Source organism: Klebsiella sp. PK01, assembly GCF_057624675.1.
Genome location: NZ_JBYEZM010000001.1, coordinates 1 through 115,343, shown reverse-complemented (window position 1 = coordinate 115,343; position 115,343 = coordinate 1). Strand labels below are relative to the sequence as shown.

Genomic DNA, 115,343 nt, shown 5'->3' with positions numbered 1-115,343 from the left:
GGCATTGAACTCAACCTTGGTAACTATACCGACCCATCAGCGAATTACGCCTGGTTTGGCGTCTACTCCGTTTATATGTTATTAGGCGCGGTGGCACTTTTTATTTGTTATAAATTCACCAAAGAACGCGTCGTTGCAACCGCAGAACAGACGGCGAATGTCAAAACAACCGATCTGTTCCTTGAGCTCAAAAATAACCGTCCTCTTGTCATTCTTGGACTATTTTTCATGCTGGCCTTTACCTTTATGTTCTTTATGAACACGGTAAATGGCTTTTTCAATCAGTATGTGGTTGGTCACTCTGAGTGGATGGGCGCCGTCGGTCTGGTCGCCTCAATACCGGGTATTGCGTTCCCTATTTTTTGGCCAAAACTTAAGAAAATTTTTGGTAAGAAAGGCTTCTTCCACATTTTCCTGGGGATGTTTATTGTCGGTGAGTTATTAACGTATGTCTGGTCACGGGAAGGTATGCACGATGCGCTGTGGCTTGCTTATATCGCCACATTTATTAAACAGTGGGGCTTAACCTCAGCCACCGGATTTATGTGGGCACTGGTACCTGAAGTGATTGCCTATGGCGAATTAAAGTCTGGTAAGCGAAATGCGGCAATCATCAACGCGATTATGGGACTCTTTTTCAAGATTGGCTTTACCATCGGGGGCGCTATTCCTCTGTGGTTGCTGGCCGTCTATGGTTTTAATGAAACCGGCGCGCAACAAAGCGCGAGCGCTATCGACGGGATCATGATGACAGCGGTCTGGATCCCCATCGCCTTAGCGATTGTCTCGATGATCATCATGCAAATTTATCCTATCTCAGACAAACACGTCAGCGACATTAACCGCCAACTTGATGAGATTCGGGTGTAAAACCAATACGATTAAATTTATAAAGGTATAATGATATGTCTCTTATCCAAAACCCTATTTTGCGTGGCTTTAATGCCGACCCCAGCATTATCCGTGTTGAGGACACCTACTATATAGCCAACTCGACGTTTGAATGGTTTCCCGGCGTCCGTTTGCATGAGTCAAAGGATTTGCAGCACTGGAATCTGCTGCCGTCACCATTGTCGACCACTACTCTTTTAGATATGAAAGGCAATCCGTCTTCAGGCGGCATCTGGGCTCCGGCGCTCTCTTATGCGGATGGCAAATTCTGGTTAGTGTATACCGATGTGAAAGTCACCGAGGGTGCCTTTAAAGACATGACAAACTACCTGACCACCGCAACTGATATTCGCGGCCCGTGGAGTTCGCCGGTCAAACTTAATGGCGTAGGTTTTGATGCTTCACTTTTTCATGATGATGATGGCCGTAAATATATCGTGCAGCAAACGTGGGACCATCGAGAGTACAATCATCCTTTTGACGGCATTACCTTGACTGAACTCGATACTAAAACGCTAAAACTGATGCCCGAAACAGCAAGAACCATTTATCGCGGTACCGCGGTGGCGCTCGTTGAGGGGCCGCATCTCTATAAACTGCACGGCTATTACTATCTCTTTGCCGCTCAGGGGGGAACGGTATTTACTCATCAGGAGGTGGTGGCGCGTTCCACGACATTAAACGCCGATAGCTTTGAAACTGAGCCTGGGGAGGTATTTTTAACTAACGTTGATACTCCTGACAGCTATATCCAAAAACAAGGACACGGGGCTTTGGTTTCGACGCCCGAAGGCGAGTGGTATTATGCTTCGCTGTGCGCTCGTCCATGGAATCGCCCTGGTGAGTCAATTTATGATCCACGCGGTTGGTCCACGCTTGGCCGGGAAACGGCTATCCAAAAGGTGTACTGGGATGACGATGGCTGGCCACGAGTGGAAGGCGGTCACGGCGGTAGAACGTTTGTCGAGGGACCAAAAGACGCCATTTATACCGAAAGCACGAAAGACAACAGCCAACATGATGAATTTACAACGCCAGCGCTCAATCTCAACTGGAATACCCTTCGGGTACCTTTTAGCGAAAAAATGGGTAGCACAGGCAACGGAAAGCTAACCTTAATCGGCCAGGGGTCATTAGCGAACACCCATGACCTGTCGTTGATTGCCCGCCGCTGGCAAGCCTTTTACTTTAATGCTGAAGTTAAAGTAGTCTTTAATCCCTTTAGTTACCAACAAATGGCCGGGTTAACAAATTACTACAACGATCGCCACTGGAGTTTTGCTTTTATCACCTGGAATGAAATTAACGGTAGAGTCATTGAGGTCGCCGAAAACAACCGTGGAAAATATACTTCATATTTGAAAGATAATGCGATTAAGGTTCCTGAAAACGTCGAATACGTATGGTTACGGACGAAAGTCAGGAAGCAGACCTATAGCTATGAGTATAGTTTTGACGGCATCGCGTTTATTGAAATCCCGGTGATATTAGATGCCGCTGTTCTTTCTGATGACTATGTCCTGCAGAGCTATGGCGGTTTCTTTACCGGGGCATTTGTAGGTCTTGCTGCAGTAGACTACTCCGGTTATGACGTCAGCGCCGAGTTTTACCATTTCGATTATCAGGAACTGGGCGACTCATTAATTGGCGATGATGTTTATAGCTGGGAGGCTGGCGAGTTACGTGCTGATTAGTTTGATGAACATCTTTTATAGTCAACCTGGCGCAGGTTAACCCGGTAAGATGAAAGCGAAGATCTGTGGATTGGCAATGTTTATATCAGGACGGTGGGTTCCCCCACCGTCTCATTATGACTTTTCTACTGCTTTTTAACCCCCAGACAACCGCGAACAAATTCAGGATTAAAGTGTTTCACCGCTTCACCCACATAGCCTAAATCCAGTGCGCTGATTTGCGCCATTTCGCTGTCAGTCAGTGAGAAATCCCAGATTGCAAAGTTCTCTGCAATCCGTTCCTGCCGAGTGGATTTAGGAATCACCGTGACACCGCGCTGCACGTTCCAGCGCAGGACAACCTGAGCAATGGTTTTTTGATGAGCGGCGGCAATCCCCTGAAGCATTGCATTTTCATAAGGTTTATATCTGCCACCGCCTAACGGCGCCCAGGCTTCAGGCTGAACGTTATAATGCTTCATGGTTTCCAGCGCTGCGGGTTGCGCAAAGTAAGGATGCAGTTCGACTTGATTGACCATAGGTTTAATTCTGACGGTTTCGCAAAAGTTGGCCAAGACATGCGCATAGAAGTTGGACACGCCAATGGCTTTCAATTTACCGGCTTCATAAGCCTGTTCCAACGCGCGCCAGGCGCTGAAATAATCGCCCATGGCCTGATGCAATAAATAGAGATCGAAGTAATCCAGGCCCGATTTTTTCAGTGACGCCTCGATACCGGCTTTGGCCATATCGCCGTTGGCCATGTCCTGAACCCACAGTTTTGAGGTAATAAATAATTCCTCACGGGTACACAGCCCTTCGGCGATAGCTTCACGAACCGCCTCGCCCACGGCGTCTTCATTGCCATAGACGGCAGCGGTATCAATCAGGCGATAACCGGTACGAATAGCGCTTAATACCGACTGCTTACACTCTTCTTTATCGGTAACCTTAAACACGCCAAAACCGACCATCGGCATGTTGAGGTTGTTACTTAAAACTGTGTATTCCATGAAAAGGCTCCCGTCATGTGAAAACATCATTTTAGGACCGGAATGCCAGCATGATTAGTCTGTCATTTCTGATTTGACCTATGCATTGAATTCATAAATACAGGCATGTTTGATTGGCGCAACGCTACAGAGCGGCGAACGTATTGAATTAATGCCGGATATGGAAACGACGATTAAGACTGAACCACAAAATATTGCTGCTATTTACCCTCATGCTCTTCACCCAACGTTAATCGTCAGGGCCGTAATTGATTATTAGATAGTCTTTTTAAGTAACTCTGATAACATGCCTGTAAAAAATGGGCCACCATGGCGACCCATTTTTTACTCGTGGCGATTAGAACAGAATGCAGAAATAATATATGTCGCGATAATAATAACATTCTATTATCACATTACATTGTGAACGCACATCATGTTACGGCATGCCATTATGCATATATCTAACTAATCTTAATATCATCGAAGTTGATATCTTCCTCTTCTTGATCGTTATTGATAACAACATCGCGAGGAACATCTTTTTTGATGACAGCATAAATGGTTGCTGTTACTAATATATTAACTATCAATGCCATAATACCTGCCATGGGATTTGACATTGTTGGGAGCATTAATACCCCGCCAAAAGGTACAGTTGCATCCGCACCATACACCATGGTGATTGCACCACCACAAGCACCGCCGATTGCCGCTGCTGCAATACCGCGAACGATATCATTCATCACTATAGGGATAGATCCTTCAACAATATTCACTACCCCCATAGGAACCGCTGACTTCAACATTTCGATTTCTTCGTTATTATAGATATTTTTGCGAAGCAGCTTAGCGATAAAAAATGCAAGCCCAAAACCGATAGGTGTTGCCGTGTTGACTAACTGAAGGGCCGTAACTGGCTCATTTATACCCTGTGCCTGGAGGGTTAAGACGAATGCAAAGCACGTTTTATTGATCGGCCCACCAAAGTCAACGATACACAACGCCCCAATAACAGCACCTAACACTAAATTAGATGAAGTTCCCATACTTCTCAGGAACGATGTGAGTGCATCGGTAAAAATACCAATAGGCGTGCCGATGATATAGACCATGAGCAGAGCACTGAAAATGGATGCAAAAAATGGCACAATCAATGTCGGCATTAAACCCCGAGCCCAGCCAGGAACCTTCACATTTTTAATGATAGCAAGAGCAATATACCCGGAAATGTAGCCGCCGATCATTCCCCCGATAAAACCCGCACCAATAGCATTAGCGGCCAGACCGACAACAAAACCAGGGGCAATACCGGGCTTACCTGCGATCGAACCGGAAATTCCGATAGCAATAACGACGGGTAATAGTCCGAGCGCCTTAGCTCCCATGGTAGCGAAAGCCTGCCACAGATCAAATTGACCCGATACTAAAGTGTCCTGAACTGTCCCGCCAAAACCCATACCGATGGCAATAATAAACCCAGCGCCACAGACAATCGGAATCAAGAATGAGATGGCAGTCAGCAGATGACCTTTAGGGTTTGCTGCTTTCCATATTTCTTTTATATTCATAAATTACGCCCTTTATTTTATATAGGATACGCATAGGTAGGGGTTATGAATTGACTAATTCACCAAGCTTTTCAATAAGCTTATTTGGTGATTTAACTGCCATTTCCGTTGGTACTTTGACGACTTTCTTTCCGGCAAACCTTTCTTCACCGTAAACTTTAACATCGGCGGCTAACAGAACAATGTCGGCTTGTGCAATTTCTTCAGCGGTCAAGGCATTCTCAATACCTATAGTGCCTTGCGTTTCGATTTTGACATTGTGACCGGCCTTTTTTGCAGCTATTTCAATTTTCTTTTGCGCAATATAGGTGTGTGCAATACCTACAGTGCAGGCTGTAATTCCAACAATATTCATAACTATTCTCCAGAATGGTTTTTTAGATACTATGGCAGATCTGACAATTAATTTAAGCGCTGGCACCTTCAGCATTTAAAAGATCAATAATTTTTTGAGGGGAATCTTCCATCAGCAATTTTTCTACTATCTCTTCATCGGCAAGTGAACCTGAAACCTGGGATAATAATCGGATGTGGGTGGTATTTTGATCCACCAGGCATACAGCAAATAAAATAATACAACGAACGTCACTACCATCCATCGTTTCCCAGGGGATATGATATTGGGTTCGTCCAATGGCCAATGCCGTACGGGCTACGCCTGAGGATTTACCATGCGGGATCGCTATATGATTTTCGAATCCAGTGGAGCCCTGTTCTTCACGTAACCAAACATCTTTCAAAAAAATATCTTTATTAATAACAGCTCCATCACGTACTAATAAGTCAGCTAATTCTTCAATTGCTTCTTCTTTACTCTTAGCCATCATGTTCAATTTTATATTTTTTACGTTCAGTACACTCGAAATATCCATAAGTTACCTTCGTTAATATAAATAATCATCAGTAATCAGCGATACCAGCTTCTGCCACCACGTAGTCTGCCAAACCCGTCGGGGCCGGACAGCATAATAGATAGCATCCACAAGCGTACGAAGAGGCGTCGCAAGCGAACTCCAGATATAAAAAGGGTTACAGCGCTCTCAACCATATAAATCTAACGCGAAGGCAAAGAGACAGACCGGTTAAATAGACTCTTTGCACCGCACAATGGCTCAATACGGCTGAGCGCGCTGCAATTTTCAGGCAGCGATTTCGCGTTGATAGATATCGACCATTTTATCCCATGCATCGCTGACATTATCCGCCAGCGAGAACAGGCCCGAGGTTCCCACAATAAAGACGTCAACGCCCGATTGGGAGATAACATTAAAAGTTTTCTCGTTACAGGAGCCGTCAATTTCGGTCAGATAGTGGTACCCATGCGCTTCGCGCATCGCGATCAGCTGTTTAATTTTATTGAGCGACTCCGGGATAAACTTCTGACCTGCGTAGCCTGGGTCAACCGACATGACGGTCACTTTATCCAGCAGATGCGCATACTCTTTAATAGCCTCCGCCGGAGTCGCTGGGTTCAACACCACGCCGCAGCGACGACCAGCGTCTTTAATCTGGTTCAACAGACGGAATATTTTGTTATTTGCCGTCTCAGGGTGGAAGCTGATAATATCGGCCCCGGCATCAATACACATTGGAATTATATCTTCCGGGTGATTCACCATTAGATGTACGTCGATCGGCACATCGGTAATTTTTTTCAGGTTTTCGATAAAAAACGGTGATAGCGTAATATTCTTCACATAGTTACCGTCCATAATATCGACGTGATAAAAATCAGCCCGACCGTTCATTGCCGTAATTTGCTCTCTGAATTGCGTTAAATCCATACACATTAACGAGGGCGAAAATTTAGCTGCCATACCTCACCTCTTTAAAATTAGTTAGTTAAACAGTGACACGACATGCCCAAGAATGATGCCAACAACGCCAAAGTCCGCATCGCCAAAGGTGGTGGATGCAAAGCCAAGGTCGCCCATCAGGGGCAGCAAAATCGCGGGCAAAAAAGAAATCAACAGACCGTGGGCGAATGCCCCCACCACCGCGCCGCGACGACCGCCGCAGATGTTGCCGTAAACGCCCGCCGTCGCGCCGCAGAAAAAGTGCGGCACCAGGCCGGGAACAATGACGCTCAGGCCAAGCAGCGGACACAGGAACATACTCACCAGACCAGCGGCAAAACTTGACAGGAAGCCGACGATCACCGCGTTCGGGGCGAACGGAAAAACGGTTGGACAGTCGAGCGCCGGTTTCGCGTCTTTCACCAGCTTGTCGGCGATGCCTTTAAAGGCCGGAACAATTTCGGCAATAATCATGCGAACACCCGCAAGGATGATCCACACGCCTGCCGCGAAGGTCAGCGATTGGATAATGGCGAAGATAATAAAGTTCTGGCCACCACTGATGCTGGTCTCAACAAACTCTTTACCTGCGACCAGTACCAGAATCAGGAACAGAATCATCATCGTCAGCGAGATGGCCACCGAGGAGTCACGCAGGAAGTTCAGCGTTTTCGGCACCTTTAGCTCTTCAATCGACGGGCTGCCTTTACCGATCGCCTTCCCCACCAGCGCCGATAGCAGATACCCGGTTGAACCAAAGTGGCCCAGCGCAAGGTCATCAGTGCCGGTAATTTTGCGGGTAAATGGCTGCAGAATAGCCGGAGAGACCACCATCATGATGCCGAGGATCACCGCCCCCACCAGTACCACCCAGAACGGTGACAGACCACCGACAGAGAGGATGACGGCCAGCATCGCCGACATATACAGCGTGTGGTGGCCCGTCAGGAAGATGTATTTCAGCGGCGTAATTCGGGCAAGGACAATGTTAAACAACATCCCCAGCACCATGATCATGGCTGTCGCGGTACCATAGTTTTTCTGCGCCAGCGCCGCCATGGCGTCAGTATTGGGGACAACACCCTGAATATGGAAGGAGTGCTCAAACAGCTGGCTAAACGTCGTTAACGTCGTGGCGACAATCGCCGCCCCGGATGTTAATATCACAAAACCCATTATGGTTTTGAGGGTTCCGGAAATAACATCGGAAACTGCTTTTTTCTGCAATAATAAGCCGATCAGGGAAAACAGACCGACCAGTATTGCTGGTGTGCCCAACACATCATGAATAATAAACTGCAGCATAGAATGACTCCGTAAGGCCGCAAATAATTAATCAGAGATTCTCGGAAAGAATTTCTTTGATTTTATTGTTATCCAGCAGGTTAGATAAACCAAAAACCTGTGCAGAATGGCTGGACAGATGTTCAGCTATATCCCTGGCGCTAAGAATAATATCGGCAGTTTCGCTTTTTGCTGAAGTCAGATCGGTATGGGAAACCTCTGCTTCTTTATTTAGCTCTGTAATAATTTTTTTTACGTTCATTTCAACGATAAAGCTACTACCTAAACCGTTACCGCAAACAATCAGAATCTTTTTCATCTCTACCTCATTATCCATTGATAACGGCTTGAATTGTTTTCATTGATGATGCTTTCAGCAGTGCTGAGAGTCGTTCATCATCGCTAAAAATGTCCGCCAGTGCTGTAATCATATTGATGTGTTCATCTCCCGAAAGCGCACACAGCATAATCACGACGTAAATAGGGTCATTATCTTCCGAATCAAAAGAAACGCCTTTTTTAATATGTAATAGCGATAGCCCGTTTTTAATAGCCCCTTGCTCCGGGCGAGCATGTGGCATCGCCAGACCAGGCGCTAAAACATAATAAGGACCAAGTTTTTGGTGGCTGTTAAAAATGGCCTGAATATAATTTTCAGTAATCGCCTCTTTCGCCAATAACGGTTGGGCCGATAATGTAATTGCCTGTTTCCAGTCACTAATTGAATCTACAATCTGGATATTTTCCGTGGGTAGCCAGGTCGTAATCATAAATACCCCGATGGCGTTGAAGGTGCGCCTACTATAGTGGAATGCCTTTACGGCTTACCGTGATCTCCCTCGCAAAGTTAGCGCTAACATAGTAACTATGTTAAAATTATTGTTACCGCTAACTTGATAAACCATACTTATCATTACTTTGCTGTTGGGCAATGCGCAAAGCGCTAAATATCATTTACAATGGCTGCCCAGTCAGGCGAAAGGAGGAAATCAGTGCAGACGTTAGAAGCGGACGATGGCGCGAGAGAAAAACGCAGAAAAAATACCGGTAAAATTACGCTCGCTGAAGTAGCAAAACTGGTTGGCGTTAGCACAATGACCGTGTCTCGCGCGTTACGGATGCCTGAAAAAGTGAATCCTGAACTGCGCACACGCATTGAAGCAGCGGTAAGCGAACTGGGCTATGTGCCAAATCTGCAGGCCCGCAACCTTGCCTCCGCTGACTCTAGCCTGGTGATGGGCGTGGTTCCCTCTTTTTCCTCCCCAGGCTTTCTTGCCGTCTCCGAATCACTGCAGACTGTGCTCGCGACCCAGGGCTATAGCATGATGTTTATCGAATCCGGCCAGGGTGGACAGAGTGAAGAAAAAGCTTTTGCGCAAATGCTCGCTTACAACCCGGCTGCGATTGTTCAATTCAATATTGATAACATCAGCAGTTGTTCGCAAATGATAAGTAATACCGGCGTGCCGGTGGTTGAGATTGGCGCCATCAATCGCGATGCGAGCTGGGTTAGCATTGGTGTTGACTATGCTGCAGCCATCAAAAAGTTGGTCACCTCGCTTGTACAGGCCGGATATAAAAATATCGGCCTGCTTTGCACGGCTTCCAATAACATTATGTTTCGCCAGGTACTGAGCGGCTGGAACAGCGCGATGCTCTCCGTTAACCACTCTCCGCATCGCGTGGTGACCTCTCACCTGGCGGCAGGTATTACGACCGGCCTGAACCTGCTCGGCGATATTCGTATCACCTGGCCCGAACTGGATGCGCTGATTTGCACATCCGATGAAATCGCCTGCGGTTGCATTATGGCCTGCCATGGCGCGGGGCAAAAAGTGCCCGACTCTCTGGCACTGGCAAGCCTGAGCGGGGGGACTCTTGCCGCCGTTTGTTCACCGGCGCTGACTGCCGTCGAATTTCCCTGGAGTGAAACGGGAACCCTCGCAGGACAGACATTGCTGGAGCTCCTGGCGGGTAATTCAACGGATAAATTCATTGAATTACCTTCAGCGTTACAAGTTCGCGCCAGCACCAGAAAGCCGTAGTTTTAGTGACATATTTATTGATTTGTTATCCCACCGAATACGGCAGGATAACTATGAGTCAGAAAAGTGATGTTTTCATCTGCGGCGGGAGATGGTCAGAAGGAGAAACTGGCGCTGCAAGCCGCGCCAGCTCTGGGTTTATACGTGGTTACCTTGTGGTATCAGGAAACCAATACCGATTAATGCTTCACAATATACATCGTGCGGCTGTAGGCCACGTCTTCCGGATTGGTGATCGGGTATCCTTTTAACCACGGCTTGATCAGGCGGCCATTGGTATACTGATAAATCGGCGCAATAGGCGCTTTGGCCATGATGATTTTCTCTGCCGCATTGTAATCATCGTTACGCGCTTTTTCCGAGGTTTCCTGCGCCGCCTGAGCGAGGATCTTATCGTATGCCGGATCGTTAAACCGCGAGATATTACCGCTATGAGTAGAAGTGAGTAGCGACAGGAAGGTCGACGGCTCGTTGTAGTCCCCTACCCACGACGCGCGGATAACGTCGAAATTACCGGTATTACGACTATCGATGTAGGTCTTCCACTCCTGGTTTTGCAGTTTCACGTCGACACCGAGGTTTTTCTTCCACATTGACGCCACGGCGATGGCGATCTTTTGGTGATTTTCCGACGTGTTGTACAGCAGCGTCAGCTTCAGCGGACGGTCCGGGCCATATCCTGCCGCCGATAGCAGCGCTTTAGCCTGGGCATTAAGCTCGGCCTGGCTCATACTTTCAAACTGCGAAGGCTGCGGGGTAAAGCCTGCGGTGACATCTGGCGTGAATCGCCAGGCCGGTTTCTCGCCGGTGCCGAGGATCTTCTCCGCCATAATCCGCCGGTCGATAGTCATGCTTAACGCCAGGCGCACGCGCTCATCGGCGGTTGGCCCTTTCTGGGTATTGAAGGCGTAATAATAGGTACCTAACTGCGGCGGCGTGTAGACCTGTCCGGGAATATCCTTCAGCAGCTTCTGATACATATTTTTCGGGAAGGATTCGGTGATATCAATATCCCCCGCCAGATAGCGTTTGGTCGCCGAGGATTCCTGGTTAATCGGCACGAAAGTCACCTGCTTAATCACCGTTTTGGCGTTATCCCAGTACTGTGTATTCGGCACGACGACCAGTTTCTCATTCACCACCCGGTCTTTCAGCACATAGGCGCCGTTGCCGATAAGGCTGCCCGGGCGCGTCCAGTTAGCGCCGCTTTCAACGTTAGCTTTCTGCACCGGGTAGAACGCAAAGCTGGCGGTCAGGTTGCTGAACCACGGCAGCGGTTTATCCAACTGCACGCGCAGCGTGTGGGCATCTACCGCCGTCACCCCGAGGGTGTCTGGCGCCGCTTTACCATCAATAATATTTTGCGCATTACTGATACCCGCTAAGGCGGCAAACCAGGCAAATGGCGAGGTGGTTTTCGGATCGACCAGCCGCTGCCAGCTATAGACGAAATCCTGCGCCGTCACCGGAGTGCCGTCGGACCAGCGCGCATTATCGCGCAGGGTAAAGGTCCAGACGCGGTTATCGTTGCTCTGCCAGCGGGTTGCCACGCCAGGAATAATATTGCCCTTCGCATCCTGGTTCACCAGCCCTTCGAACAGATCGCGGATAACCTGAATTTCCGGCAGGCCGACGGCTTTAGCGGGATCTAATGAAGCGGGCTCGTCTTTGATATGGCGTACCATCTGCTGTTTTTCAGCTAATACGGTTCCCGGAGGCACGTCAGCCGCCCAGGTAAGAGAAGAAACGCTGGCTAACCACAGCGCGCCGCATGTCAATGTGACAGGATACTTCATGAGATCCCCTTTTAAATGAACAAACCAGTGCTGGCAGAGCGATAATTATTTGTTTCCCCAGCTGAAATTGCAAACGGCTTATGATAGAAAATTGACATGACGAGTTTTTTCGCCAGCCATGGAAACTATTTGATTCCGGGGCGCTTTTCTACAACACTGCTAACAATAACCTGATGACAGGATACCCTATGCCCGTTTCACGCCCTCGCCCCTTGCGCGGCGCTTTCCCGCCAGGCACGCAACGCTACGGCCAGTCGCATCTCGGCGCGCCGCTGCTGTGGTTCCCCGCTCCGCTGGCCGATAGCCGCAGCGGTCTGATTATCGCCGGCACGCACGGCGACGAAAACTCGTCGATCGTCACCCTATCCTGCGCGTTGCGCACGCTAAAACCGGAGCTGCGTCGCCATCACGTCGTTCTCACAGTCAACCCCGATGGCTGTCAGTTAGGGCTACGCGCCAACGCCCGCGGCATCGATCTCAACCGTAACTTTCCGGCCGCTAACTGGAAGGCGGGAGAAACGGTGTATCGCTGGAATAGCGCCGCGGAAGAGCGCGATGTAGTGCTGCTGACCGGTGAAAAGCCAGGTTCGGAACCCGAAACCCAGGCGCTGTGCCAGCTGATCCACCAGATCCACCCGGCGTGGGTGGTCTCCTTCCACGATCCGCTAGCCTGCATTGAAGACCCCGGCCACAGCGAGCTTGGACAATGGCTCGCCGGGGCTTTTAATTTACCGCTGGTGGGCAGCGTCGGTTACGAAACGCCAGGCTCTTTCGGCAGCTGGTGCGCCGATATCGGCCTGCCGTGCATTACCGCCGAATTCCCACCGGTCTCCGCCGACGAGGCCACAGAAAAGTACCTCGCGGCGATGACCGATTTACTGCACTGGCACACTCACAGATGAAGCACGCCGGTGCTGAACTGCAGCGCCGGCTCGACATCCACCGCCAGCCAGGTCGGTCCATCAAGGTCCGCGAAACGGGCTAACGGCGCCAGCGGCAGCGCGGCGGAAATAGCCCGTGAAGTGCAGAGCATACAGCCCAGCATCCGCGTATAGCCCAGCCGCTCAGCCTCCTGCGCCAATAGCAATGCCTCGGTCAAACCACCGGTTTTATCCAACTTAATGTTGACCATTTCGTAGCGGCCCGCCAGCGCCGGCAGGCTTTCCCGCGTATGACAGCTCTCATCGGCGCAGATCGGCAGCGGATGAATAAAGTTTTCCAACGCCTCATCCGCGCCGGCCGGCAACGGCTGCTCCAGCATCGCCACGCCAAGATCGGCCAGCAGCTGGCAGCGCGCCGCCAGACCCTCGCCACGCCACGCTTCGTTAGCATCCACGATCAAGGTCGCCTGCGGCACCGCGTCGCGAATAGCAACCAGCCGCTCGCTAATCAAATGATCGTCGAGCTTGACCTTCAGCAGCCGCGCGCCTTTCTCCCACAGCGCGGCGGCGCTGGCCGCCATCTGTTCCGGCGTGCCGATTACCACGGTTTGCGCCGTCACCACTTCGCGCGGCAGATTGACGCCAAGCAGCTGCGGCAACGTTTTCCCCGCGCGGCGCGCCTCCAGATCCCACAGCGCACAGTCGACGGCGTTGCGCGCGGCTCCTGCCGGCAGTAGCTGTTGCACCTGCTCGCGAGTAGCGCCGCGCTCAAGCTGCTCGCCGATTGCCATAATCTGCGCCATCACCGAGGCGATGCTCTCACCGTAGCGCGGATAAGGCGTACATTCTCCGGCCCCTTTTACCCCATCCTCTTCTATTTCCACCACGACAACTATGGCCTCGCTGCGGCTGCCGCGAGAAATAACAAACGGCGTGTGTAGCGGCCATGATTCTTCAAAAACTCGAAGGTTGCGCATTCCCTGGGCCTCTTAGGTAAATGTTAAATAGAGTTTGCCGTGTTGCTGGCTGATGTCATACACTAACTACGACGTTAACTATATGTAAACAGGAAGATAACCATGTCGCAAACCGTACATTTCCAGGGTAACCCAGTGTCCGTTCAGGGCTCCATTCCGCAGGCTGGCGCGAAGGCGCAGCCGTTTACGCTGGTCGCCAAAGATCTCTCTGACGTCACGCTGAGCCAATACGCTGGTAAACGTAAAGTACTGAATATTTTCCCAAGCATCGATACCGGCGTCTGCGCGGCATCGGTTCGCAAATTCAACCAACTGGCTTCTGAGCTGAACAACACCGTGGTGCTGTGCATCTCCGCTGACCTGCCGTTCGCGCAGTCCCGTTTCTGCGGCGCAGAAGGCCTGAGCAATGTGGTCACCCTGTCCACCCTGCGCGCGCCGCAGTTCCTGGCAGATTATGGCGTTGCTATCTCCGCAGGCCCGCTGGCTGGTCTGGCAGCACGTGCAGTCGTCGTTATCGATGAAAACGACCAGGTGGTTTACAGCCAACTGGTTAACGAAATCACCGAAGAGCCGGATTACGATGCGGCGCTGGCTGCGCTGAAAGCGTAATCGCCCTCCTTCTGTTATAAGCCTCCTTCAACGGAGGCTTTTTTCTTTGCGCGGCGCATAGCGCGAAATCAACCGCGCGGTGGCCGGGCCGGTGAGCAATATGGTAAACAGGCGCAGCGTTTGCATCGCCATGATAAAAGACATATCCGCCCGGGTCCCGACGGCGATTATCGCTACCGTATCCAGGCCGCCGGGGCTGGTCGCTAGATAGGCGGTGAGAAAATCCAGCGGCAGCAGGTGCGTTAAGGCAAAAGCCATCAGCGCGCACAGCGCGATCAAGCCAACGATGGCGGCGATGATTTGCGGTAGCGTCTTCAACGCCAGCAGAAAAATCTCGCGATTAAACTGCAGGCCAACCGTCCAGCCGAGCGCGGTATACGCCAGCACCAGTAACCATTCCGGTAGCTCCAGCAACAGCACGCCCTCGCCCTGCGCCAACGCGCCGGCCAGCATCGGTAATAACATTGCCCCGGACGGGATGCGTAAACGTAACCCCAACCAACCGGCGACCGCGGTCAATAGCAGCGTTAAGGGTAGATTAAAAGTCAGTGGCGGGAACCAGACGATATGCTGGGTCATCTCCTGCGCCTCGCCGCCAAGCGCCAAACGCACCACCATCACCGCCGCGCCGACCACAAAGAGCACCCGCAGATACTGCATCAGAGCCACCAGCCGAACATCGGCGCCATACTCCTGCGCCATCACCACCATCGCCGATGCGCCGCCCGGCGAGCTTCCCCACGCGCCGGTTGCCCCGGGTAGCGAACTGTAGCGCACCAGCAGCCAGCCGGTCAGCGCGCTGATGGCTAGCGTGGAAAAGAGGATAATCAACACCAGCGCCCAGTTGGCGGCCAGAACGCCGAAAATAGACGGCGTGAGCGCACGGGCGATCATGCAGCCGATGATAGCCTGAGCGGCGATAAAGAAGGGACGAGGGAGACGAATCGTGGCGCCGCGAAGGCTGAGGATTATTCCGGCGATCAGTGGGCCAAGCAGCGGCGCGGCAGGGAGATGAAAGCGGAACAGCACAAAGGAGAGCACGGCGGAGAGTACCAGTAATATCATCCACTGAGGCCAATCCCGTTGCAGCACCAACCGTCACCTTCCCGGAAAAAAGAATAATAAAATAAGTATATACAGAAATATCGCTAAAAAAACGCAGATAATTGCGGCCGCGCCGAGCCGGCCGCAACCTGTGACTTACTCGTCGCCTTTCTTCTGGCTCAGACCGTACTCACGCAGCTTGTTAGCAATCGCGGTATGCGAAACGCCGAGACGTTTGGCTAATTTACGCGTGCTGGGGAAACTGCGATACAACTGCGTCAATACCGAACGCTCAAAGCGGCGGGTAATATCGTCGAGCGATCCTTCCATCGCCTCTTCGCCAACCGGCAGCGACGACACATCGTGATCTGGCAGCAGGATATCCTGCGGGCGCAGTTCGAAGCCATCAAGCTGGGTTAACGCCCGGTACACTGCGTTTTTCAACTGACGCACGTTGCCCGGCCAGCTATAGCGGGTCAACACGGTATTAAGGTCGGCAGAGAGTTTGGGCCGCGGGATGCCCTGCTCATCGGCAAAGCGCGCGACGAACAGTTCGGTGAGCGGCATGATGTCCTGCGGACAATCACGCAGCGGCGGCAGGTTCAGCGTCAACACATTCAGACGATAATAAAGATCTTCGCGGAACAGCCCTTTCTGCACCAGTTCGACGAGATTTTTTTGCGTCGCGCAGATAACGCGGACATCGACATGCACTTCGTGATCTTCACCGACGCGACGGAAAGTGCCATCGTTGAGAAAGCGCAACAGCTTCGTTTGCATGCCCGGCGACATTTCGCCGATCTCATCCAGCAGCACAGAGCCGCCGTTGGCCTGCTCAAAGAAACCTTTCTTCCCCTGCGACGCATCGCCGAACAGCTCGCTCTCCACCGCGTTTTCCGGAATCGAACCGCAGTTCAGCGCCAGATACGGTTTGCTGGCGCGCGGGCTGGCCAGATGGCAGGCATGGGCCAGCAAATCTTTACCGGTACCGGTATCGCCGACAATCAGCAACGGGGCGCTAAGCATCGCCAGCTTGCGGGCCTGTTCAACGACGTGGCGCATTTTCGGCCCAACGGCGAGGATCTGGCTAAAGGCGCTGGTATCCTGGGTCGTTAGCGTTTGCAGTTGACGCCCCATACGTACGGTGGAGCGCAACATCACCACGGCGCCGGTTAGCACACGTTCGGCGTGTTCACCTTCCAGATACACCGGCGTTACTTCCAGCATAAAGTTTTGGCCATTAACGACCACATGCTCGGTATGCGACTCCAGCGGATTGCCTTCCAGCCAGCGCTGCAGGTTGAAATCAGTAATGAGTTGCGCCACCGGATGGCTGCGTAATCGGGCCTGGGTTTGACCAAACAGCTGGCAACTGGCCGGGTTGGCAAGCTCTACTTTGCCTTTGGCATCCAGCGACAGCACCGGTTCCGGCATTGCCACCAGCAGCGCGCTCAGCGCCAGATGTTCCCGTTCTGACGGCATCCACGCCACGGTACGTACATCGGTTACGCCGGAGATTCGGCGGATTTCCGCCATTAAACTGCTGAAGCTAGCGAACTCCAGCTCGGCGAAATTAAGGTAGATTCGGCCAATCGGGTCGATATCGATACCGCGCAGGTCAATACCGCGCAGCACCAGCAAATCGAGTAATTCACGGGTCAGACCAAGACGGTCCTGACAAAAGACTTCCAGACGCATAGGAGTTTTCACCCTAAAAAGGCCAATGACGGATGAATGATAGGACAGATATGGGCTTACGTGAAGATAGCTGTCAACAATTATTGACAGTATGGCGGAAAAATGGGCTTTATGCCGTAAAGTTATGCGGGCAACAGTAAACTGTTTAAAGGATTTCATCAATTACAGCAGACGCAGCGTATCGTTTGGTCCAGGAAAGCATATGCGTTGTGTTAATTCAGAGCACATTGCGCTCCCGATATTTCTTCTGCGTTATGGCTCTCATGGCACAGAGGGCGCTGGTCGCTAGGTTTTTTCCCGGAGGCGGCGCGTTGCGCCTTCTCCGGGCTACCAAATCGCAAAGCGCTGTAGCCCCGGTAAGCGGCAGCGCCACCGGGGGATCCAGCGTGGTGAATAAATTAACGGCAGGTCGCACGAACCGTAGATACTGTTATCGGTTTGCAACCTTTTAGCTTGAGAAAAGCGTTTATCTCGTTTCGCTCCAGAGTATCTTGCGCTCCTGGTTAATTTTTCTGCGACATGTTTTCCGTGGCGCAGGGAGCGCACAGAGGGCGGCCAGTCGCCGCCGCCCTCTGTACTCCCGGGCTCTGGCCGCCAAAATCGCCACTTCGTGGTACCTTCGACTTATCCCGGCAGGCTTCGGGTCGGGCCGAGGCAGCGTCCTTGCAAATCACGGCCCTCAGCCCGCATCCATGCGGGCTGCCCCGGCCTGCCGGGAACGTCTCAGCGATTTTGAGGCCACCAACACCGGCAGTTTCAGTCAGCATGGTGAATAAATTAAAGGCAGGCCGCACGGACCGTAGATACTGTTATCGGTTTACCACTTTTTTAAGGGGTTTTCCCGGAGGCGGCGCGTTGCGCCTTCTCCGGGCTACCAAATCGCAAAGCGCTGTAGCCCTGGTAAGCGGCAGCGCCACCGGGGAGGGTGAGGCCGCCAACACCGGCAGTTTCAGCCAGCGCGGTGAATAAATTAATGACAGGCCGCACGAACCGTAGGCCGGGTAAGGCGCAGCCGCCACCCGGCATTTACGCTTGCCGGCGTTATTTCTCCGCGCCGGTTTTGCTTTTCTGCAGCGTCTCTTTCAACTGGCCGATCAGCTCGCGGCGGAAATCGCCGAGCCGCGGTTTATCATCCGCGATCCACGGCAGCGGACGGCACAGCTCCATCGCCTTAATCCCCAGACGGGCGGTCAACAAGCCGGCACCGATACCCTGGGCGGCGCGCGCCGACAAGCGGGCCGCCAGATCCTGCGACATCCAGTCCATTCCGACTTCACGCACCAGTTCGCTGGCGCCGGCAAAGGCGATATTCAACAACACCAGGCGGAATAAACGCAGGCGGCTATAATAGCCGAGTTCAATACCGTAGAGGGTGGCGATACGGTTAATCAGCCGCAGGTTACGCCAGGCGATAAACGCCATATCGACCAGCGCCAGCGGGCTGACGGCGATCATCAGCGTCGATTCCGCCGCCGAGCGGCTGATTTCCCGCCGCGCCTGCGCGTCCAGCACCGGCTGTACCAGTTGCGCGTACAGGCTCACCACTTCGCGATCGTTTTGCGTTTCATGGATGGCCGCATACCAGCGCTGCAGCGCCGGATGCGATTGATCGAGCCCGGCCTGCTGCGCCAGCTTCTCACAGAACGCGCGCCCTTTGCCCACCGCGTGGCTATGCATCAGATCCCGCGCTTCATCGCGTTCGTGCGCGCGCTGGCGCAAACGCCACAGGCGACGCCATTCGGTCGCCACCGAGCCCACGCCCGCGCCGACAATCAACGCCCCGGCCGCACAGCCGCCGAGCGCAATCCAGTCCTGGGTCTGCCAGGCCGTCGCCGTCCACTGTACGCCCTGCGCCACCACGCTAATGCCAAAAATCGCCAGCCCGGCGCTAACCATCCGCCGCCACAGGCTGCGTTTCGGGCGCAGTACCGATTCCACCACCGCTTCGGCGGCCCCCTCCTCTTCAGCCACCCTTTCAGGCAGCATCGGAGAGAAGGTTTGCGCATCGGCCGCGTCAAAGGCGCGGGCCGATTTTAAGGTCTGGCTCTTTTCCGTTTCCAAAGGGCCATCGAAATCGATCCGCGGTTTTATCGGCTCGCTCATCGCAATTTATCTCCAATCAAAAATTCCAGCGCCGCGTCGAGGCGAATATGCGGCAGCGGTTTATCGACATCCATCGCTCTCGGGCGGAAGTTCTCAAACTGGAAGCCCTGCTGTTCCCAGAAGGCCTGACCCGGCAGCCGCGCCGGCACCTCGCCCGGGAAAATGGTGAGCGGCTGCCCATCGCTCAGACGATCGCCGCGCAGCGCCGGGATCTTCTCGCCGTTAACCTCGATAAGCCCGCCCTGGGTAGCCTGAATTGACGCCAGCCCCAGACAATCCATGCTGATGCCCTCAAAGGCGGCATTCTGCCAGGCGTCCTGAATCAGTTGCTGAAGTAGCGACACCATGTTGCCATGCTGATCGACGGTCACGTGATCGGCTTTGGTGGCGGCAAACAGTAGCTTGTCGATAACCGGTGAAAACAGGCGGCGGAACAGCGTTCGCTGGCCGTAATGGAAGCTTTGCATCAACTGGGTCAGCGCCAGGCGCATATCGTTAAACGCCTGCGGCCCGCTGTTTAATGGCTGCAGACAGTCCACCAGTACAATCTGGCGGTCAAAGCGCAGGAAGTGATCTTTATAAAAGCCTTTCACCACTTTCTCGCAGTAGTATTTGAAACGCTCGCGCAGCATCCCGGCATTGGTGTGTTTATCAGCCTGCGCCAGTCTGGCTTCGCCAATCGCATCGACATCCGGCCAGGGGAAGAACTGCAGCGCCGGCGCGCCCGCCATGTCGCCGGGAAGCACAAACCGCCCCGGCTGAATAAAGTGCAACCCCTCGCGCTTGCAGGCGTGCAGATAATCGGTCCAGGCGGCGGCGATCTCCGCCAGACGGGTTTCGTCGGCGGGCGCCAGCGGATCGAGCCCATCGCACAGCTGTCGCCAGCGGGCAGACCATTCCCCGCGCTGCCCCTGTAAAAGCCCGGTCATCTGCCGCGACCAGCTTAAATAATCCTGCGCCAGCATCGGCAGGTCGAGCAGCCATTCTCCCGGATAATCCACGATTTCCAGATACAGCGTTGAAGTGTCTTTGAAATGACGTAGCAGAGAATCGTTAGAGCGATAGCGCAGCGCGAGACGAATTTCGCTCACCCCACGGGTCGGCGTCGGCCAGGCCGGGGGCTGGCCATAAAGCTGTGCCAGGCCTTCATCATAGGTAAAACGCGGAATACCGAAATCACGCTGCGGAACCCGTTTCACGCCCAACAGACGTTCTTCGCGCGCCGCGCTCAGCAGCGGCAACCGGGCCCCGGCGTGGATATTCAGCAGTTGATTAACCATCGCGGTGATAAAAGCCGTTTTACCGCTACGGCTTAGCCCGGTCACGGCAAGACGTAAATGCCGGTCAACCCCGCGGTTGACCAGCGCATTGAATTCAGTTTTGAGTCGCTTCATCGCCAGTCCGTTATGCCCAGAAGGAATGTCGTTTAATGATAAGCTAAATAGATGGGGATAATCAGGGCCAATATAAAGCGCACCGGTATTCCTCCCCCTGAGGAATTATTTCATTCCACGGGCAAAACGATTGGCCAGCCGACTGAGCAGCGGCTCAAGCGCTACCGCCAGCAACATTTTCAGCGGCCGACGCGCCACCGATTTCACCGCCCAACCGGCAACGCCCGCCGGGCCGTACCGCAGCGCGGTCAGCAGCACTAGCTTACCGGCGATCTTAAGACCCGGTTTCACTTTTTGCCCTGCCTGTTGCCATTTCATATTCATGCGTTGCCTCATGGGTTATATGGAAAAAGTTTTACAGTTGACGAAAACGGCTGCGCAGCGTGAAGGTATCGGAGGTGATGTAACGCTCCATATCACGCAGGCGCTGTTCGCCGGAAGCCAGTTCGGCATCCACTGCGGCCAGTAAATCGCCATTGCTCGGTCCTTTCTCGCCGTACAGTTCGCTATCCGGTATCGGATCCAGCGCGAAAGTCAGAATGATGTAGGCCACCAGCACAAAAAAGAACAGGCCAAAAATCATCGCCAGTACGGTTATCAAACGCACCAGCTTCACCGGCACATCCAGGTGCTGCGCGATACCGGCGCAGACCCCTTTCACCATGCCGCGCTGCGGAATGCGCCACAGCTTTTTATTAAAATCCAATCCGGCCATTATTTGTCTCTCCAGTTCGGATGTTCCGCATCAAGGATCGCTTCCAGCGCCTGAATACGCTCGCGCATCCGTTTCGCCTCATCGGTCAGCTGCAGCAGGCGCTGCTGTTCATTCTGGGTTAATGCCCCGTCCGCCGAGCGATTGTTGTAGTGCAGCCATAACCAGACCGGCAACACGAACAGCACAAACAGCGTGAGCGGGATGGCAAGAAAAAGCATGCTCATGTGTACTCCTTACAGGTGGTGAGCCGCGGCGCAACACCGCGCCGCGCAATATGCATTACTGGTTATTCTGATTCATTTTGGCTTTCAGCGCCGCCAGTTGCTCGCTGATTTCATCATCCGCTTTCAGTTCGGCAAACTGCTGAGCCAGCGATTGTTGTTTGCCAAAACGATGGCTCTCCGCCTCGGCTTCCATTTGGTCAATACGGCGTTCGAACGACTCAAAACGCGCCATCGCTTCATCCATTTTACCGCTATCCAGCTGGCGGCGGACATCGCGCGAAGAGCTGGCAGCCTGATGACGCAGCATCAGCGCCTGCTGACGAGCGCGGGTTTCGCTGAGCTTATTCTCCAGCTCGCCAATCTCTTTTTTCATCCGCGCCAGGGTTTCATCCACCAGTTGCGCTTCGTGTTCCAGGCTGCCGATAAGGTCAGTCAGCTTCTGTTTTTCGATCAGCGCCGCACGCGCCAGATCTTCTTTCTCTTTACGCAGGGCCAGCTCGGCCTTTTCTTGCCATTCCACCTGCTGCGCCTGCGCCTGTTCGATACGGCGGGTCAGCTGTTTCTTTTCCGCCAGCGCGCGGGCGGAGGTAGAACGCACTTCAACCAATGTATCTTCCATCTCCTGAATCATCAGACGGACCAGCTTCTGCGGATCCTCCGCTTTCTCCAGCAGAGAGTTGATGTTGGCGTTCACGATGTCGGCAAAGCGAGAAAAAATACCCATAATTTCAATCCTCATAGTTCTGATAGCAGGCAGCGGCCTGTGCAGTAGTTAATACAAATGGCGTGCCAACTTTTTATCTTATTGATTTTAAACAAGGTGGTTGAGGAATGGCCGCCTGCTTGCTACAGTGAGTTGGTGAATCACACTACTTAATGGCGAAATTCATCATGACGGAATACAAGGATAACCTGCTTGGCGAGGCAAACAGCTTTCTGGAGGTGCTCGAGCAGGTCTCGCAGCTGGCGCCGCTGGATAAACCGGTGCTGGTGATCGGCGAGCGCGGGACCGGCAAAGAGCTCATTGCCAACCGTCTGCACTTTCTCTCTTCGCGCTGGCAGGGGCCGTTTATTTCGCTCAACTGCGCGGCGCTGAATGAAAACCTTCTCGATTCCGAATTGTTTGGTCATGAGGCCGGCGCCTTTACCGGCGCCAGCAAACGGCATCCGGGACGCTTTGAACGTGCCGACGGCGGCACGCTGTTTCTCGATGAGCTGGCCACCGCTCCGATGCTGGTGCAGGAAAAATTGTTGCGGGTAATTGAATACGGCGAACTGGAACGCGTCGGCGGCAGCCAACCGCTGCAGGTTAACGTACGGCTGGTGTGCGCCACCAACGCGGATTTACCTAAAATGGTGGAAGAAGGCCATTTTCGCGCTGACCTGCTCGACCGGCTGGCGTTTGATGTCGTGCAACTACCGCCATTGCGCGAGCGCCAAAGCGACATCATGCTGCTTGCCAACCAGTTTGCTATTCAGATGTGCCGCGAACTGGGGCTTCCTCTGTTTCCCGGCTTTAGCGAGCGAGCCGTCGACACGCTGCTCGCATACCGCTGGCCGGGCAATATTCGTGAGCTGAAAAACGTGGTTGAACGCTCGGTTTACCGCCACGGCAGCAGTGATAGCGAGCTGGATAATATCATTATCAACCCATTTCGCCGCGCGGCCCCAGCGCCTGCTCCAGGCGATGAATCTGCGCTTCCCAAACTACCACTGGACCTGCGCGCCTTTCAGCTGGAGCAAGAAAAAAGCCTGCTGCAGTCAAGCCTGCAGCAGGCGAAGTACAATCAAAAGCAGGCGGCGGAGCTGCTGGGGCTTACCTACCACCAGCTACGCGCATTACTGAAGAAGCATCAGCTATGAGCGACGCGCGGCAGCATCGCCGCGCTGACCAGCATTGAGCCTAAACACAGCGCGGCGTTAAACCACAGCGCGTACTGCGCGGCGCTGGCCATCCCCAACGGCAGGAATAGCGCAAAAAGTGACGCCGTCACGGCAATACCCATCGCGCCGCCAAGCGAGCTTCCCATCTTATACACCCCTGACGCGACGCCAATTTTATTCTCCGGCGCATTGGCGACGGCGGTGTCGGTCGATGGCGTGGCGTAACAACCGAGCCCGAGGCCAAACAGGATATTGCTGAAGAAGACGGTCCCGATATAGAGCGACTTATCGAGGAAGGTACAGGAGATCAGCAAAATGCCGATGGCGGTAAAGACCGGCCCGGTCATCATCGGCAGCCGAGCGCCGTAGCGCTGGAGCAGCTTTTCCCCGACGCGGATCATCGCCAGTACCGTCACCAGATAGCCCAGCGTCATCATGCCGGTTTCCAGCGGACTGAGATGATGCCCCTGTTGCAGCCAGATGCTGGTAATCATCATGGTGCCGATAGCGCCGTTGAGCATAAAGTTCGATAGCACCGCCGCGCCGTAGGCTCGGTTGCGAAATAAAGCGAAGTCGATCAGTGCCGCTTCACCTTTACGCAGGCCGCTGCGGATAAATACTGCTGCCGCCAGCACCGCGCCACCCAGCATCGACAGCGATAAACCACTACTCCAGCCCCATTGATGACCCTTGCTGATAAACAGATTAAGCAGCACCAGCGACGCGATCAGGCTTAATAATCCGCCCACATCCAGCTTATGCCGATCGGCGCTGGCGCTGCGGCTCTCTGGGGTGCCGCGCAGCAGCAGCAACGCCAGCAGCGCCACCGCAATCGAGAACACGAAGATCCACCGCCAGCCAAGACCGGTGGCAATCGCACCGCCGACAAACGAGCAAAGCCCGCTGCCGCCCCAGGAACCAATGACCCAGAAACTCACCGCCCGCTGCCGCGCTTTGCCTTCATACCAGGTTTTAATCAGCGCCAGCGTCGCCGGCATAATGCAGGCCGCCGAGAGCCCTTGCAGGATACGGCCGGTGATAAATAGCCCCGGCCCCTGCGACGCCGCCAGAAATGCGCTACCGATAATACTCAGCGCCAGGCCGATATAGGTCATCCGCACCCTGCCGAATTTATCCGCCAGCCCGCCGCTGGCCACCACAAAACAGCCGCTGAATAAGGCGCTAAGACTCACCGCCAGGGTTAGCGTCTCCAGTGAAATATCGAGGCTGCTTTTCATCGCCGGAACAACATTGATAACCGATTGCGCAAACAGCCAGAACGTCAGCACGCTGAGCACAATACCCGCCAGCAGGCGATCGCTACCGACGAACTGAGATTCGCTTAACGATACAGAACTCATAATCGGGTCCCCCCGTCGCGATAGGTTAACGCAGATAGCGTTCCGTCAGGCCGCACCACAGCGCCGCGCCGGTAAGCAGGATTTGATCGTTAAAATCGTACCCTGGGTTATGCACCATGCAACGGTCGGCTTCATCACCCGCGCCGATAGTGAAATAGCAGCCGTTGGGATTGCTCTCCAGCATGAAGGCGAAATCTTCGCTGCCCATAAATGGATTCACGGTACCAACCTGTTCTTTGCCAAACAGCGTGGTCGCCACTTCACGGACCAGCTCATTAGCCGCCGGATCGTTACGCAATACCGGGCTGCCGTTGACGTGGGTTAAGGTAGCGCTGGCGTTAAAACTTTCCGCCTGAGCGACCGCGATGTCGTGAATACGCTGCAGCACCGTCTCGCGCACCTGCTGGTTAAGGGTACGTACGGTTAGCTTCATCAATACCTTATCGTTGATGATGTTCGGCGCATGGCCCGCCTGAATGCTACCGACGGTGACTACCGCGGGTTCAAATGGCGTGATGTTGCGTGAAACGATTGATTGCAGCGCGAGAGTAATGTGGCAGGCCACCAGCGTCGCATCGACGGTATGTTCCGGCACCGCGCCATGGCCGCCAATGCCCTTCACCTCGATATGCAGCGTATCGGAAGAGGCCATCATCGCGCCGTCGCGCAGGCCGATTTTGCCCAGTTTCTGGCCCGGCATGTTATGCAGGCCAAAGATGGCGTCACAGGGGAATTTCGTGAACAGGCCATCTTCGACCATCACCCGTCCGCCGTACAGCAGCTCTTCCGCCGGTTGGAAAATTAAATGCAGCGTACCGTTAAACTGACGCGTGCGCGCCAGATATTCCGCCGCATACAGTAGCGTGGTGGTGTGACCGTCATGGCCGCAGCCGTGAAAACGCCCGTCGACCTGGCTTGCCCATGCTTTACCACTCATTTCCTGCATCGGCAGTGCATCCATATCCGCGCGCAATCCCAGACGTTTTTCGCCGCTGCCGACTTTCAGCGTCCCGACCACGCCGGTACCGGCGAGGCCGCGATGCACTTCATACCCCCACTCAGTAAGCAGCCGGGCGACTTCATCGCTGGTTTTATGTTCTTCAAAGCCAATCTCGGGCTGTTGGTGGAAGCGGCGACGTAACGCCACAAACTGCGCTTCATTAACTTGCAAGGATTCAATCAGTGGATGTGTCATTTTTATTATTCCTGTGTTGTGTTTGCACGACACTTTCGAGTTTATGCGTCCCAACCGGCTTTAAAATGCCTTTTTTTGTTTTATATTGACGAAATATCAATGACTATTTTCTATACAATTCTGTTATGACAAAAAACAGCCTGCTATTTTTTGTCTTTTAAGGAGCGGCGCATGGAACATCATCTCGGCGATTTCAGCCTCACTGTTCGCGATATTCGCCATTTCAGCCCGCCGGAAAACGACGGATTAACGCTGCTATGGCTGCTGGAAGGTAGCGCAACGTTGCAACTCGGCGAATCGTCGCAACCGATGCGGGTTGATGAACTGGCGATTATTAACCGCCGCCAGCGCTGGCAGATTACCGGCGAAGAGGCCAATGCGGTCATGATCCTCAACCTTGCCGCCGGTTGGCTCACCCGCCTTGATAGCGATTTTTTTGCCAGTGATTATCGGGTTAGCAGCGAAACCAGGGATGCCACAGATAATCTACGCCAGCTGATGCGCCAGTTGCTGGTAGCCGGGCTGGTCAATCATCAGTCGCGCTATCGGCTGGAGGCCAACCGTTGGCTGAGTGAAATTGCCCTGCTGCTGGCAACCCGTTTTACCCAACCTATCGTGCCCAGCCTGCGCCGCGGGGCCGAGAACTGGAGCCGACGAATTACCAACGTGGTAGCGCGCATCGAAGCCAACTATCAGCGGCGGATCTCGCTGCAGGAACTGGCTGCCGCCGAATTTGTCTCTGAGGCCTGGCTTTCGCGCCTGTTCCATAAAGAGGTCGGCATTAGCTTCGTTCAGTACATTACCGCCCTGCGTCTCGGCAAAGCCGCCGAGCAACTGCTGACTACCCGCCGCTCGGTTCAGCAGGTGGCGCAGGATAACGGCTTCGCCAGTACTCGCATCATGAGCGATCTGTTTAAGCGCCAGCACGGCGTCACACCGCGACAATTTCGCCAGCAGCAGCCGCAGTCCAGCGCTCGTCCACGAGCGAACGCCAGCGAAATCTGGCGCCCGGTCGCGGTCGAGAGGCTTTACGCCCGTCTTAACGAGGCGGAAAAAAGCAGCGATGATACGCCGCCGCTGCTGCTCAACCCGCGTCAGACACGGCTGGTGGATATCCGCCAGCTGCCAGCGCGCGCGCCGGTATTGCGCCATACCCGTACCATCGTTACCGTCCGTGAACTCGATGATTTACTCCGCGAAGATGTGCGACGCGAGCTGGAGCAACTGCAGCAAACGCTACCCGTTTACGGCATCGATATTCACGATCCGTTTCTCAGCAGCCGCTTGTTTGGCGAGGGCTGGGACGACCCGACGCTCGCAGGCTATGCCTGTTGGTACAATCTTCAGCAGCTGTTTAGCTGGCTGGCGCAGAAAGGCTGGACGGTGCTGCTACATACCGGCTTAACCACCCGCTGCGATTTATTACAACGTTTTCTGCAACTCGCCGCCAATCACTTCCCACCCGCGACGCTCGCGAGCTGGCGTTTTGTCTGGCACTGGTCGCCGCAGGCCAGTGAAGCGGCGCGACAGCTGGCCTGGCGACAACAGCGAGAAGTGCTCGCGTCCACCTTGCAACAACCGCAAATGGGTATCTGGCATCGTTTCCCGCAAAGCGGTATTGGCGACGATCCGCTACTGTCTTCCCCGCTGCTCAGCGAGGCCGACTTTCTCGCCTGCCAGGCGGATGCCAACGAACTGCTTGACCTGGCGCAGGCCGATAGCAGCAAACTATCCGCCAGCGAAGACTATCCACGACAAAAATTACGCCAAATCCATAATGCCCTACGGCAACGGCAGCTCTCGTTACCGCTGTGGCTGCTATCGTGGAATACCTTAACCGGCGATACACGCGATACCAACGGGCGTTTTTTCCGCGGCGCGCTGTTGATGGATAACCTGTTGGGCATTGCCGATCGGGTGTGGCTGGCCGGCTTCTGGCTTAATTCAGGTCTTCAGGGGGAAGCGCGGGACAACGGTAAACTCGACACCTCCAGCCTGGCGCTGCACTACCTGCATGGTCTGCCGCGCCCGGTGTACTGGGTATTATGGCTGTGGCGGCGTCTACGCGGCGAAGTCTTAATCAATGACAAAAACCTGTTGTTATTGCGCCATAACGGACACTACCAGTTGCTACTGCGCAATACGGTGATTTTCAACCCCTGGCTGTCGAGCGAAGAGGCCTTTACCCAGCGTTTTCGCCAGCCCTATACCCTGCGGCTTGCAGGGCTGAAGGGACGCTGGCGCATCAAACAGCATCTGTTCGATCAGCACCATGGCGCGCTATTCCCGCTATTTGAGGCATTTCGTAGCCGCAGCGGCCCTGACGAAGAAGATTATCGCTGGCTCCAGCACCACGCCCGTCCGGCGCTGAGCGTGCATGAGGAACAACTGGATGATGGCTGGCTACGGGTGGATTCACTGCAGAGCAATGCGCTGGCGTTATATGAATTCACACCGCTGGAGGATTAAAACGTGACAACGTCACTATCAATTCACATATAAAAACGCGAGGAGTTAATAATATGTAACTGGTAAGATGTCTTAATGTGAATTATCATCGACGGTAATATCATTCAATGGATTGAAAATTCACGTGATTCCGGTTAATTCTCATACGCTCACCCGCTATGCCGCCCATGCCAGTTTGATCCACACCATGAAAAATCATCACGCCCCGGCCCTCTCATTAATGATGATTTTCTCGGATCTCTGCGTGCGTTCCACCCGTGATGCCTACAATGAACAAGGCTGGGAGATATCAGAGCGTAAAAGCGGATTCGTGCTGCGTACTTTCGTCGCCATCCATCGCGATGGCGGAGAACTGGAGATCACGCCAAAAGATTATATTGCCCGCTATAATCAGCTCCTTCCGCTCTGATCCCCACAGCCCACCCGCGCCGATACCAGAACGCCTGCAGATGGCTAACTGGAGAAATTGGCAATAAAAAGATACCATGTTTGATAATACTGGTTTAGTTCCGACACTATTTTGACCAACTGGCTGGACAACATGCGCTGCCGGTGACCGCATTATCCCCCTCGATGTCGTAAAGGTGGTGGTAAATGTCATTTAATATTAATAAGATAGAGCTCTGCTCTATGATCAAAAAGAAAATATGCGCCTGAAATTGTCCTCTCTTTTAGCGGCAGCCTCGATGCTGTGCGGGCAGGCTTTTGCCGCGCCGGCCCCGACTCCGGCGCTGCCAGCTAATGCCGATATCCGCGATAGCGGATTTGTCTATTGCGTCAGCGGGCAGGTAAATACCTTTAACCCGCAAAAAGTCAGCAGCGGCCTGATTGTCGACACCCTCGCCGCCCAGATCTACGATCGCCTGCTCGACGTCGACCCTTATACCTACCGTCTGGTGCCTGAACTGGCGGAAAGCTGGGAAGTGCTTGATAACGGCGCCACCTACCGCTTCCATCTGCGCGATAAGGTCCAGTTCCAGACCACCGACTGGTTTAAACCGACCCGCGCTTTTAACGCTGATGATGTCATATTCACCTTCGGGCGCATCTTTAACCGTGACGACCCGTGGCACAGCGTCAACGGCAGTAGCTTCCCCTATTTCGATAGTCTGCAGTTCGCCGACACCGTAGAAAGCGTTCGGAAACTGGATAACCATACCGTCGAGTTTCGCCTGAAACGTCCCGACGCCTCTTTCCTGTGGCACCTGGCGACGCACTATGCTTCGGTCATGTCCGCAGAGTATGCCGCGCAGCTGACCAAAAGCGATCGCGAAGAACAACTCGACCGCCAGCCCGTCGGTACCGGTCCGTTCAAGCTAGAAGAGTATCGTACCGGGCAGTACATCCGCCTGCAGCGCCACGCGGCCTACTGGCGCGGCAAGCCATTGATGCCGCAGGTGGTGGTGGATCTCGGTTCCGGCGGCACCGGCCGGCTGTCAAAACTGCTGACCGGCGAATGCGATGTGCTCGCCTGGCCGGCCGCCAGCCAGCTCACCATCCTGCGCGACGATCCGCGCCTGCGTCTGACGCTGCGCCCGGGTATGAATATCGCCTGGCTGGCTTTCAACACCGCCAAACCGCCGCTGGATAACCCGGAAGTTCGCCACGCGCTGGCGCTGGCGATCAACAACCAGCGGCTGATGCAATCGATCTACTACGGCACCGCGGAAACCGCGGCTTCAATGCTGCCGCGCGCCTCGTGGGCCTACGACAACGACGCTAAAATCACCGAATACAACCCCGCGGAGGCGCGTCGTCGCCTGCAGGCGCTGGGCTTGAGTAATTTGACCTTAAAACTGTGGGTGCCGACCAGTTCTCAGGCGTGGAACCCCAGCCCATTGAAAACCGCCGAGTTGATACAGGCGGATATGGCGCAGGTGGGTGTAAAAGTGATTATTATTCCTGTTGAAGGCCGCTTCCAGGAGGCGCGTTTGATGGACATGAGCCACGATTTGACGCTTTCCGGCTGGGCCACCGACAGTAATGATCCGGACAGTTTCTTCCGCCCGCTGTTGAGCTGCGCGGCGATTGGTTCGCAGACCAACCTCGCCCACTGGTGCAACCGCGAGTTTGACGAGGTGTTACAGAAAGCGCTGATTTCTCAGCAGCTGGCCTCGCGCATCGAAGCCTATAAAGAGGCACAGCATATTCTCGCCCGCGAACTACCGGTGCTGCCGCTGGCCTCTTCGCTGCGGCTGCAGGCTTATCGTTATGATATGAAAGGACTGGTGCTGAGTCCGTTTGGCAACGCCTCCTTCGCAGGCGTGTCGCGCGAAAAAGAAGAGGTGAAAAAACCATGATTATTTTTACCCTGCGCCGCCTGCTGCTGTTACTTGTGACGCTGTTTTTCCTCACCTTTATCGGCTTTAGCCTCAGCTATTTCACGCCGCACGCGCCGCTGCAGGGTGCATCGCTGTGGAATGCCTGGCTGTTTTGGTTCAAAGGGGTGCTGCACTGGGACTTTGGCGTCTCCAGCATCAATGGCCAACTGATTTCCGAACAGCTGAAAGTGGTCTTCCCGGCCACAATGGAGCTGTGCATTCTGGCATTTGGTTTTGCGCTGCTGGTCGGCATTCCCGTGGGAATGATTGCCGGGATCATGCGTAATAAGTGGCCGGACACGCTCATTAGCGCCCTGGCGCTGGTGGGGTTCTCCATTCCGGTATTCTGGCTGGCATTACTGTTTACCCTGTTCTTCTCGCTGACGCTGGGCTGGTTCCCGGTATCCGGTCGCTTTGACTTATTATACGAAGTGAAGACGGTGACCGGCTTCGCGCTCATCGATGCCTGGCTCTCTGATTCGCCGTGGCGCCATGAGATGATCGTCAGCGCCGCGCGGCATATGGTGCTGCCGGTGTTGACGCTGGCCGTCGCGCCGACCACCGAAGTGATCCGCCTGATGCGCATCAGTACCAGCGAAGTCTACGATACAAACTATGTTAAAGCGGCGGCGACACGCGGCGTCACCCGACGGACAATCCTGCATCGTCACGTGTTGCACAATGCCCTGCCGCCGGTGATCCCACGCCTGGGGCTGCAGTTTTCCACCATGCTAACGCTGGCGATGATTACCGAAATGGTCTTCAGCTGGCCGGGTCTGGGGCGCTGGCTGATCAACGCCATCCGCCAACAGGATTACGCGGCGATTTCCGCCGGAGTGATGGTAATCGGCGCGCTGGTCATTATCGTCAACGTCATCTCGGATATTTTAGGAGCCATGGCTAACCCACTGAAACATAAGGAATGGTATGCCCTACGATAGCGTCTATCTTGAAAAGCGCCCGCCCGGCGCATTGCGCACCGTATGGCGTAAATTCTACGGCGATACCACCGCGATGATTGGTTTATACGGCTGCGGCGCGCTGGTGCTGCTATGCGTATTCGGCGGCTGGTTCGCGCCTTATGGCATCGATCAGCAGTTCCTCGGCTACCAGCTGCTGCCGCCCTCGTGGTCGCGCTACGGCGAAGTGTCGTTCTTCCTCGGTACCGACGATCTCGGCCGCGACGTTCTGAGCCGCTTGCTCAGCGGCGCGGCGCCGACCGTTGGCGGCGCCTTTGTGGTCACGCTCGGCGCCGCGCTGTTCGGCCTGGTGCTTGGCGTCATTGCCGGCTCCACCCATGGTTTGCGTTCAGCGATAATGAACCACATTCTCGACACCCTGCTGTCGATTCCGTCGCTGCTGCTGGCGATTATCGTCGTCGCTTTCGCCGGGCCGCATCTGAGCCATGCAATGTTCGCCGTCTGGCTGGCGCTGCTGCCGCGCATGGTGCGTTCGGTTTATAGCATGGTGCACGATGAACTTGAAAAAGAGTACGTGATTGCCGCCCGCCTCGACGGCGCTTCCACGCTCAATATTCTCTGGTTTGCGGTTCTGCCTAATATTACCGCCGGGCTGGTCACCGAAATTACCCGCGCGCTGTCAATGGCGATCCTCGACATTGCCGCACTCGGTTTTCTCGACCTCGGCGCCCAGCTACCGTCCCCGGAATGGGGCGCCATGCTCGGCGATGCGCTGGAACTGATTTACGTCGCCCCCTGGACGGTTATGCTGCCGGGTGCGGCCATCATGATAAGCGTACTGCTCATCAATCTGCTGGGCGACGGTATTCGCCGCGCAATTATTGCCGGGGTTCAATAATGCCGTTACTGGATATTCGTAATCTTACCATTGAGTTTAAAACCAACGAGGGCTGGGTAAAGGCCGTCGACCGGGTCAGCCTGACGCTGGCTGAAGGTGAAGTCCGTGGTCTGGTCGGTGAGTCTGGATCCGGCAAGAGCTTGATCGCCAAGGCGATTTGCGGCGTCACCAAAGATAACTGGCGGGTCACCGCCGACCGTATGCGTTTTGATGATATCGATCTGCTGCGCCTGTCTAACCGAGAGCGCCGCAAACTGATTGGCCACAACGTGTCAATGATCTTCCAGGAGCCGCAATCCTGTCTCGACCCTTCCGAGCGTATCGGTCTGCAGTTGATGCAAAATATCCCCGGCTGGACCTTTAAAGGCCACTGGTGGCAACGCTTTGGCTGGCGCAAGCGCCGCGCTATCGAACTGCTGCACCGGGTGGGGATTAAAGATCACAAAGATATTATGCGCAGCTTCCCCTACGAGCTGACCGACGGCGAATGTCAGAAGGTCATGATCGCCATCGCGCTTGCCAACCAGCCGCGGCTGCTGATTGCTGATGAACCCACTAACGCCATGGAACCGACGACTCAGGCGCAGATTATTCGCCTGCTTACCCGGCTCAACCAGAATAACAACACCACTATTTTGCTGATCAGTCACGATATGCAGATGCTCAGCAAATGGGCGGATAAAATTAACGTCATGTATTGCGGGCAGACGGTGGAAACCGCCCCGAGCGAAGAGCTGGTGACCATCCCTCATCACCCCTACACGCAGGCGCTGATTCGCGCGATCCCGGACTTTGGCAGCTCAATGCCGCATAAAAGCCGGCTGAATACCCTGCCCGGCGCCATTCCGCTGCTGGAACAGCTGCCCATCGGTTGTCGGCTGGGGCCGCGCTGTCCCTATGCGCAACGCGAGTGTATCGTCACGCCGCGTTTGACCGGCGCGCGTAATCATCTGTACGCCTGTCATTTCCCGCTGAACATGGAGAAAGAGTGAAATGGTCGAAACATTGCTGGAAGTTCGCAATCTGAGTAAGACCTTTCGCTACCGTACCGGCTGGTTCCATCGCCAGACGGTAGAGGCGGTGAAGCCGCTCAGCTTTACCCTGCGCGAGCGGCAGACGCTGGCAATTATTGGTGAAAACGGCTCCGGGAAATCCACGCTGGCCAAAATGCTGGCCGGCATGGTCGAGCCGACCACCGGCGAACTGTTGATTGACGACCATCCGCTGGAGTTTGGCGACTACTCATTCCGTAGCCAGCGTATTCGTATGATTTTTCAGGATCCCTCGACCTCGCTCAACCCGCGTCAGCGTATTTCGCAGATCCTCGATTTCCCGCTGCGTCTCAATACCGATCTCGAACCGGAAGCCCGGGAAAAGCAGATTATCGAAACCATGCGCATGGTGGGCCTGCTGCCGGACCACGTCAGCTACTATCCGCATATGCTGGCGCCGGGGCAAAAGCAGCGCCTGGGGCTTGCTCGCGCCTTGATCCTGCGCCCGAAAGTCATTATCTGCGATGAGGCGCTGGCCTCGTTGGATATGTCGATGCGTTCGCAGCTAATCAACCTGATGCTGGAGCTGCAGGAGAAACAGGGAATATCCTACATCTACGTGACCCAGCATCTGGGGATGATGAAGCATATCAGCGATCAGGTGCTGGTGATGCATGAGGGCGAAGTGGTTGAACGCGGAAGCACCGCCGATGTGTTGGCCTCGCCGCTCCATGAACTGACCAAACGGCTGATCGCCGGCCATTTCGGCGAGGCGCTGACTGCCGACGCCTGGCGAAAAGATGGCAAATAGCGTTAACATTCCTTCAGGGGCGGCACAATAGCCGCCCCTGCTGTTTATGACTGCGGGAACACGCTCTGCGCCGGTAATGGACGGCGGTCGAAGCGGCGCAGCGCAAAATACAACCATCCGGTACCTACCCAGCCGATAATCCATGACACATCATTGCCGGCGAATATCCACGTCAGCGAACCATGGAACAGCGGGTTCTCAATAAACGGCAGTTGAATCAGCACGCCAATGATATAAATGGTAATGGCATACCAATTCCAGAAACCATAGCGCTGATGCGGATCGCTAAGCGCCGGAATATCGACCGCGCCTTTAGAGATAATGTAGTAATCCGTCAGGCTGATGGCGCTCCAGGGAACAAAAAAGGCCAGCAGGAATAACAGGAAATGGGTAAAGTGCTTTAAGAAAGCCGGTTCGCTGAGCAGCGCGATAATACATGAAGCCGCCACCATCAGGACGACGAAAGCAACGCGGCATTGCTGCGACAACGCGGTCTGACGGCGAAAACCGGAAACAATGGTAGTCAGAGACATAAAACTGCCGTAGGCGTTGAGCGTCGTGAAGGTGATTTTGCCAAAGCAGATAGCAAAATAGATAACCATCGCCATCACCTGGCTTTTACCTAATCCCACCAGATAACTCACTTCATGACCGGGGAATGCGCTGCCGGCAATCGCGGCGGTAAACACACCCAGCGTCATGGATGTCTGGGTTCCCAATACGGTTCCGAAAAACACCGAGCAGAACGTTTTCGTTGCCGATACATTACGTGGCAGGTAGCGCGAATAGTCGGACACGTACGGGCAGAAAGCGATTTGCCACGACGAGGATAGAGACACCGCCAGCAGGAACATCGGCAGGGAGAAATGGTTATTTTGCGCCAGGGCCGTGAGATCCGCCGATATCAGCAGGGTAACGAACATATAGACGAAGGCCAGAATGCCGATAATGCTCGCCAGTTTACCCAGCTTATGAATCACCTTATAACCCAGCACCGCAATAACAATAATAATTGCACTGAATAGCAGCATTCCAGCTACATTGCTGATACTCAACAGTTTTGCCATTGCCTGCCCCGCCAGTACGGTACCGCTCGCGGAGAAACCGACATACATAATGCAGACCAGTACCAACGGCACTACCGCGCCAAAGACGCCAAACTGGGCGCGGCTTATTATCATCTGCGGCAAACCCAGCCGTGGTCCCTGCAGCGCATGCAGCGACATCACCGCCGCCCCCAGCACCTGTCCAAGAAGAAGACCTATCAGCGACCACACCACGTCACCACCCAGCACTACGGCTAAAGCGCCGGTGACAATAGCGGTAATTTGCAGGTTGCCGCCAAACCATAGGGTAAACTGGCTAAAGGGATGCCCATGCCTTTCGCGCTCGGGGATGTAATCAATCGACCGCGTTTCCTTTAATCCTGCCTCATTACTTTTTGATTGCCCGTCTGTAGACGAAAAAGAAGACATAGGTACCTCGCTATTATTATTTCACTCACTCCCCATCTGACCGATCCTGTATATACAAGCATTGACAACTGCCCGCACCGCACGCATCCTATTTTTGTGATGAATATGTAAATTCTTTGTATTGCAAAAAGTAACAAAACCATAACAATAACGTTGATTAACGCCTGCGCAGGCAGCGCTTAACCGAGGTGTACCGCTCATGATCGTTCCCGTCCAACTATCCACTCTGCCCGTCACACCCTGGAAAAATGGCGCAGGCGAGACCCGTGAGATAGTCTGTGTGCCTTCACCTGATGCCCCTTTTTTATGGCGAGCCAGCATTGCCACTCTGCAAAATGATGGTCCGTTTTCCTGCTTTCCCGGCGTCGATCGGGTCATTACCCTGCTGACCGGGCAACCGCTCCGTCTGAAAGGCGAAGCTATCGATCACCCTTTAGCGTTGTGGCAACCCTGGGCTTTTGCCGGCGAGTGGCAGCTGCGTAGCGAAGGGATCCGCGAGCGCGGTCTCGACTTTAATATCATGACCCAGCGCAGTCGCGCCGCCGCCGAGGTACGCGTCGTGGACGATGTACAGACCCCCGGCGACGAAGGCGTCGCGTGGGTATTACAGGGGCGCTGGCAACTTGGTGAACGGCAATGTGAAGCGCAATCGGGTATTTTCTGGCGCCAACAAGCGCCGGGCGAACTCGCGCCGCTAACGACGGACGCCCTGCTTTTACTCACCACGATCGTGCGCCGTTAACCGCAGAAATTTCGGCAACGCGTTGGGATCTGTCGCTAAAACACAGTGATTATCCGGTGATATACTGGAGCGAGCGCATTTATCATTACGCGCTGCGTTGCGACAGGCGACACAAAAAATCGTGACACAAGGGGTCTTCAGTGGGATATAATTCCCGGCTAAATTTGAGTTATTTTGAAATAACAACGTTAACCTTTTGATTGTTAGAGTAAAAATAAGCAATAACGATAAGGATTAAAGCTATGGGTTTTCTTTCCGGTAAGCGCATTCTGATCACTGGCGTGGCCAGTAAACTGTCCATCGCCTACGGTATTGCGCAAGCAATGCACCGTGAAGGGGCTGAACTGGCATTCACCTATCAGAACGAAAAACTGAAAGGCCGCGTAGAAGAGTTTGCTGCTGCGCTGGGTTCCAACATTGTGCTGCCGTGCGATGTGGCTGAAGACGAAAGCATCACCGCGCTGTTCACTGAGCTTGAGAAAGTATGGCCGAAATTTGATGGTTTCGTGCACTCTATCGGTTATGCGCCGGCTGACCAGTTAGATGGCGACTATGTCAATGTCGTAACTCGCGAAGGTTTCAAAATCGCCCACGACATCAGCGCCTACAGCTTCGTGGCGATGGCGAAAGCCTGCCGCGCGATGCTGAACCCGAACTCCGCGCTGCTGACCCTCTCCTATCTGGGCGCTGAGCGCGCGATCCCGAACTATAACGTTATGGGTCTGGCGAAAGCGTCTCTGGAAGCCAACGTCCGCTATATGGCGAACGCGATGGGTCCGGAAGGTATTCGTGTTAACGCCATCTCCGCTGGTCCGATCCGTACTCTGGCGGCATCCGGTATCAAAGATTTCCGTAAAATGCTGGCTCATTGCGAAGCGGTCACCCCGATCCGTCGCACCGTCACCATCGAAGACGTGGGCAACAGCGCGGCTTTCCTGTGCTCTAACCTGTCTGCAGGTATCTCCGGCGAAGTCGTTCACGTTGACGGCGGCTTTAACATCGCTGCGATGAACGAACTGGAACTGAAATAAGTGCCTTATCCTCCTCACCCCGGTGAGGAGGATCTCTCCTACCCCTCTCTACCTACGCTTTTCCTCTGTTATTCCAATCCGCTATTTATTAGTACGTATCAATATTTTCTCCTGCTTCAGGGTTACGCCAGGATAGTTGTGCATAGAGGTACCGCGAAACGGCGGTTCGCCACCTACCGAACAAGGAACGCCCATGGAGCAACGCCGCGTGTATGGCAAAAACCACTGGTATCACGAGACCCAGTCAACCAACAGCCCGGTCGAGGTTCTTCCTCTGGTGCCAGAAGCCGCTGACGTTGATGACCGTTTTTTGCTCGATCTGTCGCTTGCAGCCGATGTCAGCCACCCACATGAAGGCTGGCTGGCGCCCGCGCGTCAATTGGCAAAGGTACTTTTCCCGGACAGCGTCACGGTAACCCGATTACAAACCTTCAGCGCCTACGACCGTCTCAGCACCGCCCTGACCGTCGCTCAAGTCTACGGCGTACAGCGCTTATGTAACCACTATGCCGCGCGTCTGGCGCCGTTGCCGGGCCCTGACTCCTCACGAGAGAGTAATCGCCGACTGGCGCAGATTACCCAGTACGCACGCCAGTTAGCCAGTTCCCCTTCGGTTATCAACGAGGTCTCCCGCCGCCAGCTTGATGAGGTCGGACTGACCAGCCGCGATATTGTGTTAATTAACCAGATTATTGGTTTCGTGGGCTTTCAGGCCCGCGCGGTAGCTGCCTTTCAGGCCGCGCTCGGACAACCGGTACGCTGGCTTCCGGGTATGCCGCAGCAGGAAGATGCCCCGTCAGAACGCTTCACGGACGTGACAGGAGAGTGGTCTGCGGATATCGATGATGCCGACCTGCGTTACGCCAATGACGATAGGCAAGCAAGGCTCGCCGCATGGCACCGTCATCCCGGCCTACAGCCTCTCGCCCCTATTCTGGCAACGGATGAAGGGGCGTTAGCGCTGCTGCATCAACTGCTAACTGAACTGGATAACTCTGCGCAGCCCTTAAGCACAATGGCGGCGTTGCTGGCGGCGCGAATCAACGGTAGCGTCAGCTGTTTTAACGCCTGGGCAGCGCGCTGGACAGCTGATAACGGATTGTTGCAAGCATTGCGCGGCGATGAACGAACGATTCAGCGCTGGGCGCAAAGCCATTCTTTGGAACACGTTTTCCTGCAGGCGGGGCAGCTATTGACCCGTGCGCCGGACCGTTTTAGCGCCGCACAGCTAACTCCCCTCACTGAATATGGGCTTTCCCGCGTTGAGGCTATCAATCTGCTGGCGTGGTGCGGCCTCTGCGGCTGGCTGAACCGGCTTAAAATCGCCCTCGGCGAGGTACGTCAAGCGACGTAAAATGCTGAAACAGCGCTTGCTGAGGCAGGCATATTCGCGTAAAAATGTCAGCCGCTCTTTTAGCCACGAAAAAACCTAATTATGTTTCAGGACAACCCGCTGCTAGCGCAGCTTAAACAGCAATTGCATTCCCAGACTCCGCGCGTTGAAGGGGTCGTTAAAGGTACGGAAAAAGGTTTTGGCTTCCTCGAAGTCGACTCGCAGAAAAGCTACTTCATTCCGCCGCCGCATATGAAAAAAGTGATGCATGGCGATCGTATTATCGCCGTGGTCCATACGGAAAAAGAACGTGAAAGCGCCGAGCCGGAAGAGCTGGTTGAGCCTTTCCTGACCCGTTTTGTCGGTAAAGTGCAGAAAAAAGACGATCGCCTGTCTATTGTTCCTGATCATCCGCTGCTGAAAGACGCCATCACTTGCCGCGCCGCGCGTGGCGTTGAACACGACTTCAAACAGGGTGACTGGGCGGTGGCTGAAATGCGTCGCCATCCGCTGAAAGGCGACCGCGGATTCTATGCCGAATTAACGCAATTCATCACCTTCAGCGACGATCATTTCGTGCCTTGGTGGGTGACGCTGGCGCGTCATAACCTGGAAAAAGAAGCGCCGAATGGCGTTGCTACCGAGATGCTCGATGAAGGACTGGAACGTCGCGATCTGACGGCGCTTGAGTTCGTGACCATCGACAGCGCCAGCACCGAAGATATGGACGATGCGCTTTATGTAGAGCGCGCCGACGACGGTAAACTGCTGCTGACCGTCGCTATCGCCGATCCGACGGCGTGGATTGCCGAGGGCAGCAAACTGGACAACGCGGCGAAAATCCGCGCCTTCACCAACTATCTGCCGGGCTTTAATATCCCGATGCTGCCGCGCGAACTGTCTGATGATTTGTGCTCGCTGCGCGCCAACGAAGTGCGCCCGGTGCTCGCCTGCCGCATGACCCTGGCAGCCGACGGCGCCATTGAAGATAATATCGAATTCTTCGCCGCGACCATCGAATCAAAAGCCAAACTGGCTTATGACGACGTCTCCAACTGGCTGGAAAATATCGGCGCCTGGCAACCTGCCGATGACGCTATCGCGCAGCAAATCAAACTGCTGCAGGAAGTCTGCCAACGCCGCAGCGAATGGCGTCAAACCCACGCCCTGGTGTTCAAAGACCGCCCTGATTATCGCTTCGTGTTGGGTGAGAAAGGTGAAGTACTGGATATCGTTGCCGAACCTCGCCGCATCGCCAACCGCATTGTTGAAGAGTCAATGATTGCCGCTAATATCTGCGCGGCACGCGTGCTGCGCGATAACCTCGGCTTCGGCGTATATAACGTGCATACCGGTTTCGACCCGGCTAACACCGAGCAACTGGCCGCGCTGCTAAAAACGCACGATGTACACGTTGATCCGCAGGAAGTCCTGACGCTCGAAGGTTTCTGTAAACTGCGCCGCGAACTGGATGCCCAGCCTTCAGGTTTCCTTGATAGCCGCATCCGCCGCTTCCAGTCGTTCGCTGAGATTAGCACCGAGCCGGGCCCACACTTCGGCCTTGGGCTGGAAGCTTACGCGACCTGGACTTCGCCAATCCGTAAATACGGCGATATGATCAACCACCGTCTGTTAAAGGCCATCATTAAAGGCGAGACCATTGGCCGCCCGCAGGATGATGTCACCGTGCAGATGGCGGAACGTCGTCGTCTGAACCGTATGGCGGAACGCGACGTCGCAGATTGGCTGTACGCTCGCTTCCTCAACGATAAAGCCGGAACCGATACCCGTTATGCGGCAGAAATCATTGATGTCAGCCGCGGCGGCATGCGCGTACGCCTGGTTGATAACGGCGCTGTCGCCTTTATCCCGGCACCTTTCCTGCACGCGGTACGCGATGAACTGGTTTGCAGCCAGGAGAACGGAACCGTACAGATTAAAGGTGAAGTCGTTTATAAAGTCACCGATGTTATCGACGTGACTATCGCTGAAGTCCGTATGGAAACCCGCAGCGTCATCGCCCGTCCGGCGGCGTAACGCTTTTATGGCCCCTGCCCAGGGGCCATACATTTCTCGTTTTGAGTGAATATCGCCAGCTGCGCAAGGATGTGCGTTTTTTTCGCTTCTCTTTTGCAGTCGTTTTTTGCATCATTGATTTCATTCATTTTTGTAACCAGGATAATGCTATGTCTGATCTGAATGCCCGCCTGCTCGCCCAACGTATCGATACCGTGCTGGATATTCTGGTTGCCGGAGATTATCACTCGGCTATCCATAACCTGGAGATCCTCAAAGCCGAGCTGCAGGCGTTGTCTCACGACGAGCCAGAGAAGGACTCAGGGCAAACGAAAGCGCCGTGGGAAATCTGATTCATTCCTGTCCCCCAGCACGCCCGAAGGCCTGCTGGGCGCCGTATAGACCTCTAACTGTGATGTAGCTATGAACGCCCGACAACAAAGTATTTTACAAATGGTCATCGATAAAGGCCGCATGAGCGTTGCCGATCTGGCCAGGATGACCGGTGTCTCCGAAGTCACTATTCGTCAGGATCTGAATTCGCTGGAAAAGCAAAGCTATCTGCGCCGCACCCACGGCTTTGCCGTACCGCTTGATAGCGAAGACGTCGAAACCCGCATGATGACCAACTTTGCCATTAAGCGTGAACTCGCCGCGCGCGCCGCGTCGCTGGTAGCGGCCGGAGAGACGGTGTTCATCGAAAATGGCAGTTCAAACGCCCTGCTGGCCCGCACGCTGGCGGAACGCGGCGATATCACGATCATCACCGTTAGCAGCTATATCGCGCATTTACTCAAGGAAACGCCGGGTGAGGTCATTCTGCTGGGCGGCATTTATCAGAAACGCAGTGAAAGCATGGTTGGCCCGTTAACCCGTCAATGCATCCAGCAGGTGCACTTCAGCAAGGCATTTATCGGCGTTGACGGCTGGCAGAGTGAAACTGGTTTTACCGGCCGCGACATGATGCGCGCCGATGTGGTTAACGCAGTGCTGGAAAAACAGTGCGAAGCTATTGTGCTCAGCGACAGTTCGAAATTCAGCGTCGTGCATCCTTATCCACTGGGCCCAATTGCCCGTTTCAATCGCGTCATCACCGACAATAACCTGAGCGAAACTATTCGCCAGCAGCTCTGCGCAAGCGGTTTAACCCTCGATATTGTCAACCCCGCCTAATCGCTTCCGCCAGCGCCCAGGAATGGCGTTGGCAGCCCCTCTGTGTCTGAGAGTATTCTGACCTGCAATTAAGATTTTTTACCTGACGTTAAATTTTAAAATAAGTAGAATTATTATTAGCGATATAACAGGAAGTGACTATCACCTGCGTGATTAGAGCAACACCTGCGCAACTTAAGTTTCATGGAATAACCCTTAAGTCATAGTCAGTTGCTATGCTTAAAGGAAGTTGTATCCATGAATAGATTATTCAGGAGAATAAAATGATGACTTCGATGAGCAAAAAAATGGCTGCGGCCGTACTGGCGGTTACTGTAGTAATGTCCCTGAGCGCTTGCTCTAACTGGTCTAAACGCGACCGTAACACCGCAATCGGCGCAGGCGCCGGCGCACTGGGCGGCGCGGTATTAACTGACGGCAGCACCCTGGGCACCCTGGGCGGCGCAGCGGTTGGCGGCATCATTGGCCACCAGGTTGGTAAATAACCACCCCGCGTATTAAATTAATAATAATTTCGTAGTTACTGACTCACGCATCTACAAATAATTAAGGCCACGGTAAATACCGTGGCCTTGTTGTTTATTTCGCAGAAATTATCTTAGCCACCCGCTAATTTCACTTTCATCCCTTTGGCTTCCAGCAGTGATTTCAGCAAGTCGCGTTTATCACCCTGAATTTCAATCACTCCATCTTTCAGTGAACCGCCGCAGCCGCATTTCTTTTTCAGCTCAGCGGCCAACTTCGCCAGCGCGTCATCATCGAGATCGATACCGGTAATCAGGCAGACGCCCTTCCCTTTGCGCCCGCTGGTCTGGCGTTGAATACGCACAATACCATCGCCCTTCGCTCTTTGCGGCGCCGCTTTCGGCTCTTCGATACGTCCGCTCTCGGTAGAGTAAACCAGGCGGCTGTTAGAATCGCTCATTACGCCTCCAATTTCAGCGACGCGTTGATCGCCGCAAGCGTTGCAGCCGGATCGGCTGACTGGGTAACCGGTCGGCCGATTACCATATAATCAACCCCCGCCTGCTGCGCCTGTTCCGGAGTCATAATCCGGCGTTGGTCGCCAGCATCACTGCCTGTGGGGCGGATCCCTGGGGTAACTAACTTAAATTCTTGTCCTAACTCTTGTTTAAAGCGGACGGCTTCCTGCGCTGAGCAGACGACGCCGTCGAGACCACAGCGTTTGGTTAGCGCCGCCAGTTTAGCAGCATGATCGGCTGGAGAAAGCGTAATACCGAGATCCTGTAAATCGCTGGCCTCCATGCTGGTCAGTACGGTGACCGCTATCAGTAACGGCGCCTCTTTCCCAAACGGCAGCAGCGCCTCGCGGGCGGCAGTCATCATACGCGCGCCGCCGGAAGCGTGGACGTTTACCATCCATACGCCAAGCTCTGCGGCGGCGGCGACCGCGCGTGCGGTGGTGTTCGGGATATCGTGGAACTTCAGGTCGAGGAATACTTCAAAGCCGCGCTGATGCAGGTCGCGAACAAACTGCGGGCCCAGCAGCGTGAACATCTCCTTACCTACCTTCAACCGGCAATCGCGCGGATCGATTCGATCAACAAAGGCTAACGCCTTATCGCGGTTATCATAATCAAGCGCAACAACCACGGGAGAAGATGTGATAACGCGAGGAGAAGAGCTAGCAGTAGACGTCATGACCGGACCTTAATTGTTGATGAGCGCCTGCACGGCGCAAAAAAGGTAAACGGGCAGCATTCTACCTGCGAACCAGGGAAAATGACAGGCTGGTTTTGCCCGGCTACAGACAAAAGCGGGCACGTGGCAACAGAAGCGGGTACGATAAATTACAGATAAGTATGTTGTAACTAAAGCCAGGCTTTTTTTAGACGTTACTGGCCATCAAGGCCGCGAATCGGCTTGATAGTCGCCCACGAACGGCAGGACGGGCAGTGCCAGTACAGGGTGTGGGAAGTAAAACCGCACTTCTGGCAGCGGTAACGCGGTTTGCTCCGCACCTGCTCGCCAACCATGTTGCGCAGAACCCCCAGGCTCGCCTTCGCGCGCCCTTCTTCCGCCTCATTAAGATGGTAGTCCATCAGTTTATGGAACACGCGCATCGTTGGGTGGCGCTCAAGCTGGCGAGTCACATAGCTCTGTGCGGCTTCGGCGCCTTCCTGCTGCTCGATAATTTGCGCCAGCATAAGCTCCGCGGTCGCCCCGGTGTTCTCTTCAACACAGCGGCGCAGGAACGCTTCCCACTCCTCATGCTTACCCAATTGCTGATAACAGGTTTGCAGCATTTCCAGGGTTTCACCAACCAGTTCTTTATCCTGGCCAATCACCCGTTCCAGGCTTTCTACCGCTTTCGCGTAGTCGCCTTTTTCCATCCACACGCGCCCCATCATAATCGAGACGCGGGCGCTGTTACGGTCAGCTGACGCGCCTTTTTTCAGCAGCGTCATTGCTTTATCGAGATCGTTACTGGCCATCTGCTGCAGCGCCAGCTCACACCAGAAGTTGGCGATATCGCTGCGATGCTTTTCTTTGCCCAATTTTACCAGCCTTTCGGCGACTTCAATGGCGGACTGCCAATCGCTGGTTAGCTGGTAGATTTGTAGCAGTTGCTGTAGCGCGCCCAGGCGGAAGTCGGTTTCATCCACCAGCTGCTTGAACATATCTTCCGCGCGATCGTACAGACCGGCGGCCATGTAATCTCGCCCCAGCTGTTGGACGGCAAGCAGGCGCTGATCGTAGGTGAGCGAGGCGCTCTCCATCAGGCTTTGGTGAATGCGGATGGCGCGGTCGACTTCACCACGCGAACGAAACAGGTTGCCAAGGGTCAAGTGGGCTTCAACGGTGCCGGTATCCTCTTTTAACATATCGAGGAACAGATCTACGGCTTTGTCCTGCTGATTGCTCAGCAGGAAGTTGACCCCGGCCACGTAATCACGCGACAGGCGACTGGCATCGTCCTGTTTGGACTGTTGTGCGCTCCTGCGCCCCATATACCATCCATAGGCAGCGGCAACGGGAAGAAGCAGAAACAACAACTCCAGCATAGAAGGTTATTCCTTGACCGCAGGGACGCCGGCATCAGCAGGCGCTACGGTCACTGGCGCGATCTGCTGCTCCAGGCGTTTAATTTTACGTTCGGCGCGCGCCAGCGATACACGGACCCGCAGCCAGAACAGGCCGCAAATCAGCCAGCCAATCGCAAACCCGGCAGCGAATAACACCGCCAGCAACGTGGAGATGCGGAATTCACCCTGCGCGAGCAAATAGTTGAACGTGACCAGTTGGTCGTTTTGCGCACCCAGCGTCACAGAGATGACGAAGATAGCTAACACCAGTAAGAAAATAAGTAAATATTTCACATGACTTCCCGTTCTGTGGGTTGCGCGAGTAAAACGCGTTCAAGCCCTATAAAGTATCATTTTCACCGCAGTGGTGAAATGGAAAAGCATGACACCCGTCATGATATGCGGCCAGGTGTCGCGAAATTCAACATAAACGGCGTCAGGTTGCGCGTTTTTTGATATCCGTCGCCTCTTCGACAGGCGGGGTTAACGGGCCGCAAAAACGCTGAGTGAGCCAGGTCGCCGCGGTAACCAGCAGCCAGGAAAGACTGGTCGCCACGATAAGATCCTGCGGCCAGTGCATGCCTAACGCCAGACGGCTGCCCATGACCGCTGTAGCCCATCCCAACAGCAGGCCGATAGTCACCCAGCGCCGACGTGGCCACAACAGTCCTACCCCCAGCAGCGCCCAACTGGCGGCAAACATGGTATGGCCGGACGGAAAGGCAAAACCGGTCTCTTTTTGCCAGTGTTTACGCAAGAATCCCGGTATTGTCTGTTGTTCAGCCAATTGCTCATGCACCAGTTTAGCGCGTTCTTTACGTTTTAACTCATAGAATTGCGCCACCGGTACCTGTTGGGTTCTTTCTAACCAAATCACAAATGGCCGTGGTTCCTGCACCCGTTCTTTGATCCAGGATTTAAGCCCCTGACCTGCCAGGATGGCGGCGCCGAGAATGAGAAACAGCACCAGCGCTTCGCGCAGACGAAACCGTAAACACCACAAAAACCAGCCAAATAGCGCTACATGAGTAATTATTCCCCACGGCTGGGTGACGGTTTCAGTCACCCAGTACCACATTTTCAACATGGCCGGGGCTTGACCCGGCTGCCACTGCCAGCCGGAGAGCCAGACTATAACGGGCATAACAAGCAATAGCGCCGCCCCGATGGCGGTCCTTTTGGCAATCAACAGCATCATATCTCCTTCTCTTTCCTTCTGAATATCATAACGGAAAGTAGATCGTTTGTGCGCTTTCCGCGCAGGCGGTCGTTGGTAATTAGGAGAACGTCGCGGCGTTGTGGCAAAATAGTAGTAAACAGAAAGCACATTCAGGTGCTGTCAGAATCTGGAGAATCACATGCAGCTTAAACGTGTGGCAGAAGCCAAACTGCCAACCCCCTGGGGCGATTTCCTGATGGTGGGCTTTGAAGAACTGGCAACCGGGCAGGATCATGTCGCGCTGGTGTATGGCGATATTTCGGGGCAAGCCCCGGTACTGGCTCGCGTACACTCAGAATGTCTGACGGGCGATGCCCTTTTTAGTCTGCGTTGTGATTGCGGTTTTCAGCTGGAAGCGGCGCTGTCGCACATCGCTGAAGAGGGGCGCGGGATCCTGCTTTATCATCGTCAGGAAGGCCGTAATATCGGTTTGCTGAATAAAATTCGCGCCTACGCGCTTCAGGATCAAGGCTACGATACCGTCGAAGCCAACCACCAGCTAGGTTTTGCCGCCGATGAGCGCGATTTTACGCTGTGCGCCGATATGTTCAAACTGCTCGGCGTTGAGCAGGTTCGACTGTTAACCAATAACCCGAAGAAAGTCGAAATTCTGACCGAGGCGGGAATCAATATCGTCGAACGCGTTCCGCTCATCGTCGGCCGTAACCCGAAAAACGAACACTACCTGGATACCAAAGCGGCCAAGATGGGGCATCTGCTGAATAAATAAGTCAGCTCCAGAATGAATCAGGGCCAGCATTCGCTGGCCCTTTCTTTTACAGCATATTACGAATCACATAATGCAGAATGCCGTCATTCTGATAGTAGGTAAGTTCAGTCGCGGTATCGATACGACAGCGACACTGAATGACTTCCTGCTGTCCATCGGCGCGGGTGATGGTGACTGGAACCGTTGCCGCAGGATGCAGCGCCTGCAGGTTACTGATATCGATCCGCTCTTCGCCGGTCAGCTGTAGCGTTTTACGCGTCACGCCTTGCGGAAACTCCAACGGTAATATCCCCATGCCAATAAGGTTGGAGCGGTGAATACGCTCGAAGGACTCGGCAATCACTACCCGCACGCCCAACAGACGCGGCCCTTTTGCCGCCCAGTCGCGGCTGGAACCTGAACCATATTCTTTACCGGCAATCACCGCCAGAGGCGTACCCTCGGCTTTATACAGCATAGCCGCATCGTAGATAGCAACAGGCTGCGTGTCTGGTAAATGACGCGTCATCCCCCCTTCCACGCCCGGCACCATTTCGTTACGGATACGAATATTGGCAAAGGTACCGCGCATCATCACCTCATGGTTGCCACGTCGTGAACCATAAGAGTTGAAATCGGCGCGCGCCACGCCGTGCTCCTGCAAATAGCGTCCTGCAGGGCTGTCTGCCTTGATACTTCCTGCCGGAGAGATATGGTCGGTGGTCACCGAATCGCCTAACATCGCCAGGATCCGCGCGCCGTGAATATCTTCTACCGGTTTCGGCTCAACGCCCATCTCATCAAAGAATGGCGACAGGCGAATATAGGTAGAGTCATCCTGCCAGCGATAGGTATCGGAACGGTCTACCTGAATAGCTTTCCACTCCTCGGTACCTTCGAAGACTTCGGCATATTCTTTACGGAACATGTCGGTGGAAACCTGCTGCACCGCGCGAGCAATCTCCTCGCCGCTCGGCCAGATATCCTTCAGGAACACCGGCTTACCGTCTTTACCAACCCCAAGCGGTTCACGGGTCAGGTCAATGTTCATATTGCCAGCCAGCGCATAGGCCACGACCAGCGGTGGCGACGCCAGCCAGTTGGTTTTCACCAACGGATGGATACGACCTTCGAAGTTGCGGTTACCGGAGAGCACCGCCCCCACGGTCAGGTCACCTTTTTTAATTGCCTCTTCGATAGGTTCCGGCAGCGGCCCGGAGTTACCGATACAGGTTGTACAACCATACCCTACGAGGTTAAAGCCCAATTCATCGAGATAAGGCGTCAAACCGGCATGCGCCAGATAATCGGAAACCACTTTCGAACCCGGCGCCAGCGAGGCTTTCACCCACGGCTGCGGTTTCAGGCCGCGCTCAACGGCGTTCTTCGCCAGCAGGCCGGCGGCCATCAACACGCTCGGGTTGGAAGTATTGGTACATGAAGTGATTGCCGCAATCGCCACCGCGCCTTCCGGCAGCGAATAGCGTTGCCCATTGAGAGTATAATCAACCGGCTGACGCGATTTTTGCGTTTGATTCACTTCCAGTTCGTTGCTGGCGGCAAACGCTTTCGGCACATCGCCCAACGCGACGCGGTCCTGCGGCCGTTTCGGCCCGGCGAGGCTGGCCTCAACCGTACCCATATCCAGCGCCAGGGTGCTGGTGAATACCGGCTCATCGCCCGTCTGGCGCCACATCCCCTGCGCTTTGGCATAAGCTTCAACCAATGCCACCTGCTCTTCGCTGCGCCCGCTCAGGCGCATATAGCTGAGGGTTACCGCATCGATCGGGAAGAAGCCGCAGGTCGCGCCATATTCTGGCGACATATTCGCAATGGTGGCCCGGTCGGCCAGCGGTAAGGAGTCGAGACCGTCGCCGTAGAATTCTACGAACTTGCCAACCACACCATGTTTGCGCAGCATCTGGGTCACTGTCAGCACCAGGTCAGTCGCGGTGATCCCCTCACGCAGTTTACCGGTCAGCTTGAAACCGACGACATCAGGTATGAGCATGGATACCGGCTGCCCAAGCATCGCCGCTTCCGCTTCAATCCCGCCGACGCCCCACCCTAATACGCCCAGACCGTTAATCATGGTGGTGTGCGAATCGGTACCCACCAGCGTATCCGGGTAAGCCACCCATTCGCCATCCTGTAGTTCGCTCCACACGGCACGGCCGAGATATTCAAGGTTCACCTGGTGGCAGATCCCGGTTCCCGGCGGCACAACGCTAAAGCGGCTGAAGGCCTGCTGCCCCCAGCGCAGGAAAGCATAACGTTCGTGGTTTCGCTCCATTTCAAGGCGCACGTTATCTTCAAAGGCGTTTTCATTACCAAAACGGTCCACCGTTACCGAGTGGTCAATCACCAGGTCAACCGGCGAGAGCGGATTCACCTTTGCCGTATCGCCGCCCAGCCGTTTTACCGCTTCACGCATGGCGGCTAAATCGACCACCGCCGGTACGCCGGTAAAATCCTGCATCAATACGCGCGCCGGACGATAGGCTATTTCGCGGTCGGCATGCGCTTTCTGCAGCCAGCCGGCCAGCGCCTGAATATCTTGTTCCGTCACCGAGTCGCCATCCTGCCAGCGCAGGAGGTTTTCAAGCAGAACTTTGAGGGATTTGGGCAGTCGGGTGAGATCGCCCAGTTGTTTAGCGGCCAGCGCCAGGCTGTAGTAATGGTAGGTTTTGTCTTTGACCTGTAGCGTATCCTTACTGGCTGCTCGTAGTGTTGACGACATAGCTCCTCCTTTATCACAGGGATGCATGCCCTGAACTCCTCAGGGTCTTTATTAAAGATAACACAAACTTGACATAACACTTTGATAACAACTCAAATTGCTAAAATTGACAAAACCATACAGTTCAGAAATTTTGAAGATAACAGTGTTACAGCACGGAGATATTTGATGAGGTTGAGTAAGTTCCGATCCTATTCTCTGAACGGGAAAAGAAAAAGAGCTAATCACGGATAGACAATGATTAGCTCAGGATGGATTAACATTTAAAGCTGATAAGTCGGAAAATAATTTCTTCCACCGTGTTCCACAATTCCGGGTGCTAATTTTACCAACCTCCTTTTGTCACAAAAGTGAAATATAACCTTCTCTGATAAACTGCTTTAGCTAATAATCCAGATGAATAATGCAACGATGCACCAGAAAGCGCTAAGCCCCATCAGTAGTGAGCCCCAGACCTGACTGCGCAGCGTTGGATCGATTTCCGCTTTGTGACGTTCATACGACATCGCGAGCTTTGCATAATCGATATTGTTTATCATTTCATCACCACCAATTGCTAAAATCATCAGGTACAGATAAATCTTAATAAGATATATAAAATAGATCCAGCTAATTCAGGAACAGGTAAAAGGCTTTTAACCGTTATTTTGATCGCAGCGGGTATATTGGAGAAATAACGAAGTGAAAATCCGTAGAAATGTGATTACAACGAGGTTTATAAGTTCTGATAAGGTCCATAATAGAAAATGGCACTCCCCGGAGGAAATGCCATTTATCAATTCGATTATTTTTCCGGCAGTTTAATATCTTTGAACATGGCCTCTATATCCTCATTCGAACGTAGCGCCACAGCCGTATCGACCACATCTCGCGTCAAATGCGGCGCAAAACGTTGAATAAAATCATACATATAACTTCTGAGGAAGGTGCTTCGGCGGAAGCCTATCTTGGTGGTGCTGTGGCTGAAAATACCATTGGCATCGAGTTTTACCAGGTCTGGATCGGACACGGGATCGACCGCCATGCTGGCAATAACTCCAACGCCAAGCCCTAAGCGCACATAGGTTTTGATAACATCGGCATCAGTCGCCGTGAAGACGATACGCGGAGTCAGCCCGGCGCGATTAAACGCGGTATCCAACTCAGAACGTCCGGTGAAGCCGAAGGTATAAGTTACCAGCGGATACTGCGCCAGCTCTTCAATGGTCACCGAACCTTTCGAAGCGAGCGGGTGGTCCGGCGTCACCACAATTGAACGGTTCCAGTGATAGCACGGCAGCATCACCAAATCGTCGTACAGATGCAGCGCTTCGGTAGCAATGGCAAAGTCGGCATTACCCTTCGAAACCGCTTCTGCAATCTGCGTCGGCGACCCCTGATGCATATGCAAAGAGACCCGAGGATAACGCTCAATAAAGCCTTTAATCACTCCAGGGAGCGCGTAACGCGCCTGCGTATGGGTGGTGGCAACGTACAACGAGCCCTTATCCGGCCAGGTGTGCTCGCCTGCCACGGATTTAATGGCCTCAACTTTAGATAACACTTCACGCGCGATGCGAATAATTTCCTGACCGGCTGGAGTGACCTGAGTTAAATGCTTACCGCTGCGGGCAAATATCTGAATTCCCAACTCATCTTCCAGCATGCGTACCTGCTTGCTGATGCCCGGCTGTGAAGTATACAAGCCTTCGGCGGTAGAGGAGACATTCAGGTTATGGTTAACAACCTCAACGATGTAGCGGAGTTGCTGTAGTTTCATGGCTGATATCCGTAAACGCGTCAAATGAATCCGCTTAATACCCATTACGTTCAGACTGCTGCCTGCCGGCGGCAAAATGCCAGAGATGCCCTGCGGCACGCCGAACCTGCGCCACAACGCGTGCTGAGACCGATGGTGTATAAGACGATTTAATAATAAAAAAGTGATTCGCTATAACCACTATATCATTTATATCTACAGTGTATAGATGGTAACAAAAAATAATAAGTCGGTTATAAAGCGACAATGACGAGGCGGTAGTGCGAGGAAAATCGAAGAAAGAATGGGCCGCATCGCGGCCCATTCAGAAGGTTACTTTTTCGCTTCAGTCCATTTACCGTCGATAAAGAAGGCGGACCAGCCGGTCGCTTTACCCTCTTTCTCGGAGGAAACGTACTGTTGCTTGGTCTTACGACTAAAGCGTACCAGCGTTTTATTGCCCTCAGGATCCTGCTGCGGCGCATCGGCCAGATAACGCAGCTTTTCAGGCAGACGATCGCGGAAGCGGTACAACTCTTCCACTAACGGCGCACGTGTTTCACGTGATTTCGGGAAGGTGTTTGCCGCCAGGAAAACGCCCGCCGCGCCATCGCGCAGGACGAAATAAGCGTCGGACTTCTCGCAGGGCAGTTCCGGTAAAGGCACCGGATCTTCCTTCGGCGGAGCCACTTCGCCATTACGCAGGATCTTACGCGTATTTTTACATTCGTCATTGGTGCAAGCCATGTACTTACCAAAACGCCCCATTTTGAGGTGCATTTCGGAACCACATTTCTCACACTCCACGATAGGGCCGTCATAGCCTTTGATACGGAACTCGCCCTCTTCAATCTCGTAGCCGTCGCAGGTCGGGTTGTTACCGCAGACATGCAGTTTACGCTTCGGATCGATAAGATAGCTGTCCATCGCGGTGCCGCATTTCTGACAGCGACGTTTAGCGCGCAGCGCGTTGGTTTCGGCATCATCGCCTTCCAGCACGTTGAGAACTTCGTTTTCCGGTACCAGGTTAATGGTGGTTTTGCAACGCTCTTTCGGCGACAAAGCGTAGCCAGAGCAGCCGAGGAATACCCCGGTACTGGCGGTACGAATGCCCATTTTACGCCCGCAGGTCGGACAGTCGATGCTGGTCAGCACCATTGGGTTCGGCTGCATACCGCCTTCTTCAGGATCCTTCTCAGCCGTTTGTAGCTGGGAAGTGAAATCGCCAAAGAAGTTATCAAGCACCTGTTTCCACTCGGCCTGATGATTGGCCACCTGATCGAGGCGGTCTTCCATCTGTGCGGTAAAATCGTAGTTCATCAGATCGCGGAAGTTTTCTTCCAGACGGTCGGTGACGATTTCACCCATTTTTTCAGCGTAAAAGCGGCGGTTCTCGGCGCGTACATAACCGCGGTCCTGGATGGTCGAAATGATCGACGCATAAGTGGACGGACGACCGATGCCGCGTTTTTCCAGTTCTTTTACCAGCGAGGCTTCGCTGAAACGCGCAGGCGGTTTGGTGAAGTGCTGCGCAGGTGTCAGTTCCACCAGGCTGAGGCTGTCGCCCTGATTGACCACCGGTAACGTCCGGTCTTCATCGCCTTTACGCAGCGCTGGCATCACTTTCGTCCAGCCGTCAAAGCGCAGCGTACGACCGCGGGCTTTTAGTTTGAACTCGCCAGCCTGTACCGTCAGGGTGGTTGAGTCGTATTTTGCCGGCGTCATCTGACAGGCGACGAACTGACGCCAAATCAGTTGATATAACTTCTGCGCATCGGCTTCCATGTCTTTCAGCGATTCCGCCATCACATTCACGTCAGAAGGACGAATCGCTTCGTGCGCTTCCTGCGAGTTTTCTTTGCTGGCGTACTGATTCGCGCTTTCAGGCAAGTATTTTTTGCCGAAGTTATCGCCGATATAGCCGCGTACCATATTCAGCGCATCCTGACTCAGATTGGTAGAGTCGGTACGCATGTAGGTAATATGGCCGGCCTCATACAGACGCTGGGCCATCATCATGGTTTTCTTCACGCCGAAGCCAAGACGGGTACTGGCGGCCTGCTGCAGCGTGGAGGTGATAAACGGCGCGCCCGGCTTGCTGCTGGTCGGCTTATCTTCGCGCTCCAGCACGCTATATCGCGCTTTTTCCAGCAGCGCGACGGCCGCCATGGTTTCGTCACGGTTAACCGGACGGAACGGCTTGTCATTCTTGTGAGTCACCTGCAACGGTAACGCGTCGCCGCCCGGCGTGGTAGTACTGGCGTCGATCTCCCAGAACTCTTCCGGAACGAAGGCTTTAATTTCGCGTTCGCGCTCCACGACCAGGCGGACTGCGACAGACTGCACGCGGCCAGCGGACAGACCGCGGGCAATTTTTTTCCACAGCAGTGGAGAAACCATATACCCCACCACGCGGTCCATAAAGCGGCGCGCCTGCTGGGCATTAACACGATCGATATTCAGCTCGCCCGGCTTCTCAAAGGCCTGACGAATCGCGTTTTTGGTGATTTCGTTGAACACCACGCGGCTGTACCGTTGCTCATCACCACCGATAACTTCCCGCAGGTGCCAGGCAATGGCTTCCCCTTCGCGGTCAAGGTCGGTTGCGAGATAGATGTGGTCGGCTTTTTCCGCCAACTGTTTGAGTTCTGAAACTACCTTTTCTTTACCCGGAAGTACTTCATAATGCGCATTCCAGTCGTGCCATGGGTCTACACCCATGCGGTTGACCAGAGCGCCACGTTCATCCTTTTTAGGCTTTTTAGCCCCTTTGGTGGAGGTAGAGTCGGCGCTCTTTTTGGAAGCTGAGCCACTGGTCGGCAAATCGCGGATATGACCGACGCTGGATTTCACCACGTAGTCATTACCCAGATACTTATTGATCGTTTTGGCTTTTGCCGGGGACTCAACGATAACGAGAGCTTTACCCATATTCACCTTTACCTAATTTAATTCATCCAGGAATACATCGCACATTGATTCACCATCCACTAGCGACGTGCCTGATATGTTGCGGCCACGTCGATGGATATCAACCCTCTGCACGCCCAGTTTCACATCCATAAAACCAGATAGCTGAGTTTGCTGGCTTTAGCGAGCCAGGTTGCATAGCACGAAGAATTTTTGGCCGAATGTCAAGCAAATCTGTTGCCAGATCGCTGAAAGCGTCACACTGTACCTGATAAAATTCGTTACGCAACTTTATTAGCATGCAAAAGCCAACTCCGCCAGTAAAGTGATGTTTCTTAGCCAGTTGCAATTACCCCTGCACAATCAATGGAAAATTTGCCCGTTGCCCTCTCGCGGCGTAGACTACCGGCGAAGAACTACAGGAGTCCGTTATGCAAGGTACAACCCAACCCATCGAACGCCAGGCGTTACTTGAAATTGCCAATCAACTCATTCGCGATCATGAAGATACGTTAGCCGGAATTGAAGCCACCAACGTCGTTCAGCGTAACGGGGTTTTGGTGTTCAGCGGCGAGTTTTATCTTGATGAGCAAGGTTTGCCGACAGCGAAGAGCACCGCGGTATTTAACATGTTCAAGTATCTCGCTCATGAGTTGTCAGATAAGTATCACCTGGTTGATTAATAGCCAGTCATTGATGGGCCGGCTCTCGGCTTAAGCCAGCCAGAAACAGCAACGCGAGGTATCAGCCTCGCGTTGTTTTATCTTACATTAAGGGCTTTTGCCCACGCTGCCACCAGCGAAGTAATAGACGGTCCGCGCTTTCTGCCGCGCTACCGGTAACGCGATCGAGCAACTTCTTACGCTGCTGATAACGCACGCTAATGACTTCATGGTTATCCATCATGCTCAACAGGAGTTCATCGCTGGTCTGTACCGCATCCGCCAGCCCTTTTTCCAGCGCCTGCACGCCGTACCAGTGCTCGCCAGTCGCTACCTTTTCGATATCCAGCGACGGGCGCATCTGATGTACGAAATCTTTAAAAAGCTGATGGGTTTCATTGAGATCTTCGCGGAATTTCTGCCGGCCTTCCTCGGTGTTTTCACCCAACATGGTTAACGTGCGTTTATATTGCCCGGCGGTATGGAGTTCAATATCGATGTCTTTGTTTTTCAGGAAGCGATTGATGTTGGGGATCTGCGCCACTACGCCAATCGAGCCAAGGATAGCAAACGGCGCGCAGACGATTTTGTTCGCCACGCAGGCCATCATATAGCCGCCGCTGGCAGCGACCTTATCGACCGCAACCGTCAGCGGGATCTGTTTATCACGTAAGCGCTGCAGCTGCGATGCAGCCAGGCCATAGCCGTGAACCACCCCGCCGGGGCTTTCCAGACGCACCACCACCTGGTCACGCGCCTTCGCCGAAGCCAGCACCGCCGTAATTTCTTCGCGCAGACCGCTTACCTCGTGGGCATCCATGCTGCCTTTAAAATCCAGCACCCAGATACGCGCCTTGCCGCTGGGCTCCGCGGCGCCCAATTTTGCCCGCGCTTTGGCCTCTTTGGCTTCCTGCTTATGCTTTTTCTTCTGCGCTTTATGCCAGAGTTTTTGCTGCTGGCCATCCAGCAGCGCCACCGCCAGCTCTTCTTTCATCTCCTTATATTGCTCGCTAAGATTCGTCACCCGCAGCTCGCCGCGCTGCTTCTTACGCTGAGTCAGATTAACGATAATGGCGGCGATAACCGCAATGGCAACGACGATAGTCGCAGCCTTGGCTAAAAATAAGCCGTATTGAGCAAGTAATTCCACGTTTTCACCTTGTGTAAAGCACTGACGTTGACGCACAGTGTACATCAGCCTTTATCATCAAGTCTCTGCGCTTTCCGTGCGCTGCGAGGCGCATTCCCGTTTTTTTGTCGCAATGAAATCGTTGCAAGATATTAATTCTGCGAAGAGTTTCCCTTTGACTGATTGCAATCATCAATCGTTTGAGGCATAAAGCGCAAAAGTAAGATACCGAATAAGATGTGGCCATAAGCAGGCCAGCAGAGGAGTCGCCGTGCACTATCAACCGCAGTATCACCTACTTAAAGACCGTATCATTCTGGTCACCGGCGCCAGCGACGGCATCGGCCGTGAAGCCGCCCTTACCTATGCGCGCTACAGCGCAAGCGTGGTACTGGTCGGCCGCAATGAAGAAAAGCTGCGCGGCGTCGCGCAAGAAATTGAACAGGCTGGCGGTATTGCGGCACGCTGGTTCACCCTCGACCTGTTGACCTGCACGCCGCAGGAGTGCCAGCAACTGGCGCAGAAAATCGCCATTCACTACCCGCGTCTCGACGGCGTATTGCACAACGCGGGCCTGCTTGGCGACGTATGTCCGATGGACCAGCAGGATCCTGAGGTATGGCAGCAGGTGATGCAGGTGAACGTTAATGGCACTTTTATGCTCACCCAGGCGCTTCTTCCTTTATTACTCAAGTCTGATTCCGGTTCGCTGGTGTTTACCTCTTCCAGCGTTGGCCGCCAGGGCCGCGCCAACTGGGGCGCTTACGCGGCCTCGAAATTCGCCACCGAAGGGATGATGCAGGTACTGGCCGAAGAGTACCAAAGCCGTCATCTGCGGGTAAATTGTATTAATCCTGGCGGGACGCGCACCAAAATGCGCGCCAGCGCTTTCCCGACCGAAGATCCGCAAAAGCTGAAAACCCCTGCCGATATCATGCCGGTCTATTTATGGCTGATGGGCGACGATAGCCGACGTAAAACCGGTATGACCTTTGATGCCCAGCCAGGGCGTAAACCAGGGATATCCCAATGAGCGATCAACGTTACCGCGAGCGCCAGCAGCGGGTAAAAGACAAAGTCGATGCGCGGGTCGCCGCCGCCCAGCAAGAACGCGGGCTGATCATGGTATTTACCGGAAACGGTAAAGGCAAAACTACCGCCGCCTTCGGTACCGTCACCCGCGCGGTTGGACACGGCAAACAAGCCGGCGTGGTGCAATTCATCAAAGGAACCTGGCCTAACGGCGAGCGTAATTTACTGGAGCCGCACGGCGTCGAGTTTCAGGTAATGGCCACTGGATTTACCTGGGATACGCAAAATCGCGAAAGCGATACCGCTGCCTGCCTCGATGTCTGGCAGCACGGGCGGCGTATGCTGGCCGACGACAGCCTGGATCTGGTACTACTGGATGAACTTACCTACATGGTGGCCTATGACTATCTGCCGCTGGAAGAGGTGCTGACGGCGCTGAGAAACCGCCCTGCGCATCAAACGGTGATGATTACCGGGCGCGGCTGCCATCGCGAAATTATCGAGTTAGCCGATACCGTCAGCGAGCTACGCCCGATAAAGCATGCCTTTGACGCGGGGGTTAAAGCGCAGATGGGGATTGATTACTAACCGCCAGCCGCGCCAGCAGTTGGCCGTTTAATGGCAGGCATACACAGTCCTCGCCGAGCGCCAGCTGCTGGTCGAGGACGTTTTGCCGCGAAACAAAGCGTTTACGGTACTCGGTCGGCGTCAGTCCGCAGTATTTGTTAAAGGCGGCGATCAGGTATTTGTGCTCCTGAAAACCGCAGCTATGGCTGATTTCGGTGATCGGCGTACGCGTATCCCGCAGCAGATTACGGGCCTTATTCAGCCGTACCAGAGTCAGATACTCTTTAAAGTTGTAACGACTCACCCGCTTAAACAGCCGGGAAAACCACGAATAGCTCATGCCGCTGTGCTCGGCCACTTCGCTCAACGTCAGTGGCCGATCGTAATGCAGATTAATATAATCAATGCCTTTTTTAATCATCGACTCTTCGCGTAGCGAGCTCTCTTCGCGCTCCTGCGGCTCCCCTGCTGTCACCAGCGCATCAAGCAGTAAATAAATCGCCGCGATGCGCTGGAATGGCGTACGGTTATCGACGAGCTGTTGCAGCAGCGCCGTTAGCCGCTGGCGCACCTGCCAATCCGCGTTCTGCGCAATACGTCCGGCGGTACACCACTCCAGCCGTGGAGAGGGATGCATTTCATCAAACAGACCTGGCGAAAATTGCACGGTGACCAGCTGGCTACCGGCCATCTCCGCGCAGAGTGAATGCACTTCCTCCGCGTTGATATACAGCATATCGCCCTCGCGCAATAGCCACTCCCGCTGACCGACGGCCAGCGTAAAACCGCCATGAAGGACGGTGATAAGCTCCGGCGCCGGGTGCCAGTGAGGTTCGCAGTAGCGTACCTCGGCGGCAAAGACGTTGAGTTTCTCGGCGTCGAAGGCGATCAGCTCGTAGCCGCTATTGGTCGCCGGCTGCCCGCTTTGCGTTACCTGACGAGGATGCGTCACTGAAAACGGGAACACGGATTACCTCCTGAACTTTTGTTTATTGATGACCCGCCAGCACGGCATTGAGTTCATCGCGATCGATATCCAGCGCCAGGAATTCAGTCAATGCAATCAGCAAACCACAGAACAGATCCGGGGCCAGGCGGATAAGCTTTTCCCGTACCAGGTCTGGCGCTACACCGCTTTTCGCCGATATCAGCGTCACCACGCGGGCAAAGGCTTCCGGCTGTTGAATAAGCTGCTGGAGAGAATTGTCGTCGCGCAGCGGTACGTAGCGCGCAGGGCAATCAATCTCAACGCTTGCCGTTAATGGAAGATCGCGTGACGAAGCGCCCACGTAGATTTGCCACTGCCCAGGGGTCACCAGCCAATCCGCCAGCCCCGGATGATAGCAGGCTAAATCAGCGACAGGCAGCGCGAGCTCGACCCGACGCGTTTCTCCCGCCAGCAACGACACTTTACAAAAGGCTTTCAGCGCGCGAACCTCACGGATAAGCTCCCCCTTCGGGGCCGCAACGTACAGTTGTACAATCTCTTTGCCCTCATAGTCGCCGGTATTCGTTAAATCAAACGCTACATACAGGGTGTCGCCTTCGGCAAGCCGCGCTGTGGAAAGCGAAAGATTGGCATAGCTGAATTGGGTATAGCCCAGGCCAAAGCCAAACGGAAAAAGAGGCGTAAGACGGCGTTTATCGTAATAGCGATAGCCGACAAATAGCCCTTCGCCATAATGATGGCGCAGGTTTTCCCCAGGATACTGCAGCCAGGCGGGCGTCTCTTCGAGCGTATTTGGCACCGTGACGGTCAGCTTACCGCAGGGGTTGCGCTTACCGAAGAGAATTTCAGCAACGGCGCGCCCCATCCCCTGTCCGGCGAAGAAGGTTTCCAGCAGCGCCCGGCATTCGCCAAGCCATGGCATCACCACCGCATCGCTGTTGGCCAACACCACCACCACGTTCGGCTGTACCGCAGCGACCTCGCGGATCAGCTGTTCGTGCGCGGGGAGAATATTCAGATCCTGGCGATCGCCATTTTCGCCATCTTCGCCAACCGCCGTGCTGACAAAAACCACTGCCACATCGGCGGCCCCGGCAACATCGCGCGCCTGCGCCAGAGCCTGCTTGTCGCTTTGGTTGTCGTCTGGCGCGCCCGGCGACCACGTAACCTTAAAGTCGTCCCCGGCAAGATCGAAAATCTCATCCAGCGGACGGTCGAGCAAATACGGAACCGTGGTGGCACAACCTGAGCCCTGAATAACCGGCTCCTGTGCGGGCTTACCGATCACCGCGATGCGCGGGGTTTTATGTGGTTTCAGCGGCAGCAGGTTGTCTTCATTTTTCAGCAATACGATGGATTCTGCCGCTAAACGCTGCGATAACGCATGATGTGCGGCAAAGTCAGCGCGCGTTTGCGGCCGGCAATGTCGTTGTACTTTATCGACCAGCTCCAGCATCCGCAAACAGGCCCGGTCGACCACCGACATCGGTACCTCGCCGCAGGTGATGGCCGCCAGCAGGGTTTGTTTGTCCCGGCGGGTTTCCGGCATCGCCAGGTCGTTGCCGGCAAGCAGCGATGCCGGACGGTCTTTAATACCGTACCAGTCGGACATCACCAGACCATCATATCCCCATTCATCACGCAATACCTGGGTCAGTAAGAACGGATCCTGCGATGTTTGGACGCCATTAAGACGGTTATAAGAAGACATCACCGTCCACGGCCGGGATTTGGCAATCGCTCGTTGAAATCCGGCGAGATAGATTTCACGCAGCGCTCGCTCCTCAATAATCGAATCCATTTCGGTACGCCGATACTCGGAGTTATTGGCGGCAAAATGTTTAAGGCTGGCGCCGACGCCTTCGGCCTGTAAGCCGTTAATTAGCGCCGCGGCGATATCACCGCTGACGATCGGGTCTTCAGAGTAGTATTCATAGCCGCGTCCAGCCAGCGGGGTGCGCCGAATGTTAATTCCCGGCCCCAATAGAATGCCCACCCCCATCTGTTGGCATTCGCGACCCAGCGCTTCCCCCATCTCCCGTACCAGTTCAACATCCCAGCTACAGGCCAGACTGGAGCCATTCGGAAAACAGGTGGCCGGCAGCGAGGCGCTGAACAACGCTTCACTGCCGCCCTTCGCGACAGGCTCATCGGCGCTGGCCTGGTCGGCGGTTTGAGTAATCACCGAGATGAAGTCATCCATGCTCCACTTTTCATTACCATCTATTTGCGCGCTGCTATAGCGCACGCCGTAGGTACCATCGGTCATCACGATATCGGGGATACCATGCTGCGGCAACGAAGCCGTGCGCCACAGGCCGCTGCCGGTCAGCAGCGCCACTTTTTCCTCTGCCGTCATGGCGGCGATAAGGGTACTAAAATCGTTATTCATCTCTCTGACTCCTTGAGGTTAAAGCGCGTTTTGCTTACGCAGGCTGATTTTTTGCACAATATCGCGATAGGTTTTTTCATCCAACGAATAGCAGGCCACGAAGATGGCGCTGATGGCGAACATCGCGCCGGGGAAAAGCGTCATCAGAATATTGATGCCATTAATTGCATCGCTGGTCACATTACCCGCATCATAGTGATAGAGATCCAGCATCCAGCCCGCGCAACCGCCGCCAATCGCCATCGCAATTTTGGTGATGAAGTTAAAGAAACCGTAGATTGCGCCTTCAGAGCGTACGCCGTGATGCCATTCAGCATATTCGACGGTGTCGGCAATCATCGACCACATGGCGACAAAGCCCATGCCTAGCGTAATGCTGTAAAGGCACACGCCAATCATTATCAGCCACAGATTATTACCGGCGATAAAATATTGCATCAGCACTCCCAGCACGCCAATTAACAATGCCAGTAGCGCCATTTTCTTTTTCCCCATTAGCGCAATCACTTTCTCGGAAACAATGGTACCAATGATATAAGCGCCTGACTGAACCATGAAGAAAGTAGCGGTGAAACCTTCGCTGCCGATGATGTATTTAATAAAGTAAATGGCGATCGCCATCCATACGGTATAAGCGATATAGAAAAATACGGTAAATAATGACAGATGAATTAGTGGCGCATTACCTAATACCGCACGGAACATTTCCCGAAGCGTCGGCGCATTCATTTTATCCTCTTCGCCAACTCGCTCCGTGGTCATGGCAAAACAGGCAAGAAACATAAAAGTCGCTAACAGCGCAAAACTGGAAACGGCAAAGACATAGCCCATTTGTTTATCGTTAAAAGGCGAAATCAGCCAGTCGGCGGTCGTGGAAACAATCAGATAGCCGACAATCGCCAACACAAAGCGGTATACCGACAGCGACGAGCGCGAGGCTTCATGCTGCGTCAGGCGGTTGGTCAATGCCGAATAAGGCGTGTTAACCGCCGTATAGGCCAGACAATAAATGGTATAAGAAGCAAGCGCGAAATAAAATTTAGCCTCCCCGCCAAACGGCACAAAACACAGCACGGTTAAAAAACCTAACGGTATTGCACCATATAATAGCCAGGGACGCAGTTTGCCATATTTACTCTGCGTCTTATCAATTGCAAAGCCAATCAGGATATTAAATATTGCGTCAATCACCCGGGCAATCACAAAGATCAGGCTCGCTTGTACCGCGCTGATGCCATAAATATTCGTATAAAAAAACAGTAGGAATAAAGAGACAAAACCGAACGATAAATTAGAGGCGAAATCACCTAAGCCATAGCCTATCTTTTCTTTTACGCCGATGACCACATAGCTTGCCGATAACTTTGTTGTTGTACTCATTGCGGGCTACCTGTTTTGTAATCAGTGCCAACAGTATATGGCGACGCTAATAACATCACTTTGCGTTATTTGTCTGCGTAATTCCTGTTTCTTGTCTTTATGCAAAAGTGTGAAAAATGTCACAAGCGAAGGGATAAAGGAGGAGCGTTCCGGCGGGAGACCGCCGGAACGGACAGCATTAGCCGTTAGTCTTGTTGCGGGTGCTGGAACGGCGGTTACCGTTATTACCCTGACGCGGATTGCCGCTGGTCTGGCTATGACGCTTGACGGCACGGCGAATCTGATTCGCTTTCATGCGACGGCGATCTTTCTCCACCGCCACTTTGCTTTCGGTTTCCGCCGGCAGCTCCACCAGTTCACGCAGATAGTTGGTCTGAGCCAAATCCAGTTCCGTCCAGCCGCCGCGCGGCAGGCCTTTCGGCAGCAGAATATCGCCGTAGCGTACGCGGATAAGACGGCTAACCTGAACGCCGACCGCTTCCCACAGGCGACGCACTTCGCGGTTGCGGCCTTCGGTCAGAGTGACGTTATACCATTGGTTGATCCCTTCACCGCCGGTGAACTTAATCGTTTTAAATGCTGCAGGGCCATCTTCTAACTGTACCCCACGCGCCAGCTGGCGCAGTTTGTCTTCATCAACCTGGCCGAAAACGCGAACGGCGTACTCACGCTCGACTTCGCGGCTTGGGTGCATCAAACGGTTCGCCAGTTCACCATCGGTGGTAAACAGCAGCAGGCCGCAGGTGTTCACATCAAGGCGACCTACCGCGATCCAGCGCGCGCCGCGCAGTTTCGGCAGACGGTCAAATACCGTCGGGCGCCCTTCCGGGTCGTTACGGGTGCAGAGTTCGCCTTCTGGTTTGTAATAGGCCAATACCCGGCAAATCTGCTCGGCAGATTCTTTTACCGAAATAAGATGACCGTCGATACGAATTTTCAAACCAGGTACGATTTCTACGCGATCGCCGAGGGTTGCGACCTTACCATCCACGCTGACGCGGCCAGCTTCGATGATAGTTTCAATTTCACGGCGGGAGCCATGGCCAGCACGAGCCAGCACTTTCTGTAATTTCTCGCTCATAGAGCTTCCTTTAGGTGTCGCCTTCCCAGGCGTCTGATATGCTTTGGCGACAACAGGTCATTAAAAACACCAACCTGTTGTTATATAAACACTTTACACAATTTAAGGCGCCATTCGTCAGCGCTGTAAAACAGCGCGCGCGCCTGCGTGGGCGAACATACTACACTAACTTCAAAATGAATGCTTCACTGCGATACATTTCTCCGTCTATTGCTCATCATCCGCCGTCAGCGAACTTGCCTGGATGGGAAAGTGGGCAAATGGCGCCGGATGAGCAAATAGATAATCTTGCACTTTCTGGCAGCCGAGGTCGCGTAACTGGTTTTTTATCGCCTCATCTTCAATACCCTCAGCAACAACGGGCACCTTAAAACCCTGAGCCAGCACAATCAACGATGCAATCATCGATTCTGCTTTATCCTCATCGGCAAATTGGCAAATCAGCCGGCGGTCAATTTTGATGCTATCAAATGACAGCGAGTGTAAATAAGACAGGCTGGATAAATTGACGCCAAAATCATCCAGCGCTACGGCAATACCATGGCGGCGTAAATAAGCAATCATTCTGCTCATTCGCGTAGCATCATTCATCAATAGCCGTTCGGTTATCTCAAGGCAAATATTGCCCGTGACCAGGCCATTACGATAGATAGCATCCATTAAATGCCAGGCAAAATCCTGTTGCAGAAGCTGAATCGCCGATACGTTGATATGCAGTATAAAGTTCGCCGGCGCCCCACGGCGAATCATAGCGGAGAGTTCACGACAGGCCTCTTCAATAATCCAGCGCCCTAACGGGATTATCAGCCCACTCTCTTCCGCCAGGGGAATGAAACGATCGGGTGGAATTTCCCCTTCCGCTTCAGAGCGCCAGCGAAGCAAGCACTCTCCTTCTTGAAAAGCGCTCTGATCCTGTAAATCCACAATCGGCTGCAGCACCAGATGAAATTCATGATGCTGGATCGCGTCATGAAGAGACTCATGAAGTTGGATATTATAAAGCTCGGCCTCATGCATCTTACCGCTGAAAAACGTCGCGATTCCATTTCCCTGTTTCTGTGCATGACGTAGGGCAATCCAGGCCTCACGCAACGTTTGTTCAATATTCTTCTCGCTGATATTAGCCGCAACCAGACCAATATTTCCGGTATAAACGTATTTGCTTACCGCAGAAGACGCTTCATTTTTGACGTCGATAAAGAGTGAGGAAAGCAGTTCTCTGTAGCGCTGACGCTCTTTTGGCTGAGTTTGACCTGGAAAAACCACGATAAGCTTATCCACATTATCACGGGCGATCAGCGTATTCGTCGGCAAAAAATTACGCAGACGAAGAATATAATCGCTAAGGAATTTTTCACCATACTCTGTACTTAAGGAATTGATTATGGTGCTCATATTGCTGATATGCAGTAGCGCAAGCAGGTTTCTACCTTGATATAGAGATGTCTGACGCAGTAGCCCTGTGCGTGTGAATAAGCCGGTGGTTTTGTCCTCTTCTATTTCGCGACGCTGCGCGTCGAAGCTTTCCGCCAGCTTATGCGATAGCGCCATAAATGTAGTTTCCAGAGAGGCAATTTCCGGGAAATGACGCTTATTATCTGGTGGCGTCCAGCGGTGTGTCGCAAGCTGATCCGCTTTACGGACAATATCCCGCAATGGTTTGACCACCCTCGCCAGGCCGCAGAAAACCACCAACAGGCCAAAAGCAAAAATGATAAACAGCACGCCCATGGTAATGGCTATATATTTGACTATGGTGCGCGTAATCATTCTCGCCGGGCTAATTACAATCCCCGTCCAGTGCAGTATGCGTTCACGGTCGGTAACAGGAAAAGCATCAACATAATATTCTTCATTGCCGGAACTGAAAAACTGTAATCCCGTGTGGTCATGCGCTTTTAAGGTACGACTAGCGGCTACAACAACCGGTAAAGGAGTATTTTCCAGCGTTTGCAAATTCAGTTGCGAGTGTTTTCCCCCCGCCAACATACTCCGCGTTAATGAGGGAACGGATGAAGAGATTAGTTCATCTTTTTCATTAACAATCAGGAGGATACTTTCAGGATTGGGTTTGAATTTTTCCAGACTTTTATTTAGTTCGTTGAGGTGCAATTCGCTGGCGACGACGCCAACAAACTGCCCTGTGCGATTGAATGCCGGTGAGCTAAACGCGACGCCAATTTCATTATCATACTCATAATCGCGAAAGGGTTTTGTCCAGTGAGAACTCTGGTCTTTAGCAACCGCCGCATACCATTCGCGCTGCGTTATTTGATAATCCGGTAGCACCGCTTTTACCAATGAATTCACAGTGAGATGACTATACACCGTCAGATGATGAGCTGTTCGCGCATCTTTTACCGCAAGATAATCATTCGACGCGACTTTACCATGTGCCGCCTGAAGGAAATCGCCATTCACCGCGCCAAATTCAACCAGATTGAGATAATGTTTGTTGCTGAATACGTTATTGGTGATATTGACCATTTCTCCAATCAAACTGCGAACCGGGATCGCCGCACTGGATTGGCGCCCAATGGCATGGACCAGTATCGCATTCGCTTGTACGGGAACATCAATATAATCGTGGATAACTTCCTCGATATTGACTCTTTTCGCGCGCAGAATATCAGCACTCACCTCATCAAAAAAAGCATAACCTTCGTAGTAGAGAAAAGCATATGTCGTCAGCAGCACGACGATAATTGTCGTAACTAAGGTAAATATGATGGCCTGCGTTAAGGTGAACGGGTAGCTGTTGACCGAAAGCTGTTTTTTTAATATCTGCATCGTTATTATCGCCGTTTGTCTGGCACATCACTCGGGGTCAACAACAAATAAACCATTAGTAAATTCAAAGCTATCAAACGTTTTCGGCCGGGAATAATAATACCCCTGCGCCAAATCACAGCCCATCTCCTGCAGTTTTTCCGCCATTTCGCACGTTTCAACGCCTTCGGCCACCAGAGGCACGGAAAAGCTTCGAGCCAGCATTAACACCGAGGCGATAACCGCTTCATTTTTTTTGTCGTCAAGCACATTGCTGACAAACCCACGGTCGATCTTCAAACAATCAAACGGCAGTGAATGCAGATATGAAAGGCTGGAGTAACCGGAGCCAAAATCATCAATCGCGACGCAAACGCCAAGGCGGCGTAAATAAGCCAGTATCTCGACAATTCGCCACGTGTCTTGTAGCAAGACGCTTTCGGTGATTTCAAGGCAAATATTACTGTTCATCAAATCACAAGCGTGAATTGATTCCAGCAGATGCTGAGCAAAATCAGGTTGCTGAAGCTGAATTGGCGAGATATTGACGTGAAGTTTAAAATCCCGTGGCGCGCCGCGCGCGATAAACGCGGCAAGTTCACGACAGGCGGTTTCAATTATCCATTTCCCTAACGGCACAATCATGCCGGTGTTCTCGGCGAGGGAAATGAATTTATCGGGCGGCACGAAGCCAAGCACATTGGATTGCCAGCGAACCAGGCATTCACCTTCTTTACAAGGGCGCTGCGATTCAAATGCGACGATCGGCTGCATAACCAAATGAAAACCTTCTGAACGGAGATCATCGCATAACGCCTGATGCAGACGCAGATTATTGACTTCCTCTTCACGCATAGCGACGGTGAAAAGTTTACTCATTCCGCTACGCTGCATTTGAGCATGCTGTAAAGCCAGGCTAACATTCATCAGACATTCGCTGATATTCTCTGGCGTGAGCGACTCAATTAACATGCCAATATGGCCTGTAAATATATGCGATTCACCCGGCATATCAGAAGTAGACATACGAAAAACGGAAGCAATTAGCGCACTATACCAGGCGACATCTTTTTCGGCATAAATGCCGTCAAAAGCAATGATGAACAAGTCTTCGCGATCGCGGCAACATAGCGCCCCTGCAGGCAACATTTTGCGAATGCGTAAAGCAAACTGATGAATAAACTGCCGCGCCTGGGCGGTACCAAGTACATGCTTTACCGAGTTGTAATTGTTGACGTGAATCATCGCCAACATATTGCGGTGATAGTAAAGAGATTCACAATTCAGTAGACCACTACGGGTTAAAAAGCCGGTTTCGCTATCCTCTTCCAGTTTCCGGCGTTTCAATTCAAACGTATCAGGAATAATTGAACAAAGATTGCTTAAGGCCGTATCCAGTGACGCTATTTCCGGAAATACTCGTTTAGTTTGTTTCTTCCACGGCATCAATCCGAGACGCACTTTATCTGCAACATCCTTTAAGGCGCCGGTAAAATGCGAAATAATCATCAGTAGAACCAACATCAAAATAAAAATAAACAGCGTCGTGGCGAAGGTCAAAAGTAGACGCTGCTTATTCATTTCAGCCATTTCCGCATGCTGCGGGGCGATAAGAACCGCCTTCCAGTTCAACAGATGTTGGCTGTCCTGCACGCTAAAGGCGGTCGCCAGCAAAGTCTTCTCCCCAGCACGTAAGGAAAATGACGTTGGCGACGGTGGCGCGGAAGTCAGTTTTTCTATCAGTTGGCGATCCTGCTGCCAAATCTGTTGGTTACCGGTATGCGCGACAATACGATTGTTGTCATCAATAAGCAGGAGAGCATAGCTTTTGTCCGGCAGGAGACTCTGTAAATAAGCGGTCATATCTGCGGGTGTGGCGCCACTGGCGATCGCCCCGACAAAGCGACCTTGCTTGTCGTACACCGGCTGGTTCCAGCTCATGATGATGCTGCCGGTAGAGAGGGAGCGTTGCCAGAAACCGCTCGTTTGCTGGCGTGCGCGGCGAAACTGCGGAAAATCAGCGACATTAAAGGCGTTATTAACTTTGACAATATTGGTCTGCGGGCTTAAACCGCTGTATTTTACCAGGGAGTGATGATTATCGCGCTGGGTTCGCTGCAAATAAATTTGATTACTGTGATTGTCGCGAATGACAGCAATACAGGCGCCATTTTCTGCAAACCACGACAGGCTTTGAAAGGCAGGCATGGTTTTAAACGCGCTCGCGGTCAAATACACCATTTCAGGAACCAAAGCATCCTTATCGATATTGTTACCTTCCCCCTGAATATATTGTAAAAATAGATTCGTTATTTGTCGCGGGCGGTCAACGGCATCCTCAAGTTTATGCTGAATCAACGCATACTGAGTTCCGATGATTTTTTTATCAATGGCGGTACTGACCTGACGCGACTGATAGTTAAACAGGCCGGTCAGGCTGACAATAATCAGCATTAACGCCAGCAGTGAAACAACCAACACGCTTTTTACCAGAGTGATGGGATAAGTATTTGGGGTCAGTTTGAGCATAAATTAACTGTATTCAATCACAAGTAAAAGGTCATTATTATTGAGTTTCACCAGCTTAAATCTCGACTATGAGCCGGTAACAATGTTATTTATTAGAGGAGAGGCGCTGATACGATTGCGCCCCGTTTTTTTAGACTGATAAAGATAGCTATCTGCCTCAGATAATAACCGATCAAAGCTGTCAACAATATTCCAGCGCATCACCTGCCCGTAGCTAAGACCAATACTGACGGTTAGCGATAAATTCGCACTTTGCCAGGCAATATTCATCTCTTCAATCGCCTGACGAATATCTTCAGCTAAACGATAGCCATCTTCACCCGCTTTGCCCGTCATCACCACGGCAAACTCTTCACCGCCCAGTCGGGCAATCACCCCTCGATCGGCTACAGTGTTTTTGACCCGCCGGGCGAAAGTCATCAAAACATTATCGCCACAATCATGGCCCCAGGTGTCGTTAATTTTTTTAAAATGGTCAATATCAAGCACTAGCACGTTTAGCGACGTCTCATTGTCCGTTACTTCCAGTTCCCGCAGATGTTCATAAAGACCAAAACGAGAATGAACCCGGGTCAGGTAATCGTAGCGAACCTGTCGCGATAGCTGTTTCACCATCTTGTTGACCGCCTCCACGCTGACCGCGACGATAACCGGACTAATGGCAATAGATGCGATGCCAAGGCGCGTGGAGATAATCATAGGCAGAAACGACGTCATGTTCGATTCAATAGCGTGCCGGTCGATCAGCATCATTTCCACCATACCGGAGCACAAAGTTAGCAAGCAGGTTGTTGATAATGAATAGTTTAGCGCGCACCAAATTAACGCCGGAAGAATCATCGCCAGCGTTCCCATACTTCCCGTTACTCCGCTGAGAATAGAGACCAGCAGCGAGGCCATTAACATGCCAACCGGTACTAACCGCCGCAAAGTCAATGGGCTAAAAAACTCTTTTTTCTGACACAACAGCGTAAAAGGTAGAATGAGCACACTAGTGGTAAACTCCTCGCTAAACCAAACAGGATAGATTTGCCAGAATTCAGCGTGAATACCGCAGGAATAAATATAACTCCCCAGGGCTGAACATAATAACGCGGAGATAAAACAATAGCTGTAAATTCGAAAGATGGTTATTTTTAAATTATCTTCATCTGCCTTCTCTTCTCTGATTATCAGCCAGTACATTATTAACATAAATAGCACATCGGAGAAATCCACCAGAATGCTATTGACTCCTCGCTCGCCCGTAGCAAAGCTTGATAATAGCATTGCGGCTAAAACAACTGCGGCGTATTTTTTATAACGTAACGCCTTATGCCTGATAAATAATCCGACAATGACTGCATTCAGTGGCCAGAACAAAGCAATATCGCTATGGCGTATGGCTTTTCCCACCAGATATAAAGTAACGGTAATGCTTGAAAGTATGAAAAAATTGAATAGCACTTTCTCCCTCTTAATAACATCAGAGGGTTGAATAGTCAGCTTATGCATAATGTTGAGTTTCTTTCTGGAAGCGATATCAATGAGTAATATCGTAAGCAGGCTAATAATATACCAGGAGAGAAATGACTCAATATGAAAGGTGTTTTAAATTAAATTTAAGCCGCAGGCGGCGCGTGTAACGCCGCCCGCGAGAAGCATCACAGGAAGGGTTTGATATCACCGACGCCTTCACGCAGCACCACCGGAGCGTCTTCGGTCAGGTCGATAACCGTCGTCGGCTGCTGGCCGAGATAACCGCCGTGAATAATCAGATCGACCACCTTCTCCAGACGGTCTTTAATCTCTTCCGGATCGGACTCCGTGAATTCATTACCTGGCAGCATTAATGATGTTGAAAGCATCGGCTCGCCAAGCGTTTCCAGCAGCATCTGGGCGATAGGGTTCGCCGGCACGCGCATACCAATGGTTTTACGCTTTTCTTGCAACAGGCGTCGCGGCACCTCTTTCGTTCCCTTAAGAATGAACGTGTAGTTGCCCGGCGTGTTGTTTTTGATTAGACGAAACGCCACGTTATCGACAAACGCGTAGGTCGACAACTCGGAGAGATCGCGGCACATCAGGGTGAAATTGTGGCCATCCGGCAACTGACGGATACGGCAGATCCGCTCCATCGCCCCTTTATCTTCGATTTTGCAACCCAGGGCATAGCCAGAGTCCGTTGGATAAACGATAACCCCGCCCTTACGCACGATTTCCACCGCCTGATTAATCAACCGCGCCTGCGGATTATCGGGATGGATATAGAAAAACTGGCTCATACTTCCCTCTCAATTTGTTCAGCGGCCACTTCCCAACTGCGCCAGATCCCTTCCACGCCAGCGGGTAGCCAAAGTTTACGCCCCAGTTCAATCCACGGGCAGGGCTGGTGGAAATCTGAACCCTGCGACGCCATCAAACCAAACTGTTTCGCGTAGCTCGCCAGCTGCGCGCGCTCATGCGGCGCCTGCTGACATTGGGCGACCTCCATCGCGTCGCCGCCCTGCTCGCTAAAATGGGCCAACAGCCGTTTCAACCATTTGGCGGAAAGATCGTAGCGCCCTGGATGGGCGATCACCGCTTTGCCGCCAGAATGATGAATGACATCAATCGCTTGTTTTATTGTACACCACTGCGGCGGAACGTATCCGGTTTTCCCGCGGGCGAGATATTTTTTGAATACGTCGGCGATATTGCCGGCGAAACCCGCTTCAACCAAAAAGCGCGCGAAATGGCCGCGGGTGACCGCGCCGCCATCGGCGAGCTTTAACGCCCCTTCCCAGGCGCCGGGGATACGCGCTTTCTCCAACCGTTCGGCAATCATCCGCCCGCGCTGGTTGCGCCGCTCTTTCTGTTCGCAAAGGAGTTGCGTCATCGCCGGATGGTCGATATCAATATTCAGTCCGACGATATGAATTTCGTGATTTTCCCATAGGGTGGAAATTTCTACCCCGGTGATAAGCGTGAGCGGCAATCCAGCCCGCGCAATTTCGGCACGTGCCGCCGGTATGGCCGCCACGCTATCGTGATCGGTGATAGCCAGCGTACCCACCCGCATCTCATGTGCGCGGTGTACCAACTCTTCTGGAGTCAATCGCCCATCGGAGGCGACGGTATGGCTGTGCAGGTCATAAATGACCGCGTAATTAGTGTCGCTCAAGATGGCTCCTGGTGGACCTGAACTGAAATAAGCGCATTATGATAACGACTGAGAAAGAAAATCTGCAAACAAGGGTTGACTTTATTTTCATGAACCAGTTAACTAGTACGCAAGTTCGCAAAACGGGTATCTCTGATGAAAACGCAAATTATTATTCTTCATAGCTGGTGGCGTCGTTCCTGGAATCGGGCGGCGTAATCGCGTTTTGCACTCAGCAAACAGATACCTGGCCCGCCACTGAGCGGGCTTTTTTTTGAACAAAATAATGAACAGAACAGGCGAGAATGATAATGCAAACATCAAAACCAGCGCTCGAGCTTCTCACCAGCGACGCCATCTATCGCGAAAACCCGACGGCGTTATTCCATCAATTATGCGGCGCGCGCCCGGCAACCCTGCTGCTGGAATCGGCCGACATCGATAGTAAAGACGACTTAAAAAGCCTGCTGCTGGTCGATAGCGCCCTGCGCATTACCGCGCTTGGCAATACCGTCACTGTCCAGGCGCTGTCGGCGAACGGCGCCGCGCTGCTTGAACTGCTGGATAACGCATTGCCGTCCGGCATTGAGAATCTGCGCCAGCCGAACAGCCGGGTACTCACCTTCCCGCCGGTTAGCGCCCTGCTGGATGAAGACGCTCGCCTGTGTTCGTTATCGGTGTTCGATGCGTTTCGTCTGCTACAAGATTTGGTCAGCGTCCCGCAGTCCGAGCGCGAAGCGATGTTCTTCGGCGGCCTGTTCGCTTACGACCTGGTGGCCGGTTTCGAGGATTTACCGCCGCTCAACGCCGATACCGCCTGCCCGGATTACTGTTTCTACCTGGCGGAAACGCTGCTGGTCATCGATCATCAGACCAAAAACACCCGCATTCAGGCGAGCCTGTTCACGCCGCTGGAGAATGAGAAACAGCGTCTTCTGCAACGTATCGCCCAGCTTCGCCAGCAGTTAAATGAACCGCCCGCCCCGCTGCCGGTCACTACCGTCGCCGAGATGCGTTGCGACGTCGATCAGAGCGATGAAGAGTACGGCGCCGTGGTGCGCAAAATGCAGCGCGCCATTCGCGCGGGCGAAATTTTCCAGGTCGTGCCGTCGCGCCGTTTCTCCCTCCCCTGCCCGTCGCCGCTGGCCTCTTACGATGTGCTGAAAAAGAGCAATCCCAGTCCGTATATGTTCTTTATGCAGGATAACGATTTCACCCTGTTCGGCGCCTCGCCGGAAAGCTCGCTGAAATACGACGCCGTCAGCCGCCAGATTGAGATCTACCCCATTGCCGGCACCCGTCCGCGCGGCCGCCGCGCCGACGGTTCGCTGGATCGCGATCTCGATAGCCGTATTGAGCTGGAGATGCGTACCGACCACAAAGAGCTTTCCGAACATCTGATGCTGGTTGACCTGGCCCGTAACGACCTGGCCCGCATCTGCACCCCGGGTAGCCGCTACGTGGCGGATTTGACTAAAGTCGATCGCTACTCCTTTGTGATGCATCTGGTTTCCCGCGTGGTTGGTGAACTGCGCCGCGACCTGGACGTCCTGCACGCCTACCGCGCCTGCATGAATATGGGCACTCTGAGTGGCGCGCCGAAAGTTCGCGCCATGCAGCTAATCGCCGCCGCGGAAGGCAAGCGGCGCGGTAGTTATGGCGGCGCGGTCGGCTACTTTACCGCTCATGGCGACCTCGATACCTGCATCGTGATCCGCTCAGCCTACGTTGAAGATGGTATCGCCACCGTGCAGGCGGGCGCCGGTATCGTGCTCGATTCCGTTCCGCAATCCGAGGCGGATGAAACCCGTAATAAAGCTCGCGCCGTGCTGCGCGCCATTGCTCAGGCCCATCACGCGAAGGAGACTTTCTAATGGCCGACATCCTGCTGCTCGATAATATCGACTCCTTTACCTATAACCTCGCCGACCAGCTGCGGGCTAACGGCCACAACGTGGTTATTTATCGCAATACCGTTCCGGCGCAATCGCTGATTGAACGTATCGGCACCATGGATAACCCGGTGCTGATGCTCTCTCCGGGGCCGGGAACCCCAAGCGAAGCCGGCTGCATGCCGGAGCTGCTGACCCGCCTGCGCGGCAAGTTACCGATTATCGGTATCTGCCTCGGCCACCAGGCCATCGTGGAAGCCTACGGCGGCTATGTTGGCCAGGCGGGAGAAATCCTTCACGGCAAAGCCTCCAGCATTGAGCATGACGGCCAGGCGATGTTCGCCGGTCTTGCCAACCCGCTGCCGGTGGCCCGCTACCATTCACTGGTCGGCAGCAATATTCCGGCCGGGCTCACCATTAACGCCAATTTCAACGGTATGGTGATGGCGGTTCGCCACGACGCCGATCGCGTCTGCGGCTTCCAGTTCCATCCGGAGTCGATTCTGACTACCCAGGGGGCGCTGCTGCTGGAGCAAACGCTGGCATGGGCGCTGCAGAAACTGGAACAGACCAATGTCGTACAACCGATTCTGGAAAAATTGTACCAGGCACAGACGCTGAGCCAGCAGGAGAGCCACGTGCTGTTTTCCGCCGTCGTGCGCGGCGAAGTGAAGCCGGAACAGTTGGCCGCCGCGCTGGTGAGCATGAAAGTGCGCGGCGAGCAACCACAGGAAATTGCCGGCGCTGCCACCGCGCTGCTGGAAAACGCCGCGCCCTTCCCGCGTCCGGATTATCAGTTTGCCGATATTGTCGGCACCGGCGGCGATGGCAGCAACAGCATCAATATCTCAACCGCCAGCGCCTTTGTCGCCGCCGCCTGCGGTTTAAAGGTGGCGAAACACGGCAACCGCAGCGTCTCCAGTAAATCCGGTTCGTCCGACCTGCTGGCCGCGTTTGGTATTAATCTGGATATGAATGCCGATAAATCGCGCGCCGCGCTGGATGAACTGGGCGTCTGCTTCCTGTTCGCGCCGAAATACCACACCGGTTTCCGCCATGCGATGCCGGTCCGCCAGCAGTTGAAAACGCGCACCCTGTTTAACGTCTTGGGGCCGCTTATTAACCCTGCGCACCCGCCGCTGGCGTTGATTGGCGTCTATAGCCCGGAACTGGTGTTGCCGATTGCCGAAACCTTACGCGTACTCGGCTATCAACGCGCCGCCGTGGTACACAGCGGCGGTATGGACGAGGTCTCGTTGCATGCGCCGACCGTGGTCGCCGAACTCAATAACGGCGAAATTCAGAGTTATCAGCTGACCGCCGCCGACTTCGGCCTGACGCCTTATCATCAAGAGCAACTGGCCGGCGGCACGCCGGAAGAAAACCGTGACATTCTCACGCGCTTGCTACAAGGTAAAGGTGAAGCCGCTCACGAAGCCGCCGTCGCCGCCAACGTCGCCATGTTGATGCGTTTACACGGGCATGAAGACCTGAAAGCCAACGCCCGGCAGGTACTGGATGTGCTGCACAGCGGAGCGGCCTATGACAGAGTGACCGCATTAGCGGCAAGAGGGTAAATAATGCAGACCGTTTTAGCAAAAATCGTTGCCGACAAAGCGATTTGGGTAGAAGCCCGCAAACAACAACAACCGTTAGCCAGTTTTCAGAATGATATCGTGCCGTCCGAACGCCATTTTTACGATGCGCTGGCCGGCGCCCGTACCGCCTTTATTCTTGAGTGCAAAAAGGCGTCGCCGTCGAAGGGACTGATTCGGGAAGATTTCGACCCGGCGACCATCGCCGGGGTTTATAAGCACTACGCTTCGGCAATTTCAGTACTGTGCGATGAGAAATATTTTCAGGGCAGCTTTGATTTTCTGCCGATCGTCAGCAAGGTCGCGCCGCAGCCGATTCTGTGTAAAGACTTCACCATCGATCCTTACCAGATTTACCTCGCGCGTTACTACCAGGCCGATGCCTGCCTGCTGATGCTCTCGGTGCTCGATGATGACCAATATCGGCAGCTCGCCGCTGTCGCCCACAGCCTCAATATGGGCGTTCTGACCGAGGTCAGCAACGAAGAGGAGCTGGAGCGCGCGATTGCGCTGAAGGCCAAAGTCGTCGGCATTAACAACCGCGATCTGCGCGATATGTCGATTGATCTGAACCGCACGCGTCAACTGGCGCCGCGTCTCGGCCCGGATGTCACCGTGATCAGCGAATCCGGAATCCATACCTACGGCGAAGTCCGCGAACTGAGCCACTTCGCCAACGGCTTCCTGATTGGCTCGGCGCTAATGGAGCAACCGGACCTCAGCGCTGCGGTGAAGCGCGTGCTGTTAGGTGAGAACAAGGTCTGCGGCCTGACTCGTCCGCAGGATGCGCAAGTCGCCTGGGAGGCGGGCGCTATCTACGGCGGCTTGATTTTCGTCGCCAGTTCGCCGCGCGCCGTTGACGACCAGCAGGCACAGGCGGTAATGGCCGCCGCGCCGCTCAGCTACGTTGGCGTTTTCCGCGATGCAGCCATTGAAGAGGTCGTCACCCGTGCGACTAACTTGAAACTCGCCGCGGTCCAGCTTCATGGGAGCGAAGACCAGGCCTGGATTGATGCCCTGCGCGCGGCGCTGCCGGAGCAGATCCAAATCTGGAAGGCGCTGAGCGTCGGCGAAACGCTGCCGCCGCGTAACCTCAATCATGTGGACAGATATGTCTTTGACAACGGTCAGGGCGGTAGCGGTCAACGCTTCGACTGGTCGCTGCTGCAGGGCCAGGACCTGCGTAACGTGATGCTGGCAGGCGGCCTCAGCGCCGATAACTGCGTAGAAGCCGCGAAAAGCGGCTGTGCCGGACTCGATTTCAACTCAGGCGTAGAGTCGCAGCCGGGAATAAAAGAGGCAAGCCTGGTGGCTGCCGTTTTCCAGACGCTGCGCGCATATTAAGGAGCAATGCAATAATGAGCACTTTACTGAACCCGTATTTCGGCGAATTCGGCGGTATGTACGTTCCGCAGATCCTGATGCCCGCCCTGCGCCAGCTGGAAGAAGCTTTCGTCAGCGCACAAAAAGATCCTGAGTTTCAGGCCGAATTCACCGACCTGCTGAAAAACTACGCGGGCCGCCCGACGGCGCTGACCAAATGCCGCAATCTGACCGAAGGCACCCGCACCACGCTATACCTCAAGCGTGAAGATCTGCTCCACGGCGGCGCGCACAAAACCAACCAGGTGCTGGGCCAGGCGCTACTGGCCAAACGTATGGGCAAAACGGAAATTATCGCCGAAACCGGCGCCGGCCAACACGGCGTCGCCTCGGCGCTGGCCAGCGCCCTGCTCGGTCTGAAATGCCGCATCTATATGGGCGCCAAAGACGTCGAGCGGCAGTCGCCGAACGTGTTCCGCATGCGCCTGATGGGTGCGGAAGTCATTCCAGTGCACAGCGGTTCCGCCACCCTGAAAGATGCCTGTAACGAAGCGCTGCGCGACTGGTCCGGCAGCTACGAGAAGGCGCACTACATGCTCGGCACCGCCGCTGGCCCGCACCCATTCCCGACTATCGTGCGTGAATTCCAGCGCATGATCGGCGAAGAAACCAAAGCGCAGATCCTCGAGAAAGAAGGACGCCTGCCGGACGCGGTGATCGCCTGCGTTGGCGGTGGTTCTAACGCCATCGGCATGTTCGCTGATTTCATTGATGAATCCCGCGTTGGCCTGATTGGCGTCGAGCCTGCCGGCCACGGTATCGAAACCGGCGAGCACGGCGCACCGCTGAAGCATGGTCGCGTCGGCATTTATTTCGGCATGAAGTCGCCGATGATGCAAACCTCCGACGGGCAGATTGAAGAATCTTATTCTATCTCCGCCGGGCTGGATTTCCCGTCAGTGGGGCCTCAGCATGCGTTCCTTAATAGCACCGGGCGCGCTGAGTATGTGTCAATTACCGACAACGAAGCGCTGGATGCCTTTAAAGCGCTCTCCCGCCATGAAGGCATTATTCCGGCGCTGGAGTCGTCGCACGCTCTGGCGCACGCGCTGAAGATGATGCGCGAGAATCCGGATAAAGAGCAGCTGCTGGTGGTTAACCTGTCCGGCCGCGGCGATAAAGACATCTTCACCGTACACGACATTTTGAAAGCGCGAGGGGAAATCTGATGGAACGTTACGAGACGCTATTTGCACAGTTAAAAAACCGCCAGGAAGGCGCCTTTGTTCCCTTCGTCACCCTCGGCGATCCGGGGCCGGAACAGTCGCTGAAAATCATCGATGCGCTGATTGAAGCCGGCGCCGATGCGCTGGAATTGGGGATCCCCTTCTCCGACCCGCTGGCCGACGGCCCGACGATTCAGGGCGCCACATTGCGCGCTTTTGCCGCCGGTGTTACCCCGGCGCAGTGCTTCGAGATGCTGGCGGCGATCCGCCACAAGCATCCGACCATTCCAATCGGCCTGTTGATGTACGCGAACCTGGTGTTCAGCCCGGGGATTGATGAGTTCTACGCCGAATGCGCGCGTGTCGGCGTGGATTCCGTGCTGGTCGCCGACGTGCCGGTCGAAGAGTCCGCCCCGTTCCGTCAGGCAGCGCTGCGCCATAACATTGCGCCGATTTTCATCTGCCCGCCAAATGCCGATGACGATTTACTGCGCCAGATTGCCTCCTATGGCCGCGGCTATACCTACCTGCTATCGCGCGCTGGCGTGACAGGCGCGGAAAACCGCGCCGCGCTGCCGCTGCATCATCTGATTGAAAAATTGGCGGAATATAACGCCGCGCCGCCGCTGCAGGGCTTTGGTATCTCGGCGCCGGAGCAGGTTTCGGCCGCTATTGACGCCGGTGCCGCCGGGGCAATATCCGGCTCGGCCATCGTCAAGATTATCGAGCGCAACCTTGAACAGCCGCAAAAAATGCTCGAAGAGCTAAAAACCTTCGTGCAGAGCCTGAAAGCGGCAACCAAAACCGCCTGACCCTTTGTCGCCCGGCCTCACGCCGGGCGACTATTTCTGCTGCAGGCTGTTGGCGTATTTTCGCGTTAAGCGAAACAGCGCCAGCACCTCGTCTTCTGACCATCCATCCAGCACCTGATTCATTAACCGCCGCCGCGCAACGGCAATAGCGTCGATCATCCGCTGCCCCTTTTCGCTGAGCGTCACCTCGCTAATCCGCCGGTCTTTGGCATTGGCCTGCTTGCAGGCAAGCCCCTGAGCCTCCAGCTTTTTCACCTGACGACTGACGGTGGTGTAATCGCGGCCTAAATGATCCGCCAGCTCAACTACCCCCACCGGGCCATAGCGCCCTACCGCCACCAGTAGCGGAAATAGTATCTGTTCAAGCTGCACCCCTGCCGCCTGCAATATCTGCTCATCGCGCAGAGGTTGATTCATCACGCTAATGATATCCAGCAGCGCGCCGTGAAAGTCGGTGATGTCGTAATTATTATGTGCATCTTGCATATATTAGTTAACCGCGTATAGTGCTCCTGAAGAATATGTGCATATTACACATAATTATCATCAGGAGATAATGTTATGAAAGCCGCCGTGGTATTTGATCTAAGCGAAGGCCCGGTATGGGCCGATTTTAGCGAACCGCAGCCCGCCGTCGGACACACGCTGATCGACGTTCGCGCCGCCGCCATTAGCCACGTGGTAAAGGGCCGGGCATCAGGACATCATTATAGTTTTGACGGCACTCTGCCGTTTGTCGTCGGTATCGATGGCGTCGGTATGACCCCTGACGGCCAGCGCGTCTATTTTGCTTTCCCCAGCGCCCCGTTCGGCAGTATGGCGCAACGCGCGCCGGTCGCAATGCAGAATTGCCTGCCGCTGCCGGATGAACTTGACGATATCAGCGCCGCGGCCATGGCCAATCCGGGCATGTCTGCCTGGGCTGCGCTTGTAAAGCGGGCGCAGTTTCAGGCCGGCGAAACGGTACTGATTAACGGCGCCACCGGCAGCGCCGGGCAGCTGGCGGTGCAGATTGCCCGCCACCTCGGTGCGAAAAAAATCATTGCCACCGGGCGCAATGCGCAAGCGCTGGCCGCCCTCGCAGCCGATGAGTGTATTGATTTAACCGCTGATGAGCAGACGCTTAGCGCACAATTCGCTGCCGCCAGCGCCGGGCAAGTTGATGCGATCGTGGATTATTTATGGGGACGCAGCGCAGAGTTGCTGCTGCCCATGCTGGCGAAATATACCCCCGGCGATAAGCCGGTGCGTTTTGTGCAGGTGGGTTCCCTTGCCGGGGCGGATATCGCGTTAAATGGCGCCGTGCTGCGCGCCGCGCCGCTACAGCTTATGGGCAGCGGCATCGGCAGCCTGACCATGCCGCAACTGCTGGCGGCAACCGGGGAGATGCTACAGGCTGCGGTTCCCGGTCAGTTTACCATCGCCACCACGCCGCTGCCGCTCCGCGATGTCGCTGCGGCCTGGCCGCATGATAACAGCCAGAAACGTACGGTTTTCACCCTTGATTAAAAAAATTCGCCTCCGCACAAAATCTGGGGTTGATATCTTAAATGAGAAATATTATCTTTCTCATTACCGAATAGTTGAGTGAACAACTCAGGTATTCGGTACGACATTGCTCACATTGCTTCCAGTATTTTTGCCCGCGTTTATCGCGGGCTTTTTTTCGCTCAACTTCGGCCTTTAGTGGTCGAGATACAGATAATGCAACCAGCTGGTCATCCGTAACAGCACCTTACGCATCACCGACACGTGGGCAAAATGGTCGGTATAGACCGCCGCCTGGGCACTGACGCCATCAGGGAGATGGGCGAGATCGCGGCTCGCCGCGAGGTCAATCATCACATAAACCCCTTCCCGACCGGGCGTGGCGCTTAAACCCTGTAACGCGCCGCTGGCCTGGTAGCTGCCGTCGGGAATAGTTGGCAATACTTTTGTGACCTTGCCGGCATACACCTGCCCCGGTAGACCATTGAATACCACCTCTGCCTCGTCCCCCTGCTCCAGGCGCAGGATAGCGTTCTGGCGAAATACCGCCACCACCTGCCGTTTCTGCTGCGGAATAAAAATCATCACCGGTTTGAACGGCAGACGAACTGCCGTGGTGCCCGGTCGCGCCAGCACCTGGGTGACATAACCATCGCTGGGCGCGCGGAATACCGTCTGTTCAAGGTCATAACGCGCCTCGGCAATCTGCGATTTCAGGCTGGCGATTTGCGCATCCTCGCCATTGAAACGCGCAGAAAGTCTTTCTAACTCCTGTTGATACTGTGCCTTAGCCGCCCGCAGGGCCGCGGATTGCGCCTGATATTGCTGTTCGGCGTGATTCACGTCCTGCTCAGAAAAAGGGTTAACCGGCATGGCCGCGCCTTTCGCATAGCGTTGATAATCCTGACGGGCACGTTCATATTCCGCCGTCATCCGCTGGACGTTAGCGGCGGATTCACTTAATGCCGCTTTCCGGGTTCTGATATCCGCTTCGGCGGCGCTGAGATCCGCCTCCAGTTTATTCAGTCGCGCGCGATAGCGGCTATCATCAAGACGAAACAGTACCTCGCCTTTGCGTAATAACACATTCGTTTTATCGGTAACTTCTACGATGGCCCCCGACACCTGCGGCACAATCGGGATCGACAGAGCTATTTTTTGCGCCCGGTCGGTGTACGGGTGATTATAATTCATAGTCAGAATTAGCGCGCCGACAATAAACACCCCACCAAGGACCGCCGTGGGTACCGTCCATTTATTTACCGGGATACGGAAAATTTTAAATACGCCATAGGCCAACGCCACATAGCAAAGAATAATGAGTAAATCCATACATTAGCCTCAGCGGTTATTTGACGAGTTTGTCGTTACAGTTATCTGTTGCTCCTGCAGACGCTTTAGCTCGCTTTCAAGTTGCCTGATTCGCTGATGCATTTCGGCGCTATCTTCGACTTTATGCGCCATTCCCCACCCGCGCTCGGGGCGATACAGCGTTGCCCAGATCCATAACAGCGGCCAAATCGCATGCAGGGTAAACAGGCTCACCCAGCCGGCCACATGGATCGCATCCTGATGAGGATGCTGACGTTTTTTGGCTAATAAATAGGGAATATCATGAATAATAATAATGCCGTAAAATAAAATCAAAAACACGGCAATTAACACGCCTAAGGCGAAGTAGTTAAGGAACATAATAACACCTGGTAATAAAAAAGGTAAACCGTACTAACTACGCTGTTTTATAATTAGCAATGCCACTCACTGTAATCGTGGGGCTGTGCCGAGAATAATCATTTTCCGACTGATAGACCAAATATTGGTAACGGTAAAAATCAGTACTTTTATCTTTCCGGTATAATATCTCTTCCCCCGAAACCGATAGTCCCTTGATAATATCGTCATATTCAATATATTTTTCTTTTTCGGTTACGCTGGAAGCGCACGCAGCCAGCAGCAACATTGCAGATAACGCAGCCATTCTTGTTATTTTCATCGAATTATTTCTCTGTATTTTTCGGCTGTAACAAATAATCCACGCAAATGATACCCAGCTCCCAACCAGAAGTCATATGACAATGACAGCAAAGATGTATATCATTTTTGATATAGCAAAACCAAAAGAAGCGACCTCGTGAAAGAAAAAGACCTGCGCATAGACGAACTCCGCATCGTCCGCGTGATTGCCGAAACGGCAAGCGTTAGCAAAGCCGCCCAGCTACTGGATATGCCGCAGTCGAACGTGTCGCGGGCGCTGAATGCGCTGGAACGGCGCCTGGGGCTGGAAATCTTTATCCGCCACCCACGGGCATTAATCCTGAGCGAGTTTGGCGAGCAGTTCCTGCGCCGGGCGGACATTCTGCTGGATAAGCATAATGACCTGCTTGATATGTCCGGTACCTGGAAACGCAGCCTCAACGGTATGGTGACGCTCGGCGCGCCAATCGGCATTCAGGCTTTCCTTGCCCGATATCTTTTGCCGCCGGTGCTGCGCTCAGCGCCGGAGTTAACCGTCAATCTTCTCACCCGCAATCCCGACGAGCGCGAACAGAAACACGGGACGCTTTTCGATAGCGATTGCGATCTGCTGATTAGCTTTTTCCAGCCCCAGGACGAAAGCCTGATCGCAAGGCCTCTCACCCGCTTTCGCATGGGGCTGTTTGCCTGCGCGGATTATATTACGCAGTCGCCTCTGCACGATGTTGATGAGCTTGCGCAGCATCGTTGCATCACTTTGCGTACGTTGGGCGGGATCCGCAACAGCTGGCATTGCTATAACGCAGCGGGTGAAAGCATTCAGGTGGAGGTCAACGGTTCCAGCGTATGCGATAACATTTTGCCGGCCATCGAGCTTGCCAAGCAGGGTCTGGGCATCGTTTATGCCCCTTTTTACTCCGTCGCGGCGGAATTGGAGGCCGGTACGTTACAACCCTGTCTGCCACGGGAACGCGGCGTGAATATGCAGGCGTGGTTGATTTATCGTCAGCGAGGCGTGTTGCCGCATCGCGTGCAGGTGATAATGGATAGCATTATGGAAAGCGCCAAACTGCACGCCCATCGGCTGGTCTGAAGAGGATAAAACTGGCCGCAGGCGGCCAGTTTTTTTAAAGCATTAGAAGCGATAACCGGCAGAGAACATAAACACCCACGGATCCAGACGGGTACTGACTTTCTGGTCAACGCCGTTAGCTTTAAATTTCACATCGGTGTCGATATCCATGTACCAGACCGACATGTTAAGCAGCCAGTTGCGGTCAATCAGATAATCCAGGCCAACCTGTCCTGCCGCGCCCCATGAATCTTTCAGACTCAGGTCGGAAAGCCCGGCGTCCTTACCGGTATCGTTGAAATCATTGTTAAAGAAGGTCGTATAGTTAATACCGGCGCCGATATACGGGCGCACTTTACTTTGCGCATCGCCAAAGTACCACTGCGCCATCAGCGTCGGCGGCAGCTGATGTACGGTGGCGATAGTGCCGGTCGGCCCGGTACCCACCTTATGGCGGAACGGCGTTGCCGCCAGCAGTTCGATACCGATATTGTCGGTCGCCATATAGGTAAAGGTTAAACCCAACTGGGTGTTATTACTGACGTTAAAACCGCCGAGACTACCCAGCACGTTGTCAGAGCCCTCAGTCGGGCGAACCGTCGCCGAGCCCGCGCGAATAAAAAACTCCCCCGCTTCATGCGCCCAGGCGCTACCACCAGAAAGCGTACCTAAGATCAATGCCGCCGCTGCTATTTTCTTCATATCCATGTCCCCATTATGGTTTTTATCAGCGGCTGCAAATATACCTACAATGAGTTAGCTTTGATCTGTTTTAGATCACACCAGGCCATTAGATTTAACATTTATTGATCCAGATTAATTTTTGCAGCAGTTAGTAACGTTCTGATTTGTCTTTACATCAATTTTTACCCATGAGAAAAATTTTTGCTTGCCCCTCTTGTCGCCGATCGCGCGGATAGCTAATTTAATTGCCGACAATTTGTGTTGATGCGTTTTTTTCAGGTGTAATTATGAGTGAAATCAACCCGTGCATGACGTGCGGTGCCTGTTGTGCGTATTTTCGAGTCTCCTTCTACTGGGCTGAAGCCGACGACGCTGGCGGCGTGGTACCCACACAGCTCACCGAACCCCTTACCCCTTTTCTGCGCTGCATGAGCGGTACCAATCAGCGGCAAAGCCGCTGTACCGCCTTAAGCGGTGAAATCGGCGAATCGGTACACTGCTCCATCTATCACCAGCGGCCTTCCCCCTGCCGCGAGTTTGCCATGTCAGGCGAAGGCGGCGAACTCAACGAAGCCTGCGATCGCGCCCGTGCCCGCTATGGCCTGCCGCCGCTGGGAACTCTTTACAAAGATATACCTACCGTGACCTCGGCAGAGACTGCTACCCAACCACGTTTTGCGGTACAATCCCCGGCTAGTTAAAACACCTGCAAGACTCAAGGAGAATGCATGTCTATCACGGCGAAGTCCGTCTACCGTGACACGGGGAATTTTTTTCGTAATCAGTTCGTTACTATTCTGCTGATTGCGTTGTTATGCGCGTTCATCACGGTAGTCATTGGCCATGCCTTTTCGCCCAGCGACGAGCAGTTATCGATTCTCAGCGAGGGCGATAACCTCGTGGGCAGCGCCGGCTTGTTTGAGCTGGTGCAGAACATGACGCCGGAACAGCAGCAGATCCTGCTGCGCGCGTCGGCAGCCTCAACCTTCTCGGGTCTGGTGGGGAATGCCATCCTCGTCGGCGGCGTACTGTTGCTGATTCAGCTGATCTCCGCCGGGCATCGCGTCAGCGCGCTGCGGGCGATCGGCGCGGCGGCGCCGGTTCTGCCGAAGCTGTTGCTGCTTATTCTGTTCACCACCTTCGTGGTACAGATGGGGATGATGCTGGTGCTGGTGCCGGGCGTGCTGCTGGCGATAGTTCTGGCGTTCGCGCCGGTGATGCTGGTGCAGGATAAAATCGGCATCTTTAGCGCAATGCGCGGCAGTATGCGTCTGGCGTGGGCGAATATGCGCCTGGTGGCGCCAGCGGTACTCGGCTGGCTGCTGGCAAAAACGGCGCTGCTGCTGCTTGCTTCAAGCTTTGCAACGCTGTCGCCCAACGTTGCCGCCGTGGTCATTAATACCATCAGCAATCTGTTCTCTGCGCTGTTGCTGATCTATTTGTTCCGCTTGTATATGCTTATTCGCAACTAACTTTAATCAGGGCCGGGCATTCCGGCCCTTCCTGAACGACGGAATTGATGTATGAAGCAGTTTCTCGATTTTTTACCGCTCGTAGTCTTCTTCGCTTTTTATAAGATTTACGATATCTACGCCGCAACCACCGCGCTGATCGTCGCCACCGCGGTAGTCCTCATTTATAGCTGGGTGCGCTATCGTAAAGTTGAAAAGATGGCGCTGATCACTTTTGTGCTGGTCGCCGTATTCGGCGGGCTGACAATCTTCTTCCACAACGATGAATTTATTAAGTGGAAAGTGACCGTCATCTACGCCCTGTTTGCCGGCGCCCTGCTGTTCAGCCAGTGGGTAATGAAAAAGCCGCTGATCCAACGCATGCTTGGTAAAGAGCTGACGCTGCCGCAGCAGGTGTGGTCGCGGCTGAATCTGGCCTGGGCGCTGTTCTTTATTCTCTGCGGGCTGGCTAATATCTACATCGCGTTCTGGCTGCCGCAGAATATCTGGGTCAACTTCAAAGTCTTCGGTTTAACGGCATTGACCCTGGTCTTTACCCTGTTGAGCGGCGTTTATATCTACCGCCACATGCCACAGGACGATAAGCACTAATACCCCTTAACGGTACGCGCTAGCCGGCGCGTACCGCCTCCCTTGTGCTTTTCATTTCTTTTCTCTACCTCCTATCCCGTTCAGTTCAAATTTAACTTCCGAAAGAGCGGGTAAGCCACCTCTTATTACGCCATTCCCCAACGGCTCGCCTTCACGCTTTCTTCATCAAACAGGAAAAATTGCGCCAATTGTGAGGATTTGATGAAGTTTCGTCTCGCTTCATTGTAATGATAATGATTATTATTAATATTCACGTTCTTGTTTTATTTTGATACGGATATTTACAATGAGAACGAACACCGCATTCCCCCTCGCTCCCCTTACCATCATTATCGCCAGCTTCTTTTCAGCGGAGAGTTTGGCCGAAGAAGCCGAACAGGATACTGAAACCATGGTGGTTTACAGCACCGCTGAAGAAGCGTTAAAACAACAGCCCGGCGTTTCGATTATCACTGCCGAAGATATTGCCAAAGAGCCGCCGGTTAATGACCTGTCAGAAATCATCCGTAAAATGCCCGGCGTGAATCTGACCGGCAACAGCGCCAGCGGTAGCCGCGGTAACAACCGTCAAATCGACATTCGCGGGATGGGCCCCGAAAACACGCTGATTTTGATCGATGGCGTACCGGTTACCTCACGAAATTCGGTACGTTACAGCTGGCGCGGTGAACGCGATACCCGCGGTGATAGTAATTGGGTACCCGCTGAAATGGTTGAACGTATTGAAGTCCTGCGCGGACCCGCTGCGGCCCGCTATGGGTCCGGCGCGGCCGGCGGCGTGGTGAATATCATTACCAAACGACCAACCAACGACTGGCACGGCTCACTGTCGTTCTTCACCAATCAACCGGAGAATAACAAAGAAGGCGCCACCAACCGGGCCAACTTTAACCTCAGCGGGCCGCTGGCAGGCGATGCCCTCACCATGCGTTTGTACGGCAACATCAATAAAACCGATGCTGACGCCTGGGATATCAACCATGCGCAGAATGGCTCATACGCCGCCGGTCGCGAAGGCGTGCGTAATAAAGATATTAACGCCCTGCTGTCGTGGAAAATAACCCCACAACAGATCCTCGATTTCAACTATGCCTACAGCCGCCAGGGCAATATTTATGCCGGCGATACCCAGTACAGTAACGGCAACCTTAGCCCCAATGGCCTGGTTGATTCACTCTACGGCCATGAGACCAACCGCCTGTATCGCCAGTCGTGGGGGCTAACCTATAACGGAATTTGGGATTGGGGACAGTCAAAAGCCGGCGTTTATTATGAAAAAACCAATAATACCCGCCTGCAGGAAGGATCAACCGGCCGCGTCGAGGGGATGATCAATAGCGATGAATACGCCACCAGCCGTCTGGAATCATGGCGCTCCACAGGCGAGTTAAACATTCCGTTCTACTGGTTGGCGGATCAGACGTTGACGCTTGGCATGGAGTGGAACCGCGACGAACTCAACGATCCGGCGTCGATGCAGGCCACTGACGTGAGCGGTGAAACCATCGCCGGCACCAGCGGCAATGCCGCCGATCGTAGTAGCAAAAACAGCGCCACGTTAACCGGGATCTACCTGGAAGATAATATCGAGGCCACGCCGGGAACTAACATCATTCCCGGCCTGCGTTTCGATTACCACAACCAGTTCGGCAGTAACTGGAGCCCAAGCCTCAACCTGGCGCAGGCATTAGGTGAGTGGTTTAAAGTCAAAGCCGGTATTGCACGGGTATTTAAAGCACCGAATTTATATCAATCCAGCGAAGGCTATCTGCTCTCCACCCGCGGCAACGGATGCCCGAACGCCATTGCAACAGGCAGTTGCTATCTGCTCGGCAACCCGGATCTGGATCCGGAAATCAGCATCAATAAAGAGCTTGGGCTGGAATTCAACGCCGGCGGCTATAACGCCGGGATCACCTGGTTCCGTAATGATTACAAAAACAAAATCGTCTCCGGCACCGAGGTGCTTGGCTACACTTCCAGCGGCAACAACATTCTACAGTGGCAGAACGGCGGCAAAGCCGTAGTAGAAGGACTGGAAGGGACCGTGCTGATCCCATTGATTGCCGACACCCTAAACTGGCGCACCAACGCGACCTGGATGATTAAATCGGAAAGTAAAGATACCGGCAATCCGCTGTCGGTGATCCCGAAATATACTATCAATACCATGTTCGACTGGCAGGTAAACAGCAAACTGTCGGCTAACATAAACTGGACGATGTATGGCCGTCAAAAGCCGCGGCAGTACGCGGAAATTCGCAACGAGACTGGGGTTCTCGCCACCAATGAAGTCGGCGCTTATTCGGTAGTAGGGATCGGCGGCAACTATCAGTTGATGAAAGATATTCGCCTGAACGCCGGCATCAGCAACCTGTTTGATAAGCAGATTTATCGCGAGAACGCCGGTGCGTCAACTTACAACGAGCCGGGGCGCGCCTATTACGCCGGCGTTACCCTAAGTTTCTAATCTGCCGACGCCCGTACCGGCGGGCGTATTCCCCTATTCTCTCTGCGCCGTTTTCATAGTAGCATCGCGCCTGATCTCCTTTGACTAGTACAGAGTATAGAATGACAACAACAGATCTCGCCCCGAAGGGCGAATTGGTTTTACGCACCCTGGCCATGCCGGCGGATACCAACGCGAACGGCGATATTTTTGGCGGCTGGCTGATGTCGCAGATGGATATCGGCGGCGCGATTATGGCCAAAGAGATTGCCCGCGGCCGCGTTGTGACTGTCCGTGTTGATGGTATGACTTTTTTACGCCCGGTCGCCGTTGGCGATGTTGTGTGCTGCTATGCCCGCTGCGTAAAGCGCGGCAACACCTCAATCACTATTAATATTGAGGTATGGGTGAAAAAAGTATCGACGGAACCGCTGGGCCAGCGTTATAAGGCGACGGAAGCCTTGTTTATTTATGTGGCGGTAGACAATGAAGGCAAGCCGCGAGCGCTGCCTGCCGAGTAAGACATTGCCCGGCTTGCCGGGCAGATCTTCTGCTTAAAGAAAGCCAAGCAGCGAGAAGAAAATATAACCGATCACAATCACCACAATCGGCAGCACGTAAAGCGTGAAATACTGCTTCAGAATAGTATGACGCGGAACGACAATACGTTCGGCAAGCTGTTCGCGCGACAGGCCTTCCGCGCCTTTAGCCTGTTCCAGAATCAACTGATCCTCCACGCCTTCGCGTAAAAACTTCGCCTGGCGGGCCATCCGCGCGCCGGAAGCCTGCAACGCCATACCGACAAACACCAGCACGTAGATAATCCAGAAACCGATGTTCAACGCATGTTTGAACTCCGGCAGCGGCGAGTTGTACCAGAAGAAATTCAGGAACGGCGTATTGAAACGCACCATCTCAATCATCAGGTGGGCGAAATCCATCATCACCGCATCAATACCCGGTTTCTTTTCGCTATGCTCGTACATAAACTTCAGTACGGAAATCAGCGTAGACAGCACGGCTGGAATGAAGATGACCCATCCCAAAATGCGTTTAATGACCGCAATGCGTCCAGCTTGTTGATACGTCATGAGTTCCCCTTGTTTAAAACGCCAGACTCTCCATGCCGACATAGAGTCAGGTATAAGTCTATCTTCCGCAGCGAATTTCGCCTGCTTCAGCGCGGTATGATATACCATATGGACAATTTCGTTATCTACTTACGCCAATGGAGAGGAACTTATGTCAGCAAAGCGTCAGATTCTTGCCGCTATTTTCGATATGGATGGCCTGCTTATCGATTCAGAGCCGCTATGGGACCGCGCAGAGCTGGAGGTACTGGAAAGCCTCGGAGTGGATATTAGCCGCCGTGATGAATTACCTGACCTGCTGGGGCTGCGCATCGACCTGGTGGTCGATTTATGGTTTGCACAACAGCCCTGGCGCGGCCCGGACCGCGCGGAGGTAACCGCCAGTATTATCCGCCGGGCCATTCAGCTGGTCGAGGAGTCACGGCCGTTGCTGCCCGGCGTGCGTGAAGCCGTGGCGTTGTGTAAGGCCGAAGGACTAAAAATCGGCCTCGCCTCCGCGTCGCCGCTGCATATGCTGGAAAAAGTGCTGGAAATGTTTGAACTTCGCGACCAGTTCGACGCGCTGGCCTCAGCCGAACATCTGCCTTACAGCAAACCGCATCCCCAGGTTTATCTTGATTGCGCCGCGAAGCTTGGCGTCGCGCCAATGTCCTGCGTGGCGCTGGAGGATTCTGTTAACGGCATGATTGCCAGCAAAGCGGCGCGGATGCGCTCGATTGTGGTTCCGGAAGCAGAAAACAGCCGCGATCCGCGCTTCGTACTGGCCGATGTGAAACTGGCCTCTCTGCAGCAGCTGACGGTAGCAGACCTGCGCGGCTAAGCGACTTGCGCTGGCATTAATGTCGTCAAAATATGTCAACCTTGTGACAAAGAGTTACACCGTCACCTCTTCCGTATACTGTATAAAAACCCTATACTGTATGAATTGACAGTTTAGGGTTCTTATCATGACGGCGGAAGGCCACCTCTTCTTTTCTATCGCCTGTGCGGTATTTGCAAAAAATGCAGAATTAACCCCCGTGCTGGCGCAGGGGGACTGGTGGCATATCGTTCCTTCCGCCGTGCTGACCTGCCTGCTGCCCGATATCGACCATCCTAAATCTTTCCTCGGGCAGCGTTTAAGCTGGGTCTCAAAACCGGTAGCCCGCGCCTTTGGCCACCGGGGCTTTACCCACAGCCTGCTGGCGGTATTCGGCGCGCTGGCGCTGTTCTATCTAAAAGTGCCGGAGAGCTGGATAATCCCGGCCGATGCGCTGCAGGGTTTAGTGCTTGGCTACCTCAGCCATATACTCGCCGATATGCTCACCCCGGCCGGCGTACCGCTGCTGTGGCCTTGTCGCTGGCGGTTCCGTCTGCCGATCCTCGCGCCGCGCAAAGGCAATCAACTCGAGCGCGCGCTGTGCATGGCGCTGTTCATTTACGCCGTCTGGATGCCGCAAAGCATGGCCGAAAATAGCGCCGTGCGCTGGTCATCAAATATGATTAATTCGCTGCAAATAACCTTTAATCGTTTTATTAACCATCAGGCTGAACGATAAATACGCTAAATAATTTTTTGGTTATAACCCATTCCATTTGAGTATAAGAAAGCAATAAGGCCTTCTGCTACTCTTGGCGCCATAAGAGTTGGTTTCAGACCAACCCAGGTAACAAGATATCAGGAGAACGGGGATGAATTTTCCATTAATAGCGAACGTTGTCGTGTTCGCGGTTTTACTGTTTGCGCTGGCTCAAACCCGCCACAAACAGTGGAGCCTCGCTAAAAAAGTACTGGTCGGTCTCGTTATCGGCGTTATTTTTGGTCTTGGCCTGCAGCTGGTTTACGGCTCCGACAGTCAGGTTCTGAAAGATTCTATTCAGTGGTTCAATATCGTCGGTAACGGCTACGTGCAACTGCTGCAGATGATTGTCATGCCGCTGGTCTTCGCCTCCATTTTGAGCGCGGTGGCGCGCCTGCACAATGCATCACAGCTGGGGAAAATCAGTTTCCTGAGCATCGGTACGCTGCTGTTCACCACCCTAATCGCCGCGCTGGTCGGCGTGCTGGTGACCAACCTGTTTGGCCTCACCGCTGAAGGCCTGGTGCAGGGCAGCGCGGAAACCGCTCGTCTGAACGCCATCCAGAGCAACTATGTCGGTAAAGTATCAGATCTGAGCGTTCCGCAGCTGATCCTGTCGTTTGTGCCGAAAAACCCGTTTGCCGATCTGACCGGCGCTAACCCGACTTCTATCATCAGCATCGTTATCTTCTCGGCGTTCCTTGGCGTCGCGGCGCTGAAACTGCTGAAAGACGATGTGGAGAAAGGCCAACGCGTCCTGACCGCCATCGACACGCTGCAGGGCTGGGTGATGAAGCTGGTGCGTCTGGTGATGCAGTTGACCCCGTACGGCGTACTGGCACTGATGACCAAAGTGGTTGCCGGTTCCAACCTGCATGACATCATCAAGCTCGGCGGTTTCGTGGTGGCCTCTTACATCGCGCTGGGGATCATGTTTGTGGTACACGGTCTGCTGTTAGCCGTCAATGGCGTCAGTCCGCTGAAGTATTTCCGTAAAGTCTGGCCGGTGATTACCTTCGCTTTCACCAGCCGTTCCAGCGCGGCGTCTATTCCGCTGAACGTGGAAGCGCAGACGCGCCGTCTGGGCGTGCCGGAATCTATTGCCAGCTTCTCCGCCTCATTTGGCGCGACGATTGGTCAGAACGGCTGCGCCGGTATCTATCCGGCGATGCTGGCGGTAATGGTAGCGCCAACCGTTGGCATCAACCCGCTGGATCCAATGTGGATTGCCACCCTCGTGGGTATCGTCACCGTAAGCTCCGCGGGCGTAGCCGGCGTTGGCGGCGGCGCGACCTTCGCAGCCTTGATCGTGCTGCCGGCGATGGGTCTGCCGGTCACGCTGGTCGCACTGCTGATTTCCGTCGAGCCGCTGATTGATATGGGCCGTACCGCCCTTAACGTTAACGGTTCAATGACCGCCGGCACGCTGACCAGCCAGTGGCTGCGCCAGACGGATAAAGCCATCCTCGATAGCGAAGAAGACGCCGAACTGGCGCATCGCTAACGTTAACAGCCACAAAAAAGCCGCTGAATTTCAGCGGCTTTTTTATTTTACCCGCGAGGTCAGGCCTCTATTTCACCTTCCTGGCGTATCTGATTAGCCCAACGCTGCGCCGATTCCGGCACGGTGAACGCCGGTGAACGGCGGAAACGCTCGCCCATCAGTACAAAGGCGACATATTTGCCCCGCAATATCCAGACATCGCGAAAATGGTCCATTTTAACGGCATGATCCGGCGGCGCAGGCTCGACGCGCGGCACGTAGCTAATGACAGGGCGATTTTGTTGGCGCAATGTTTTCATAACAGATGGATTCACTAAGCAAAGCGGGAACATAAACCCCTATCATAGCCGATCGCCCCCCTTTTCGTCGCCCCTCCTCCGCTAATGCGCATTTTAGGATAACTCTATTCGTTTCTGCCCGGCGAACCCAGAACAATGTTCTATAGTTAGAAGGGTTTTGGTTTAGCAACGACCACTTTTAGCAATGAAAGCAGGAGACGAGCAGATGTCAGAAAAACACCACGACCCACACAGCCGACAGGCTCCGGTACACGATAGCGATGAAGCAAAACCGGGCCTCGATTCACTGGCGCCAGAAGACCGCGAGTGGCGCCCTACTCCCCAGCCAACCGCACCCGGGGAGGAGCCGACGGCGCCCGGCAGCCTGAAAGCGCCGGATACTCACAGCATAAAATTAGATACGCTTGAGCCGCAGCGTAAAGGCGGCGAAAACTTCCCGCTGACCACCAATCAGGGGGTACGCATCGCCGACGATCAAAACTCGTTACGCGCCGGCAACCGCGGACCAACGTTGCTGGAAGATTTTATCTTACGTGAGAAAATTACCCACTTTGACCATGAACGCATTCCCGAGCGTATCGTTCATGCTCGCGGTTCCGCCGCGCACGGCTATTTCCAGCCTTACAAAAGCCTGAAAGAGATTACCAAAGCCGATTTTCTGTCCGCGCCGGAAAAAATCACCCCTGTTTTTGTCCGCTTCTCCACCGTTCAGGGCGGCGCGGGCTCGGCCGATACCGTGCGTGATATCCGCGGCTTCGCCACCAAATTCTATACCGAAGAGGGCATTTTCGACCTGGTGGGCAATAACACGCCTATTTTCTTTATCCAGGATGCGATTAAATTTCCTGACTTTGTCCATGCGGTGAAACCCGAACCGCACTGGGCAATTCCGCAGGGACAAAGCGCCCATGACACCTTCTGGGACTATGTTTCGCTGCAGCCGGAAACATTGCATAACGTGATGTGGGCCATGTCCGACCGCGGCTTGCCGCGCAGCTATCGCACGATGGAAGGTTTCGGCATACATACTTTCCGTTTCATCAACGCCGAAGGCAAAGCCACCTTCGTACGCTTCCACTGGAAGCCGGTGGCTGGTAAAGCATCCCTGGTGTGGGATGAGGCGCAGAAATTGACCGGCCGCGACCCGGATTTTCATCGCCGCGACCTATGGGAAGCCATCGAGGCTGGCGATTATCCGGAGTTTGAGCTCGGCCTGCAGTTAATTCCAGAGGAAAACGAGTTCGATTTCGACTTCGATCTGCTGGATCCGACCAAACTCATTCCGGAAGCGCTGGTGCCCGTGCAACGAGTCGGCAAAATGGTGCTTAACCGTAACCCCGACAACTTCTTCGCTGAGAACGAACAGGCGGCATTCCATCCGGGTCATATCGTGCCGGGTATCGATTTTAGTAACGACCCGCTGCTGCAAGGGCGACTCTTCTCCTATACCGATACGCAAATTAGCCGCCTCGGCGGGCCAAATTTCCACGAAATTCCGATTAACCGCCCTACCTGCCCGTATCATAATTTCCAGCGTGACGGCATGCACCGAATGGAGATTGATACCAATCCAGCAAACTATGAGCCCAACTCTATCAACGATAACTGGCCTCGCGAAACGCCGCCGGCGCCGAAACGCGGCGGCTTTGAATCACTGGCGGAACGCGTTGATGGCGAGAAAATCCGTAACCGTAGCCCCTCCTTCGGCGAGTACTACGCCCAGCCTCGCCTGTTCTGGCTCAGCCAGACGCCGATTGAGCAGCAGCACATTATCGGCGGCTTTAGTTTTGAGCTGAGCAAAGTGGTCAGAGTCTGGATCCGCGAGCGGGTGGTCGATCATCTGGCGCATATTGATATCGGGCTGGCGGAAGCGGTAGCCAACAATCTCGGTATCGAACTCAGCGATGAGCAGCGGAATATTGCCCCGCCAGCGCCGGTTAACGGCGTGGAGAAAGATCCAACCCTCAGTCTTTACGCTGATGGCGATGGCGACGTAAAAGGACGAATTGTCGCGGTATTACTCAACGAGAAGACCTGCGCGCAGGATGTACTCAACCTGTTGCAAGCGCTGCAGGCCAGAGGCGTCCACAGCAAACTGCTCTATTCGCGTATGGGCGAAGTCAGCGCCGATGATGGATCGCAGCTACCGATCGCCGGAACCTTCGCCGGCTCGCCATCGTTGACGGTTGATGCGGTTATCGTTCCCGGCGGCGATCTGAGCAGCATCAGCGATAACGGAGATGCCCGCTACTATCTGCTGGAAGCTTATAAGCATCTGAAGCCTATTTTACTGGCGGGCGATGCGCGGCAGTTTAGTTCGCTGCTACAGGTGCCCGCTGCGGGTGAAGAAGGGGTTATCGAATGCGACGCGATTAATACGCTTAGCGTCGATAAACTGCTGACGCTACTGGCCGCGCATCGCGTCTGGTCAAGAAGCAGTAAAGTTGCGGCCATACCCGCGTAACAAAAAGCCCGGCAGTTCATGGCTGCCGGGCTTTCCTCTCTTTATACGTCGCGATAGTTTCCGAGCCGGTAGCCGCGTTCCGCAATAGCGTACTTCAGTTCGCCGGACGTCAGCACGTCCAGTTCGGTCAGCCGCGGATAGCAGTAAGCGCTGCCCATAATGGTGTTATCGACAAATGCCGGATGACACATCACTTCCAGCGAGTTTTCCTGCCGTTCAAGTGAGGCATCCAGCGTCTGCAGGAACAGCGCTTGTGAAACCGCTTCACCGTAAAATTCGCTGCTGAAGCCATCGCTACTGCGCGCCGCATCCTGATCGAGGCCATTCAGCGCCGCCACCTGGCGGTCGATACGCAAAGCGACGCCCTTTTCGCGCGCAAAAGCGGCGACGATGTGGTAGATCTGCGCGATCATATGCACGTGGTGGTGGCTGTCGATATGGGTCGGTTCGCAACCAAACAGTTCGATAAAACGCCGGTACTGGCACTCCAGTTCGTGGGCGATCTCATCCAGCGGCAGGCTGTCTTCTTCCGCCATCTGCCAAATCCATTTGCCCAACCGCCCGTCGCGGGTTAACCCCGGCATCGCCGATAATGGCTCGCCCAGCGTCAACACAAAGTGCATGCCCACCGCCAGCTCGGGCAGGCTGCGACTCAACTGGGCGGCGTGGCCGATAGCCGCGCCGTTGACCAACGCCGTGGTCGACGTCACCAGTCCGTTCCTGCAGGCTTCGATAATACCGTAGTTCTGCCCTTTGCTCAGGCCATAATCATCGGCGTTAACGATCAATACGCGTTCCATCGGCCGCTCCCGTTACTGTTTCAGTTTTTCGATAGTCGCTGCAAAGTTCGGCAGCCACTTCTCATGGGCGAGGATCATCTCCCGCGCCAGCTGCTCGGCATCGCGATCCGAATGAATCAGCGGACTTAAATTCAGCGCCAACAGTACGTCATTAAGCTCGCCGCTTATTGCCGCCTGGCTGGCCGCCACTTCAAAGCCTTTGATGGTATAAATCAGCCCCAGCACTTTTTCATCAAAATGCGTGATTCGCGGCGTGGGCTTCGCACCGTCGCGGCCCAGCGTACAGGTCATTTCTACCGCCCAGTCGGCCGGAATATTATCAACGTGGCCATGGTGCGGAATATTCACATAGTGCTCGGCCTGCTTATCATTGTAAATGGCGTTAATCACCTCGCAGGCGGCATCAGAGTAGTAAGCACCGCCTCGCTGCTCAAGCTCCTTCGGCTTAATGTTCAGATCCGGATTTTTGTACAGTTCGAACAGCTGTTTTTCAACCTTCTGTACGACCTGAGCGCGCGCGCCGCCTTTGTAGTACTCGCCCATCTCAATCGCCAGCATCTCTTTTGGCTTGAAGTAATAAAGCAGATACGAGCATGGGATCAGGCGCAGTGAGCGAATCAACCCTTCGCTAAACGGCAGGTCGAAGATATTTTTCACCGAGTTCGCGGTCAGGCGGCCAGAAGCCACGCCGTCCAGCAGTTCATCGAAGCGCGACACGCCATTGACCAGCACATCGCGAACGAACACCAGGTGGTTAAGGCCGAACAGATCGATATTCAGTTCATCGCTCGGGCTCAGTTGCAGCACATCGGTAATAAACATCTTCATACCGATTGGAATGTTGCACACGCCGATAAAGCGTTTGAAGTTAGTGTGGCGGTATACCGCCTCGGTCACCATACCCGCCGGGTTGGTAAAGTTAATGATCCACGCATCGGGGCAAATTTCCTGCACATCTTTGACGATATCGAAAATCACCGGGATGGTACGCAGGCCTTTAAACAGGCCGCCCGCACCGTTGGTTTCCTGGCCAAGATAGCCATGGCTTAGCGGGATACGTTCATCTTTTTCACGCGCTTTCAGCTGGCCAACGCGTAGCTGCGTGGTGACGAAATCCGCCCCTTCCAGCGCCGCGCGGCGATCCAGCGTTTTGTAGACTTTCATCGGCACGCCGGCTTTTTCCACCATCCTCTGGCACAGCGCATGGATGATATCGAGCTTTTCCTGCCCTTCTTCCACGTCCACCAGCCACAGTTCCGTTACCGGCAGCTCGTGATAGCGTTTGAGGAAACCTTCCAGTAATTCCGGGGTATAGCTGCTGCCGCCGCCGATAGTCACGACTTTTAATTTCTGGCTCATATCTTTCTCCCTTAGGCGCTACGCGTAGACGTAGACCGCTCTCCGCATAAATGCGGACAGTTAACTTGAATGAATAAACCGCGCGGTAAATACCGCTGCGAGTTAATTAATATTGGTCAGTTGTTTGCGATAACTGCTTGGCGTAAAGGAAGTCAGCTTTTTGAAGGTTTTAATAAACAGACTTGGGCTGCTATATCCTGATTCATACGCAATATCAGTGACCGAATAGTTGGTAATTTCCAGCTGTTTTTTCGCGAAATTGATGCGGATATCATTAATGATCTGCATCGGCGTCTTACCATAATAGCGCTGGGTCGCCCGGGTTAAATATTCTTGCGTTTTCCCGGACAATTGCACCATATTTTCCAGCGCGCTTTCGCCAAATTTGTTTTTATCGTGCATATCTTCTACGGTATTTTTCAGCCAGTGAGGAATCACATCTTCAACGGGCTCTTCACGATAATGACGTAAGCGGTTAATGGTGTAAAACGAGACCAGTTCAATAAACTCGTCAAATTCAGTCTCGCGAAAATTCAGTGAAGCAATAACCGACTCGATATAACTGAGAAAGGCGCTTTGCACCGCATAGACCTGAGAGGCGACCAGACCGAACGGCAGCAGCGGCAGATAATGTTTCTCAAAGAAGCGTCTGCTGATGCCAACGTTAAGAATGCGCGTCGCACCAAACTCGTAAAAGCTCTGATGGTGCGACCCCATCGGGATAAAGACAAAGTCCCCGCGCTCCAGCAACACCCGCTTGCCATTAATTTCCTGATAATAGCGCCCGGTTAAAACGATAGTGAACTCGTAGTAATCATGCTGGTGAAGCCCGCTCACGCTCTCCGTTTTGTTATAGATGACCACATGAAAGTTTTTCCCGTTGAAGAGCTGTTGTTCCCTGGCGGTACTGATCTCGGTGGTCATCATCTTCGGCTGCCTCATCGTTCGGATAGCCTATTGTACCTTCTCGTGCAGCTCGATCAATTCGGCCACCAGTTCACGGGCCAGCATTGAGGTCATCAGATGATCCTGCGCATGAACCAGCACCAGACTCACCTTCATCTTGCCCTCGCCTTCATCGCTTTCAATAAGCTGGGTCTGGACGCGATGCGCTTCGCTCAGCGCCATCCGCGATTGCTCCATCATCGATTTCGCGGCGGCAAAATCCCCCTGCTTCGCCTGCTTCAGCGCCGCATAGGCCAGGCTACGCGCCTGTCCGGAGTTGATAATCAGCCCCATCACCACCTCTTCGAGGTCATTTTCCGGGGTTTCTACCGCGTCGATGTTATCCAGATCAAACATAATATTTCCCTCGTTTCTCAGGCGGTACGGGGAGAGCCCGTACCGCTCGACATCAGAATTTCAGTGCGTTAGCAATATCTTCTTCGCTTTCTTCCTGCTCGATGGTGCTCTGCGCTTTGTTCGACAGGATGACGAACGGCAGGTACACGGCAGTAGCGACACAAAGGTTGAAGAGCGCGACCAGCAGGGCAGCAACGCTACCGTTACTGTTAAAGAAAGCGCCCAAACCGGTTGGCATCGTCCACGGGGCCAGGTTGGTCACCGGTGGGATAATGCCCAGACTATAAGCGGCCAGCGTAATCGCGGCCAGAATCGGTTGGACCAGAACGAACGGGATGAACATGACCGGGTTCATGATGATCGGCAGACCGAACAGAATCGGTTCGTTAATCTGGAAGATGCCTGACGGCAGCGCCAGCTTAGCGACCTGACGATGATCGGCGCGGCGAGAAGCGATGAAGATGGCGATAATCAGACCCAGCGTCGCACCGGAACCACCCAGCAGGATGTAGGAGTCGAGCATCGGCTTCGCCCAGAAGTGGAACTGTTTGCCGGCTTCGATGGCCGCGTCGACAGAACCATACTGGTTATACAGCGCGATGTTTTCCAGCGCCCACGGCGTCATAATGCCGTTATCCAGCGCGGTCAGCGCCAGCGAACCGTGCACCCCGAAGAACCACAGCAGGGAGTTAAAGATTACGTACGCCCAGCCAACGACGCTGCCCATCGCCGCCAGCGGCGTGGAGATGGAGTCCATGATGATCTGATGGAAGTTGCTGCCGTAGTTTGACAGAATCCACGAAATAATGCCGAAGACCGACAAAATCAGGAAGCCCGGGATCAGCGCCGAGAAGGAACGCGATACCGATGACGGCACGCTATCCGGCAGTTTAATGACCCAGTTGCGACGAATGACAAAGGTGAACAGTTCCGCCACCACCAGGCCGATAATCATCCCGGAGATAATGTTCTGCCCGCCGAGCCAGTTGGCGCCGACGGCGTAGGCTTCACCCACGCTATAAGGCGTGACGGTCATAAAGGCGGCGACCGCCAGCAGACCGGCAGCCATGGGGTCGACTTTACGCTCTTCGGCCAGCGCGGCGCCGATAAAGAACGGCGCCATCAGCGACATAATGCCCAACGTACCGTTATAGACATTACCGCCGATGGCTTTAAAGCCGTTTAAGGTTTCAATGGTGGAGGCATCCAGGCGAATCCCCATTGAATAAAAGAAAGAACCTTCACCAAAGCTCAGAAAAACGTTGTTGATTAATACGAACATGGCCCCGGCGAGGGTCAGCGGCATTAATTTAATAAAGCCGTTTTTAATCGCATTAATGTGCGGTTGCTTTCCTATTTTAACAGCAAAAGGAAGGAGTACCTTTTCAAGCGAATCGATCACTTTACTCATAGTCAATACCCTTAAAAGCCGCAATAAAATATTACGGCGATGATGTATGAAATTACTCTTTGACGGGAAAATAAACTGTTGAATATAGTGGCGGCTAGTATTAATTAACTACCAGACGCCAGAATATCGCGAGTTTAAAAAATAAAATTATTGTGCAGCAGCTTTCTTAATGGCCGCGACGGCCGCTTTCAATACACCTAAGCCATCAACTTTACCGTACAGAATGGAATCAATGACCTCTACCGGCTTGTTCGGCAGCAAACGTTGGATTTCCGGCAGCATATACGCAATTTGTGGCCCTAATAATACGACATCAGCTTCCGGCCCTTTTTCACCGGCCAGCGTTTCAGGATACGCTTCAATAATTACCGGGACTTCATATTTTTCTGCCTGGGCACGCATTTTGGAGACCAGTAGTGAAGTGGACATGCCAGCCGAGCAGAACAGATAGATATGTTTCTTTTCCATGAACGCTTCCTCAATTTGTAGGACCTGGGCCTCAGCAATGACTGAGAGCCGGTAAGACTGGTAACTTTAGGTTAGTTTTGTTTATGCATTGAGTATACGGCAACATTTGGCGGCAGGATAATTCCCTGTTGAACAGAATTGTCTCTCATTGACCTCGCGTTTTGACTACCCTCACATTTCCCCCAAATAATTCGCGCAATTAAATAAGCATTAGCCGCCATAAAAAAGCCCGACCAATGGTCGGGCTTTCGTAGCTCTCAGCTTGTGACGCGTAGTTATTTGCTGTTACGCGGATCGGTGTCGTACTCGGCGCAGGTCTGGTAGCCGGAGTTCATCACGTGGCCGGTCTCGTCCAGCGCGACGAAGTAGGTTTCAATTTTACCATCCCGTTGACCCAGGATATAAGTCTGGCAAGTTCCGCGAGCGTGAATCATGGTGACTTCAGACGACGGTTTACCGGCAATCTGCATAACCTGGCTGCGGGTCATGCCTTTTTTGACATCCTTAACAACTGGCTGTGTGAACTGGTCTTTGGTGCGGTCATAGGCCGTACACCCCGCCAGCATGGTTAATACTGCCGCTGCGCCCATCAATCCTGCTAATTTTTTGTTCATATTCCGTCCTCATTATGTAATCGGCGTGTTTTAAGCCTGGAATAAAAAGCGTTATTTTTCAAGCCAAACGTCGAATTCATGTAAATTCAGAACTTTTCTGGTAACCAGATATGTGCAAAAAAACAGCGGCGCAGCGCACTCTACTTCCAACTACCTTCCGCACCATAATTAAATGCTATGCCATTGGTTGCCTTCTTTTCCGTCAGTCAGCGGTACCAGCCTTGTCGTTTCAGCAGCAAAGAGGTAGTTTTAGACCATGCTGGTTGCCATACAGGCTCACTTTCCGGAGGGCGTAATGACGCTTCAACAACAAATTATTCAGGCGCTGGGCGCGAAGCCGCAGATTGATGTCGAAGGCGAAATTCGCCGCAGCGTGGATTTCCTGAAATCCTATCTGCAGACCTACCCGTTCATTAAATCACTGGTGCTCGGCATTAGCGGCGGCCAGGATTCGACCCTTACCGGCAAACTATGCCAGATGGCGATCGATGAGCTGCGTGCCGAAAGCGGCGATCGCAGCCTGCAATTTATCGCCGTGCGCCTGCCTTATGGCGTCCAGGCCGATGAGCAGGATTGCCAGGATGCCATCGAATTTATCCAGCCCGACCGCGTGCTGACCGTCAATATTAAAGGCGCGGTGCTGGCCAGCGAGCAGGCGTTGCGAGAAGCGGGTATTGAGCTGAGCGATTTTGTTCGCGGCAACGAGAAAGCCCGTGAGCGAATGAAAGCGCAATACAGTATCGCCGGCATGACCAAAGGCGTGGTCGTGGGAACAGATCATGCCGCAGAAGCGATCACCGGCTTCTTTACCAAATACGGCGATGGCGGTACCGACATTAATCCTATCTTCCGTCTCAATAAACGTCAGGGCAAACAGCTACTGGCGCAGTTGGGCTGTCCTGAGCACCTTTATATGAAGCAGCCGACCGCCGACCTCGAAGATGACCGCCCTTCTCTGCCGGATGAAGTCGCGCTGGGCGTGACCTACGAAAACATTGATGACTATCTGGAAGGCAAAACCCTGGACGAGAACATCGCCAAAACCATCGAAGGCTGGTATCTGAAAACCGAGCATAAGCGCCGCCCGCCGATTACCGTCTTCGACGATTTCTGGAAGAAGTAACTACTCCCCTGTACCCCGGCCAGCGCCGGGGTTATTTTTTGTTCTTTTCGCCATAAAACTCGCCTGCTATACTGGATGTATGAACAGTATCAGGAGCTGTTGTGGCCAGAAAACAATCTGCCCCGCGTCTGGAATTTGAAGCGGCGGCAATCTATGAGTACCCCGAACACTTGCGTCCATGGCTTGAGGCCTTGCCAAAGCTGCCTGGGGTGTATCAGTTCCATGGTGAAAGCGAGACGCTGCCGCTTTATATCGGTAAGAGCGTGAATATCCGCAGCCGGGTGCTGTCGCATTTGCGTACCGCTGATGAAGCCTCCATGCTGCGCCAGGCGCGGCGCATCAGCTGGCAGCGGACCGCCGGGGAATTAGGCGCGCTGTTACTTGAAGCGCGGTTAATTAAAGAACAGCAGCCGCTGTTTAATAAACGACTGCGGCGTAATAAGCAGCTCTGCTCCTGGCTGCTGGAGGCGGGTAAACCGCAAGTTGTGTATGCGCGAGAAGTCGATTTCTCCCATCAGCAGCACCTGTACGGCCTGTTCGCTAACCGCCGCGCGGCATTAAAGGCGCTGCAAACCATCGCCGATGAGCACCGTCTGTGTTATGGCATTCTGGGGCTGGAGCCGCTGAGTCGCGGGCGCGCCTGTTTTCGTTCCGCGCTGGGGCGCTGCGCCGGCGCCTGCTGCGGTAGAGAGCGCGTCGAAGATCATAACCAGCGGCTGCTGGCGCAGATGAGTAAGCTTCAGCTGGTGTGCTGGCCGTGGGCGGGTCCGGTGGCGCTGGAGGAGCGCGGTCCGGATATGGTCCAGTACCACATCATTCATAACTGGCTGTGGCTGGGCGCGGTGGATTCGCTGGCGCAAGCTGCTGAACTCACCGCACTGCCAGCCGGTTTCGATCACGATGGCTACAAGATCCTTTGTAAGCCTTTGCTCAGCGGTGAGTATCAGCTGCACCCGCTTGGCTAATGATATCGTAAACGTAAAAAACCGCCGGCCCTGCCCAAAGCCTTACTGGCAATGATTGGGCAAGACCGGCGGTCTTCATTCTTCGCGCTGAGTTACTCAGCAGGTACAGGCATTTTACCTTCCGGCGCTTTACGTTCTGTCAGATGCTTCTCAAAATTCGCATTGAACTGTTTTTTCTGTTCCGGCGTCAGGATGTTGTAAATCTTGTTCTGGGTTTCCATGCGGGAAAGCATCATCTCTTTATGCTGCGCTTCCATTTTGTCGATCTGCGCGCTGGCTTTCGCTTTGTCGAAAGTATCGCTGGCGATCAGATCGTGCATGGCGCGACGTTCGTCAAGGGACGGACGTTTCATGTTCTGGCGTTGGCTTTTCATGATGTCACGAACCTGCTGTTTTTGCGCATCGGTCAGGTTCAGATCTTTGAACATCATATCGTGATGACCCGGCATACCTTTATGGTGCATCATCGGTTTGCTATCGGTTTGGGTGGTCGCGGTGGTATCGGCCGCGTGAGCCAGGTTAGCAGCACCCAGAGCCAGAGTAGAGGCAACAAACAGAGCAGTAATCTTCTTCATGGTTATGTCCTTACTATCAGTTATTCTGACGGCGCATTGCCGTGTTGACGAGATTAACTTTACGCGCTTTATCGTCAATTAGTCAGTGCAAGCGTAAAACAATGAAAGTGTAAAAAACATTTTCTCACCAATTGTGGAGAAAATAAGGAAAATGAGGAGGGATATGCAACAAAAAATAAATAACAGGCTGTTTTATAAGGAAACTATTAAGATTATAAAACAGTGGAGATTAAAAACAAAGCATTTAACCAGGAATAATCCGCAAACTATGCCAATGGCACAAATAAATAAGATCAGTGCGCAGCCATATTTCACTCGATATTCACAACCGCGAACGACAACGGCTGTGAATAGTTAAGAAAGGAAATTACAACCGTTCCAGCATCAGCCCAGCCCGTAGCCCTGGCGCCACGACGGGGTTGGGAAACAGCACGTACTCCTGCGCCTTTTCGACGACATAGCGCGTTTCGCCATCCTCAGCCAACAGCGTCCCGGCGCTGAACGGCGTAAAATTGAGCGTCTCCCCTGACATATACAGCCGGAACTGGTCGCTGTGGCGCGTGATCTGCTGCACCACCCGGTAGCGCAGCGGCGCAGTCGTTTCTTCCACCGCCAAATCGCCCACCAACAGCCTGCTTAACGCCCGCTGCGTCGCTGAGAACTGGGTTAAATCGTTGTCGCCAAAAGGCAGCGCTTTGCCCAACTCCAGCGTACAGGCCAGCGCGGCAAAACGTTCGCAGCTAAAGTAGGTAAAGGTTCCCGCCGGTTGTTGATGGAACACCAGCGCCTCCAGCCCGGCCGCGCCAAGCCAGCTGAGAAAATCTTCGCCCCACGGCTCCTCGCGTGCCGGCAACACGCCAAAGCGCGGATGCAGCGAGCCGCGAATAGCGGTATGCATATCCAGGTGCCAGCGCACGCCATGGCTATCGCTAAAAAAACGCGTCACAGCGCTTTCCAACTGCCGCGCCCGCACCGTTTCACCACTGGGCGCGAACTTGCGCCAGCGTTCGCCGAACATGCGGTTCATATCGCTATCGAGATAGCGTTTATTTTGCCGCAGCGCCGGCGGGTTGCCGAATATCACCAACACACGCCAGCGCAGCGGGAGTTCGCCGCTAAACAACTGCTGAAGCAAAGCGTTGACTATCTCCACCGGCGCGGTTTCATTGCCGTGAATACCGCAGGAGAGCACCAGTGAACGTTCGCAGCGCGCATGCGGGGTCAGCAGCAGGATGCCGCAATCGATCCAGTGCCAACGAAAATGGGCGGTTTCGCCATGAAAATGATGCGGCCAGCGCCCCGCCAGAGTTAGTGCCAGAAAGTCGTCCACGACGCCTCCTTTATTACTGAAACGGATCGAGGAAAACTCGCAGGGCCGAGAATCCCGGCCCCGCGAACTTTCATCAACTTGCCTGCGATGAAAAATCCAGCCCCGGACTGAGCGTCTCCGGTAGCGTCAGTTCGGCGGATTCCAGGCTGGCCATCGGCCAGGCGCAATAATCGGCGGCGTACCAGGCGCCTGGACGATGATTTCCCGAGGCGCCGGTTCCGCCAAACGGCGCGGTACTGGCAGCGCCGGTGAGCGGCTTGTTCCAGTTGACGATCCCGGCGCGGGCCTCCAGCAACAGGCGCTCGAACTTATCGCGCTCGGCGGAAATCAACCCGCAGGAGAGACCAAACCGGGTGGCGTTAGCCATCGCGATCGCTTGCTCGAAATTGTCATAGCGCCACACGCACAACAGCGGGCCAAAAACTTCTTCATCCGCCACCTGCTGCACGTTGCTCATGTCGATGATCCCCGGCGTCAGCAGCGAGGTACCGTCGCGCAGCAGGCGCGGCTCCAGTAACGTCTGTCCGCCGCTCGCCACGTGCCCAAGCCAGGCCTGATGCACCTTTTGCGCGGCCTGCGGCGATACCAGTCCGCCCAGGAACGGCTGCGGCTCCGCATCCCACTCGTCGGGAATAAGACGTTGTGACACCGTCACTAAACGCTGTAAAAACGCATCGCCCGTCGCGCCGCGCTTCACCAACAGACGGCGCGCGCAGGTGCAGCGCTGCCCGGCGGTGATAAACGCCGACTGAATTGTCAGGTGGACCGCAGCGTCAATATCCTGCGGTTCGTCAACAATCAGCGGGTTGTTACCGCCCATTTCGAGGGCGAGGATTTTTTGCGGCTGCCCGGCCAGTTGACGGTGCAGTTGGAAGCCGGTCGCGGAACTGCCGGTGAACAAGAGACCGTCGATATCCGCCTGCCCGCTCAGCGCCTCGCCGGTCTCCCGGCCGCCCTGCAGTAGATTCACGACTCCAGCGGGTAAGCCCGCCTCCGCCCACAGCTTAACCACCGCTTCGCCGCTTTGCGGCGTAAGCTCGCTGGGTTTAAAGACGATGGTATTACCGGCGAGTAGCGCCGGTACAATATGTCCGTTAGGTAAATGGCCCGGGAAATTATAAGGCCCGAATACTGCCAGTACCCCGTGGGGACGGTGGCGCAGGGTGGCGGCGCCGTCGGCCATCGCCGTCTCGCTCTCGCCGGTGCGGCTATGATAGGCGCGCACCGAGATCGCCACCTTATTTATCATGGCGGTAATTTCCGTGGCCGCCTCCCAGCGCGGTTTACCGGTCTCAGCGGCAATAATCGCCGTCAGCTGGCTTTTGTTCGCTTCCAGCAGCGCCGCAAACTTCTCGACGATCGCCTGACGCGCGCTAAATGGCAGGCGGGCCCAGGCGGGAAAAGCCTGACGCGCGGCGCTAACCGCCTGCGCGACCTGCCCGGCGTCGGCGTCATTCCCCTGCCACAGCAGCGCCTGGTTGACCGGGTTATATTTACTGCGCTGCGGGCCGCGCCCGTTTTGCCATTCGCCGTTAATCCATAAACTCATGATGCTTTCTCCTCGGGGATCAGGCGGACCATCCGTACGCGGTCGCCTGGGTGGCATTTCAGCGTATCCAGCTCACGCGCGCTCAGCAGCAACGTTTCGCTATCCGGGTCGGCATGGACCAGGATGGCGCGGAACTGCTGATACTGCTCGTTGGTGACAAGACACTGCGGCCACTCTCCCGGCGCAGGCTGCCCTTCCTCCACCGTCAGCAGGCGACTTTTGCGTATCGCCCGCACCCGGTCAATTTCGCACTCCAGCGTCGGGCCGCCGTCAAAAATGTCGATGTAGTTGTTAAAACGGAAGCCTTCTTTTTCCAGTACCGCACGCGCAGGCGCCGTTTGCGGATGAACCTGGCCGATGACCGCCCGCGCTTCATCGGAGAGAAAGTCGATATATAACGGATGTTTTGGCATTAATGCGGCGATAAACGCTTTTTTACCGGTGCCGGAGAGATAGTCGGCGCGGGAAAATTCTATCGCGAAGAAGCGCTTGCCAAGGCTTTCCCAGAACGGCGAATAACCATGCTCATCAATCACGCCGCGCATCTCGGCGACCACTTTGTCATTAAAGTGGTCGCGGAAACCGGCCATAAACAGCAGTCGCGATTTCGACAACAGGTAGCCGTTGCCCTCTTTACGCCATGCCGGATCGAGAAACAGCGTGCAGAGTTCGCTACAGCCGGTGTGATCGTTGCTAAGGAACAGCGTCGGCAGCGCGTGATAAACATTGAGCTCTTTTGAAGCATGTACCTGGGTGCCGACCCGATAGTTGTACCAGGGATCGTTGAGGCCAACGGCGACTTCAATCGCGCAGATCCCAACGACCGCACCGCTGACGCTATCTTCCAGCACAAAGACATAGCCCTGTTCGCTTTTCGGCAGTTCGCCGCGCCAGGTCCGCTGGGAGCGTTCAATGCGGGCAGCCAGAGTGGGTTCGTCCGCCGGCAGCGACGTCAGGCCGCCGCCGGTTTCTCCCGCCAGGGCCATCAGCCCCGGCAAATCGGCTTTTTCAACCGGTCGGATCACCATCATGATGAAACTCCCGCAAGGAAGTGACGGCAGGCCAGCTCAAAGCGATCGAGACCGGTTTTAACCTCTTCCTCGCTCACGTTAAGGGCCGGGGCGAAGCGAACGACGTTTGCCCCGGCTATCAATACCATCAGCCCGTCTTCCGCCGCCTGGGTACTGATGGCTTTTGCTTTTCCGGCATATTCGTCGTTCAGTACGCAGCCAATCAGCAGCCCCAGTCCGCGAATTTCCTTGAACAGGCCGTATCTGGCGTTAATCGCGCTCAGGCGTTCGCTAAACCACTGATGACGCTGTTTAACGCCGTTCAAAAGCGTCGGGGTATTGACGATAGACAGCAGTTCCCCGGCAACAGCGGTGGCGAGTGGGTTACCGCCGTAGGTCGTGCCATGAGTGCCGACGGTCATCACGCTGGCGCATTTCTCCGTCGCCAACAGCGCGCCGATCGGGAAGCCGCCGCCCAGCGCTTTCGCCGTCGACAGGACATCCGGCGTCACCCCGTAGTGCATATAGGCATACAATTCGCCGGTACGCCCGACGCCGGTTTGTACCTCATCAAAAATCAGCAGCGCGTTGTGCTGGTCACACAATTCGCGCAGGCCGCGCAAAAATTCCGCTTTCGCCGGCACCACGCCGCCCTCGCCCTGCATCGGCTCGACGATTACCGCGCAGGTGTCGTCATTAATCAGCGCGCGCGCCGAGTCGAGGTCGTTATAGGTAGCATGCTGGATCTGCGGCGGCAGCGGCGCAAAATCCTGCGAATAGGAAGGCTGACCGCCGGCGGAGACGGTGAACAACGTGCGCCCGTGGAAAGCGTTTTTGAAGGCGACAATGCCGCTTTTGTGGCTGCCGTAATGATCGTGGGCGTATTTACGCGCCAGTTTCAGCGCCGCTTCGTTGGCTTCGGCGCCGGAGTTACAGAAGAAAACGCGGTCGGCAAAGGTGGCGTCGATCAGTTGTTTGGCAAGGCGCAGCGCCGGTTCATTGGTGTAACCGTTACCGGTATGCCAGAATTTTCCCGCCTGCTCGGTCAGCGCTTTTACTAGCTGTGGGTTAGCGTGTCCCAGCGCATTCACCGCGATACCGCCGGCAAAATCGATATACTCTTTCCCCTGCTGATCCCACAACCGTGAACCTTCGCCGCGTACCGGAATAAAAGCCGCCGGCGCATATACCGGCATCATCCATTGATCAAAATTGCTACGCGTAATTGACTGAGACATATCGACCTCTTCCGGTAAATTAAAAGTAAGAACAATGTTAAAATTTATGAGTTATTACGCTGTAAATGTAGATTGCACGCATCGTGCCAGCCAGAGGCAAAAATGCATAAATTGAGCTCAATCACGTGATATCAACGAGTTACAGGCACTAATTATTCAACAAAAATGCATATCTAGTGAATAATTATCAGGTAAACGGCGCTGGATAGTGGAAAAAGACGATAAGTTATGCAGCGATAAGATATAATTCTGTAATTGTGATCCTCTACGAAATTTATCGTAGATATCTGCGCTTTTTTGGCGCGACATGCGCCAAAACGGTGCATAATTTGTGCGATTCGCTCGCCAACCGCAGTAATCGGTAGAATTAACCACCTGCCGGCAGCCACCATGATGAAATTCTGCTAACATCCTTGCACTATTCACCTTGCACAGTGGCAGCGACTATGAAATTCATCTCTTTTAATATCAACGGCCTGCGTGCCCGCCCCCATCAACTGGCCGCCATCGTCGATAAACATCAGCCCGATGTTATCGGTCTCCAGGAAACCAAAGTTCACGACGATATGTTTCCTCTCGAAGAGGTGGCGAAGCTGGGCTACAACGTCTTTTACCATGGGCAAAAAGGCCATTACGGCGTGGCGCTGCTGACCAAAGAGACTCCGATAGCCGTGCGTCGCGGCTTCCCGGGCGACGGCGAAGATGCGCAGCGCCGCATCATCATGGCGGAAATCCCCTCACCGTTTGGCAATGTCACGGTAATTAACGGCTATTTCCCGCAGGGTGAAAGCCGCGACCACGAGACCAAGTTCCCGGCAAAGGCGGCGTTTTATCAGAATCTGCAGAACTACCTCGATACCGAGCTGAACAAAGAAAATCCGGTGCTTATCATGGGCGATATGAATATTAGCCCTACCGACCTTGATATCGGCATCGGCGAAGAGAACCGCAAGCGCTGGCTGCGCACGGGTAAATGTTCGTTCCTGCCAGAAGAGCGTGAATGGATGGATCGTCTGCTGGGCTGGGGCCTGGTCGATACCTGGCGTCACGCCAACCCGGATAATAATGAGCGCTTCTCATGGTTCGATTACCGCTCTAAAGGTTTTGATGACAACCGCGGTCTGCGTATCGACCTTCTTCTGGCAAGCTCGCCGCTGGCCCAGCGCTGCGTCGAAACCGGCATCGATTACGACATCCGCGGCATGGAAAAACCCTCCGATCATGCGCCGGTATGGGCAACCTTTAAACCATAATTCTTCTCCGGGGCTCCGGCGCGGAGCCCCGCTATCCTGAGCAAAATCAATAAAGTGAACGGTATACATTGTCGCTCACGGCAATTTACTATACTGTCGCGCGCACCCGGCGTTTCCTGCCGGGCAAAACGAAGACAGGAGACCCCTCATGCAAAAGAAGCCGTTACCAGGCACGCTATAAACTGCTGTTTGCCGTACTCCTGTTTGCCCTGCTGGCATGGCTTGTTCATCACGCCGGGCTGACGAGACTGTTCAGCCACCTTCACGATCTTCAATTACTTATTCTGCACAGCGGTAGCGCAGGTTATGCGCTTTATATCCTGCTGTTTATCATCGCCACCTTGTGCCTGATGCCCGGCAGCGCGTTGGTCATCGTCGGCGGTATGATATTCGGCCCCTGGTTGGGCACGTTACTGTCGCTTATCGCCGCGACTGTCGCCTCATCGCTGTCGTTCCTGCTGGCCCGCTGGCTGGGGCGCGAAGCGCTGCAGCGCTATTGTGGTCACCATGCCGTTTTTCAGGCGTTCGAACGCGGTATTGCCCGCAGCGGCTGCGATTTTCTGATTTTCACCAGGCTGGTGCCGCTGTTCCCTTATAATCTGCAGAACTATGCCTATGGACTGACGGCGATCCCCTTCTGGTCCTTTACGTTTATCTCCACCATCGCCACCCTGCCGGGATTGTTTATTTATACTTTTATGGCCAGCGAACTGGCCCGCGATGGCATCACCCCGGCCTTTATTGGCAAACTCAGCATCGCCGGCCTGGCGCTATTTGTATTAACTCAGGCCGCCAGGCGTTATGGCCGCTATAAACGCATTAGTGTCGCAACATCCGCGGTAGGCGATGAAAATGGATAACAGAAAACGGCTGCGGCTCTCACGCGGCGCTATCGTCCTGCTGGCGCTGGCAGCACTCGTCGGCTGGTGGTTAATACCGGGCGTACGCTCCTTTCTGCAACATAGCCTTAGCGCGTTTGCCACCCTCGATCAGCAGGCGCTGGAGCGTTTTATTGACGCTTATGGTCCGCTGGCAGCCCTGGTCTCTTTCGGTCTGATGATCCTGCAGGCAATTGTCGCGCCGCTGCCGGCGTTTTTGATAACTTTTGCCAACGCTTCGCTGTTCGGCGCACTGTGGGGCGGCGTATTGTCATGGGTCAGCGCGATGGCTGGCGCGGCGCTGTGCTTTTTTATTGCCCGCGTACTGGGCCGTGAAGTGGTAGAAAAACTGACCGGCAAGGCGGTATTACAGAGCGTAGATGGCTTTTTTAGTCGTTACGGCAAGCACACCATCCTGGTTTGCCGCCTGCTGCCCTTCGTCCCTTTCGATCCGGTGAGCTATGCCGCTGGGCTAACCTCAATCCGCTTTCGCCATTTTATGTTTGCCACCGGCGTCGGCCAATTACCGGCGACTATCGTCTACTCGTGGGCCGGAAGCCTGCTGACGGGGGGGCGGTTCTGGCTGCTCAGCGGGTTATCTATTATGTTCGCTTTGGCTATCGTAGTCGCGATAGCCAGGGCGCAATACGTTGCGCATCACAACAGGAAATCGCCATGAATCTACCGCCGTTAACGTCGATTCCATTGATCCTGCGCCCGCAGGCATGGCTACACCGTCGCCATTATGGCGCGGTGCTCAGCCCTATCCGCTGGTGGGGTCGCATCCCGCTGGTGTTTTATCTGGTTTCGATGTTTGTCGGATATCTGGAGCGCCGGCGCTCGCCGCTCGATCCGCTGCTACGCTCGTTGGTGAGCGCCCGTATCGCCCAACTGTGTCACTGTGAATTTTGCATTGATATCACCAGCATGAAACTGGCGCAGCGCGCCGGCGGCAGCGAAAAACTATTGGCGGTTAACGACTGGCGCAATAGCGGATTATTCAGCGATAGCGAACGGTTGGCGCTGGAATATGCCGAAGCGGCGAGCATGACGCCGCCCGCCGTCGATGACGCGCTGCGCGCCCGGCTGGCGCAGCAGTTCGATGCTCAGGCGTTAACCGAGCTAACCGCGCTGATCGGCCTGCAAAATTTATCCGCGCGCTTTAATTCCGCGTTGGCGATCCCGGCGCAGGGCCTGTGCCAAATCCCGAAGCCCGATGTTTCCGACACTCATCCCTAAGGAGTCAATATGCGCAGTCTGCGTTATTGTTTAATTTGGCTTGCCGCGCTGCTGCTGGCCCCGACTCTCGCCAACGCCGACGAGAGCTGGCAGAGCATCAGCCAGCAGGCGCGTGGCCAGACGGTATGGTTCAACGCCTGGGGCGGCGACCCGGCGGTTAACCGCTACCTCGACTGGGTCAGCGCCGAGGTTAAACGTGATTACGCCGTCGATCTGCGTATTGTACATATCGCCGATGCCGCCGATGCGGTTAAGCGTATTCAGACCGAGGCGCGTGCCGGTCGTTCCCGCGGCGGTTCAATCGATTTATTGTGGGTTAATGGCGAGAATTTCCGCACGTTGAAGCAGGCGAATTTACTGCGCAGCGGCTGGGCTGAAAAGCTGCCTAACTGGCGCTACGTCGATACGCGAAAACCGGTTCGGGAAGATTTCTCCCTCGCCACCGATGGCGCGGAGTCCCCGTGGGGCGGCGCGCAGCTGACCTTTATCGCTCGCCGCTCGCAGCTGTCTGCCCCCCTGGACAGCGCGCAGGCGCTACTGGCGTTCGCCACAGCGCATCCAGGCAGCGTCACCTATCCGCGGCCGCCGGATTTTACCGGCACCGCTTTCCTTGAGCAGTTGCTGATCTCGCTAACCGATCGACCGGATGCCCTGCGCCAGCCGCCACAGGCGGCCAGTTTCGCCGCGGTGACCGCGCCGCTATGGGACTATCTCGCCAGGCTACACCCGCTGCTCTGGCGCCAGGGTCGCGATTTTCCGCTGTCACCGGCGCGGATGGACGCGATGCTGTCGCAAGGCACGCTACAACTATCACTCACTTTCAATCCGCTGCATGCGCAGCAAAAAGCCGCCAGCGGCGAACTTCCGCAAGACAGTTATAGCTTCGGTTTCAAACAAGGGATGCTCGGCAACGTGCATTTTGTCGCTATCCCCGCCAACGCCCGCGCTACGGCAGGCGCACAGGTGGTTGCCAACTTCCTGCTATCGCCGCAGGCTCAGCTACGCAAAGCCGATCCGCAAATCTGGGGCGATCCCAGCGTACTCGATCCCGAAAAACTCAACGACGCCCAGCGCGCCGCATTGTACGCCGTGCAACCGAAAGCGACGCCGCCGATGCTGGCTGAACCGCACGCCGCCTGGGTTGACGCGCTGGAGCAGGAATGGTTGCGCCGCTACGGTACCCACTAATTGCGCTGACGTGGGGAGCGATAGCGCTTGTCTATCTCCCTCTGCTTCCCGCCGCCGCGCTGATGGCGGTACCTGCCGTCGACGCCGCGGCCTGGCGGGCGCTATTAAGCGATCCGCAGTTGCCGCAGGCGCTGGCGGCGACGCTAGCTTCTACGCTGCTGGCGGTGGGCGGCGCGCTGTTCATCACCCTGACGGTGATTGGCGCGTTATGGCCAGCCGCCGGCTGGCAGCGCCTGGCGAGAAGATTACCGCTGCTGCTGGCGGTACCCCATGTCGCTTTCGCCACGGCCGCCCTGCTGCTATTTGCCGAAGGCGGCTGGCTGTATCGGCTGTTTCCCGCGTTGAGCCCACCGGCCGATCGCTACGGTATCGGTCTGGGCCTGACGATGGCGGTCAAAGAGAGCGCTTTTTTACTGTGGGTGGCGTATGGCGTACTGGGTGAAAAACAGCTGGCGGCCCACACCGTAGTCATGAAAACCCTCGGCTACAACCGCTGGCAATGTCTGCAGTGGATTATTGTGCCGGCGCTACTGCCATCGATGAGCCTTGTTCTGCTGGCCACCGTTGCATGGAGTCTGTCGGCGGTGGATGTCGCTTTAGTGATCGGTCCGGGAAATCCGCCAACGCTGGCGGTACTGGCGTGGCAGTGGCTTAATCAGGGCGATCCGCTGCAACAGGCGAAAGGTGCGTTGGCCAGCCTGCTGTTGTTGGCGTTCACGTTAATCTTCGCGGCCATAGCATCGGCAGGCTGGCGCCGTTGGCGGCAAACTATTCCCGCACTATGCGGCAAGCGCGCCGCCCCCGCCAACGCTGCGACCGGACGTATTCTGGCGCAGGTGGTACCCGCCTGCGGTCTGGTTTGCGCATTGTTGTTGGCTGGCATTTCGCAATGGACGCAGCCAACGGCTGAGGCGATCGGTAACAGCCTCTGGCTGGCATTGGGCGCAGCGATACTGGGAGCCGCGCTGTGTCTGCTGTGGCTGGAGTTCGGTCCCGCCAGATATAACGGACTCTGGCTGCCATTAATCATCCCGACGCTGCCGCTTGCCGATGGTCAATATCAATTAGCACTCGTGGGCTGGCTCGACGGTCAATTGATGACGGTATTATGGGGGCATCTGTTATGGGTCGTGCCATGGATAATGAGATGGACGCTCCAGATTTTACGGTATCAAAGTACCAGACTGGATCGTTGCAATACGTCCTAAAAAATGAGGAGCGTCCACATGAAAGTATCAACTCTTGGTATCGACCTGGC

General features: G+C 54.3%; 106 protein-coding genes, 3 pseudogenes and 1 other annotated feature (1 of these 110 running past the window's edge). Of the genes and pseudogenes, 49 read left to right on the top strand and 60 right to left on the bottom strand.

Annotation, left to right across the window (positions count from 1 at the left end; genetic code table 11):
* Together AC22LX_RS00545 and AC22LX_RS00540 are read left to right on the top strand one after the other, a co-directional pair.
* A protein-coding gene (locus AC22LX_RS00545) for an MFS transporter (protein WP_163310967.1) crosses the window boundary here: on the top strand, positions 1-870 show its 3' portion. Its footprint begins 570 nt before the window's first position; the window shows 870 of its 1,440 coding nt (coding positions 571-1,440); its start codon lies off the left edge, out of view; its stop codon occupies positions 868-870.
* A gap of 35 nt (positions 871-905) precedes the next feature.
* On the top strand, positions 906-2,585 hold the full coding sequence (locus AC22LX_RS00540) for a glycoside hydrolase family 43 protein (RefSeq protein ID WP_045393066.1): 1,680 nt from the start codon (positions 906-908) through the stop codon (positions 2,583-2,585).
* Between the two features lie 125 nt (positions 2,586-2,710).
* Here AC22LX_RS00540 and AC22LX_RS00535 read toward each other — a convergent pair whose 3' ends face one another.
* Entirely contained in the window at positions 2,711-3,577 is an 867-nt protein-coding gene (locus tag AC22LX_RS00535; RefSeq protein ID WP_213293144.1) for an aldo/keto reductase, read from the bottom strand.
* 109 nt (positions 3,578-3,686) lie between these two features.
* On the opposite strand from AC22LX_RS00535, the pseudogene AC22LX_RS00530 reads away from it, so the two are divergent.
* Positions 3,687-3,836, top strand: a pseudogene (locus AC22LX_RS00530) (LysR family transcriptional regulator); the annotation flags it as partial.
* A gap of 184 nt (positions 3,837-4,020) precedes the next feature.
* Here the strand turns inward: AC22LX_RS00530 and AC22LX_RS00525 are convergent.
* From AC22LX_RS00525 to AC22LX_RS00495, 7 genes are all read right to left on the bottom strand, one after another.
* Complete coding sequence (locus AC22LX_RS00525) at positions 4,021-5,127, bottom strand: PTS fructose transporter subunit IIC (RefSeq protein WP_015366291.1); 1,107 nt, start codon at positions 5,125-5,127, stop codon at positions 4,021-4,023.
* Positions 5,128-5,170: 43 nt separating this feature from the next.
* Positions 5,171-5,482: a PTS fructose transporter subunit IIB gene (locus AC22LX_RS00520; RefSeq protein ID WP_063447157.1), complete on the bottom strand. Its 312-nt coding sequence runs from the start codon at positions 5,480-5,482 to the stop codon at positions 5,171-5,173.
* Between the two features lie 52 nt (positions 5,483-5,534).
* Positions 5,535-5,999, bottom strand: coding sequence for a PTS sugar transporter subunit IIA (locus AC22LX_RS00515; RefSeq protein ID WP_045393072.1), 465 nt, complete (start codon positions 5,997-5,999; stop codon positions 5,535-5,537).
* Positions 6,000-6,266: 267 nt separating this feature from the next.
* Positions 6,267-6,944 carry a D-allulose 6-phosphate 3-epimerase gene (gene alsE / locus AC22LX_RS00510; protein ID WP_047067025.1) on the bottom strand — a complete coding sequence of 226 codons (678 nt, stop codon included), beginning with the start codon at positions 6,942-6,944 and terminating at the stop codon, positions 6,267-6,269.
* 21 nt (positions 6,945-6,965) lie between these two features.
* On the bottom strand, positions 6,966-8,228 hold the full coding sequence (gene ulaA / locus AC22LX_RS00505; protein ID WP_015366288.1) for a PTS ascorbate transporter subunit IIC: 1,263 nt from the start codon (positions 8,226-8,228) through the stop codon (positions 6,966-6,968).
* Positions 8,229-8,259: 31 nt separating this feature from the next.
* Positions 8,260-8,526 (bottom strand): PTS sugar transporter subunit IIB, encoded by a 267-nt coding sequence (locus AC22LX_RS00500; protein WP_045393078.1) that lies wholly within the window; start codon positions 8,524-8,526, stop codon positions 8,260-8,262.
* Between the two features lie 10 nt (positions 8,527-8,536).
* Positions 8,537-8,977 (bottom strand): PTS sugar transporter subunit IIA, encoded by a 441-nt coding sequence (locus AC22LX_RS00495; protein ID WP_045393081.1) that lies wholly within the window; start codon positions 8,975-8,977, stop codon positions 8,537-8,539.
* A gap of 222 nt (positions 8,978-9,199) precedes the next feature.
* Here AC22LX_RS00495 and AC22LX_RS00490 point away from each other — a divergent pair, with 222 nt between their 5' ends.
* Positions 9,200-10,252, top strand: a complete 1,053-nt coding sequence (locus AC22LX_RS00490; RefSeq protein WP_080941126.1) for a LacI family DNA-binding transcriptional regulator — start codon at positions 9,200-9,202, stop codon at positions 10,250-10,252.
* Between the two features lie 179 nt (positions 10,253-10,431).
* Here the strand turns inward: AC22LX_RS00490 and AC22LX_RS00485 are convergent, their stop codons facing one another.
* Positions 10,432-12,048: a peptide ABC transporter substrate-binding protein gene (locus AC22LX_RS00485; protein WP_487333658.1), complete on the bottom strand. Its 1,617-nt coding sequence runs from the start codon at positions 12,046-12,048 to the stop codon at positions 10,432-10,434.
* A gap of 188 nt (positions 12,049-12,236) precedes the next feature.
* Between AC22LX_RS00485 and mpaA the strand changes: the two genes are divergently transcribed.
* Positions 12,237-12,950 carry a murein tripeptide amidase MpaA gene (gene mpaA, locus AC22LX_RS00480; RefSeq protein ID WP_015366282.1) on the top strand — a complete coding sequence of 238 codons (714 nt, stop codon included), beginning with the start codon at positions 12,237-12,239 and terminating at the stop codon, positions 12,948-12,950.
* On the opposite strand, the gene ycjG is transcribed toward mpaA, so the two are convergent.
* Positions 12,941-13,906 carry an L-Ala-D/L-Glu epimerase gene (ycjG, locus tag AC22LX_RS00475; RefSeq protein ID WP_049059485.1) on the bottom strand — a complete coding sequence of 322 codons (966 nt, stop codon included), beginning with the start codon at positions 13,904-13,906 and terminating at the stop codon, positions 12,941-12,943. The genes mpaA and ycjG overlap by 10 nt on opposite strands.
* Before the next feature lie 102 nt (positions 13,907-14,008).
* Between ycjG and tpx the strand changes: the two genes are divergently transcribed.
* Positions 14,009-14,515, top strand: a complete 507-nt coding sequence (gene tpx, locus AC22LX_RS00470) for a thiol peroxidase (protein ID WP_015366280.1) — start codon at positions 14,009-14,011, stop codon at positions 14,513-14,515.
* A gap of 27 nt (positions 14,516-14,542) precedes the next feature.
* On the opposite strand, the gene AC22LX_RS00465 is transcribed toward tpx, so the two are convergent.
* The 8 genes from AC22LX_RS00465 to pspA form a co-directional block, all read right to left on the bottom strand.
* Positions 14,543-15,580: an AbrB family transcriptional regulator gene (locus AC22LX_RS00465; protein WP_049061618.1), complete on the bottom strand. Its 1,038-nt coding sequence runs from the start codon at positions 15,578-15,580 to the stop codon at positions 14,543-14,545.
* A 135-nt stretch (positions 15,581-15,715) separates the two neighbouring features.
* A complete protein-coding gene (tyrR, locus tag AC22LX_RS00460; protein ID WP_045393099.1) occupies positions 15,716-17,257 on the bottom strand; it encodes a transcriptional regulator TyrR in 1,542 nt (513 codons plus the stop codon).
* Between the two features lie 1,041 nt (positions 17,258-18,298).
* Positions 18,299-19,360, bottom strand: a complete 1,062-nt coding sequence (locus AC22LX_RS00455) for a TIGR01620 family protein (RefSeq protein WP_213797732.1) — start codon at positions 19,358-19,360, stop codon at positions 18,299-18,301.
* A complete protein-coding gene (locus AC22LX_RS00450; RefSeq protein ID WP_015705662.1) occupies positions 19,357-20,754 on the bottom strand; it encodes a YcjX family GTP-binding protein in 1,398 nt (465 codons plus the stop codon). Before AC22LX_RS00450 ends, AC22LX_RS00455 begins: the two co-directional genes overlap by 4 nt.
* A gap of 105 nt (positions 20,755-20,859) precedes the next feature.
* Complete coding sequence (pspD, locus tag AC22LX_RS00445) at positions 20,860-21,078, bottom strand: phage shock protein PspD (protein WP_015366275.1); 219 nt, start codon at positions 21,076-21,078, stop codon at positions 20,860-20,862.
* Positions 21,079-21,109: 31 nt separating this feature from the next.
* On the bottom strand, positions 21,110-21,469 hold the full coding sequence (gene pspC / locus AC22LX_RS00440) for an envelope stress response membrane protein PspC (protein ID WP_015366274.1): 360 nt from the start codon (positions 21,467-21,469) through the stop codon (positions 21,110-21,112).
* On the bottom strand, positions 21,469-21,693 hold the full coding sequence (gene pspB / locus AC22LX_RS00435; RefSeq protein ID WP_045393114.1) for an envelope stress response membrane protein PspB: 225 nt from the start codon (positions 21,691-21,693) through the stop codon (positions 21,469-21,471). Before pspB ends, pspC begins: the two co-directional genes overlap by 1 nt.
* 55 nt (positions 21,694-21,748) lie before the next feature.
* Positions 21,749-22,417: a phage shock protein PspA gene (gene pspA, locus AC22LX_RS00430; protein ID WP_487333657.1), complete on the bottom strand. Its 669-nt coding sequence runs from the start codon at positions 22,415-22,417 to the stop codon at positions 21,749-21,751.
* 152 nt (positions 22,418-22,569) lie between these two features.
* On the opposite strand from pspA, the gene pspF reads away from it, so the two are divergent.
* Positions 22,570-23,556 (top strand): phage shock protein operon transcriptional activator, encoded by a 987-nt coding sequence (pspF, locus tag AC22LX_RS00425; protein ID WP_162184060.1) that lies wholly within the window; start codon positions 22,570-22,572, stop codon positions 23,554-23,556.
* Here the strand turns inward: pspF and AC22LX_RS00420 are convergent.
* A complete protein-coding gene (locus AC22LX_RS00420) occupies positions 23,547-24,938 on the bottom strand; it encodes an MFS transporter (RefSeq protein ID WP_045393120.1) in 1,392 nt (463 codons plus the stop codon). The two genes, pspF and AC22LX_RS00420, sit on opposite strands and share 10 nt — an antisense overlap.
* Positions 24,939-24,963: 25 nt before the next feature.
* On the bottom strand, positions 24,964-26,133 hold the full coding sequence (locus AC22LX_RS00415; RefSeq protein WP_045393123.1) for a M20 aminoacylase family protein: 1,170 nt from the start codon (positions 26,131-26,133) through the stop codon (positions 24,964-24,966).
* Positions 26,134-26,304: 171 nt separating this feature from the next.
* On the opposite strand from AC22LX_RS00415, the gene AC22LX_RS00410 reads away from it, so the two are divergent.
* From AC22LX_RS00410 to sapF, 7 genes are all read left to right on the top strand, one after another.
* Positions 26,305-28,602, top strand: coding sequence for a helix-turn-helix domain-containing protein (locus tag AC22LX_RS00410; protein WP_163310988.1), 2,298 nt, complete (start codon positions 26,305-26,307; stop codon positions 28,600-28,602).
* 124 nt (positions 28,603-28,726) lie between these two features.
* Positions 28,727-29,011, top strand: coding sequence for a hypothetical protein (locus AC22LX_RS00405; protein ID WP_045393127.1), 285 nt, complete (start codon positions 28,727-28,729; stop codon positions 29,009-29,011).
* A 238-nt stretch (positions 29,012-29,249) separates the two neighbouring features.
* A complete protein-coding gene (gene sapA / locus AC22LX_RS00400) occupies positions 29,250-30,902 on the top strand; it encodes an ABC transporter substrate-binding protein SapA (protein ID WP_045393130.1) in 1,653 nt (550 codons plus the stop codon).
* Positions 30,899-31,864, top strand: coding sequence for a putrescine export ABC transporter permease SapB (gene sapB / locus AC22LX_RS00395; RefSeq protein ID WP_020078599.1), 966 nt, complete (start codon positions 30,899-30,901; stop codon positions 31,862-31,864). The genes sapA and sapB overlap by 4 nt, the downstream gene beginning before the upstream one ends.
* Complete coding sequence (sapC, locus tag AC22LX_RS00390; RefSeq protein ID WP_020078584.1) at positions 31,851-32,741, top strand: putrescine export ABC transporter permease SapC; 891 nt, start codon at positions 31,851-31,853, stop codon at positions 32,739-32,741. Before sapB ends, sapC begins: the two co-directional genes overlap by 14 nt.
* A complete protein-coding gene (gene sapD / locus AC22LX_RS00385; protein ID WP_015366243.1) occupies positions 32,741-33,733 on the top strand; it encodes a putrescine export ABC transporter ATP-binding protein SapD in 993 nt (330 codons plus the stop codon). Before sapC ends, sapD begins: the two co-directional genes overlap by 1 nt.
* A 1-nt stretch (position 33,734) precedes the next feature.
* Entirely contained in the window at positions 33,735-34,544 is an 810-nt protein-coding gene (gene sapF, locus AC22LX_RS00380; protein ID WP_015366242.1) for a peptide ABC transporter ATP-binding protein SapF, read from the top strand.
* 44 nt (positions 34,545-34,588) lie between these two features.
* On the opposite strand, the gene AC22LX_RS00375 is transcribed toward sapF, so the two are convergent.
* The gene (locus AC22LX_RS00375) at positions 34,589-36,019 is read right to left on the bottom strand and encodes a purine-cytosine permease family protein (RefSeq protein WP_049061543.1); all 1,431 of its coding nucleotides are present in this window, start codon (positions 36,017-36,019) and stop codon (positions 34,589-34,591) included.
* Positions 36,020-36,218: 199 nt separating this feature from the next.
* On the opposite strand from AC22LX_RS00375, the gene AC22LX_RS00370 reads away from it, so the two are divergent.
* From AC22LX_RS00370 to osmB, 7 genes are all read left to right on the top strand, one after another.
* A complete protein-coding gene (locus tag AC22LX_RS00370) occupies positions 36,219-36,761 on the top strand; it encodes a HutD/Ves family protein (RefSeq protein ID WP_045393134.1) in 543 nt (180 codons plus the stop codon).
* A 242-nt stretch (positions 36,762-37,003) separates the two neighbouring features.
* Positions 37,004-37,792, top strand: a complete 789-nt coding sequence (fabI, locus tag AC22LX_RS00365; RefSeq protein ID WP_045393136.1) for an enoyl-ACP reductase FabI — start codon at positions 37,004-37,006, stop codon at positions 37,790-37,792.
* Between the two features lie 193 nt (positions 37,793-37,985).
* Positions 37,986-39,146, top strand: a complete 1,161-nt coding sequence (locus AC22LX_RS00360; protein ID WP_045393138.1) for a carboxymuconolactone decarboxylase family protein — start codon at positions 37,986-37,988, stop codon at positions 39,144-39,146.
* Positions 39,147-39,227: 81 nt separating this feature from the next.
* Positions 39,228-41,162, top strand: a complete 1,935-nt coding sequence (locus AC22LX_RS00355) for an exoribonuclease II (protein ID WP_487333656.1) — start codon at positions 39,228-39,230, stop codon at positions 41,160-41,162.
* Positions 41,163-41,311: 149 nt separating this feature from the next.
* Positions 41,312-41,494 (top strand): YciZ family protein, encoded by a 183-nt coding sequence (locus tag AC22LX_RS00350; RefSeq protein ID WP_045393142.1) that lies wholly within the window; start codon positions 41,312-41,314, stop codon positions 41,492-41,494.
* A 70-nt stretch (positions 41,495-41,564) separates the two neighbouring features.
* Complete coding sequence (gene yciT / locus AC22LX_RS00345; RefSeq protein WP_045393144.1) at positions 41,565-42,314, top strand: DNA-binding transcriptional regulator YciT; 750 nt, start codon at positions 41,565-41,567, stop codon at positions 42,312-42,314.
* 266 nt (positions 42,315-42,580) lie between these two features.
* On the top strand, positions 42,581-42,799 hold the full coding sequence (gene osmB, locus AC22LX_RS00340; RefSeq protein ID WP_032688354.1) for an osmotically-inducible lipoprotein OsmB: 219 nt from the start codon (positions 42,581-42,583) through the stop codon (positions 42,797-42,799).
* Positions 42,800-42,912: 113 nt separating this feature from the next.
* Here the strand turns inward: osmB and yciH are convergent, their stop codons facing one another.
* The 5 genes from yciH to pgpB form a co-directional block, all read right to left on the bottom strand.
* Positions 42,913-43,239, bottom strand: coding sequence for a stress response translation initiation inhibitor YciH (gene yciH / locus AC22LX_RS00335; protein ID WP_045393146.1), 327 nt, complete (start codon positions 43,237-43,239; stop codon positions 42,913-42,915).
* A complete protein-coding gene (gene pyrF / locus AC22LX_RS00330; RefSeq protein ID WP_045393148.1) occupies positions 43,239-43,976 on the bottom strand; it encodes an orotidine-5'-phosphate decarboxylase in 738 nt (245 codons plus the stop codon). The genes yciH and pyrF overlap by 1 nt, the downstream gene beginning before the upstream one ends.
* Positions 43,977-44,170: 194 nt before the next feature.
* Complete coding sequence (gene lapB / locus AC22LX_RS00325) at positions 44,171-45,340, bottom strand: lipopolysaccharide assembly protein LapB (protein WP_045374683.1); 1,170 nt, start codon at positions 45,338-45,340, stop codon at positions 44,171-44,173.
* Between the two features lie 6 nt (positions 45,341-45,346).
* Positions 45,347-45,655: a LapA family protein gene (locus AC22LX_RS00320; RefSeq protein WP_045374686.1), complete on the bottom strand. Its 309-nt coding sequence runs from the start codon at positions 45,653-45,655 to the stop codon at positions 45,347-45,349.
* 142 nt (positions 45,656-45,797) lie between these two features.
* Positions 45,798-46,556 (bottom strand): phosphatidylglycerophosphatase B, encoded by a 759-nt coding sequence (gene pgpB, locus AC22LX_RS00315; protein ID WP_045393152.1) that lies wholly within the window; start codon positions 46,554-46,556, stop codon positions 45,798-45,800.
* 163 nt (positions 46,557-46,719) lie between these two features.
* Between pgpB and ribA the strand changes: the two genes are divergently transcribed.
* A complete protein-coding gene (ribA, locus tag AC22LX_RS00310; protein ID WP_015366227.1) occupies positions 46,720-47,310 on the top strand; it encodes a GTP cyclohydrolase II in 591 nt (196 codons plus the stop codon).
* Between the two features lie 46 nt (positions 47,311-47,356).
* Here ribA and acnA read toward each other — a convergent pair whose 3' ends face one another.
* From acnA to topA, 4 genes are all read right to left on the bottom strand, one after another.
* A complete protein-coding gene (acnA, locus tag AC22LX_RS00305) occupies positions 47,357-50,029 on the bottom strand; it encodes an aconitate hydratase AcnA (protein WP_487333655.1) in 2,673 nt (890 codons plus the stop codon).
* Between the two features lie 380 nt (positions 50,030-50,409).
* Positions 50,410-50,568, bottom strand: a complete 159-nt coding sequence (locus tag AC22LX_RS00300) for a YmiA family putative membrane protein (RefSeq protein ID WP_072056445.1) — start codon at positions 50,566-50,568, stop codon at positions 50,410-50,412.
* 245 nt (positions 50,569-50,813) lie between these two features.
* Positions 50,814-51,788 carry an HTH-type transcriptional regulator CysB gene (gene cysB / locus AC22LX_RS00295; protein WP_015705738.1) on the bottom strand — a complete coding sequence of 325 codons (975 nt, stop codon included), beginning with the start codon at positions 51,786-51,788 and terminating at the stop codon, positions 50,814-50,816.
* Positions 51,789-52,100: 312 nt separating this feature from the next.
* Positions 52,101-54,698 carry a type I DNA topoisomerase gene (gene topA, locus AC22LX_RS00290; RefSeq protein WP_045393156.1) on the bottom strand — a complete coding sequence of 866 codons (2,598 nt, stop codon included), beginning with the start codon at positions 54,696-54,698 and terminating at the stop codon, positions 52,101-52,103.
* Positions 54,699-55,108: 410 nt separating this feature from the next.
* Between topA and AC22LX_RS00285 the strand changes: the two genes are divergently transcribed.
* Positions 55,109-55,360: a YciN family protein gene (locus AC22LX_RS00285; RefSeq protein ID WP_015366222.1), complete on the top strand. Its 252-nt coding sequence runs from the start codon at positions 55,109-55,111 to the stop codon at positions 55,358-55,360.
* A gap of 82 nt (positions 55,361-55,442) precedes the next feature.
* Here the strand turns inward: AC22LX_RS00285 and sohB are convergent, their stop codons facing one another.
* Positions 55,443-56,489 carry a protease SohB gene (gene sohB / locus AC22LX_RS00280; RefSeq protein WP_487333654.1) on the bottom strand — a complete coding sequence of 349 codons (1,047 nt, stop codon included), beginning with the start codon at positions 56,487-56,489 and terminating at the stop codon, positions 55,443-55,445.
* 250 nt (positions 56,490-56,739) lie between these two features.
* Between sohB and AC22LX_RS00275 the strand changes: the two genes are divergently transcribed.
* Positions 56,740-57,501 (top strand): YciK family oxidoreductase, encoded by a 762-nt coding sequence (locus tag AC22LX_RS00275; RefSeq protein ID WP_015366220.1) that lies wholly within the window; start codon positions 56,740-56,742, stop codon positions 57,499-57,501.
* Positions 57,498-58,088 (top strand): cob(I)yrinic acid a,c-diamide adenosyltransferase, encoded by a 591-nt coding sequence (gene cobO, locus AC22LX_RS00270; RefSeq protein WP_487333653.1) that lies wholly within the window; start codon positions 57,498-57,500, stop codon positions 58,086-58,088. Before AC22LX_RS00275 ends, cobO begins: the two co-directional genes overlap by 4 nt.
* Here the strand turns inward: cobO and AC22LX_RS00265 are convergent.
* From AC22LX_RS00265 to rnm, 9 genes are all read right to left on the bottom strand, one after another.
* Positions 58,060-59,034, bottom strand: a complete 975-nt coding sequence (locus AC22LX_RS00265; protein WP_045393162.1) for a helix-turn-helix transcriptional regulator — start codon at positions 59,032-59,034, stop codon at positions 58,060-58,062. The genes cobO and AC22LX_RS00265 overlap by 29 nt on opposite strands.
* Positions 59,035-59,056: 22 nt before the next feature.
* Positions 59,057-61,408, bottom strand: a complete 2,352-nt coding sequence (locus AC22LX_RS00260) for a beta-glucosidase (protein WP_487333652.1) — start codon at positions 61,406-61,408, stop codon at positions 59,057-59,059.
* 18 nt (positions 61,409-61,426) lie between these two features.
* Positions 61,427-62,788 carry an MFS transporter gene (locus tag AC22LX_RS00255; protein WP_487333651.1) on the bottom strand — a complete coding sequence of 454 codons (1,362 nt, stop codon included), beginning with the start codon at positions 62,786-62,788 and terminating at the stop codon, positions 61,427-61,429.
* Positions 62,789-62,966: 178 nt separating this feature from the next.
* Positions 62,967-63,869 (bottom strand): 23S rRNA pseudouridine(2605) synthase RluB, encoded by a 903-nt coding sequence (gene rluB, locus AC22LX_RS00250; RefSeq protein ID WP_045393170.1) that lies wholly within the window; start codon positions 63,867-63,869, stop codon positions 62,967-62,969.
* A gap of 207 nt (positions 63,870-64,076) precedes the next feature.
* The gene (locus tag AC22LX_RS00245) at positions 64,077-66,659 is read right to left on the bottom strand and encodes an EAL domain-containing protein (protein WP_487333650.1); all 2,583 of its coding nucleotides are present in this window, start codon (positions 66,657-66,659) and stop codon (positions 64,077-64,079) included.
* Positions 66,660-66,686: 27 nt separating this feature from the next.
* Positions 66,687-69,092: a bifunctional diguanylate cyclase/phosphodiesterase gene (locus tag AC22LX_RS00240; protein WP_487333649.1), complete on the bottom strand. Its 2,406-nt coding sequence runs from the start codon at positions 69,090-69,092 to the stop codon at positions 66,687-66,689.
* A 141-nt stretch (positions 69,093-69,233) separates the two neighbouring features.
* Positions 69,234-70,661: a GGDEF domain-containing protein gene (locus tag AC22LX_RS00235; RefSeq protein WP_487333648.1), complete on the bottom strand. Its 1,428-nt coding sequence runs from the start codon at positions 70,659-70,661 to the stop codon at positions 69,234-69,236.
* Between the two features lie 149 nt (positions 70,662-70,810).
* Entirely contained in the window at positions 70,811-71,431 is a 621-nt protein-coding gene (locus tag AC22LX_RS00230) for an L-threonylcarbamoyladenylate synthase (RefSeq protein WP_020078571.1), read from the bottom strand.
* The gene (rnm, locus tag AC22LX_RS00225; RefSeq protein WP_047066979.1) at positions 71,428-72,309 is read right to left on the bottom strand and encodes an RNase RNM; all 882 of its coding nucleotides are present in this window, start codon (positions 72,307-72,309) and stop codon (positions 71,428-71,430) included. The genes AC22LX_RS00230 and rnm overlap by 4 nt, the downstream gene beginning before the upstream one ends.
* Positions 72,310-72,468: 159 nt before the next feature.
* Positions 72,469-72,564 (top strand) — a sequence feature (Trp leader region).
* A gap of 35 nt (positions 72,565-72,599) precedes the next feature.
* On the opposite strand from rnm, the gene AC22LX_RS00220 reads away from it, so the two are divergent.
* The 5 genes from AC22LX_RS00220 to trpA are packed head-to-tail and all read left to right on the top strand — an operon-like array spanning position 72,600 to position 79,136.
* Positions 72,600-74,162 carry an anthranilate synthase component 1 gene (locus AC22LX_RS00220; protein WP_487333647.1) on the top strand — a complete coding sequence of 521 codons (1,563 nt, stop codon included), beginning with the start codon at positions 72,600-72,602 and terminating at the stop codon, positions 74,160-74,162.
* Positions 74,162-75,757: a bifunctional anthranilate synthase glutamate amidotransferase component TrpG/anthranilate phosphoribosyltransferase TrpD gene (gene trpD / locus AC22LX_RS00215; protein ID WP_047045032.1), complete on the top strand. Its 1,596-nt coding sequence runs from the start codon at positions 74,162-74,164 to the stop codon at positions 75,755-75,757. The genes AC22LX_RS00220 and trpD overlap by 1 nt, the downstream gene beginning before the upstream one ends.
* A 3-nt stretch (positions 75,758-75,760) precedes the next feature.
* Positions 75,761-77,119, top strand: coding sequence for a bifunctional indole-3-glycerol-phosphate synthase TrpC/phosphoribosylanthranilate isomerase TrpF (gene trpCF / locus AC22LX_RS00210; RefSeq protein ID WP_045393187.1), 1,359 nt, complete (start codon positions 75,761-75,763; stop codon positions 77,117-77,119).
* 14 nt (positions 77,120-77,133) lie between these two features.
* Positions 77,134-78,327: a tryptophan synthase subunit beta gene (gene trpB / locus AC22LX_RS00205; RefSeq protein WP_015366207.1), complete on the top strand. Its 1,194-nt coding sequence runs from the start codon at positions 77,134-77,136 to the stop codon at positions 78,325-78,327.
* Complete coding sequence (gene trpA, locus AC22LX_RS00200) at positions 78,327-79,136, top strand: tryptophan synthase subunit alpha (protein ID WP_045374732.1); 810 nt, start codon at positions 78,327-78,329, stop codon at positions 79,134-79,136. Before trpB ends, trpA begins: the two co-directional genes overlap by 1 nt.
* Positions 79,137-79,166: 30 nt before the next feature.
* On the opposite strand, the gene AC22LX_RS00195 is transcribed toward trpA, so the two are convergent.
* Complete coding sequence (locus AC22LX_RS00195; protein ID WP_047077951.1) at positions 79,167-79,622, bottom strand: MarR family winged helix-turn-helix transcriptional regulator; 456 nt, start codon at positions 79,620-79,622, stop codon at positions 79,167-79,169.
* 75 nt (positions 79,623-79,697) lie between these two features.
* On the opposite strand from AC22LX_RS00195, the gene AC22LX_RS00190 reads away from it, so the two are divergent.
* On the top strand, positions 79,698-80,645 hold the full coding sequence (locus tag AC22LX_RS00190; protein ID WP_487333646.1) for a quinone oxidoreductase family protein: 948 nt from the start codon (positions 79,698-79,700) through the stop codon (positions 80,643-80,645).
* Between the two features lie 174 nt (positions 80,646-80,819).
* Here AC22LX_RS00190 and AC22LX_RS00185 read toward each other — a convergent pair whose 3' ends face one another.
* The 3 genes from AC22LX_RS00185 to AC22LX_RS00175 are packed head-to-tail and all read right to left on the bottom strand — an operon-like array spanning position 80,820 to position 82,617.
* Entirely contained in the window at positions 80,820-81,956 is a 1,137-nt protein-coding gene (locus tag AC22LX_RS00185; RefSeq protein ID WP_045393199.1) for an HlyD family secretion protein, read from the bottom strand.
* A gap of 9 nt (positions 81,957-81,965) precedes the next feature.
* Positions 81,966-82,316: a DUF3302 domain-containing protein gene (locus AC22LX_RS00180; RefSeq protein WP_045393202.1), complete on the bottom strand. Its 351-nt coding sequence runs from the start codon at positions 82,314-82,316 to the stop codon at positions 81,966-81,968.
* Between the two features lie 37 nt (positions 82,317-82,353).
* Positions 82,354-82,617, bottom strand: coding sequence for a hypothetical protein (locus AC22LX_RS00175; protein WP_049060844.1), 264 nt, complete (start codon positions 82,615-82,617; stop codon positions 82,354-82,356).
* 138 nt (positions 82,618-82,755) lie between these two features.
* On the opposite strand from AC22LX_RS00175, the gene AC22LX_RS00170 reads away from it, so the two are divergent.
* Positions 82,756-83,691 (top strand): LysR family transcriptional regulator, encoded by a 936-nt coding sequence (locus tag AC22LX_RS00170; protein WP_045393208.1) that lies wholly within the window; start codon positions 82,756-82,758, stop codon positions 83,689-83,691.
* A gap of 42 nt (positions 83,692-83,733) precedes the next feature.
* Here the strand turns inward: AC22LX_RS00170 and ompW are convergent, their stop codons facing one another.
* A complete protein-coding gene (gene ompW / locus AC22LX_RS00165) occupies positions 83,734-84,372 on the bottom strand; it encodes an outer membrane protein OmpW (protein ID WP_045374891.1) in 639 nt (212 codons plus the stop codon).
* A 269-nt stretch (positions 84,373-84,641) separates the two neighbouring features.
* On the opposite strand from ompW, the gene AC22LX_RS00160 reads away from it, so the two are divergent.
* From AC22LX_RS00160 to yciA, 5 genes are all read left to right on the top strand, one after another.
* Complete coding sequence (locus AC22LX_RS00160) at positions 84,642-85,055, top strand: YkgJ family cysteine cluster protein (RefSeq protein WP_045393211.1); 414 nt, start codon at positions 84,642-84,644, stop codon at positions 85,053-85,055.
* A gap of 27 nt (positions 85,056-85,082) precedes the next feature.
* Positions 85,083-85,826 (top strand): YciC family protein, encoded by a 744-nt coding sequence (locus AC22LX_RS00155; protein ID WP_045387665.1) that lies wholly within the window; start codon positions 85,083-85,085, stop codon positions 85,824-85,826.
* Between the two features lie 51 nt (positions 85,827-85,877).
* A complete protein-coding gene (locus AC22LX_RS00150; protein WP_015366196.1) occupies positions 85,878-86,417 on the top strand; it encodes a septation protein A in 540 nt (179 codons plus the stop codon).
* A gap of 286 nt (positions 86,418-86,703) precedes the next feature.
* Positions 86,704-88,887, top strand: a complete 2,184-nt coding sequence (locus tag AC22LX_RS00145; protein ID WP_047050023.1) for a TonB-dependent siderophore receptor — start codon at positions 86,704-86,706, stop codon at positions 88,885-88,887.
* A gap of 101 nt (positions 88,888-88,988) precedes the next feature.
* Positions 88,989-89,387, top strand: a complete 399-nt coding sequence (yciA, locus tag AC22LX_RS00140; protein WP_015705756.1) for an acyl-CoA thioester hydrolase YciA — start codon at positions 88,989-88,991, stop codon at positions 89,385-89,387.
* A gap of 33 nt (positions 89,388-89,420) precedes the next feature.
* Here the strand turns inward: yciA and AC22LX_RS00135 are convergent, their stop codons facing one another.
* A complete protein-coding gene (locus AC22LX_RS00135; protein ID WP_045393214.1) occupies positions 89,421-89,957 on the bottom strand; it encodes a YniB family protein in 537 nt (178 codons plus the stop codon).
* Positions 89,958-90,108: 151 nt separating this feature from the next.
* Here AC22LX_RS00135 and hxpB point away from each other — a divergent pair, with 151 nt between their 5' ends.
* The 3 genes from hxpB to AC22LX_RS00120 all read left to right on the top strand — a co-directional run bounded on the left by hxpB (position 90,109) and on the right by AC22LX_RS00120 (position 93,020).
* The gene (hxpB, locus tag AC22LX_RS00130) at positions 90,109-90,777 is read left to right on the top strand and encodes a hexitol phosphatase HxpB (protein ID WP_045393217.1); all 669 of its coding nucleotides are present in this window, start codon (positions 90,109-90,111) and stop codon (positions 90,775-90,777) included.
* 127 nt (positions 90,778-90,904) lie between these two features.
* The gene (locus AC22LX_RS00125; protein ID WP_015705758.1) at positions 90,905-91,495 is read left to right on the top strand and encodes a metal-dependent hydrolase; all 591 of its coding nucleotides are present in this window, start codon (positions 90,905-90,907) and stop codon (positions 91,493-91,495) included.
* Positions 91,496-91,628: 133 nt separating this feature from the next.
* A complete protein-coding gene (locus AC22LX_RS00120; RefSeq protein WP_015366191.1) occupies positions 91,629-93,020 on the top strand; it encodes an L-cystine transporter in 1,392 nt (463 codons plus the stop codon).
* Positions 93,021-93,079: 59 nt separating this feature from the next.
* Here AC22LX_RS00120 and cedA read toward each other — a convergent pair whose 3' ends face one another.
* Positions 93,080-93,352 carry a cell division activator CedA gene (gene cedA / locus AC22LX_RS00115; RefSeq protein ID WP_072047989.1) on the bottom strand — a complete coding sequence of 91 codons (273 nt, stop codon included), beginning with the start codon at positions 93,350-93,352 and terminating at the stop codon, positions 93,080-93,082.
* Positions 93,353-93,524: 172 nt separating this feature from the next.
* On the opposite strand from cedA, the gene katE reads away from it, so the two are divergent.
* Positions 93,525-95,783, top strand: a complete 2,259-nt coding sequence (gene katE / locus AC22LX_RS00110; protein ID WP_049059927.1) for a catalase HPII — start codon at positions 93,525-93,527, stop codon at positions 95,781-95,783.
* A 41-nt stretch (positions 95,784-95,824) separates the two neighbouring features.
* Here katE and chbG read toward each other — a convergent pair whose 3' ends face one another.
* The 8 genes and pseudogenes from chbG to osmE form a co-directional block, all read right to left on the bottom strand.
* Positions 95,825-96,583, bottom strand: coding sequence for a chitin disaccharide deacetylase (chbG, locus tag AC22LX_RS00105; RefSeq protein ID WP_045393226.1), 759 nt, complete (start codon positions 96,581-96,583; stop codon positions 95,825-95,827).
* Positions 96,584-96,595: 12 nt separating this feature from the next.
* Entirely contained in the window at positions 96,596-97,942 is a 1,347-nt protein-coding gene (locus tag AC22LX_RS00100; protein ID WP_045374759.1) for a 6-phospho-beta-glucosidase, read from the bottom strand.
* 102 nt (positions 97,943-98,044) lie between these two features.
* Positions 98,045-98,884: a transcriptional regulator ChbR gene (gene chbR, locus AC22LX_RS00095; RefSeq protein WP_045393229.1), complete on the bottom strand. Its 840-nt coding sequence runs from the start codon at positions 98,882-98,884 to the stop codon at positions 98,045-98,047.
* Between the two features lie 12 nt (positions 98,885-98,896).
* Positions 98,897-99,244, bottom strand: coding sequence for a PTS N,N'-diacetylchitobiose transporter subunit IIA (gene chbA / locus AC22LX_RS00090; protein ID WP_015366185.1), 348 nt, complete (start codon positions 99,242-99,244; stop codon positions 98,897-98,899).
* A gap of 52 nt (positions 99,245-99,296) precedes the next feature.
* On the bottom strand, positions 99,297-100,655 hold the full coding sequence (gene chbC / locus AC22LX_RS00085) for a PTS N,N'-diacetylchitobiose transporter subunit IIC (RefSeq protein ID WP_015366184.1): 1,359 nt from the start codon (positions 100,653-100,655) through the stop codon (positions 99,297-99,299).
* Positions 100,656-100,666: 11 nt separating this feature from the next.
* Positions 100,667-100,732: pseudogene (locus AC22LX_RS00080) on the bottom strand (hypothetical protein); the annotation flags it as partial.
* A 70-nt stretch (positions 100,733-100,802) separates the two neighbouring features.
* Complete coding sequence (chbB, locus tag AC22LX_RS00075; protein WP_015366183.1) at positions 100,803-101,123, bottom strand: PTS N,N'-diacetylchitobiose transporter subunit IIB; 321 nt, start codon at positions 101,121-101,123, stop codon at positions 100,803-100,805.
* Positions 101,124-101,398: 275 nt separating this feature from the next.
* The gene (gene osmE, locus AC22LX_RS00070) at positions 101,399-101,737 is read right to left on the bottom strand and encodes an osmotically-inducible lipoprotein OsmE (protein ID WP_045393231.1); all 339 of its coding nucleotides are present in this window, start codon (positions 101,735-101,737) and stop codon (positions 101,399-101,401) included.
* 295 nt (positions 101,738-102,032) lie between these two features.
* Here osmE and nadE point away from each other — a divergent pair, with 295 nt between their 5' ends.
* Together nadE and cho are read left to right on the top strand one after the other, a co-directional pair.
* Positions 102,033-102,860 (top strand): NAD(+) synthase, encoded by an 828-nt coding sequence (gene nadE / locus AC22LX_RS00065; protein ID WP_045393234.1) that lies wholly within the window; start codon positions 102,033-102,035, stop codon positions 102,858-102,860.
* Between the two features lie 101 nt (positions 102,861-102,961).
* Positions 102,962-103,825 (top strand): excinuclease Cho, encoded by an 864-nt coding sequence (cho, locus tag AC22LX_RS00060; protein WP_045393237.1) that lies wholly within the window; start codon positions 102,962-102,964, stop codon positions 103,823-103,825.
* 92 nt (positions 103,826-103,917) lie between these two features.
* Here the strand turns inward: cho and spy are convergent, their stop codons facing one another.
* From spy to astC, 5 genes are all read right to left on the bottom strand, one after another.
* The gene (gene spy / locus AC22LX_RS00055) at positions 103,918-104,400 is read right to left on the bottom strand and encodes an ATP-independent periplasmic protein-refolding chaperone Spy (RefSeq protein ID WP_045393240.1); all 483 of its coding nucleotides are present in this window, start codon (positions 104,398-104,400) and stop codon (positions 103,918-103,920) included.
* A 367-nt stretch (positions 104,401-104,767) separates the two neighbouring features.
* Positions 104,768-105,730 carry a succinylglutamate desuccinylase gene (gene astE, locus AC22LX_RS00050; RefSeq protein ID WP_487333645.1) on the bottom strand — a complete coding sequence of 321 codons (963 nt, stop codon included), beginning with the start codon at positions 105,728-105,730 and terminating at the stop codon, positions 104,768-104,770.
* A 73-nt stretch (positions 105,731-105,803) separates the two neighbouring features.
* Positions 105,804-107,279, bottom strand: coding sequence for a succinylglutamate-semialdehyde dehydrogenase (gene astD, locus AC22LX_RS00045; RefSeq protein WP_045393248.1), 1,476 nt, complete (start codon positions 107,277-107,279; stop codon positions 105,804-105,806).
* Positions 107,276-108,310 carry an arginine N-succinyltransferase gene (gene astA / locus AC22LX_RS00040; protein ID WP_032711851.1) on the bottom strand — a complete coding sequence of 345 codons (1,035 nt, stop codon included), beginning with the start codon at positions 108,308-108,310 and terminating at the stop codon, positions 107,276-107,278. Before astA ends, astD begins: the two co-directional genes overlap by 4 nt.
* Positions 108,307-109,527 (bottom strand): succinylornithine/acetylornithine transaminase, encoded by a 1,221-nt coding sequence (gene astC, locus AC22LX_RS00035; protein WP_045393249.1) that lies wholly within the window; start codon positions 109,525-109,527, stop codon positions 108,307-108,309. The genes astA and astC overlap by 4 nt, the downstream gene beginning before the upstream one ends.
* 446 nt (positions 109,528-109,973) lie before the next feature.
* On the opposite strand from astC, the gene xthA reads away from it, so the two are divergent.
* The 6 genes and pseudogenes from xthA to AC22LX_RS00005 all read left to right on the top strand — a co-directional run.
* Positions 109,974-110,780, top strand: a complete 807-nt coding sequence (gene xthA / locus AC22LX_RS00030; protein ID WP_045393250.1) for an exodeoxyribonuclease III — start codon at positions 109,974-109,976, stop codon at positions 110,778-110,780.
* Between the two features lie 239 nt (positions 110,781-111,019).
* A complete protein-coding gene (locus AC22LX_RS00025; protein ID WP_161801924.1) occupies positions 111,020-111,640 on the top strand; it encodes a TVP38/TMEM64 family protein in 621 nt (206 codons plus the stop codon).
* Complete coding sequence (locus AC22LX_RS00020) at positions 111,627-112,337, top strand: TVP38/TMEM64 family protein (protein ID WP_413771598.1); 711 nt, start codon at positions 111,627-111,629, stop codon at positions 112,335-112,337. The genes AC22LX_RS00025 and AC22LX_RS00020 overlap by 14 nt, the downstream gene beginning before the upstream one ends.
* Entirely contained in the window at positions 112,334-112,897 is a 564-nt protein-coding gene (locus tag AC22LX_RS00015) for a carboxymuconolactone decarboxylase family protein (RefSeq protein WP_487333644.1), read from the top strand. Before AC22LX_RS00020 ends, AC22LX_RS00015 begins: the two co-directional genes overlap by 4 nt.
* Positions 112,898-112,906: 9 nt before the next feature.
* On the top strand, positions 112,907-114,085 hold the full coding sequence (locus AC22LX_RS00010; protein WP_045393254.1) for an ABC transporter substrate-binding protein: 1,179 nt from the start codon (positions 112,907-112,909) through the stop codon (positions 114,083-114,085).
* Positions 114,058-115,230, top strand: a pseudogene (locus tag AC22LX_RS00005) (ABC transporter permease family protein); the annotation flags it as partial. The gene AC22LX_RS00010 and the pseudogene AC22LX_RS00005, both read left to right, overlap by 28 nt.
* Positions 115,231-115,343: the final 113 nt, after the last annotated feature.

Excerpts from the sequence above, each read along its gene's own strand:
- AC22LX_RS00540 (WP_045393066.1), top strand. The coding sequence starts at position 906 with ATGTCTCTTATCCAAAACCCTATTTTGCGTGGCTTTAATGCCGACCCC.
- AC22LX_RS00535 (WP_213293144.1), bottom strand. The coding sequence starts at position 3,577 with ATGGAATACACAGTTTTAAGTAACAACCTCAACATGCCGATGGTCGGT.
- AC22LX_RS00525 (WP_015366291.1), bottom strand. The coding sequence starts at position 5,127 with ATGAATATAAAAGAAATATGGAAAGCAGCAAACCCTAAAGGTCATCTG.
- AC22LX_RS00520 (WP_063447157.1), bottom strand. The coding sequence starts at position 5,482 with ATGAATATTGTTGGAATTACAGCCTGCACTGTAGGTATTGCACACACC.
- AC22LX_RS00515 (WP_045393072.1), bottom strand. The coding sequence starts at position 5,999 with ATGGATATTTCGAGTGTACTGAACGTAAAAAATATAAAATTGAACATG.
- alsE (WP_047067025.1), bottom strand. The coding sequence starts at position 6,944 with ATGGCAGCTAAATTTTCGCCCTCGTTAATGTGTATGGATTTAACGCAA.
- ulaA (WP_015366288.1), bottom strand. The coding sequence starts at position 8,228 with ATGCTGCAGTTTATTATTCATGATGTGTTGGGCACACCAGCAATACTG.
- AC22LX_RS00500 (WP_045393078.1), bottom strand. The coding sequence starts at position 8,526 with ATGAAAAAGATTCTGATTGTTTGCGGTAACGGTTTAGGTAGTAGCTTT.
- AC22LX_RS00495 (WP_045393081.1), bottom strand. The coding sequence starts at position 8,977 with ATGATTACGACCTGGCTACCCACGGAAAATATCCAGATTGTAGATTCA.
- AC22LX_RS00485 (WP_487333658.1), bottom strand. The coding sequence starts at position 12,048 with ATGAAGTATCCTGTCACATTGACATGCGGCGCGCTGTGGTTAGCCAGC.
- mpaA (WP_015366282.1), top strand. The coding sequence starts at position 12,237 with ATGCCCGTTTCACGCCCTCGCCCCTTGCGCGGCGCTTTCCCGCCAGGC.
- ycjG (WP_049059485.1), bottom strand. The coding sequence starts at position 13,906 with ATGCGCAACCTTCGAGTTTTTGAAGAATCATGGCCGCTACACACGCCG.
- tpx (WP_015366280.1), top strand. The coding sequence starts at position 14,009 with ATGTCGCAAACCGTACATTTCCAGGGTAACCCAGTGTCCGTTCAGGGC.
- AC22LX_RS00465 (WP_049061618.1), bottom strand. The coding sequence starts at position 15,580 with ATGATATTACTGGTACTCTCCGCCGTGCTCTCCTTTGTGCTGTTCCGC.
- tyrR (WP_045393099.1), bottom strand. The coding sequence starts at position 17,257 with ATGCGTCTGGAAGTCTTTTGTCAGGACCGTCTTGGTCTGACCCGTGAA.
- AC22LX_RS00455 (WP_213797732.1), bottom strand. The coding sequence starts at position 19,360 with ATGAGCGAGCCGATAAAACCGCGGATCGATTTCGATGGCCCTTTGGAA.
- AC22LX_RS00450 (WP_015705662.1), bottom strand. The coding sequence starts at position 20,754 with ATGAAGCGACTCAAAACTGAATTCAATGCGCTGGTCAACCGCGGGGTT.
- pspD (WP_015366275.1), bottom strand. The coding sequence starts at position 21,078 with ATGAATATGAAATGGCAACAGGCAGGGCAAAAAGTGAAACCGGGTCTT.
- pspC (WP_015366274.1), bottom strand. The coding sequence starts at position 21,469 with ATGGCCGGATTGGATTTTAATAAAAAGCTGTGGCGCATTCCGCAGCGC.
- pspB (WP_045393114.1), bottom strand. The coding sequence starts at position 21,693 with ATGAGCATGCTTTTTCTTGCCATCCCGCTCACGCTGTTTGTGCTGTTC.
- pspA (WP_487333657.1), bottom strand. The coding sequence starts at position 22,417 with ATGGGTATTTTTTCTCGCTTTGCCGACATCGTGAACGCCAACATCAAC.
- pspF (WP_162184060.1), top strand. The coding sequence starts at position 22,570 with ATGGCGAAATTCATCATGACGGAATACAAGGATAACCTGCTTGGCGAG.
- AC22LX_RS00420 (WP_045393120.1), bottom strand. The coding sequence starts at position 24,938 with ATGAGTTCTGTATCGTTAAGCGAATCTCAGTTCGTCGGTAGCGATCGC.
- AC22LX_RS00415 (WP_045393123.1), bottom strand. The coding sequence starts at position 26,133 with ATGACACATCCACTGATTGAATCCTTGCAAGTTAATGAAGCGCAGTTT.
- AC22LX_RS00410 (WP_163310988.1), top strand. The coding sequence starts at position 26,305 with ATGGAACATCATCTCGGCGATTTCAGCCTCACTGTTCGCGATATTCGC.
- sapA (WP_045393130.1), top strand. The coding sequence starts at position 29,250 with ATGCGCCTGAAATTGTCCTCTCTTTTAGCGGCAGCCTCGATGCTGTGC.
- sapB (WP_020078599.1), top strand. The coding sequence starts at position 30,899 with ATGATTATTTTTACCCTGCGCCGCCTGCTGCTGTTACTTGTGACGCTG.
- sapC (WP_020078584.1), top strand. The coding sequence starts at position 31,851 with ATGCCCTACGATAGCGTCTATCTTGAAAAGCGCCCGCCCGGCGCATTG.
- sapD (WP_015366243.1), top strand. The coding sequence starts at position 32,741 with ATGCCGTTACTGGATATTCGTAATCTTACCATTGAGTTTAAAACCAAC.
- sapF (WP_015366242.1), top strand. The coding sequence starts at position 33,735 with ATGGTCGAAACATTGCTGGAAGTTCGCAATCTGAGTAAGACCTTTCGC.
- AC22LX_RS00375 (WP_049061543.1), bottom strand. The coding sequence starts at position 36,019 with ATGTCTTCTTTTTCGTCTACAGACGGGCAATCAAAAAGTAATGAGGCA.
- AC22LX_RS00370 (WP_045393134.1), top strand. The coding sequence starts at position 36,219 with ATGATCGTTCCCGTCCAACTATCCACTCTGCCCGTCACACCCTGGAAA.
- fabI (WP_045393136.1), top strand. The coding sequence starts at position 37,004 with ATGGGTTTTCTTTCCGGTAAGCGCATTCTGATCACTGGCGTGGCCAGT.
- AC22LX_RS00360 (WP_045393138.1), top strand. The coding sequence starts at position 37,986 with ATGGAGCAACGCCGCGTGTATGGCAAAAACCACTGGTATCACGAGACC.
- AC22LX_RS00355 (WP_487333656.1), top strand. The coding sequence starts at position 39,228 with ATGTTTCAGGACAACCCGCTGCTAGCGCAGCTTAAACAGCAATTGCAT.
- AC22LX_RS00350 (WP_045393142.1), top strand. The coding sequence starts at position 41,312 with ATGTCTGATCTGAATGCCCGCCTGCTCGCCCAACGTATCGATACCGTG.
- yciT (WP_045393144.1), top strand. The coding sequence starts at position 41,565 with ATGAACGCCCGACAACAAAGTATTTTACAAATGGTCATCGATAAAGGC.
- osmB (WP_032688354.1), top strand. The coding sequence starts at position 42,581 with ATGACTTCGATGAGCAAAAAAATGGCTGCGGCCGTACTGGCGGTTACT.
- yciH (WP_045393146.1), bottom strand. The coding sequence starts at position 43,239 with ATGAGCGATTCTAACAGCCGCCTGGTTTACTCTACCGAGAGCGGACGT.
- pyrF (WP_045393148.1), bottom strand. The coding sequence starts at position 43,976 with ATGACGTCTACTGCTAGCTCTTCTCCTCGCGTTATCACATCTTCTCCC.
- lapB (WP_045374683.1), bottom strand. The coding sequence starts at position 45,340 with ATGCTGGAGTTGTTGTTTCTGCTTCTTCCCGTTGCCGCTGCCTATGGA.
- pgpB (WP_045393152.1), bottom strand. The coding sequence starts at position 46,556 with ATGCTGTTGATTGCCAAAAGGACCGCCATCGGGGCGGCGCTATTGCTT.
- ribA (WP_015366227.1), top strand. The coding sequence starts at position 46,720 with ATGCAGCTTAAACGTGTGGCAGAAGCCAAACTGCCAACCCCCTGGGGC.
- acnA (WP_487333655.1), bottom strand. The coding sequence starts at position 50,029 with ATGTCGTCAACACTACGAGCAGCCAGTAAGGATACGCTACAGGTCAAA.
- AC22LX_RS00300 (WP_072056445.1), bottom strand. The coding sequence starts at position 50,568 with ATGATAAACAATATCGATTATGCAAAGCTCGCGATGTCGTATGAACGT.
- cysB (WP_015705738.1), bottom strand. The coding sequence starts at position 51,788 with ATGAAACTACAGCAACTCCGCTACATCGTTGAGGTTGTTAACCATAAC.
- topA (WP_045393156.1), bottom strand. The coding sequence starts at position 54,698 with ATGGGTAAAGCTCTCGTTATCGTTGAGTCCCCGGCAAAAGCCAAAACG.
- AC22LX_RS00285 (WP_015366222.1), top strand. The coding sequence starts at position 55,109 with ATGCAAGGTACAACCCAACCCATCGAACGCCAGGCGTTACTTGAAATT.
- cobO (WP_487333653.1), top strand. The coding sequence starts at position 57,498 with ATGAGCGATCAACGTTACCGCGAGCGCCAGCAGCGGGTAAAAGACAAA.
- AC22LX_RS00260 (WP_487333652.1), bottom strand. The coding sequence starts at position 61,408 with ATGAATAACGATTTTAGTACCCTTATCGCCGCCATGACGGCAGAGGAA.
- AC22LX_RS00255 (WP_487333651.1), bottom strand. The coding sequence starts at position 62,788 with ATGAGTACAACAACAAAGTTATCGGCAAGCTATGTGGTCATCGGCGTA.
- rluB (WP_045393170.1), bottom strand. The coding sequence starts at position 63,869 with ATGAGCGAGAAATTACAGAAAGTGCTGGCTCGTGCTGGCCATGGCTCC.
- AC22LX_RS00245 (WP_487333650.1), bottom strand. The coding sequence starts at position 66,659 with ATGCAGATATTAAAAAAACAGCTTTCGGTCAACAGCTACCCGTTCACC.
- AC22LX_RS00240 (WP_487333649.1), bottom strand. The coding sequence starts at position 69,092 with ATGCTGATTATTGTCAGCCTGACCGGCCTGTTTAACTATCAGTCGCGT.
- AC22LX_RS00235 (WP_487333648.1), bottom strand. The coding sequence starts at position 70,661 with ATGCATAAGCTGACTATTCAACCCTCTGATGTTATTAAGAGGGAGAAA.
- AC22LX_RS00230 (WP_020078571.1), bottom strand. The coding sequence starts at position 71,431 with ATGAGCCAGTTTTTCTATATCCATCCCGATAATCCGCAGGCGCGGTTG.
- AC22LX_RS00220 (WP_487333647.1), top strand. The coding sequence starts at position 72,600 with ATGCAAACATCAAAACCAGCGCTCGAGCTTCTCACCAGCGACGCCATC.
- trpD (WP_047045032.1), top strand. The coding sequence starts at position 74,162 with ATGGCCGACATCCTGCTGCTCGATAATATCGACTCCTTTACCTATAAC.
- trpCF (WP_045393187.1), top strand. The coding sequence starts at position 75,761 with ATGCAGACCGTTTTAGCAAAAATCGTTGCCGACAAAGCGATTTGGGTA.
- trpB (WP_015366207.1), top strand. The coding sequence starts at position 77,134 with ATGAGCACTTTACTGAACCCGTATTTCGGCGAATTCGGCGGTATGTAC.
- trpA (WP_045374732.1), top strand. The coding sequence starts at position 78,327 with ATGGAACGTTACGAGACGCTATTTGCACAGTTAAAAAACCGCCAGGAA.
- AC22LX_RS00195 (WP_047077951.1), bottom strand. The coding sequence starts at position 79,622 with ATGCAAGATGCACATAATAATTACGACATCACCGACTTTCACGGCGCG.
- AC22LX_RS00190 (WP_487333646.1), top strand. The coding sequence starts at position 79,698 with ATGAAAGCCGCCGTGGTATTTGATCTAAGCGAAGGCCCGGTATGGGCC.
- AC22LX_RS00185 (WP_045393199.1), bottom strand. The coding sequence starts at position 81,956 with ATGGATTTACTCATTATTCTTTGCTATGTGGCGTTGGCCTATGGCGTA.
- AC22LX_RS00180 (WP_045393202.1), bottom strand. The coding sequence starts at position 82,316 with ATGTTCCTTAACTACTTCGCCTTAGGCGTGTTAATTGCCGTGTTTTTG.
- AC22LX_RS00175 (WP_049060844.1), bottom strand. The coding sequence starts at position 82,617 with ATGAAAATAACAAGAATGGCTGCGTTATCTGCAATGTTGCTGCTGGCT.
- ompW (WP_045374891.1), bottom strand. The coding sequence starts at position 84,372 with ATGAAGAAAATAGCAGCGGCGGCATTGATCTTAGGTACGCTTTCTGGT.
- AC22LX_RS00160 (WP_045393211.1), top strand. The coding sequence starts at position 84,642 with ATGAGTGAAATCAACCCGTGCATGACGTGCGGTGCCTGTTGTGCGTAT.
- AC22LX_RS00155 (WP_045387665.1), top strand. The coding sequence starts at position 85,083 with ATGTCTATCACGGCGAAGTCCGTCTACCGTGACACGGGGAATTTTTTT.
- AC22LX_RS00150 (WP_015366196.1), top strand. The coding sequence starts at position 85,878 with ATGAAGCAGTTTCTCGATTTTTTACCGCTCGTAGTCTTCTTCGCTTTT.
- AC22LX_RS00145 (WP_047050023.1), top strand. The coding sequence starts at position 86,704 with ATGAGAACGAACACCGCATTCCCCCTCGCTCCCCTTACCATCATTATC.
- yciA (WP_015705756.1), top strand. The coding sequence starts at position 88,989 with ATGACAACAACAGATCTCGCCCCGAAGGGCGAATTGGTTTTACGCACC.
- AC22LX_RS00135 (WP_045393214.1), bottom strand. The coding sequence starts at position 89,957 with ATGACGTATCAACAAGCTGGACGCATTGCGGTCATTAAACGCATTTTG.
- hxpB (WP_045393217.1), top strand. The coding sequence starts at position 90,109 with ATGTCAGCAAAGCGTCAGATTCTTGCCGCTATTTTCGATATGGATGGC.
- AC22LX_RS00125 (WP_015705758.1), top strand. The coding sequence starts at position 90,905 with ATGACGGCGGAAGGCCACCTCTTCTTTTCTATCGCCTGTGCGGTATTT.
- AC22LX_RS00120 (WP_015366191.1), top strand. The coding sequence starts at position 91,629 with ATGAATTTTCCATTAATAGCGAACGTTGTCGTGTTCGCGGTTTTACTG.
- cedA (WP_072047989.1), bottom strand. The coding sequence starts at position 93,352 with ATGTTCCCGCTTTGCTTAGTGAATCCATCTGTTATGAAAACATTGCGC.
- katE (WP_049059927.1), top strand. The coding sequence starts at position 93,525 with ATGTCAGAAAAACACCACGACCCACACAGCCGACAGGCTCCGGTACAC.
- chbG (WP_045393226.1), bottom strand. The coding sequence starts at position 96,583 with ATGGAACGCGTATTGATCGTTAACGCCGATGATTATGGCCTGAGCAAA.
- AC22LX_RS00100 (WP_045374759.1), bottom strand. The coding sequence starts at position 97,942 with ATGAGCCAGAAATTAAAAGTCGTGACTATCGGCGGCGGCAGCAGCTAT.
- chbR (WP_045393229.1), bottom strand. The coding sequence starts at position 98,884 with ATGAGGCAGCCGAAGATGATGACCACCGAGATCAGTACCGCCAGGGAA.
- chbA (WP_015366185.1), bottom strand. The coding sequence starts at position 99,244 with ATGTTTGATCTGGATAACATCGACGCGGTAGAAACCCCGGAAAATGAC.
- chbC (WP_015366184.1), bottom strand. The coding sequence starts at position 100,655 with ATGAGTAAAGTGATCGATTCGCTTGAAAAGGTACTCCTTCCTTTTGCT.
- chbB (WP_015366183.1), bottom strand. The coding sequence starts at position 101,123 with ATGGAAAAGAAACATATCTATCTGTTCTGCTCGGCTGGCATGTCCACT.
- osmE (WP_045393231.1), bottom strand. The coding sequence starts at position 101,737 with ATGAACAAAAAATTAGCAGGATTGATGGGCGCAGCGGCAGTATTAACC.
- nadE (WP_045393234.1), top strand. The coding sequence starts at position 102,033 with ATGACGCTTCAACAACAAATTATTCAGGCGCTGGGCGCGAAGCCGCAG.
- spy (WP_045393240.1), bottom strand. The coding sequence starts at position 104,400 with ATGAAGAAGATTACTGCTCTGTTTGTTGCCTCTACTCTGGCTCTGGGT.
- astD (WP_045393248.1), bottom strand. The coding sequence starts at position 107,279 with ATGAGTTTATGGATTAACGGCGAATGGCAAAACGGGCGCGGCCCGCAG.
- astA (WP_032711851.1), bottom strand. The coding sequence starts at position 108,310 with ATGATGGTGATCCGACCGGTTGAAAAAGCCGATTTGCCGGGGCTGATG.
- astC (WP_045393249.1), bottom strand. The coding sequence starts at position 109,527 with ATGTCTCAGTCAATTACGCGTAGCAATTTTGATCAATGGATGATGCCG.
- xthA (WP_045393250.1), top strand. The coding sequence starts at position 109,974 with ATGAAATTCATCTCTTTTAATATCAACGGCCTGCGTGCCCGCCCCCAT.
- AC22LX_RS00020 (WP_413771598.1), top strand. The coding sequence starts at position 111,627 with ATGAAAATGGATAACAGAAAACGGCTGCGGCTCTCACGCGGCGCTATC.
- AC22LX_RS00015 (WP_487333644.1), top strand. The coding sequence starts at position 112,334 with ATGAATCTACCGCCGTTAACGTCGATTCCATTGATCCTGCGCCCGCAG.
- AC22LX_RS00010 (WP_045393254.1), top strand. The coding sequence starts at position 112,907 with ATGCGCAGTCTGCGTTATTGTTTAATTTGGCTTGCCGCGCTGCTGCTG.